Origin of the sequence: Arthrobacter sp. PvP103, from assembly GCF_017833075.1 — a bacterium.
Taxonomy (GTDB): domain Bacteria; phylum Actinomycetota; class Actinomycetes; order Actinomycetales; family Micrococcaceae; genus Arthrobacter.
In genome coordinates this window covers 1,371,184-1,484,292 of the sequence record NZ_JAFIBQ010000001.1, presented here as the reverse complement: position 1 = coordinate 1,484,292, position 113,109 = coordinate 1,371,184, and the positions used below count along the sequence as shown (strand labels likewise).

The window sequence follows — 113,109 nt, the reverse complement described above, 5'->3', positions numbered from 1 at the left end:
ACGTGGCCACCTCGCACCTGCCCGTGGCGGATATCGTGCAGACCCGCGTGCTGCTCGAATCCTGGGCGGTTGCCCGGGCCCGCACGGACTCCCCAGCGCTGGCAGAGGCCGCCGAGCTGCTGGAAAAGATGGAGGCGTGCCCGGACACCGACGAATTCCTGGCCCTCGACGTCCGCTTCCACCTGGCCCTCGCCGAAGCTGCCGGCAACGCCGTGGTTAGCGCCATGATGGGCTCCCTGCGGGAGGCGATCCAGAGCTACGCCGGCAAACTCACGGCGAACCTTCCGGACTGGGATGCCACTGCCGCCCGGCTCCGCGCCGAACACCGCGAGATCCTCGCTGCCATTAACCACCACGACGGCGGCAGGGCGGCCGGGCTCGTGGCAGCCCACATCGAGGGGTATTACAAAGAGGCCGGGCTGGGTCCGAAGGATTCGGACCCGGCCCGGCCGTAGCCCGTGCGGGAGGGGGCGTCAGCGCAGTTCGATCTCCAGTACCTGGAAGTCGTCAGCCGCGTGGCGGCCCACCAGCAGGCGGAACGCGCCCTGCTCGAAATGCGAGCCGGCGGACCGGGCGCAAGCAGCGGAATCCTGGGGAATGGTCTTGACGGCCACATTGCCTCCTGACGAAAAGTGACCCTCCGTTGGGTCCTGACAATGATGGTAGCGACAAAAACCAAGTCTGACTAGATTTTTGTGGAAAGGAGTGAAATACACTGACTCAATGTCAACGTCGAAGCCACGCGGCCAGTACGCCAAGGGAGCGGAACGCCGCGAACAGATAATCCAGACGGCCACGGATGTTTTTGCAACAGAAGGCTTCGAGGGTACGGCGCTCAAACGCGTAGCCGAGCTGGTGGGGGTGAAGGAAGCCACCCTGTTCCATTACTTTCGCGGCAAGCAGGAGCTGCTGACCGCTGTGCTCGCCGAACGGGACCGCAGGAGCCTGGCCGCCGGGGAAGACGAGGAAGTGGGCCTGCGGCTGATGGCGCCGATCGCCGAACGCAACCGCAGGGAGCCGGGGCTCACCACGCTTTATGCCGTGGCTTCAGCGACGGCGAATGATCCGGGGCATGATTCGCACTCCTATTTCCAGGAGCGCTACGCCCAGGTGGTGGCGGAACTGGCCGAGGACATTGGCCGACGCCAGGAGGCCGGTGAGGTGCGCCGGGACGTGCCCGCGCAAAAACTGGCGCGACTGGTGGTGGCCGCGTTTGACGGCCTGCAGTTGCAGTGGCTTTATGACAAGAACGTGGACATGGCGGACGGCCTGACGCAGCTGGTTGATGTCCTCCTGGCGCCACCCGTAGCCTAGGCCCGGACCGGACCCTAGCCCTTCACCGCTCCCGTGCTGCCGCGGACTTCGAGCCGCGGCTGGAACACTGTGGGTCCTTCGGCGGCCGCATCGGAGGGGACGTGGCGGATCAGGTCCCGCATCCGGTGCCACGCCTGCTGGCCCAGTTCGGTGATGGGCACCGCCGCCGTGGTGAGCGTGGGGGTGGTGTAGCGGGCAAAGGGGATGTCGTCGAAGCCGGTGACGGAAATGTCCTCCGGGACCCTGACGCCGCGCTCGTGGAGACCGCTCAGCAGACCCATGGCCACGAGGTCGTTGAAGGCCAGGATGCCGGTGGCTCCGCTGGCAAGGACCGCATCCACCGACTGGTGCCCTACCTCGAAGGTGGAGCCGCCGTCGAGCATCTTGAGGTCAATCTCCGGGTGGGCCGCTGTGAACTTTTCCAGTCCGACGAGACGCAGGCCGTTCGACGCGCTCCGGGCCGGTCCGGCCAGGAAGGCGAGGCGCGTGTGGCCCAGGTCCACGAGGTGTTCGGCCAGTTCCTGGATGCCCTGGCCGTAGTCCACCATCAGGCTGGGCGTGTGCGTGTCCACAGTGGTTCGGTTGATCAGCACCATGGGCTGGAGTGACGGCGCGAGCTCTTCCAGCTCGGCGTCGCCCATGCGCGGCGCACAGAGCACCAGTCCGTCGCAGCGCCGGCGGGCCTCGCCGGCGAGGATGGCTTCCTCGCTGGACACTTCGGAGGAGTCGGCGATCAGGACCCGGTAGCCGTCCTGGGCGGCGGCCATGCTGAGGCCGCGGAGGATGGCCTGGAAGGTGGGATTGGAGAGGTCCGGCACCACAATGCCGATGGTGTCCGTTTTTCCCAGCGCCAGGCTGCGTCCCACCGGGTTCGGCTGGTAGTTCAGTTCGGTGGCCGCAGCCCTGACGCGCTCGGCGATGGCGGGGTCAACAGTGAAGTTGCCGTTCATCACACGCGAAACGGTCGCGTGTGAAACGCCTGCCTTGAGGGCGACGTCGGCAATGCCGATTCGCCGGGTGGTGGCTCTCCTGCCCAAAGTGGCCCCTTTCCGGGCTTCTCCGACTCCTTCGCCGTCTTCCCCTACGGGCATTGCCGTTCGGGACGATGGTTGACGTGACCGCCAGAGTCTTGATACAAAGCTTATAACGTTCCGAGAAAACGCTTTCTCATAATTCTCACCGCACCACCACCGGCCGTCAAGCGGCCACCTTCCTGCCTTCCGAAAGGGTTACACCGCAATGGGCAACACAGCCAACACCGTCAATCCGGGCAGCAGTGCTGCCGTGGCCAGCACTGCCGCTGCCGCCGCCCCCGCCAGCGCTGTCCACCCCGCCGGCGCAGCCCCCGCCAAAGCGGTCCGCAAAGCGCGGATCGTCCTGATCGGCACGGGTGGCCGGTCCGAAATGTACATCCGCGCGATCTTCGGCAAGCATTCGGACACCGCTGAACTGGTGGCCTTCTCCGACGTCAACCCCGGCCGCGTGGAGTTCTACCAGAAGCTCATCCAGGAACTCGGCGCTCCCGGCCCCGTCGCAGCATTTGATCCCGCCGACCTGACCGCGTTCATCCGGGACAACGACATTGACCGCGTTGTGGTGACCACGCCGGACTACACCCACGCCGACTACATCGTGGAAGGCCTGGAAGCCGGTGCCGACGTGGTGGTGGAAAAGCCGCTGACCATCGATGCCGAAGGCTGCCGCCGGATCACCAGGGCCGTCGAAGAAACCGGCCGGAACGTGGTGGTCACCTTCAACTACCGCTACTCGCCGCGCAACAGCGCCCTGAAGGAAATCATCCAGAGCGGCGTGATCGGCAAGGTCACCTCGATCGACTTCAGCTGGGTTCTGGACACGGTCCACGGTGCGGACTACTTCCGCCGCTGGCACCGTGAGAAGAAGAACTCCGGCGGCCTGCTGATCCACAAGGCATCCCACCACTTCGACCTGGTCAACTGGTGGATCGACGACGTCCCGGAACGCGTTTTCGCCTCCGGAGGCTTGAAGTTCTACGGCGATAAGAACGCTGCCGAGCGTGGCCTGGGCCCGCGCCCGGAACGCGGAACGCCCGACGCCGGAACAGGCTCGGCAGAAAAGGATCCGTTCGCGCTGGACCTGCGGGAAGACGAACGCCTCAAGGCGCTCTTCCTGGACAACGAGCACTTCGACGGCTACCGCCGCGACCAGGACGTCTTCACGGCCGGCATCACCATCGAGGACAACCTCGCCCTCGTGGTGGACTACCACGGCGGCCCCATCCTCAGCTACTCGCTCAACGCCCACAGCCCGTGGGAAGGCTACCGCGTGGCAGTCAACGGCACCGAGGGCCGGGCAGAACTCGAAGTGGTGGAACGCGCCGCTGTCCTGCACAGCACGGACAAGAAGACCGTGGTGGACCCTTCGGCGACGCCCGTCGAGGAAGAGGACGCGGTGCGCCGCAACGGCGAACGCCTGGTGGTACAGCGCCACTGGGAGGCGGCCTACGAGGTGCCCATCGTCAACGGCGAAGGCGGCCACGGCGGCGGCGACGAGCTCCTCCTGTCCGATCTGTTCAACGGCCCCGGCGAGGACCCGCTGGGACGCCCCTCCGGCTACGTGGACGGACTTCGCTCCGTCTCGGTCGGCATCGCGGGCAACGCGTCCCTGGAGTCCGGGCTGCCGGTCCGCACCGCGGACCTGGGGCTCGGCGTCGACCTCCGCAGAACCCCACAGACCCGGGCCCAGTGACCTGAGCCCACAGACCGAATAAGGACCCGATCACCATGAGCAGGATTTTTGTCACCGGCGGCTCCGGCCGGCTTGGGCGCAGTGTTGTTGCCGGCCTCGCCGGCGCAGGCCACCACGTCATCTCCGTGGACCGCGACGCTGTTCCCGCCGCCCAGCTGCCCGACGGCGTCGAGCAGCGCACGGCCGACCTCCTGGCGCCGGGGGAAGCGGAACGCCTCCTGCGCGAAACAACGCCCGACGCCGTCGTCCACCTCGCGGCGATCGCCGTGCCGTTCAGCGCGCCGGAAGACGTCATCTTCAGCACCAACACAAGGCTGGCGTACGCCGTCATCAGCGCGGCCACCGAACTGCGTATCGGCAAGATCGTCACGGCAAGCAGCCCCACGGTACTGGGCTATGGCTCGCCCGCGGGCTGGCTGCCGGAGAGCTTCCCGGTGGACGAGCAAACCACGCCGCGGCCCTGGAACGCCTATGCACTGTCCAAACTCATCGCTGAACAGACGGTGCAGATGTTCGCCGCGGCGCAGGGGGATGACATCCGCTATGCGGCCTTCCGGCCCTGCTACGTGATCTCGCCCGAGGAATGGGCGGGCGCGCCCACCCAGCAGGGCCACACCGTCCGTGAACGGCTGGATGATCCCGCGTTGTCCGCGCCCGCGCTCTTCAACTACGTGGATGCGCGGGATGTGGCGGACTTCCTGGACCTGCTGCTCGCCAAGATGGATAGCATCCCCAACGGCCAGACCTTCTTCGTGGGGGCAGCGGATGCGCTGGCCACCGCACCGCTTGCGGAGCTGATGCCCCGGTTCCTGCCCGGCAGCTCGGAGCTTGCCGCGGGACTCACGGGCACCAGCCCGGCGTTCTCGATCACCAAGGCCCGTGAACTGCTCGGCTGGGAACCCAAACGCAACTGGCGGACCGAACTGAAGACTGAAACCACGCTCAACGACGAGACCCCTGCCGTGCTGGTCGCGGCCGGCACAGGATCAAAGGAGACCCCATGAACTTCGACGGCGTACTGTTCTTCCCCGTCACACCCTTCACACCGGAAGGGACTGTTGATGTGGACATCCTCAAGGAACACATCACCTCCCGTCTCCCGCATGGGCCCGGCGGAGTGTTCCCGGCCTGCGGCACCGGCGAGTTCCACGCGCTGAGCATTGACGAGGTGCGCACCGTGGTGACCGCCGCCGTCGAAGCCGTGGCGGGGCAGGTGCCGGTAGTTGCCGGCGCCGGCGGACCGCTGGGCCATGCGCTTGCCTGCGCCCGCGTGGCCGAGGAAGCGGGCGCCGACGCGCTGCTGGTCCTGCCGCCGTACCTTGTGACCGGCCCCACCGACGGTTTGGTGGCGTACATCGAAGCGGTGGCCGCGGCCAGCAGCCTGCCGGTGATCGTCTACCACCGCGGCAACGCCAAATACACGGCAGCCTCCATGGCACGGCTCGCCGCCAACCCCAAGGTGATCGGTTTCAAGGACGGGCTGGGCGACGTCGGCCTGGCCCAGGAGATCGTCAGCGCCGTCAACACCAGCGGCCGCACGGACTTCCTGCTCTTCAACGGCCTGCTCACCGCGGAGCTGACCCAGGGCGTCTACCGCGGCCTGGGCATCCCGCTTTACTCCTCGGCAGCGTTCGCCATGGCCCCGGAGATCGCCAAGGCCTACTACGACGCCTACATCTCCGGCGACGAAGACCGCCGGCACGCGCTGCTGGACGGCTTCTACGCGCCGCTGGTGCGGCTCCGCGACCAGACCCCGGGTTTCGGCGTTTCCCTGATCAAGGCCGGGCTGCGCCTGGGCGGACTGCCGGTCGGACCGGTGCGGGCTCCGCTGGTTGACCCCACCGAGGAACAGCTCGTCCAGCTCAAGTCCATCCTGGCCAAGGGCTACGAGCTGGCCGGACGCTGATGGGATCGCCAGTAGCCGAAGCGCCGGTCGCCGCAGCGGTGCGGACGCTGCCCCGGATCACCGGGCTGTCGAGCCGCCTGCTGACTGTTCCGCTCCTGCGGAGCTGGGGTGCGGAGGCACCGGAAAACCATGTGATTGTCACCGAAGTCCGGACGGACGACGGCGGCACGGGTCACGGGTTTTCATGGACCCCCACCATCGGCCCGCAGGCGGTCAAAGCGCTCCTGGACTTCGACGTCGCGCCTTTCATTACCGGGCTCGAAGCGAACCCCGAGGGTGTGTGGGACCAGCTGTGGAAGCGGCTGCACGAAGCCGGGGGCGGGGGACTGACCACCATCGCCATGGCCGGCGCGGACCTTGCCCTGTGGGACCTGCAGGCGCGCCGCGCCGGAACCTCGGTCACCGGGCTTCTGGGCCAGCGCCAGGACTCCGTGGAGGTGTACGGTTCCGGCGTGAACCTGCACTACTCCATCGGGGAGCTCGTGGCGCAGGTGGAACGCTGGGTGGCTGCCGGGCACAACGCCGTCAAGATCAAGGTGGGCAAGCCGGACATCCGCGAAGACGTGGAACGCGTGGCCGCTGTCCGGAAGGTCCTGGGCCCCCACCGGAAGCTGATGATCGACGCCAACCAGCGCTGGGACCTGCCCGCCACATTCCGCGCCCTGGAGGTGCTGGGGGAATTCGGCCTCGAATGGCTGGAAGAACCCCTCCGGGCTGACGACCTCTGGGCCTACCGCAGGCTGCGCCAACACTCGCCGGTACCCATCGCGCTGGGCGAGAACCTGCACAACATCTACCGCTTCCGCGACTTCATCGAGGCGGGAGCGGTGGACATCATCCAACCCAACATCATCCGTGTCGGCGGCATCACCCCGTTCCGCCGCATCGTGGAACTCGCCCGCACGCACAGCATCAGGGTCATGCCGCACCTGCTGCCGGAACTCTCCGGCCAGCTCGCGCTGACCATGGCAGAGCCCACCCTGGTGGAGGACGTCGAGGACGCCTCCTTCGAACAACTTGGCGTGCTGGACGCGCCCTCACCCGTGCAGGTCGGCAACAGCCGGCTCACACTCACCGGCAGGCCCGGGCTGGGGTTCGTCTTCTCCGGGGCATCCGCCGATCACCAGAACAGGAACTCACTGTGACAACAGCAACCCTCGAACTCACCGCCCTGACCGCCGCCGCCACCCGGGCGGCCAAATCCGCCGCAGCCGCGTCAGACGTCGAACGGGCCGCCTGGTTGAACGCCGTCGCCGATGCGCTGGACGCCAACGTGACGGAACTGGTGGCCCTCGCCGACGAGGAAACCCGGCTGGGCACCGCGCGGCTCACCGGCGAGGTGGCCCGCACCTCCGGGCAGCTGCGGCTTTTCGCCACGGTGATCACCGAAGGCTCCTACCTTGAGGCCGTCATCGACCACGCCGACCCGTCGTCCACTCCGCCAAAGCCTGACCTGCGGCGGTTGCTGAAGCCGCTCGGCCCGGTGGCTGTCTTCTCGGCATCGAACTTCCCGTTCGCGTTCTCGGTGGCAGGCGGCGACACTGCGTCGGCGCTCGCCGTCGGCTGTTCAGTCGTTGTGAAGGCGCACTCCGGCCACCTCAGGCTCTCCGAACGGACAGCGGAAATCGTCACGGATGCGCTGGCTGCAGCCGGTGCTCCCGACGGTCTGTTTGCCCTGGTCAGCGGACGGGACGCCGGCACCGCGCTGGTGCAGGATCCCGCCATCAAGGCCGTGGGCTTCACCGGATCCATTCCCGGCGGCCGGGCGTTGTTCGACCTCGCGGTTGCCCGGCCCGAACCCATTCCGTTCTACGGCGAACTCGGCAGCCTCAACCCCGTGGTGATCACGGCCGAGGCACTGAAGGCCCGTGCAGGCGAGCTGGCAGCAGGCCTGGCAGGTTCCTTCACCCTCGGCGCCGGGCAGTTCTGCACCAAGCCGGGGCTCGTGTTCATCCCGGCCGGAACCGACTTCCCGGCGCTGCTGGCGGAAGCCGCCAAGGACAAGGGCGCGGCTCCGATGCTGACCGAGCGCATCGCCGACGCCTACCCGGACGGACTCCGGGCGGTGGCCGCACTGACGGATGCGTCGGGCCGGCCTGCCGTGCAGGTGGTCAGCGGGTCGGTTGACCAGGACGCAACAGCGAACGGTGCGGCACCGGTGGTCTTCCTGACCTCCGCGGCCAGCGTGCTGGAGCGCCCGGCGGAACTGCTGGAGGAGTGTTTCGGCCCCACCACGCTGTTGATCGAATACTCCGGCCACGATGAGCTGGCCGAGGCGCTGGCCCTGGTGCCCGGCAGCCTGACCGCCACTGTCCACGCGCAGCCGGACCAAGGCGTGTCGGAGCTGGTGGAGCAGCTGTCCGGTCTCGCCGGCCGGGTGCTGTTCGACGGCTGGCCCACCGGTGTTGCAGTGAACTGGGCCCAGCAGCATGGCGGGCCCTACCCGGCCACCACCTCGCTGTTCACCTCGGTGGGGGCGACGGCGGTGCGCCGCTTCCAGCGCCCCGTGGCCTACCAGGACGCTCCCGAAGCCGTGCTGCATCCCGCCCTCCGGGAAGCCAACCCGCTGGGAATCCCGCGGCGTGTGGACGGCGTCCTGGTGCTTCCCTAGGTTCATTAGGTCAGTTCACGGGCAGGCGACACAGGAAGATCACCGTCCGGAAACGTTGCCGCAATCTTGCTGGGGGAAGCTGTTTTCAGGAGTATCGCCAGGGGAGGCACACAGTGGAAGCAAGCGGGAATTCAACCATCCGGACGTCTTCGGACTTGGCGGTCGGGGAAGAAATCGAGGCCTGGCACAAGGGCCGGTTGTTCCACCGGGGGAGCGTGACAGAGACGATTCCTTCCACGGACCTGTTCTGGATCGTGGATTCGCGAACGGGGGCGCGCAAGCTGCTGGACGTGGAGGCGCTGGATATCGTCAGGGTCGAAAAGACGGTTGCGGTTGAAACCGCCCGGGCGGAGCCCGTGACTGCTAAGCCCGCGAGACCTGAGCCGGCCAGGCGGCTCGCCGCTCCGCGCGCCGCCCGGCGGGAACCGCACACCGTGTGGTTCTCCAACGCCTGAAGCAGGCGCGCTTAGCGGCTCTCCCGGGAGGCGTCCAGGTGGCCGATGCCGTCGGGCGTGATCTGCAGGACGCGGGCCGTGGAGATGTCGTAGAACAGCCCTGCGACGTGGACGCGTCCTGAGTCCAGCGGTTCCCGCAATCCCGGGTGGCCCAGGAGCCTGTCCAGCTGGACCGCAACGTTCACCATGGCCAGCTGGTCCACGGCACCGAAACCCGCCTCGGCTGCAGCTGCCTGGACGGGGTGCCCGTCGCGGAAAGCCATCAGGCTTGGCCGGGCGTGGTCGAGCCAGACGTCGATGGCGCCTCGATCGCCCGCGCCGTCCGGGTCCGCCCACAGGGCGGTCATGGCACCGCAGCCCGAATGCCCGCAGACCACAATCGACTCCACCGAGAGTTCGTTGAGGGCAAACTCCAGGGCTGCCTCGATGGAGGCGTCCCGGCCGTCGTCGCCCACCACATTGCCCACGTTCCGCACGGTGAAGAGATCACCCGGGCCGCTGCTGGTGATCAGGTTCGGCACCAGGCGGGAGTCCGAGCAGGCCACGAACAGCGTGCCCGGATCCTGGTACGAGGACAGCTCCTGCACATGGGGACGCATCAGATGGGCGTTCCGCCGGTGGTAGTTGTCCACACCGTCCAGCACCGACCGCAGCGGCCCGGGAACATCGGGCCCTGGAACCCGCGGTCCCGCAACGTTCGGCCCCGCAGCCTCAGTCCCGGAGGCCGCGTGCCCGGTGAGCCGCTGCTGCCAGCTGCGCCAGGGGGCGAAGCCGCTCCGAAGGGCGGAGCGTGAACTGCCGCGGCTCGGCGGGCCGGCCTGTGCGTCGTGGAGCGTGGCCGTGCCGCTTTCCTCAACGACCACCGTGCCGCCGTTGCCCACGTGCCTGTTGCGCCAGGCGTCAAGGGTGTCGTGGACGGGATGGTCCAGGAAGTCCACCTCCAGCTCCACCGTGACGTGCGCCCCGGCCGGAACCGAGGCCAGCACGGCGCTCAGCCGCGGGAGGGAGAGGAAGCTGCATGAGCCGTCGATCACCACCCGCCAGCGCTTCCCGTCGCCGGTGCCTGCCGGTTCAGCGTGGATGCTGGCCCTCGCCACACGCCAGAGAACCAGCGCAACGGCCAGGACCAGGCCGGTCAAAACTCCCACGAGCAGATTGATGAACACCACGCAGAACAGGGTCACACCGTAGACGGTCAGGTCGCCCGTCCGCCGTGCGGTCCTGATGTCGGCCGCCCGGACCAGGCGCGAACCGATCACGATGAGCAGTCCTGCGAGGACAGCCTGCGGAATCAGCTGGATCAGGCCCGCCAGCAGCAGCGAGAAGACCAGCACCCAGACACCGTGGAGGATTGCGGACTTGCGCGTCCGGGCACCGGCCTCAAGGTTGGTGGCGCTCCGGACGATCACGCCGGTCACGGGCAGGCCTCCAAGCATCCCGGAGGTCACATTGGCGGCGCCCTGCCCCAGGAGTTCGCGGTTGAAGTCCGTTCGCCTCCCGTGGTGCATCTTGTCGACGGCCACGGCCGAGAGCAGGGATTCCACACTGGCGATGAGCGCGATGGTCACCACGCCCAGGACAACCGCGGTCCAGTTCCCGTCGGGCAGCTCGGGAAAGGCAAGTGCGCCCAGCAGGGAGCCGTCAAAGGTGATCCGGTCCACGTTGAAGGGCAGGGAGAGGGCGGTGGCCGCGATGACGGCAACAAGGGGCCCGGGAACCCGGCGGACAGCGGGAGGAAGGTGCTTCCAGCCGAGCAGCAGGGCGATAACTACAGCACCAAGGACTGCAGCGGCGATGTCGGCGGCAAGGAAGCTGCCCGGCATGGCCATGATGTTCTCCCAGGCCTCGCTGGCCGACTCGGCGCCGAGCATCACGTGCAGCTGCTGCAGCACAATGGTGATGCCGATGCCCGCGAGCATGGCATGGACCACCACCGGTGCGATGGCCAGCGCGACGCGGCCCACCCGTGCCAGTCCGAGCAGTGCCTGGAGCACGCCGGCTGCCGCGGTGATGGCGCAGGTGACGGGCCAGCCGAACTGTTCAATCAGGCCGGCAACGATGACTGTCAGTCCGGCGGCTGGCCCGCTGACCTGCAGCGGGGAACCACCCAGGCTGCCGGCGACGATCCCGCCCACGGCGGCGGCAATCAGGCCGGCCATCACCGGGGCGCCGGAGGCGGCCGCGATGCCCAGCGACAGCGGGACGGCCACCAGGAACACCACCAGCGACGCCGGCAGGTCCCAGCGGAGCCCGGTGGTCAGGAATTCCCGAAGGCTGCCGGGATCCTTACCAGCGGGGTTCTGGCCTGATGGGGCGGTCTGTTGCGGTGCGGGCGGGTCCGTCTTGGCGGGTGCTGATGGCATTGCAGTCCTTCGCTGGTACGTCGCGGTCCCGTGCCACGCTATTGACGCTCCAGTTCAGCCCGCAAGGGAACCGGTCGTGAGAAAGAACACGCCCGGAATCCTCTCCGGGCCGCGTAATGGAGGCTCAACATTGCCGCAGCGGCGGATTGCGGCGCCACCCGCTTGCCCGCTCCCGGGAGGCACAGGGAGGCCCACCGAACGGGACTCGGTTTTCAAGTCAAATCCAATCGATGGGGCATCAAATCGGCGCCAGGCGCGGAAAAAGTTCCTTGGTTTTTTCTCGAACGGGCCTGCCGGTCTATACCAGTGACTCCGTGTTGCGGCAGCAGTTTGGCACCCGTTCCATCGGGTGCCGGTGCCGTTGCCAGGAAGCGGGCGCCGGCAGCAGGCGGCCGCTCACAGCTCCAGGGTCAGCGGCCGCCGGATGCCGTTAACGACGGCGGCCGGCCAGTTCGGGTCCACGCTGAGGACGGTGATCCCCGTCTCCGTCAGCTGGACCGTGTCTTCGATCTTCACTCCGGGACCGGAAGGATTCCAGGTGAAGGTCTGGTTGAGGACCACGGCATCGTCGGTGCCGGGCGTCGCCCGGGGATCGCGGCCCGCGTAACCGGCCGGGCCGCCCTGATGGTGGAGGGTCCATTGGTCTGCGCCGAAGCCGTGGCGGAGGTAGGCTTCCTGGATTTCAGCGAAGATGCCGTCCAACCGTGCACCGGGCACAGTGGCGTCGAAAATGTCCGCTTCTACTGCGGCAATCCGGGCTTCGGCGTCGAGTTCGCCCGGGGTTCCGGCGTCAAACCGCACCCAGCGGGTCACATTGGCCACCAGTCCGTTGCGCCGCGCGCACACCACCGCCATGGCCCGCCGGCCGATCGGCGCGTGGGTAGGCAGCGGGTGCCGGAACCCGCTGCGTCCGGCGCCGCTGCACAGAAGCACCAGCGGCTCGGCCCCCATCGCCACGATCCGTGCAGCCAGGGCGGAGGCCACAGCGAACTCAGTGGTTTCCGTGGTGGTGCCGGAAAGGACGGCTGTCATCGCTGCAGCGGCGTCGGCGCACAGCCGGGCGTACCGGGCGCTCTCGCCGGGCAGGAACGGCTGGCGGGCGGTCCTCAGCTCGGCGGCCACATCAGCCTCCGCAAGGGGCCTTCCGTCGGGGGCGAGCATGGCTGCGGCGGCGTGCAGCTGCCCGTGCCAGGGCACCGTGTGGAGGTTCACGCCGTCGGGCAGTTCCTCTGCCGCAATCCGGGCGGCTTCGTTGTTGTAGGTGACCAGATGGTCACCGTCACGGTCGACCAGCATGGCGGCGACGGGGTCGCCGGCGAGGCTGATGTGGACGCGGCTCCCGTCCAGGTACCAGGTCAGCGCCGTGTTGGTGGTCAGGAGCAGGGAGTCCCTGCCCGCGGCATCCAGGATGTCCAGGACCCGCCGGCGCTTGACGGCCCGGTCTGCGGGGTTCCACGGTCCCGTGGTGGTGCCGGTGGTCGCCTGCTGTGCCTGCTGTGCCTGTTGGGTAGCGGTGTTCATTTGGATTCCCCCAGAGTGGTGATGAGCTGTTCGATATCGCCGGTGGACAGGAGGCCGTCGGCCACCAGGACGGTGACGGTGCGGTGCACGGGGCTGGCGTGGCTGGCTGTTGCCGGCCGCTCCCACGCCAGGGACAGTCCGACGCCGGGATAGCCCGCCACGCGGACAAACCAAGGATCGCCGGGCTGCTCCGGCTCCGGCCGGGGCAGGAAGACGAGCGTGGCCGGGCCGCCGTCGGGCTCTCCGGTCCGGAAATTTCCGGACCACGCCAGCCACGGCGCCGCAGCGGAGGGGAGGGCGCCGTGGACCGCCTCTTCCCCTTCCGCGGACGCTGTCCACACCCTGGCGCCGTCGACGGCGGGAAGGCGCCAGAAGAAGCCGCCGTACCCGCCCTGCGGCCGGCCGTTCGAGCCCGGGCTGCCCAGCGTGACCGGGGCCGGTCCGGACGGCGTCAGTGTGAAGTCCAGCGTGAGCTGCCACGAGGAGGAGCCGACGGCGGCCCAGATCCACGTACGGCGTTCGCTGAGCAGGGGAGCGCCGGGCCCGGTGGAATCCGCCGGTGCCAGCCAGCTCAGGGTTTCGGTCCGCGAGTCCCCACGGGCGCCGTCTTCCACCGCGAGGGTGGCGATCCGGCCGTGGTCCTTCCGCCAGATGTAGGCCCCGGCGTCGCGGGTGTACGTGCGGCCGCCCCAGAAATTGACACCATTCACGTCCTGGATGGCAACGCCGGCCCCGAGGTGCCACACGTGGTCTTCGGGGAGATGATCGGTCACGACGGTGCCGGCCATCGTGCTGACCGGATGGAGGTAGGGCCGGGGCGATGACGTGGGTGTTACCCGGCTGCCGTCTGCCGGCGTCGCCACCACTGTCCCGTTCACCCTGAATACGGGTTGCTGCCCGGCTGCGGGCAGCTCGCGGGCCCACGGCGCGCCGAGCTCCGCGAAGGTGGCCTGCGCTGCTGCGGCCCGGCGCACCAGCCGGCGGATTCCGCGGACCACGGGGTGGGCATCATCGCCCTCGCCTTCCCAGTCCACATGCGTTGCGCCGATCGCGCGGGGCTGCTCCGCCGTCCGGATGGCTTCCAGTACCTTGATGAAAGCGCCGTTCCCGGCCAGCGGGCTGAGCAGCTGGCTCTCGCCGCCGGGCGCGCGGCGGGCGGCCAGGAGGTTTTCCAGCAGATCGGTGCGGTCGAACGTTTCAGTGCGCTCGCCGTCGGGTGTGGTAACGGTCAGCCGGTCCTCGGTGTAGAAGAAGTCTGCCCGGCCCAGTGTGCCGTGGACAGTGACGGACGGCGCGGTCTGTTCGTCGGCACACAAGGTCAGGGCGCAGAGGAGGACGGCGCCGCCGGCCGTGCGGACCCGGATCACCGAGGTGTCGTCGCTTTCGGTCGCGTGGGCACGGTACAGATCCGTCTCCACGGAAAGGACGTCGTGGGCCAATTCCGCACCGGCGATCTTCAGCCCGGTGGCCACCGCATGCGCAAGGGCATTGGTGGCTACGCCGTCCACCACATCGGTGCCGTCCAGGCTGCGTTTGCCCGCCCAGCGTGATCGCTTGAAATAGCCCTTGGTGCGCACCCACGTACCGACGGCGCTCACGCCGCGGACCTCGCCGATATCACCGGACGCCACCAGGCGGTCCAGCGCCGGCAGGGCGTGGGAGCCCAGGCTCTGGAAGCCGACCTGAACCAGCCGGCCGGCCTCCTGCGCCGCGGCAAGGACGGCGTCGAACTGGGCCAGGGACGCCATGGGCGGCTTCTCCACGTAGACATCGGCCCCGGCGGCGATCGCCGCAAGGGCGAGCGGCGCGTGCGTCTGGATGGGGGTGGCCAGGATGATGACGTCAGGGGCCGGACCGGAGCCCAGCAACTGTTCCAGGTCCGGGAAGACGGCCACAGAGTCCGCGAGCCTCCCGGGCGCAGGGGGAGTGGGGTCCGCTACGGCCACCAGTTCCAGGGCTCCGGCTTCCTGGAGCCGTACGAGGTTGGCCAGGTGCCGCTCACCGAAGCCGTGCACGCCCACCAGGGCGATGCGCGGGCGGGCGGCCGGATCTGCGGAGTCAGCAGCGGTGCGGCTGCCAAAATCCGCGGCGACGGATTGCTGAGTCATGAAGTGGTCCTCAAAGGCTTAGGGGTTGGAAGGTGGAACGGTTCTGAGACCGCTGGGCCCCGGGCGTCCAGGGCTGCCGACAGGAAACTGATCGCTTCCTGCTGCATCCGGGCGGTGAAGACGTGGCCGCCGGGCCAGAAACTTCCCGTGTAGGCGCCCGGGGGATGAAGTGACTCCAGCTTGGTGTGGGCGGCCCGCATGCCCGCCTCGGGGAAGAGCGGGTCCGCCAGCGCGTACTGGACCAGGAAGCTGCCGGCGCCGGACCGGGTGGTCAGTTCCGGCCAGTCACCGAGCTTCCACAGCCCCGGGGTCTGCAGCAACCAGGAATGCGCGTCCAGGTATGCGGGCAGAAGGGATTGGAAGGTGGTCATCATGCAGGTCACCACGTAGGTCCGGATCCGGGGGCTCAGGGCGGCCAAGGTCAGCGACCGGCCGCCGCCGCCGGAAAACCCGATGCAGCCCAGCCGATCCTGGTCGACGTCAGGGAGGCCGGCGAGCACTTCCAATGCGGAGAGGTCGTCGTGCGCCACCATTCCGGCGAGGCTGGTGCCAAGCAGCCCGGCGGCCTTGGCCACCGTATCCTCGTGGAAGCCGGCGGCTGCATTGTAGACGTCCGCTTCGGAGGGCTCGACGCCGTCCTCCCGCCACTGCGCTTTGCGTGAGTCCACGGCGGAGGCTGTCCGCCACGGCGGATCCGCCAGGTCGAAGCGGCGGCTGCCCCAGGCGAACGTGTCATGTGCCAGGACTGCGAAGCCCTGCCGCGCCACGTCTGTTGCCAGCGCCTGCCCGTCATAATGGCCGGCGCGGGCAGCCGCGGCGGAAGGGTGTGTTTGGGGAAGCTCCACGAGCCGGTCCGCCCCACCGAACTTGTTTCCGCCGTGGCAGTGCAGGCCAAGAACGCCCGGCAGGCGCTTGGTGATTCCTGCCGGGCGGACCAGCCAGCCCGTAGTCCGGGGGCCGAATCCCAACTGCCAGCTCAGCTGGGACGTGGTGACGCCGTCGTGCGTGTCCTCCCAGTGGACTTGCAGGTCCTCCGGGACGGAAGGAACCGGCACGCCGAGGGCGTCCGAGAGTTCCTGCGCGCCAGGTCCGGAAGCCTGGTAAGGGGGGTGCTGCCGGACCCAGCCGGGCCAGTCCTCATAACCGGCGATCGCACTGGGCCGGAGCGGCTGGATGGTTTCGTTCACGGGCCTGCCTACTGTTCAGGGAAGGTGCTGTCCTGGCGGACAGACGATGCTCAATGGTGGAGGAGGATACCGGCGAGGATGCTCAGCCCAGGTTCTGGTTGACCTCGGAAATGAAGCCCTTCGCAGCGTCCTGCGGGGAAATCTTCCCGAACAAAACGTCCGTGTTGTAGCGATTCAGCACCTCAAGGGTGGCGGAAGAACCGGCCGGGAACGGCTTGGGCGGGGCCACATTCAGCTCCGCGATCCGGTCCAGGTATGCGGCCTCCTTCTGCTGGCCTTCCTTCAGCAACGGGGTGATACCGGCCTTCAAGTCCGTGTTGGCGGGCATGCCACGGTCGCTCTTGATCTTGGTGGCGGCGTCCATGTTGTTGACCAGGTAGTTGATGAACAGTGCGGCTTCCTTGGACTGCGCGGATTTCGAGGAAATGGCATATTCCATGGAGGAACGCAGCCAGGCTCCGGGCTGCTTGCTTTCACCGGGCATCTTCATCATGACCAGCGGGGAACCGGAATAGGACGTCATCTGGTTGCTCCACGAAATCTTCATGGCCTGTTTGCCTTGGCCCATGAGGGTCAGTTCGGGCTGGGCCGAGCCGTCCTCCACGGTCTGGGAGGCCGACGGGGCGCCGCCGGTGTCCATGAGCTTCTTGTTCAGTTCAAACCAGCGGGTCAGGGTGCCTTCGCTGATTCCCATCTTCTTGCCGTCATCCGTGTAGAGGGCCTCGTTGTTCTGGCGTGCCCAGACGGCCAGGAAGGAATCATTGGCCATGGGCGTGGTGCCGAACGTGCCCGCCGGCGACTTCTTCGCGATCTCCGCGGCAATGTCCACGTAGTCGTCCCAGGTCCAGGTTTCGTCATTGGGCAGCGGCACCCCGGCAGCCTCGAAGACCTGGGGGTCGATGACCATGGACATCGAGTTCACGCCGGCCGTGATGGTGTACTGCTTGCCGTCGATCTTGCCCAGGTCCACCGTTCCCTCGGCGAACTTGGAGGTATCGATCTGGTCTTTGACCTTGTCCAAGTCCAGGAGCACACCGCGGCTGGCGTATTCGCTGGGGTAGGCGCCGCTCATGGCGAACACGTCCGGCGTGGTTCCGCCAGCGATCTGGGTTGCCATCTTGTCCCAGTAGGAGCTGAACTCGGTGTTCTCACCCTGCACCTTGATGGTGGGGTTGGCAGCCTCGAAGTCCTTGATCACTTCCAGGGTGGTCTTGGCGCGGGAGTCATTGCCCCACCATGCGAACCTGATGGTCACCGGGTCCTCCGCCGTTCCCACCTTCCCGGCCTGCGGGCTGTTGCCGCAGCCCGTCAGTACCAACGCCAGCGCAGCCGTGGCGCCGGCAACACCCATTACAGACTTCTTGAGAGCTAACCTCATTGTCCCGCCCCTCAGTTGTTGCTACGGCGGGTGCTGCCGCGCGTAGCAGAAAACGTTTTCTCAAAAACTAACAAAGGGCTATACAGGAGTCAAGAAACCGTTTACTTTGGTACAAAGCCGCTGTTGTTCAGCACCCTCGCAAGGTGCCGGAAGAGGCCGTTGCGGGAGATCCTGCAGGACGGCCGGATCGGCCACAAGGGCGGTGCATACACTGATCGCGCAGACGATCGCCAAGACGTGGAGGGCCACGATGACCAAAGGAGACCACATGGCCGCTAAACACATCCCCAGGGCTACGCGCCCGGCACACATGCCGGCGGCAGCGGGCCTGCTCTGCCGGACGGAGTTGACGCAGTGAGCGCCATTAGCGAACTCAGCTCGATCTCCCGCCGCAAGGGCAAAGCCACCGCTGAGGAGAAGAAGGCCAACGGCCGCGACAACAAGGCTGCCTATATCTTCCTGCTGCCATGGCTGGTGGGGCTCGTCGCCATCACCATCGGCCCCATGCTGATGTCCCTGTACCTGTCCTTTACGGACTACAACCTGCTCCAGCCGCCGGAATGGACCGGACTGGACAACTTCACCCGCATGCTCAGCGACGCCCGGCTGCACAATTCGCTGCGGGTGACGTTCACGTACGTCTTCGTTGGCGTACCGCTCCAGCTGGCCGTCGCGCTGTTGATCGCGCTGGTTCTTGATAAAGGCCTGCGCGGACTGCCGTTCTACCGTTCGGTGTTCTACCTGCCCTCCCTCCTGGGCGGCTCAGTGGCTGTGGCCATCCTCTGGAAGCAGATCTTCGGCACCACGGGCCTGGTGAACCAGGTCCTGGCCATGTTCGGCGTCCAAGGGCCCGGCTGGATCTCGGATCCCAGCACTGCCCTGGGGTCGATCATCCTGCTGCACGTCTGGACGTTCGGCGCTCCGATGATCATCTTCCTGGCCGGCCTGCGGCAGATCCCGGTCATGTACTACGAAGCGGCCAAGGTCGACGGTGCAAGTACGCTGCAGCAGTTCCGGCGGATCACCATGCCGATGCTCAGCCCCATCATCTTCTTCAATCTGGTGCTCCAGATCATCGGCTCATTCCAGTCATTCACCCAGGCGTTCATCGTCTCCGGCGGCAATGGCGGTCCTTCCGATTCGACGATGTTCTTCACCCTGTACCTCTACCAAAAGGGCTTCGGCCAGTTCGACATGGGCTACGCCTCCGCCATGGCCTGGTTCCTGCTGGTCATCATCGGCGTGTTCACCGCCATCAACTTCATCGCTTCTAAGTATTGGGTTTTCTATGACGACTAAGCTTGAGACGCTGCCCGCTCCGGACAAGAAGACGCCCGGTGCCGGCAAGCCTACGAACCGCAAGCCCAAGGTGCGGGAGTCCAGGGGGACCCTGGCGTTCAGCCGGACGCAGCGCAGCAAGGCGCTGATGAAGCACGCCATCCTGATCGTCGCCGGCGGCCTGATGATCTATCCGCTCCTGTGGATGGTGGTGTCCTCGCTGCGGCCCAACGAGCTGATCTTCCGTGAGCCGGGACTGTGGCTGAACAGCCTGGAAATGGGCAACTACACCGATGGCTGGTCTGCCCTGACCCACCCGTTTGGCCACTACATGCTCAACTCGGCGATCGTGGTGCTGGGATCCATCCTGGGGAACCTGATCTCCTGCTCCATGGCGGCCTACGCCTTCGCCCGGCTGCAGTTCACCGGCAAGAAGCTGTTCTTTGGCATCATGCTTTTGACCATCATGCTGCCATTCCACGTGATCATCGTTCCGCAGTACATCCTGTTCTCGCAGATCGGCTGGGTGAACACCTTCTGGCCGCTGATTGTGCCCAAGCTCCTGGCGACGGATGCGTTTTTCGTGTTCCTCATGGTGCAGTTCATCCGGGGCATTCCCAAGGAGCTGGATGAGGCCGCTAGGATCGACGGCGCGGGGCACCCCCGCATCTTCCTGCGGGTGATCCTGCCGCTGATGGTGCCGGCCCTGGCCACCACCACCATCTTCACATTCATCTGGACGTGGAACGACTTCTTCGGGGCGCTCATCTACCTGACTGATCCGGACATGTTCACCGTTCCGGTGGCGTTGCGGGCCTTCGTGGACTCGCAGTCCGCCACGAGCTGGGGTTCGCTCTTCGCGATGTCCATCGTGTCCCTGCTGCCGGTGTTCCTGGTGTTCCTGTTCGGGCAGCGCTTCCTGATCAAGGGAATCGCGACGACGGGTATCAAATAAGCCTGCCGGCTCACGTCTGCGCGGGGTGGATGGGCGTTCGTCGCCCGTCCACCCCGTTTTTGTTGGGCGGCCGCTTAATCAGCAGGCCAAACGCTAAATCAGCAGGCCAAACATCTTGTAATACAAGTCGCTTGCTTGTAGCATCAGTGTTGAGAAAGCGTTTTCTCGTCAACTTTCCAGCTCACTCAATGTCGAACTCAATCAGCTTTCAAGATCAAAGAAGATCGGAGAATCCAGTGCCGCTATTTTCCCGCCCTGCCTCAGCCGCCAGTCGTGGCGTAGCAGAGGCCACATCCGCCCGGGCCGGGCGGAGGCTTCGCCGAACCGGCGCAGTCGCCGCAGCTGCCGCCGTCGTCCTTGCCCTCAGTGCCTGCGGCGGGGGAGCCGCCCCGCAAAGTGCCGACGGCAAGGTTGAACTCCGCTTCTCCTGGTGGGGAGGAGACAAGCGGGCGCAACTGACGCAGGCCGCGATCGCGGCCTTCGAGGCTGAGAACCCGAACATCAAGATCAAGCCGGAGTTCGGCGACTGGAGCGGTTACTGGGACAAGCTCGCCACGCAGGTTGCTGCCAACGACGCCCCGGACATCATCCAGATGGACGAAAAATACATCACGGAGTACTCCAGCCGCGGCGCCCTGCTGGACCTTTCCAAGTACGACATTGACACGTCAAAGTTTGACGAAGCCGCCCTCAACGCCGGGAAGAGCGAGGACGGCCTGACGGGAATTGCCGCCGGCATCAACGCTGCAACCATCCTGGCCAACCCGGCAGTCTTCAAGGCCGCAGGCGTTGCGCTGCCTGACGACAAGACCTGGACCTGGGAGGACTTCGAGCGCATCGCTGCCGAGGTCACTGCGAAGTCGCCCAAGGGCACCTACGGCGCTGCCGCCTACGGCACCGATGAAGCCTCGCTCGGCGTATGGCTGCGGCAGAACGGCAAGTCGCTGTACACCAGCGACGGCAAGCTGGGCTTCGAGCCGGGGGACATCGCCGAATGGTGGGCGTTCCTGAAGGAACTTAGCGAGAAGAAGGCCGTGCCCTCAGCCTCGGAGGTGGTTGAGGCCGAGGCGGCACCGCTGGACCAGAGCGGCCTGGCGACAGGCAAGAACGGGCTCGCGTTCTGGTGGTCCAACCAGCTGCCGGCGCTGGAGAAGGCTGCCGGCGGAGAACTTCAGATCCTGCGGTTCCCGTCCAAGACCGGCAGCTCCGCGGACGCCAAGCTTTGGTACAAGGCCTCGCAGTTCTGGTCAGCTTCTTCACGCACCAAGCACCCGGAAGAAACCGCGAAATTCATCAACTTCCTGGCCAACAACACCAAGGCCGGCGAAACCCTCCTGGCCGACCGCGGCGTTTATCCCAACTCCGATGTCCGGGCGGCAATCGCACCCAAGCTGACCCCCGCCGACATCAAGGTGGTCAAGTTCATTGACCAGATCAAGGGCGAACTTGGCGAGGCTCCGGAACCGCCGCCGAAGGGCGCGGGTGCCATCCAGGAAATCGTCAAGCGCTACACCTCGGAGGTTCTCTTCAACCGGCTGTCCACGGAGGAAGCCGGCAAGAAGGCAGTCGATGAAATGAAATCAGCCATCAGCAACTAGAACGCAGGGCTGAATAGCCGGAAAAACCCGGGGCCTGTCCGCAGCGCCTGACCTTTTAGGCCAGGCTCTGCGGACAGGCCTTTGTCATGGTGCGGTGGAGCGTCCCGGCCGGACCGCCTGGGCTGCCTTAGGCCGCCCAAGCCTTCCCGTTCCGGGTCAGTCCTCCGCGATCACCGCCACGCCGCCAGCCGGAACCGTGCCGGTGAACCGCTCGCCGGACAGCAGATCTGCCCCTGCCGCGCGGACCGTGGCATCGGCGCGTGAGTGGTTGATGGCGAAGATGAAGCTGGTGCCGTCGCCGGTGCGGCGTCGCGTCAGTTCTACGCCCTGGTCCGCCTCCGCCACTGCGGAAACTCCGGAATCAGCGAGCAGCCGGTCCACCAGCGCCTCGATGCCGTCGCGGTCCGGGAAGGTGGCCAGGTACCAGGCCGAGCCCGTTCCGACGGAGCGCCGGGTCAGGGCGGGGACGCCCTCCAACGGGTATTCAGTGAACGTCTGTACCGGTTCAGCCCCGGCCAAGTGCACGTGCTCGCTCCATACCGTGCCCACTCGGCCGTCGCTGAGCTTGGCCGTGGCACCGGTCAGCAGGGGGTGGAATTCCTCCACCCTGATGCCCAGCAGCTCCCGGAAAGCGCCCGGGTACCCGCCGAGGCGGATGTGGTCCTGTTCGTCCACAATCCCGCTGAAATAGCTCACCAGGACTGTTGCGCCGGCGCGGGCAGCCGATGCGATGCTGGCGGCAGCCGGGTCGGTGACGTTGTACAGGGTGCACACCAGCACCAGGTCGTAGCCCTCCAGGGAGGCGGAAGGGTGCACAAAATCCGTCGAAACCCCGCGCAGGAACAGCGAGCGGTGGAAGGCGCGCATCAGGTCCAGGTACTTCACGTCCTGGCTGGGGTGGGAATCGAGTTCGCTGGCCCACCAGGCCTCGTAGTCGAAGACGATGGCCACGCGCGACTCAACGCGCGATCCCCGCACCGCGGCCAGCTTCCGGAGTGCGGCGCCGAGCCCCACCACCTCGTGGAAGATGCGGGTGTCCCGTCCGCCGTGGGGCACCATAGCGGAGTGGAACTTCTCCGAACCGGCGAAGCTCTGCCGCCACTGGAAGAACATAACGGCATCAGCGCCGCGGGCCACGTGCGCCAGGGAGTTGCGCAGCATTTCGCCGGGCATCTTGGGCTGGTTGCGGGGCTGCCAGTTCACTGCCGACGTCGAATGTTCCATCAGTATCCACGGGTCACCGCCGGCAACGCCGCGCGTGAGGTCCGCACTGAACGCAAGTTCGATCTGACGCTCCGGATCGGCGGCCACGAGGTAGTGGTCGTTGGCGATCACGTCCAGGTCCTTGGCCCAGTCGAAGTAGTCCATGGATTTGGTGGCGCTGGAAACCATGAGGTTGGTGGTGGCAGGCACCCCGGGCGTTACGTCGCGCAGCACTTCGAGGAGGGCGCGGTAATAGTCCATCAGGGCCCAGGAGCTGAAGCGCTGGAAGTCCAGCTGCTGCCCCGGATTAAGCGTGGACGGCGCCGCCGCTGGCGGCAGGACCTCCTCGAACGAGGAGTAGTGCTGGGACCAGAACGCCGTTCCCCACGCCGCGTTCAGGGCATCGATGCTCCCGTACCGACGCTCAAGCCAACGGCGGAAGGCAGTGGCATCCTCGTCGCCGTAGAACTCCGAAACGTGGCAGCCGAGTTCGTTGTCCACGTGCCACAGCGCCAGTGCCGGGTGGTCCTTGTAGCGCTCTGCCAGCACCCGGGTGATGCCGGTTGCGTACCGCCGGTAAACGGCCGACGACGGCGTGTAGTGCCGCCGGGAGCCCGGCCCCAGCACGGTTCCGTCAGCGGTGACCGGGAGGATTTCCGGGTGCTTGCGCACCAACCATGCCGGGGGCGCGGCGGTTGCGGTCGCGAGGGCCACCTTGATGCCTGCTGCTGCCAGGTTGTCCAGGACGTCGTCCAGCCAGCCAAAATCGTAGTCGCCCTCGGACGGTTCCAGCAGGCCCCAGGAAAAAATGCCCACGCTGAGGAACGTGACGCCGGCTTCCTTCATGAGGTCCAGGTCCTCCAGCCGGGTGCTGACAGGCCATTGCTCGGGGTTGTAGTCGCCCCCGTAGGCGATACCTTCGAGGCTGCTCCACACTGCGGGTGGAGTGGGATTTTCCTGGGATGACATGTGACTCCTTCGTCGAGGCCGGTGCACGATCATGGCATGAAAGCAGATGTTTGGAAAACGCTTGCCCAAATGTGGGAATGAGGATATTGTATCGTTTCAGAAAGCACGTGTAAGACAGGTCACTACCCTCGTCGAAGAGAATCACAGGGAGTCGGGCTTACACAACCGAGCAAGGAGGCTCTAATGATCAGCAGAAGGAATTTCCTCACCACCGTGGCGCTGGGCACCGCATCTGCCGCTGCCCTGGCTGCGTGCGGACAGTCCGCTCCCGCACAGACCGGATCGGCGCAGAATCCTGTCACCATCAATTACACCTGGTGGGGCAACGATGACCGTGCCGCCCGCACCCGCAAGGCCATCGAACTGTTCGAGTCGAAGAACCCCGACATCAAGGTCAACGGCAACTTCACCGACTTTGCCGGCTACTGGCAGAAGCGCGCCACCGAAGCTGCCGGCGGCGGCCTGCCTGACGTGATGCAGTGGGACCTCTCCTACCTGCGGGACTATGGCCAGCGGAACCAGCTCCTGGACCTCGGCACCGTAAAAATTGACACTTCGGGCTTCGACAAGTCGCTGCTGCCGTCCGGCCAGATCAAGGGCAAGACCTACGGCATCCCCACCAGCACCAACGCTTTCGCCGTCTACTACGATCCTGCCAAGCTCAAGACCCTCGGCGTTTCCGAGCCCGACGGCAGCTGGACCTATGACGAATACAAGGCCTGGCTCAAGGAGGTCGGCGCCAAGGGCAACGGCACCATCTTCGGTTCCACGGACTTCACCGGCATCTGGTGGCAGTTCAACATCTGGCTCCGCCAGAAGAACATTGAAGCCTTCACCGAGGACGGCAAGCTCGGCTTCAGCAAGGACGACCTGAAGACCTGGTGGAACATGGCTTCGGACCTGCGCGGTACCCCTGCCCTGGTCTCCGAGGAACGGGTCACCCAGCTGGCACCCAAGTCGCCTTTCGGCTCCAACGTGACCGTTGCGGAAAACACCTGGGACAACTTCATGGCCGGCTACCTCGCGGACAGTGGCGCCAAGGAACTGAAGATTGTCCCCGTTCCCTCCGACGACCCGGACAATCTGGGCCTGTTCCTCAAGCCCTCGATGCTCATGGTGGCCAGCGCCAAGACAAAGTTCAAGGATGCCTCCGCACGCTTCATCGACTTCATGATCAACGACCCCGAGGTGGGCCAGATCTTCAAGACCTCCCGCGGCGTTCCCGCCTCGAAGACACAACGCGACGGCACCACCTTCGAGGGCACCGACAAGATCGTGGTGGACTACGAGAAGTCCATCGAAAAGTACCTCAAGGATGCACCCGAGCCGCCCATCGTCGGTTTCGGCACCCTGGAAGCCTCCTTCAAGCGCATCAGCTCGGACCTGAACTTCGGCAAGCTGACCGTTGACTCGGCGGCCGACGCCTGGTTCAAGGAAGCCGAAGACCTCATCAAGCAGAACGCCTGAGCAGCGTATTGTCTGCCCGACGTTCACAACTGACGGAATGCACTCGTGACTCAAATCCCAACCCTGAGTAGGCGTTCGACGTCGTCCACCCCACCGCTGCCGCGCAAGTCGCGGCAGCGGGGGGCGGATGCCCGCGCCGGCTACACCTTCCTGCTGCCCTGGCTGCTGGGATTCATCGCCCTGACCGTGGGCCCGATGATCTCCTCGCTCTACCTGTCCTTCACCAACTACAACCTCTTCGAACCGCCCAAATGGATCGGCCTGGACAACTACACCACCCTGTTCCAGGACGAACGGTTCCTGCAGTCGGTGGGCGTGACCCTGTCCTACGTGGTCTTCGGCACCCCGCTCAAGCTCGCCGCCGCACTGGCAGTGGCCATGCTGCTGAACAGCAAGCGCAAGGGGCAGGGGTTCTACCGCTCGGCGTTCTACGCCCCCTCCCTGATCGGCGCGTCCGTCTCGATCGCTATCGTCTGGAAGGCGATGTTCGGCGACGCCGGCCCGGTGGACCAGGGCCTGTCCTTCTTCGGGATCAACCTCGGCGGCTGGGTGGGCAACCCCTCCATGACCATGCCCATGATGATCCTCCTGACCGTCTGGCAGTTCGGCGCCCCGATGGTGATCTTCCTCGCCGGCCTGAAGCAAATCCCCGCCGACCTCTACGAAGCCGCCTCCATGGACGGTGCCGGCCCGGTGCGGAAGTTCTTCAACATCACCTGGCCCATGCTCTCCCCGGTGATCTTCTTCAACCTGCTGATGGAAACCATCCACGCGTTCCAGATCTTCGCCTCGGCCTACATCATCTCCAACGGTGAAGGCGGCCCGGCCGGGTCCACCCTCTTCTACACCCTCTACCTCTACCTGCGCGGCTTCTCCGACTTCCGGATGGGCTACGCCTCGGCGATGGCCTGGCTCCTGGTGATCGTGGTCGGCATCATCACGCTCATCTTCTTCAAGACCTCCAAGTCCTGGGTCCACTACAGCGGTGATTCGAAATGACAACCATGGCAACACCCACCCAACCGAAAGCCGGCGGCACCGTCCCCGCTCCGGCACCCGACTACAACCCGAAGTCCGAGTCCGTGGGTGCCAAGCGCGCCAAGAGCCTCATCTTCCACATCGTGGCGCTTGCCCTGACGGCCATCGTCCTCTACCCGGCGCTCTGGATGGTGGCCTCATCCTTCAAGCCGAACGCTGAAATCGGCGGCACCAACACCTCCCTGTGGTCCAGCAACTTCAGCTTCGATAACTTCACCACCGCCATGGAGGGGATCGGCGGGGTGTCCACCCTGCAGTTCTTCACCAACTCGCTGGTCCTGGCCATCGGCGCCGTCGTGGGCACCATCCTCTCGGCCAGCGTTTCCGCCTACGCGTTCGCGCGGATCAAGTTCCCGGGCCGCAGCGCGCTCTTCGGCATGATGATTGCCACCCTGCTGCTGCCGTTCCACGTGGTGATCATCCCGCAGTACATCATCTTCCAGCAGCTGGGCCTCGTGGACACCTACATCCCTCTGCTGATCGGCAAGTTCCTCGCCGCCGACGCGTTCTTCGTGTTCCTGATGGTCCAGTTCATGCGGAACCTGCCGGCGGAACTGGATGAAGCGGCACGCATCGACGGCGCCGGCCACGTCCGGATCTTCACCTCGATCATGCTGCCGCTGATGAAACCTGCCCTGATTTCGACGTCGATCTTCTCCTTCATCTGGAGCTGGAACGACTTCCTGGGCCCCCTGCTCTACCTCAACACCCCGGAAAAGTACCCGCTGCCACTTGCCCTGCGCCTCTTCGTGGATCAGACCCAGTCCTCTGACTACGGAGCCATGATCGCCATGTCTGTCCTGGCCCTGCTGCCGGTGTTGATCTTCTTCCTGGTCTTCCAGCGCTACATTGTTGAAGGCGTCTCCACCCAGGGCCTCAAGGGCTGACAGGAAATGAGCATCATGGACAGCACCACACCCGCGTCAGGCCACGACGACCGTATCCCGGTAAACCGCTTCGCCCTGTTTTCCGAGACCCTCCTGGCCGGAGTGCTGGTGCTGGTGCTGTCCATTCCGCTGGTCACCATCCCCGCCGCCTATGCCGCCGGCATTGCGCACCTCGAACGCCACCTTTCCGGCAGGGATGACTCCCTCCGCGCCCTCTGGGACACCTTCCGTTCGGCGCTCCCGGGCAGCTGGAAGATTGGAATCACGACGGCGGCAGCCGCCGTCGTGATTGTCCTTAACCTGTTGCTCGCATGGGTGGGGCAACTGCCGGGCCGGGAAGTGGTCCTGCCGGCAACCCTCGTCCTCGCTGCCGCCGCAGCCGTCCTGCTGCTGCGCACCGCTGCTGCATGGGCTGACGTTGCGGGCAGCCCGGCTCCAGGCATCGCCTGGACAGCGGCCATTGAGGCCGCCAAGACTATTTCGCTCCGCGACTGGACGGGTTCCCTCCTGCTGGCCGCCGCCCTCTTCGCCGGAGTTGTGTTCGTCTGGATGCTGGCAGCCCTGTTCGTTGTGGTTCCCGGCACCCTGATCCTTGCCTCGGCCGCCGTCAAGATGCGCTCGGCACGCGCGTAGCACCACCAGCGCCACATCCCGTTCCAGCAGGTCCACTTCACTACCGAGTTGAGCCAGACGTGTCTTCCGACCGCACCCAGTCCGCCGAGTCCCTCCAAAACGCAAGACAAGCATCAGACGGGCCGCTGCGTTGGTACCACCCGCTGGCGCAGCGCAACTACCGGCTCTTCATCGCCATTCAGCTCGCAGGCAGCACCGGCGTCTGGATGCAGCGCCTGGCCCAGGACTGGCTGGTCCTGCAACTGACAGGCAGTCCCGCCGCCGTGGGCGTGGCGGTGGCGCTTCAGTTCCTGCCCATGCTGGTGGTGGGCCCGCTCAGCGGCATCCTGGTGGACCTGTTCCCGAAGCGCCGCATCCTGCTGATCTGCCAGTCCATCACCGCGCTGCTGGCCCTGGCCCTCGCGGCCCTCGACGCCGGCGGCGGCATCACCGTCTGGGCCGTGTACGCCTGTTGCGTGGCGCTGGGCATCACGTCCGCCGTCGATGGTCCGGCCCGCCAGGTGTTCGTGAACGAGGTGGTGGGGGACGCCGCACTGCGCCCCGCGATCGGGTTGAACAACGCGATCGGCCAGCTCGGCGCGATGGCGGGACCCGCCCTCGGCGGCCTGCTGATCGCCAAGGCAGGTTCCGCAGCTGCCTTCGCCGCGAACGCTGCGGTGTGCCTGGCGGTTATTGGCTTGATCGCAGCGATCCGGACTTCCCGGCTCTACCCCGGCCCGCCGCCTCTCCGGGGCCGCGGGCAGGTCCTCGCTGGCTTCCGCTACGTCCGAGGCCGGCCTTCCCTCCTGCTGGTGATGCTGCTGGCCGGGCTCCTCGGCGCGTTTGGCATGAACGGGCCGGTGGTACTGGCGGCGTTCGCCGAAGATGTGTGGCACAGCGGCGCGGCGGGCTTCGGCATCTTCAATACGTTCAGCGCCGCTGGTGCCCTTGCGGGCGCGCTGTTGGCCGCGCGGCTGCGGACTTTGGGACGGCGGGGGATCGTAGTGAGTGCCGGGCTGTTCGGGCTGACCCAGCTCGTGGCCGCGCTCATGCCCACGCAGGAGCTGTTCGTGGCCATGCTGGTCCTGGTTGGGGTCATGACGCTGCTCTTCCTGACCAGCGCGGCCACCACCGTCCAGCTGGAGGCCGGCGCGGAAGTCCGCGGGCGCGTCCTGGCGCTCTACCTGCCGCTGCTGCTGGGCGGCCACGCCCTCGGCGGGCTGCTGGCCGGCTGGCTGACGGAAGAGTTCGGTGTCCGTGCCGGCCTCGTTGTGACGGGCGCTCTCGGCATGCTCTCCGCCGCAGTCATCGGGCTGCTGATGTGGCTGAACGCCCGACGGCGGGCTGCGGCTGCCTGACCAGCAGGCACGTTTTTCTGCCGCCATTTGCCGGTAACGGCCGCCAAGCGCGGGCCATTCCGGCCAAAACCGGCAAAAGGCAAGCTACTCCTTGACTGTGACGCGGCGCACATTTAGGGTAGGTGAGAAAGCGTTTTCTCGCCTAATCGAATCCCGCCAAACCCAGCCGTCACAGAGGACATCGAATGATTTTTCGCGCCCTGAAATCCCGGACTCCCAAGATTGCGGCGGTGGCAGCCGCCCTCGCACTGACCCTCTCAGGCTGCGGGGGCGGTGCGCAGTCCGAAGCGGGCGGCCCGGTGACCCTGCGGTTTACCTGGTGGGGCTCGGACGTGCGGCACAAGATGACCCAGAAGTTGATTGACGCGTTCGAGGCCAAGAACCCGAACATCAAGATCGAGGGTGAATACGGGGAGTGGTCCGGCTACTGGGACAAACTCGCCACCCAGGTGGCATCGCAGCAGGCCCCGGACATCATCCAGATGGACCTTCAGTACCTCGGTGAGTACGCCAAGCGCGGGGCGCTCCTGAACCTGAAGGACGTGGATCTGTCCAAGTTCGACAAGGCTGCAGCCGATGCCGGCAAGACACCGGAAGGGCAGTTTGCCGTGACAGCCGGCATGAATGCGCTGGTGGTAGTGGCCAACCCCGCACTGGTGTCCGCCAGCGGCGTGGCCCTGCCGGACGACGAGTCCTGGACCTGGCAGGAGTACGAGAAGACGGCTGCAGACATCACGGCCAACAGCAAGGCCGGCATCTACGGTTCCGGATCAATCACCGGCGATGCATCGTTCAATCTTTGGTTGCGCCAGCATGGCAAGTCCCTCTTCTCTTCGGACGGAAAGTTGGGGTTCGATGAGGCTGACGCCACGGAATACTTCGAGTTCCAGGCCGGCCTTCGCGATGCGAAGGCGGTGCCGCCGGCTTCGGTCATGACCGAAGAGGCCACCGCCGCGCTGGACCAGACGGGACTGGCCACGAACAAGTTCGCCATGGGCTGGCTGTGGTCCAACCAGCTCGGCGCCCTGACCAAGGCCTCCGGCCAGGCGCTGGAAATAAAGCGCCCGCCGAGCACCGACGGTAACGCCAAATCGGCGCAGCAATACTACAAAGCGTCCCAGCTCTGGTCCGCAAGCTCGCGGACCAAGCACCCGAAGGAAGCCCAGCAGTTCATCGACTTCCTGTCCAACAGCGTCGAGGCCGGCGAAATTGCGCTGGCTGACCGCGGCATCCCCGGCAATACCGAAGTGCGCGATGCCATTACGCCCAAGCTGAGCGCGGCGGACGCCGCCACGGCCGCCTTCATCAACGACATTGCGGATGAAGTGGGCGATGCTCCTGTCGTCCCGCCGGCAGGGTCCAGCCCGGCCTCGGAGATCCTCACCCGCTTCACCACCGAGGTCCACTTTGGCAGGGTGAGCCCGGAGGAAGCCGCGAAGAAGTCGATGGAGGAACTCAAGAGCGCACTGAGCTAGCGCACTCGGTCAGCTCATTCAGCCAACGCGGTGCGGCTGTTCCGGCCTGGCGTGCCAGGTCACCGGTGATCGGCCAATACCGCAGCTTCCGCGGGGGACAGCGTGCCGTCGGCGATCCACACCGTGAAAGAGCGCCGGACGGATTCTCCCGCGGCGAGGATCACGGGCCGGTCCCAGGCCAGGGCGGAGCCCACGCCGGGGTAGCCGGACAGGCGGACGAACCAGGGGTCCGGCGCCTCGGCAGGGGCGGCGAACACCAGGCTGGCCGCGCCGCCGGGGAAGGTCCCTGTCCAGGCCAGCCACGGCGCGGCGGCGCCGTGGACAGCTGCCTCGCCCTGCCGGTCGGCAGTAAAGACATTCACGGCGGAACACGCGGGCAGCCGCCAGAAGAACCCGCCGTAGCCGCTTCCGGCGGCACCGTTGGAGCCAGGACCACCCAGCGAAGCGTCGACGACGGCGGTAAGTTCCGTTGCCAGGTCCAGCCGCCAGGTGCGGGCGTCCACCCGGCCGGCGCGGACGGTCCGGTGCTCGCGCAGCAGTTCGAGGCCGTCCGGTGCCTGCCAGCTGAGTTCCTGGTGGAACGAGTCGCCGCCCGGCGGTCCGGGCTCTGCGGACAGCTGCACGATCCGGCCGTGGTCCGGGTGTTCCTCATATCGCCCGGAAGCGCGGGTGTAGGTCTTCCCGCCCCAGAAGTTCGTGCCGTTCACATCCTGCAGGGCGATGCCGGCGCCGAGGTGCCACGGGTGGTCCGCCGGTAAGTGGTCGGTGACGATGACGCCGCCGAGCGAACGCACCGGATGCAGGTAGGGGCGGGGAGAGAGCCGGGCTGCGACGCCGGAGCCGTTCCGCAGGGTGGCCAGCGCAGTGGCGCCGCTGTGCGCGCCGGTTGCTGCTCCGCCGTCGTGCCCGGCGTCCTGCACGGAAAGCGACAACGTATCCGCATCATCAGCCGCCGGCCGGGCCCAGGGCAGGCCCAGTTCGCTGAAGGTGGCGTGCGCCGCCGTCGCGCGTTCCAGGGCATCTTCGATACCGGAGACCACGGCGTGGGCCGAGTCGCCGTCGCCCACCCACTCCAGGTGCTGCCCGGCGATGAGAGCCGGGGCTTCGGCGGTGCGGATGGCTTCCAGCACCCGCATGAACGCGCCGCTGTCCGCGAGCGAGCTGATCAGCGGCGCGCGTCCGTGCTGGTCGTGGCGGCGGTGCCGCAGATGGTCCAGCAGGTTCCCGGTGAGGTCGTCCCGGCCAAACACCTCGTGGCGTTCGCCGGCTGCGGTGCTGACGCTGAGGCGGTCTTCGGTGTAGTGGAACACCGCGGTTCCTTCGCTGCCCTGCAGGGTGACGTACGGTTCCACAGACTCCGTGGCGCAGAGGGTCAGCGCGCAGGTGACGGGAAGGCCGGAGGCGGTGCGTACGCGGATGACGGAGGTGTCGTCGGATTCGATGTCGTTGGCCCGGTAGAGGTCCGTTTCCACGGAGGCGAGGTCGCCCACGGTCCGTGCGCCGGCGATCCTCAAGGCAGTGGCGATGGCGTGCGCCAGCGGGTTGGTGGCCACGCCGTCCACGACGTCGACGCCGTCCAGGCTTCGCTTCCCGGCCCAGCGGGACCGCTTGTAGTACGCGCGGTCCCGCACCCAGCGGCCGGTGGCGGAGATTCCCAGGAGGGTGCCGATTTCGCCGGCGTTGAGCAGGTCCTCGATCGCCTTGAGGGCATGGGAGCCGAGGCTCTGGAAGCCGACCTGGACACTCTGTCCGGCAGCCGCAGCGGCCTCCTGCAGCCGGTTGAAGTCGGCCAGGGAAGCGACCGGAGGCTTTTCCAGGTACAGGTCGGCGTGGGGGAGGGCCGCGAGCGCCAAGGGTGCGTGCGTCTGAATGGGCGTGGCCACAATGACGAGGTCGAGTTCCGGTGTCGCGGCCAGGAGGTCGTCTAGATTGCCAAAGACTGCCGTTTCGGGAGGGAGAGCGCCGCTGGCCGGGGGATTCGGGTCGGCAACAGCCACGAGGGTAACGGCCCCGTCCTTCTGGAGCCTTTCGAGGTTGCGGAGGTGGTGGGTTCCGAAGCCGTGGACTCCCACCAGCGCAACCCTCGCCGCGGCGGAGATGACCGTGCGTTCCATTGTGGGGATTTTGCGTTCTTCCGGGACTGGCGCGGACAGGGTGCCCATGGCTCTCCTCTTCTGTCCCCGGGACGGGGTATTGACGTCGGTGTCGTTTGCCGGAAATCGCCGGGCGGAGGCCCGCTACCGGGTGCTATCAGCGTAGGCCGGTTCGGCCCGCTGACAATTGTGGTAAGCGCTTTCCAAATTGCTCTCGCCATCAGTCTAACCCCAGCGGGTTCATTATGTAACGATTCAAAATTCACCTTGACCGCCGCTTCAAAAGCGTCTAGATTTTCGAGAAACCGCTTACTAACGTGACGTGGACCACTGCGGGCCCCGTTTCTGCAACGATGGAGATCCGAAGGGGGCTAGCTGTGCTGGCTGGAAGTTTTAGCGCCAAGGCATATTCATTCTTCGACACCGTGCTGTGGATTGCATGCCTGAATCTGCTTTGGCTGGTGTTCTCGCTTGCCGGCCTGGGTGTACTTGGCTTGGGCCCCGCCACGGCGGCGGCGCAGATCCTGGTGCGCCGCAGGGTCCGGGGCGAGGCTGCTCCGCTGCTTCGCTCCTTCACCGTGGAATATGGCCGCAACTTCGGCCGCGGCAACGGACTGGCGCTGCCGGTCCTGCTTGCCGGAGCGGCCCTGGCCCTGAACTGGAACTACTTCTCCCGCTCCGGCGACCTCCTGTCCCAGCTGATGGCTGCCGGCGCGTTCGTGGCCGCGATTTTCCTGGTGGCCGTGGCCTGCCACCTCTTCCCGATGTTTGCCCGCTATGAGCTTCCGCTCCCGCAGTACCTCCTGATGTCCTCGCGGTTTGCGCTCAGGCACCTCGCGGGCACGGCAATCCTGCTCTTCGTGACCGCCGCAGCGCTGTTCGCCAGCCAGGCCCTCCCCGGGCTGATTCCGTTCTTCAGCGTCGGAGCCTGGCTCTACGTGACCGGCTGGCTGTGCGACCGGTTCTTCACTGCGAACGACGAATCCGTGACCGGCGCGGCCGGGGATGCCGCGGCCAGGGACGCCGAGGGCACCGCGCGCCCGGCGGTAATGGCTGGAGCCCCCGTTGCCTGAGGCGCCGGGCATACGCCGGAGCATGAATGAAACGTATCAATATCTTGCCGCCCCGCTGCACCTCCTGAACTGCACCAACCGACCTGCACCACCTGACCTGCACCACCTGACTTGCACTGACTAGACCCGGAACCAACCCCGAAGAAGTGGAAAAGGAAAACACTATGACCCGTAGAAAACTCAGCCTGGCTGCCGCCGTCGTGACCGCCGCCGCACTTACCCTCACAGCGTGCAGCGGGGGTGAAGCACCGGCCGCGGATTCCTCGAAGATCAGCGTCATGGCGCCGTTCCTGGAGGCGCAGCCACCGTCCGCTGACGGCGCCGTGCAGAAGAAGCTCGAGGAGCTCACCGGCAAGGACGTGAACATCACGTGGACGCCGAACGCCTCCTACGAGGACAAGATGAACATCACCCTGGCATCCTCCGAAATCCCCCAGGTCATGGTGGTGCAAAGCAAGTCGCCGGGCTTCGTGAAGAACGCCGAGGCGGGCGCATTCTGGGACCTCACGGACAAAATTGACGAGTACCCCAACCTGAAGACCACTTTCCCGGACGTCGAGAAGAACGCCAGCGTGAACGGCAAGGTTTACGGCGTCTTCCGGGCCCGCAACCCCATCCGCGCAGCAGTGATGTTCCGCCAGGACTGGCTGGACAAGCTGGGACTGAAGGCACCCGAAACCACCGAGGACCTCTACACCGTGGCCAAGGCCTTCACCGAGCAGGACCCGGACGGCAACGGCCAGAACGACACCTGGGGCATCACCATTCCCAAGTGGGGTGCCCTGGGCTCCAACAGCCCCTACGACATCATCGAGGAGTGGTACGGGGCCGGTAACCGCTGGACCGAAAAGGACGGCAAGCTGATCCCCAGCTTCGAAACCGAGGAGTTCCTGGAAGCCAACCGGTTCGTCAAGAAGATGGTGGACGAAAAGCTCATCAACCCGGACTTCGCCACCTTCGACGGCACCAAGTGGAACGAGCCGTTCTTCAACGGCAAGGGCGGCATTATTGTCGACGTCGACTCCCGCGTCAGCGTGCTGATCAACCTGTTCAAGCAGGCCAACCCGAACGATTTCCAGAACAAGGTGGGCTTCGTCGGCAACCTCAAGGGACCGGACGGCGAACTGCACGCACACCCGACGGACGGCTACTCCGGGTTCCTTGCTATTCCCAAGACCAGCGTCCGCACCGAGGCTGAACTGAAGAACGTCCTGGAATTCCTGAACACGATGAACGGCAAGGACGTGGCCGTGCTCCTCAACAACGGCATCGAAGGCGTGAACTTCACCGTGGAGGACGGCAAGGCCGCCACCATCAAGCCCGAAACCCCTGAAGGCAAGGCTGTGGCCACGGACATCAAGAGCTACGCGCAGCTGGGCACCAACGTCACCGGCAACAACTTCTACCCCGTCAAGCAGGCCTCGGATTACGAACAGAAAGTCTTCGACAAGCGCGTTGAGGTCATGGCCCAGGACCTGAAGAGTGCCGTCTACAACCCGGCCGCGGCCTTCGTGTCGCCTACCTACGTGGCCAAGGGCGCGCAGCTGGACAACATCGTGGCCGATGCCCGGATCAAGTACCTGGCCGGCCAGATCGATGAGCAGGGCCTGAAGGACGCCATCAAGCTGTGGAAGACCAGCGGGGGCGACAAGGTCCAGGAAGAGATCAACAAGCTCTGGCAGGACAGCAAGTGACAACGTCCACCGTTGACGTCAAAACCCCGGAGCAGGCGCCGCCACCAGCGCCTGCCCCGGGGCGGCGACGCCGCTTCGCCGTCCACTTCGCGCACTACAAGTGGCTCTATCTCTTGCTGCTGCCGGGGGTCATCTACTTTGCGGTCTTCCGGTACGCCCCGATGTACGGGGTCAGCATCGCGTTCAAGGACTACGTCCCGTTCCTGGGCGTCAATGCCAGCCCGTGGGTGGGTCTCCAGCATTTCCAGGACTTCTTCGGTAACCCTGATTTCGGCCGGCTGCTGGGCAACACCCTGATTCTGGCGTTCCTGAACCTGGGGATCGCGTTTCCGCTGACCATCGTGCTGGCGTTGTTGCTGAACGAGGTCCGGCTGTCCATCCTGAAGCGCACGGTCCAGACCCTGGTCTACATCCCGCACTTCTTGTCCTGGACCATCGTGGCGTCGCTGAGCTTCCTGTTGTTCGCCCTGGATTTCGGGCCGCTGTTCCTGTTCATCAACAACGTTTTGGGCACCGACATTGATTTCCTGTCCGATCCCGCCTGGTTCCGGCCGCTCATTGTGCTCCAGGAGATCTGGAAGAACACCGGCTGGGGAACCATCATCTTCCTGGCCGCCCTGGCCACGGTGGACCAGGACCAGTACGAGGCGGCGATCATCGACGGCGCTGGCAGGTTCCGCCGCGTCTGGCACATTACGCTTCCGGGCATCCGGTCCACCATCATCGTGATGCTCATCCTGGCGATCGGGCAGATGCTGAACACCGGGTTCGAACAGATCTACCTCATGACCAACGCGCTCAACCGCGACGTGGCGGACGTCTTCGACACCTACGTGTACTTCGTCGGCATCACCCAGGGCGCCTACTCCTACTCCACCGCGGTGGGCCTGTTCAAGTCCCTGGTGGGCATCGTGCTGATCTTCGGCACCAACGCCCTGGCCAAGCGGTTCAACCAGAGCGGACTGTTCTAATGAAGATCCACAACACCACCGGCGGCCGGATATTTGACGGCGCCAACTACGTCTTCCTGACACTGATCGGCGTCCTGACGCTGCTGCCCTTCATCTACGTGTTCGCCGGCTCCTTCGCCACCGAAGCGGAAATCACCCGCCGGGCCTTCTTCGTCTGGCCGGAGCAGTTCAGCCTGGGTTCCTACGAATACATCTTCTCCACCCCGGCGTTCGTCCGCGCGCTCATCACCACGGTGCTGGTCACCGCCGTGGGCACCGTCATCCAGCTCATTCTGACCGTCACCATGGCCTACCCGCTGGCCAAGCGGAACCTCCGCGGCCGCCAGCTGATCCTGTCCCTCGTGGTCTTCGCCATGGTGTTCTCCGGCGGCATGATCCCCACGTTCCTGCTGATCAAGGACCTCGGCCTGCTCAACAGCTACTGGGCACTGATCCTGCCGGCCGCGATCAACCCGTTCAGCCTGATCATCATCAAGAACTTCTTCCAGGAACTCCCCGCCGAACTCGAAGAGTCCGCCAAGATGGACGGCGCCACGGAAATCGGGATCCTCTGGCGGATCCTGCTGCCGCTGTCCAAACCCGTGCTGGCCACGTTCGCGCTGTTCTACGCCGTGGGCATCTGGAACGACTTCATGTCACCGCTGCTCTACCTGAGCGACAACTCCAAATGGACCCTGCAGATGTACCTCCGCCAGGTCACCGCCTCCTCCGACCTCCTCGGCACCGGCAACGTGGACCCGAACTACATCCCCCCGGAACAAGGCATCAAATTCGCCGTGATCGTGGTGGCCACGCTGCCCATCCTGATCTTCTACCCGTTCCTGCAGAAACACTTCGCAAAGGGCATGCTCATCGGCTCCGTCAAGGGCTAAGCCGCCCGCACCGCCGTCGCCCGCCCAACCAACAGAAAGCACAGCATGAAAATCCTGCTCGCCGGAGATTCCACGGTGGCCAACTGTCCCACCCACGAGTACCCCATGAGCGGCTGGGGCGCCCGGCTGCCGCGGCATGTCTACAGCTGGGCCGCCGTGCACAACTTCGCCAAGGGCGGGGCCAGCACGGAGTCCTTCCGCGACGAAGGGCTCTGGGGCCGGCTCCTGGAAACAGCAGGAGCGGGCGACCTGGTGCTCATCCAGTTCGGCCATAACGACCAGAAGCGCCCTCACCTTGCCGCCAGGACCGGGTACGCAGCGAACCTGCGCCGCATGGTGGCGGAGGTCCGGGCGCTCGGTGCGGTGCCGGTGCTCTGCACGTCGGTGGAGCGCCGGCACTTCCTGGACGGCGCACTGGAGGAAAGCCTGGAGGACTATCCCGAAGTGGTCCGCGAGATAGCGCTCGAGCTGCACCTCGCCGTCGTCGACCTCAACACCTGGACCCGCGGCCTGTACACGGAGCTGGGCGTCGAGGAATCGAAATCGCTCTTCTGCCATTTCGCTCCCGGCGAGCACGCCCACTGGCCGGACGGGCTGGCGGACAACACGCATTTTTCCCAGCGCGGTGCGTCGCTGGTCGCCGGGGAAGTTGCCGGCAGGCTTGCGCTGCTTGGATTCGGCGGGGATGCCCTGGCGGACTCCCGAAAGGGCTCGACGGCGGGACTTGCGGCGGCGGGAGGGGGCTAGGTGGGTGTGATACGGCCCGGCCCGGAACTGCTGTACACGAATCCGCTTGCCGGGCCGCGCGACGTGTCCGGCTGGGTGGCGGAAGGACCCCTGCGCCTGGGCACCCGCGACGGCGCACTCGAACTATCAGGCCCGGCGGACGATGAAGAGCTCGGGGACCACGCGCATTGGACATTCTGGTGCCCGGTGGAGTTCCCGGACGGCATCCGAGTCAGCTGGGAGTTCCTGCCCCTCGCGGAGCCGGGACTGGCCATGGTGTTCTTTTCGGCAACCGGTCACGCCGGCCGGGACCTGTTTTCGGCAGACCTCGCGCCGCGCACCGGTTACTACCCGCAGTACCACTCGGGGGACATCGATGCCCTCCATGTTTCCTACTTCCGGCATAAGCACCACTCCGAACGGGCCTTCCGGACCTGCAACCTGCGAAAAAGCGCCGGGTTTGAACTGGTGGCCCAGGGTGCGGATCCGTTGCCGCCCACGGAGGATGCCCGGGATTTCTACCGCATGGAACTCGTCAAGGACGGCCCCGGCGTGGCGTTCTCCATCAACGGGATGCCCCTTTTTGCGTGGACGGACACCTCGGACAGGGTGCTGGGCGGAGGCTATCTCGGATTCCGGCAGATGGCACCGCTGCGTGCCGCCTACCGGAACCTCACCGTCGAGAAGATCTGACCGCCACACTACGGCCGACAAGACAGGACGGCCGTTCAGTAACCGGTCGGCATCCGGACCGTGTACGGATCTTCGAGCCGGCGGGCCTCCTCATCGGTGAGCCGGATGTCCAAGGCAGCCGCCGCGTCCGTGAGGTGGCGTGTCTTGGTGGCGCCGACGATCGGGGCAGCCACAGCGGGGTTCCGCAGCACCCATGCCAGCGCCACCTGGGCCATGGGCACACTGAGGTCCCGGGCCACCGCGGCCTAAGACCCGAGTCAACTAAAGCCGGCGCAGGCCCTCTCATTTAGCAGATGGAGAGGGCGCCGATTAGGTCCGGGCGAGCTCCCGAAGGGCCGGTTCAGCGTTAACTTCACCGGTGGTTGCACCGATATGTGGCAATGATCGGGGCCTTACCCGAAAGTACCATTGGAATACTCACGGGCGCCGGCACACCGCCGTCTGTCAAAGCAGGCCCAGGATACGTTCATTGGTAGCCAATAGGCCGTCCGCAGGCTCCATGTCACGTTTGGCGGCGTTGGTTCACAGCGTCAGAAACTGCTACGCCTGCGAGGGGAAGAACGGCCCCCATAGCGGCAACGAAGGCCGGGAGGAGGAGGCTCAAGCTTGCCAGGACCGCCAAGGCTCCGATACCGACGAGATCGGATGGTTGGCGTTGGCCCAGGACCCGTCGAATAAAAACGCCCCGGCCGGCGAGGAAAAGGGCCGGCCCGCCAAAAAGAAACAGAACGGTGGCCAGATCAGGGCGCTCGGCCGGACCGCTGATCACCAGCTGATCACCAACCGCCACCAGAATAAGGCCCGCGAGTAACACGACCAAGGTGTTGCCCGCCAAAATACCGGGCCGGAACTGGTCATCAACGGAAGCAAGCTTTTCCAAAATCTGTTGCTCAAGGCCATGGAAGTAGCACCACCAGATCGCGACGCTTCCAGCAAAACTTACGGTCCCGGTCAAAAGTATCAAGGGGTCCTCCAGGTTGCCTGCTATCGCCAGCCCGGTTGAAAGGATCGTCTCGCCGAGCGCGATCAGGTAGAACAGCCCGAACCGCTCAAAGATTCTCTCTCCCGGGAGCGGGACACGGCTGCCTTCGGTTTTCCGGCCCGGCAACCGGTGGGCCACCATATGGCCGCCCAGATCGATCGCGGCAGCGACACTCCAGAACATCAAACGCGGCCCCGGAGCGAAGAAGACGCCGGCAATCCAAAAAGGCGTGCTCATACACCCCCAGATCAGTGTGCGCACGAAATGGTCGTGGGTGGTCCGGTCAAGTCCGGCAGTGAGCATCCACGCACCTCGGCCCAACTGGACCAGGAGGTAGCTCGCAGCAAAGAGCCAACCGAAATCACCAAACGCTGAGCCGACTGAGGCGTTCATGAACAGTGTGACAAGCATGACGATCAGCAGCATCCACTGCACCTCAAGCCGCGAAGTGTCCAGCAACGTCGCCGACCAGGTCGTGTACACCCACACCTTATAGACGGCAAGAAGAAGCACAAATGTCTCACCGGCCCCCACCCATGAAGGATGCTCCAGTAAATGATGGGACAGTTGCGATAGCGCGAAGACAAATACCAGATCGAAGAATAGCTCAAGGCGCGTGACCCGGTCTCCGGAGGTTGCATAACGCATCAGCGACCTGGCACGGAACATCAGAAGCCTCCATTGGGCTAGGAGCGGGCAGACGCCCCCTCCTCTTGTCGAAAAGACTGACGACGGCCAGCAGAGAAGTCAAGGGGAACTCGCTGGAGAGGTGGAACGGCGCACCGTCCGGCGGCGTCATGGAACGGGTACCCGCCGCCGCGGCCCCTTGACAGGTTCAAAGGCCCGGGATTAGCTTCGGCCTTGGCGGGGCGATTCGCCCCTTCGCTTACTTCTCAGACGCAATGTCCTTTGGGACATGCTCCGCGACAGCACCGCGGCCGCCCTGCAGCCCCTTGGTGCGGGCAGGGGGGCGTTCGCGAAGGTGAATTCGGCGGCCGAGCGCCGCCCAGCGGAGCTGTATCAACCTCCCAGATCATCCAGTCGGACGCGCAAACGGTTGAACCATCGACCGGTTTGAGGCGGATTTCTTGTGTCCCGGACTTGCACATGTCTTAGCGCATCCTCAAAGAAGGCTAAACGCGTGGCAGGTCTCGCATACCGGCGCTGTCTGAGAACGACCTGAACTGTCTGAACTGTAAGGTACATGCCAGGCACGAGCATGAAGGTGCCAAGTGCAATGGACGTAGGGGTCGTCCATTGTTTGTCATTTTGAAGTGAAAGTGCCGATATCATCGGTGAACTATCACGGCGCGACCCGCACGCCCGCACTAACCCGCGTCCTCGTCGTTCTGGTATCAGGACGGCGTGAACCAGGCCCTTCTTGAGCTTCCGTCGCCCAGCACGGCTGGAGTGCCGGCCGCGCACTACGCTGCCGATCGGTGACTGCGTTCTGGTCTTCGGGGAGGTTACCCATGCCGTGGTTGATATGGGTGTTCTGGATGACTGCCAGCCACGCATCGACCTGCTGGAACCGCTGACACGGTTGGGGCTTGGTGAGTGAGGCACTACGGTTCGGTGAGGGAGCTGAAGCCGATCCGCAGGACCGATTGGCCTGGCGGATTCCGGCTGAAGAACCGCTCCGAAGGCTAAGCCGTTGCGGGGTGTCTGTATGGTCCCGGGCACCCCGCAACGGGGCTTGTTGGTTAGCCGAGGCCGAGCTGGACGAAGATGAGCCAGACGAGGAGCGGCACGATACCGATCATCGCGATCGCCCAGAGCAGCAAGGCACGGAAGAACATCCGCTCATCCTTGGGCTGGGCGCTGGCCATGAGAAGCGCCCCGCTGGTCGACATCGGACTGACATCCACGACGGAGGAACTAATGGCGATGGCTGTGATGACGCCGATGGGGGAGAGCATCGGGTCCATTGCGATGGGGGTGACGATCGGGCTGACCACGCCAAGGGTGCCCGTGGTGGAAGCGAAGGCGGAGACGACCGCCACCACGTAGCTGGCGATCAGGGCGGCGAGGGAACTGTCGCCCAAGCCCGCGATACCTGCCTCCAGTTCCTTCAGCGCCCCCATTTCTTCGAGCAGGCCCACGTAGGTGACGATGCCGGTGACCAGGATGATGGCGGACCAGGGCATGCTCTCCACGGCAGGCTTCTGCACGCCGGGGTTCACGCAGATCAGCACCAGGCCGACGACGAGGGACGCCACTCCGACGTCGATGCCCAGAACCGTCGTCAATACAAGCAGCGCTCCCAGGCCGGTCAGGGTCAGGATCCGTGTCGGTGTTGCCGCTACCTTGACCGGGCCCTGACGCAAGGCGGGGTCGGTAGCCACCTGTGCAGGCGCTGCAACGGTGAGCACTGAGGTCCCCGAGCCGCCGGCCGCGCTGCGGGCTGCCCCGGGCTGTTCGGGGTCCCGGCTGCACGAGGACGTAGGCGACGGCGGCCAGAACGGCGTTGAAGACGAAGCAGTAGACATACAGCTTCAAGGAATCGGCGGAAGCCCCCGCATCATCGAGCATGGCGCTGGCGAGCACGCCAAAGGGATTGACCGGAGAGAATGCTCCGGCGTTTGCGCCCTGGACGATGACCAGGCCCATGGCCAGGGTGCTGATGCCGAACCGCAAACCAAGCGCCAAGGCAACGGGAGCGACGATCGCGATGGCGGCCGGCGTGAATGCCCCCGCGGAGGCGAGTGCCGCAGTCAGGAGGAACATCAGGACGGGAACGAGCACCTTGCGGTCACCGGCGAGACGTTCGGCCCAGTAGGCGAGCAGGTCAATGGTGCCGTTGATCCTCACGATAGCGAAGAGCAAGGTGGCACCGACGAGGATGAAGAACAGGCCCGCCGGGAACTGGCCGATGACGTCCTTGATGGGCATGCCCACCAGAAGCGTGCCGACGCCGAAGGCGGCGACGAGGGCAAGGAGTCCGGCGTTGACCCTGGTGAACGAACCGATGGCAAAGGCCGCTACGAGGATGAAGAACGCGATGAGGGATAACGACATGGCAAGGTTCGCTTAGATGCTCGCGCCGGTCAGGGCGCGCGCTCCCGAGAGGAGGCTGCCGGCGCCGGTAATGGCCGGAGTGTGCCCGAGCGCTTTTAGGATTTCATACGTCGTGGCCGTCGCGGCGGTGATGACGGGCAGGCCGAGTTCATCTTCAACGGCCTGGACCGCGGGAAGTGAAGGCATCTGGACGCAGGCGGAAAGAACAATGGCTTCGGCGCCTTCGCGCTTGAGGTTACGCGCAATCCCCGGCAGGTTCTGCGGGTCCAGGCAACCGACCGCCAGGTTGTCGGCTACTTCGAGTACCGGGCGCTCACGATTCGCTTCTGGAGATTGCAACCATTCACGACAGGGTCACCTGGGCATAGTTATTCCGAGCCTTGCCATGCGGCGGTAGATTGTCGCCCGGCTCAGGCCCAATTCGGCCGCCGCGGCGGCGACGGTCGTGCCAGGACGTGAGAGGCACCTGATGATCTCGTCGCGTTCGACGGATTCGATTCGGGTGAGGTGGGGGCCGGGTGTTCCGACAAGGGCAGCGGGCAGGTGGTGGACTTCGATTGTCTCGGTTCGCAGGGCCGCAGCGTGAATCAGGCGGAAGAGCTCATCGATGTTGCCTGGCCAGTCATAACCGGTCAAGACCCGCTCCGCTGCCGCCGTGAAGTCGACATTGCGCAGCCGGGTCTGCCGGGCAGCGTAACGGGCCAGCGGCAACACGTCGTCTGTGCGCTCGCGCAGTGACGGAATCGGTACGACCGTGTCGACAATGGCGGAAAGCGGCTGTGGGACGACGGCGAGGTCTTCCGCAGTGAGAGCCCACGTGATGCGCGGCGGACCGCCGGTCGGGGAGACGGGCACTGACCGCAGCGCTTCGGCTGCACGGTCCTGCAGCGACTGAGCCGCCCACGCGGGAAGGGAGTCGACGTTCTCTACGATGACAGCGGTTTCGGGTTTGGCCAATTCTGGCGTCCAAAGAGAGAGCCAGGCATCGACGTCTTCGGGGGCGGGCGCGGCAGCGCAGAGTATGCGGCTGCGTGGGTGGGCTTGGCGAATGGCCTGGCCCAGCAGGGTGGCACGCCCCGTACCGGGCTCCCCGACGGCCGCGACCACTCGGCCGGCCGTCAGCGCCCGGGTTGCGTGGTCGAGTGCTTCCGTCCACCGGGCCGACATGGCCCGCATCGTCCCCGATCCGGGTTCAAAGCGGCCACGCTGCACTCGGAAGACGCCGCCTTTTGGCGCAGGTTTTTCCGTCCGTCCGTTGGACCGGGCGAGCATCAGCGTGGACGTGTTGCTCGCCGCAGATTGCACCAAAGCCAGCAGCAGTTCCGGTGAGGATTTCGACCACGTGGTGATGTTAACACTGCCTTCGAGACAGCCCGTGACGGGATCGAAAACGGGAACGGCGGCGCAGGTGTAGGAGCGCAAGCTGGCACTGTAGTGTTCCTCGGCCCGCACGAGCGTGGGCGTACGGTCGGCTAAGGCAAGTCCCAGGCCGTTCGTTCCGGCGTCCCGCTCTGAGAACGCGAAGCCCGGCGCCAGATACACCTTGTCCAACGCCCGAAGGAGCGATGTGTCACCGCTGAGGCGGTTGAGGACGAGACCGTCCGCGTCGGTGAGCATGAGGCTGAGGGGCTCGTTCGCCAAAGTCCTGTGCAGCGCGATCAGCACCTCCTTGCCGCATCGGAAGAAAAGCGAGTCACTCTCTATCGAACCCGCCCATGTCGGCGTTGCGGTTTCTGCCGAAACACCGTACTCCTCACTGCGCTGCCAGGACGCGAGGAGGCGCTTGGCGGCAGTGACGATCTGGCCAGTCTTCGACTCACCGGCAATCGCGGCGAGTCTTTCGTCGTGGTTCGGCGCCATTGCCGTCCTCCTTGGTTCAGTCATTCGAGAATACTGCTAATCACGCGTCCCCCGCGTGGCGGGAGTCTCAAATTGAGACACGCGCCACATGTTGACAGCTGTTCCACCCGCCTAGTCTCGATGATGTCGCGACTACGGCAGTCGCCAGAAGGAGACCGGACATGTACAGCAAAGACGGCGAAAACTACTTCATTGTCGACGCCCACATCGCATTGTGGGACGCCCGCCCGGAAAACCAGCGGAATATCCCTGGTAAGCAGTTCATCGATTGCTTCTACGACTACCACCGCAACCTCTCTCCCGACGCGGAACAGTGGTCCTACGAGGAATTCCTTTACCAGGGCGGCGAACGCCTCATGAAGGATCTGTTCGAGGACGGCTACGTCGACCACGCGATCTTTCAGCCGGCCTATCTCGGCGCGTTCTACAAAAACGGATTCGCACAGGTGGAGGAGGCGTACGGACTTGCCGCGGCGAATCCGGGCAAGCTCACGTACAACCATTGTTATGACCCCCGCGATGGTGAGGCAGGCCTTGACCGGCTGCGGGCCGATCACGAAAAGATGGGCTTCAAAGGGGTGAAGCTCTACACCGCCGAGTGGCACGGTGAATCCCGTGGGTACAAGCTCTCGGACCCCTGGTCCTACCGGTATTTCGAGGAGTGCCGCAAACTCGGCATCAAGAACATCCACATCCACAAGGGTCCTACCGTCCGCCCGCTGGACCGGGACGCTTTTGACGTCGCCGACGTCGACCACGCCGCCTCAGACTTCAACGATCTAAACTTCGTGGTCGAGCATGTCGGTCTGCCCCGGTTGGAAGACTTTTGCTGGATCGCCACCCAGGAGCCCAATGTTCATGGCGGCCTGGCCGTCGCGATGCCCTTCATGCACACGCGGCCGCGGTACTTCGCCCAGATCATCGGCGAGCTCATCTATTGGATCGGAGAGGACCGGATCCAGTTCTCCAGTGACTACGCCATCTGGACACCCCGCTGGCTAATTGAGCGGTTCGTTGACTTCCAGATCCCGGAAGACATGACCGAATACGCCCCGCTAACCACTGCCCAGAAGAAGAAGATCCTGGGACTCAACGCTGCGAAGATGTACGACATCCCGGTGCCTGCAGAGCTTCGGCTTCCCGATGCGGACGAGACAAAGACAGGACCCCGACAGCCCGAACGAGCCGACCTGGCAGGCGTCCGATGACAGCTCTGCACCTCGATCCTGCAGCTCAAACCCGCTGGGACGTGACCGAGGAGGACATCCGCCGCGCCTTGGCCTCGGTGTTCGACCCGGAACTGGACGAACCGATCACTGATCTTGGCTTCGTTCGTTCCCTCAAGGTCCAGGCCGGTGTCGGTGGTGCGCGGGCGGAAGTTCACCTGCGCCTGCCCACCTCCTTCTGCTCGCCCAATTTCGCCTACCTGATGGCGTCCGACAGCAAGGACGTGATCTCGGCGCTGCCGACCGTGACGCAGGTGGTCGTCGAGCTGGACGATCACCACGACTCCGACGTCATCAATGCCGGGCTGGCCGCGGACGCAGGGTACCGCGGCACGTTCCCCCACGAGGCTGAGGACAGTCTGGACGAGCTGCGGTGGACGTTCCGTCGCAAGGCTCACACCGCTGCAATGGAGCGATGTCTCACTGATCTCCTGCGTGCCAACCCAAGTCTCGTGGAAACGGAGATGGGAACAATTCGTCTCTGGGACCTTCCGGCTGGAAGGAACAAGGAAGCGCTGATGCGCCGACGGTCAGCGCTTGGCTTGCCCGAGGCGGGGGATTCCATTGTCCTGGTTAACCACGAAGGGCACCCTTATCCTCCTGATGCCGTTCCGATGGCACTGCGCCGGGCCCGCTCGACTCGCATTTCCATTGACGGAAACGCGCATTTCTGCCGAGGTCTGCTGCGCACTCGCTATGAGGGATCCGGCGCAGACCAGAGCGCGCGGCCCGAGGGCGCTGAGGCCGCAGACCACCACGAACTACTTCCGCTAATAGTCAAGGAGATTCACCCATGAGCACCATGCGAGCCGTCCAGGTCGTCGGCTACCACGAGGGCCTGAAAATGGCAGAAGTGCCGGTCCCGGAAGTCACGGGCCCCTTGGATGTCGTCGTCAGAATCGGGGGAGCCGGGGTTTGCCGCACGGACCTCCACATTCTCGAGGGCCAGTGGGCGGAAAAATCGCAGGTACACCTGCCGTACACCATCGGCCACGAGAACGCGGGATGGGTGCACGCAGTCGGTAGCGCCGTTACCAATGTGAAGGAAGGTGACAAAGTCATCCTGCACCCACTCATCACGTGCGGTCTGTGCCGTGCCTGCCGTTCCGGGGACGACGTGCACTGCGAGCAGAGCAAGTTCCCTGGCATCGACACCAGCGGCGGATACGCCGAATACCTCCTGACATCCGCCCGCTCCGTCGTCAAAATCGACGACTCCCTGGAACCCGCCGACGTGGCCGCCCTGGCCGACGCCGGCCTTACCGCCTATCACGCGGCCGCTAAGGCGGCCAAGCGGCTGACCGCTAGGGACACATGCGTTGTCATCGGCGCCGGAGGGCTCGGCCATATCGGAATCCAAGTCCTCACAGCGCTAACACCGGCCCGCATCATCGTTGTTGACCGTAACCCTGCCGCCTTGGACCTGGCCAAGAAGATCGGTGCACATGAGGGCGTGCTGGCTGACGGGTCACAGGTCGAGCAGGTCCTTGCCCTCACCGGTGGTCATGGAGCGGAGGCACTCATCGACTTCGTTGGCGAAGGCGGCGCGACTGCCCAAGGCGTCGCCATGCTGCGCCGGGCGGGGGATTACTTTGTGGTGGGCTATGGCGAGAACATCGACATACCTACCATTGACATCGTCTCAGCCGAGATCAACATTATCGGCAACCTCGTCGGCTCCTACAACGACCTTCAGGACCTGATGGCCTTGGCGGCACGGGGTGCCGTCACCCTTCATACCCAGAAATACGCCCTCGACGACTTCCAGCAGGCGATCAGCGACCTCGACGCGGGCAAAGTTCGTGGCCGGGCAATCCTCGTGCCCTGACGAACAAACCGGGGGGCTCGACGCATGAACAGACTCGACGCATCAACAAAATGGAGAGAATCGACATGAAACCTTACATAGGCGTGGGTTTATCCGTCGGCGTACTTGCCGGAATCTGGACGCAGGTAAGCGTGGAACTTGGCCTCATCACGTGGGTTGCGTTCGTGGCATGGGCATGCTTTTTCGCCGCAGGAGGAGGGGCACTTGGATTCAGAAAGGGTCTTGCGGCCAACCTTTCAGGAGTCGTCTATGGCTGGCTCGTGGCGCTGCTGACCACCGTGGCGGATTTTCCAGGCGTACTTGCCGTTGGAGTTGCGGTTGCAGCCTTGGCCATGTGCCTGCAAGCGGGCTGGGCGCCGCTCTCCTTCATCCCAGGAGCCTTTGCCGGGACGGCCGTGTTCTTCGGAACTCAACTGTCTTTTTGGCCAACCATCACTGCCCTCATCATCGGCGCCGGACTGGGGTGGGTCTCGGCGTTTCTGGGCGACCGTGTACAAGCCCTCATCAGCAACCCCCTCGCCGCACCTGCGATCGATGAGCAGAAACGTCCAGTCGAAACAGCCTGACCACTATCCCTCCAGTCGGACGCTGTCCTTCGGAGCTGGCCTATCAAAGGAAAGAAATTGATCTTTATCACCGCAAAATTCCCCGTCATGCCTGCTCATGCCGACGCATGGCCCGAGATCTCGAAGGACTTCACCAATGCAACCAACGCAGAGGAGGGCTGCCTGTTCTTCGAGTGGTCCCGCTCCATCGAAGAACCGAGCACCTACGTCTTGATTGAGGCGTTCCGCGATGATGAGTCTGGCGCAGCTCACGTGCAGTCGGACCACTTCAGGGAAGCTACCGAGAAGCTTCCTAAATATCTTTCTGCGACGCCGGACATAGTCAACGTCAAGGTGGACGGCTGGTCGAAGTTGGGGGAGCTCGCAGTCAGCTAACCGAACACCCAGGCCCTCGGTGCCCTCGTTCGCCGGGTCACCTCACGGGGGGCGTTAGGTGTTGGTGCCCTGCTTGAGGACGGCTAGCAGTGACATGCCCAAACGGTGGCTGATTTCGTAGGATTCCATCTGCTTGGCTGTGTGCAGGTCGACGAACACCCGCTCATCGAAGATGGTCAGCCATAGCAAGGCGGCATAGTCGATGTCCTGTGCCGGGATCACGCCAGCCGCAATGAGCTGATCGAGTACCCCCGTCACGAGCCGGTGATACGAGGAGCTCAGGGCGTCGCCGCGCTGGACCCGCTCCAGAATTCCTTCGGCACTGCGGATATACGTCGCCGCTCTGGCCCAGGGCAGCTCCAGTTCAACCCAAATCTGGCAGACCCGATGGAAGAGATCCAAGCCGGTGTATTGCGCCGTCAGTTTCTCAATCGCGCTGATAACCCGATCGAAGATCCGGTTGTAGAACTCCGCCCGCAATTCTTCGACATCCCCAAAATGCCGGTAGGCGGTAGCGCTGGAGACCCCGGCTTCCCGTGCTATTCCGGGCAGGGTGACATCCAGCCCCCGGTGTTCCAGCAGGCGGCCCAGGGCATCCATGAGCTTCTGCCGGGTATTCACCGAGTCGGCACGGGGGGATCTGTTAGACGTGGGCACGCCTCCAAAGTACCCCACAAACTCAATGCGAAGATCTTCTCATTTAGAGCAATAAATAGTAGACTTTGAGAAGTTCTTCTTAGTTACCCTCTGATGGAACGTCATCCGGGAAAGCCCACACAAGGGGGCTCTCCCGGATATCCACAGCAGAACAGCACTCAGCGCCGAACGCATACTTGTATAGGAGACCATCATGAGGGTGGAAGAATTTCAGACCAATCCCGTGTACCCGGGCACGGCGGGCCTTGGGAATGCAGGGTCCGGGACAGCAGTTCTGGAGAGTATTGCCCAGCGGGTGCGCTGGACCGCCGCCGCAATCGTGGATGCCGCCAACCGCGGACGACCCAACACCAGCGGCATCAAGGTCGGCGGACATCAGTCCTCCAGCGCCTCCATGGTGGAAATCATGACCTCCCTCTGGTTCTCCGAGCTGACCGAGGCGGACCGTGTGTCAGTCAAGCCCCACGCCTCGCCGGTCCTGCATGCCATCAACTACCTCCTGGGCGACTTGGACGAAAACAAACTCGGCACGCTTCGACAGAAGGGCGGCCTGCAGAGTTACCCCAGCCGGTCAAAGGACCCTGACACGGTGGACTTTTCCACCGGGAGTGTGGGTATCGGGGCCACGGCCACCATTTGGGCTGCCATGTCACACCGCTTCGTCAGCGATAGGTACGCTGAATCCCGCAAATCCGGTCGATTTATCGGACTTCTGGGCGACGCCGAACTGGACGAAGGCGCCATCTGGGAAGCTGTCGCCGACCCGACCGTGGCGCAGCTCGGCGAATTGCTCTGGATCGTTGATTTGAACCGGCAGTCATTGGACCGGGTCGTACCTGACTCGCAGATGATGCGCCTGCAGGGCATGTTTGAAGCCGCTGGCTGGCAGGTCCTAACCCGGAAGTGGGGAACCCGGGTTCAGGAACTCTTCACCCGTCCCGGCGGTACGGATCTACACCGCCGGCTGGAGACCATGCCCAACGAGGAATACCAGCGACTGCTCCGCTCTCCCGACTTGGAGATCTTCGACCGCCTGCGCGCCAGCGGTTCGACCCCCGCCATGGAAACCCTGCTCAGTTCGCTCACCGCCACAGAACAGGCTGTGGCAGTACGTGATCTCGGCGGACACGACATCGGACTGCTGCTCGACACTTACAAACAAGTCGATCCCACCCGGCCCACCGTCATCTTCGCCTACACGATCAAGGGCCGTGGACTTGCCACGGAAGGACATCCGAACAATCACTCGGCGCTCCTGTCCAAAGATCAGATGGAAACACTGGCCAAGACCTCCGGGATGGACCTTGACGATCCATGGCGAAAATTTCAGCCGGGCACCGTCGAAGAACGGGCCTGCGCCCGGACATCCCTCCGGCTCAAGCGGCGGCAGCCCGCGATGGCCCCGTCCCTCCAGATCCCGGCCTCCCTGCCATGGGGCTACGGCGACAGAATTTCCACCCAAGCCGCACTGGGACGGTTCCTGTCCGACCTGAAACGGGCAGCGCCTGAGGTGGCCCACCGTGTAGTCACCTGCAGCCCCGACGTTGCCTCCTCCACCAATCTCGGCGGCTGGATTAACAAAACCGGTGTCTGGTCCGTCGGTGAACGCCAGGACTGGTTCGCGGACGACTTCGAACGGGTCCTCCGCTGGATTGAAAACTCCCACGGCCAGCACATCGAACTCGGCATCGCCGAAACCAACCTCGTGGGCCTGGTCTCCGAACTCGGAACGACCTGGAGCCGCTGGGGCCAGCCGTTGATTCCTATCGCCACCATCTATGATCCGTTCGTTGCCCGCGCCCTCGAGCCGTGGTCCTTTGGCATGTACGCCGGGGGCCAGTCCATCCTGATCGGGACGCCGTCAGGGGTGACTCTGGCACCGGAGGGCGGCGCGCACCAGTCCCTCACCACTCCGTCCATCGGCTTGGAACAGCCGGAGTGCACGGCCTGGGAGCCAGCCTTCGCTCAGGATCTGGAATGGTGCATGCTGGAAGCCATGAGCCGGATCGGCATTCCCGGAGGACGCTCGGCCTACTTCCGGCTCACCACCCGTCCACTGGACCAAGCCCTGGCTGCCATGCCGACCGACGCGGTGCTGCTGGAGCGACGCCGTAGGCACGCGGTGGCCGGCGGATACCGGCTGAGCGACCACGACCCGGTCGAGGACAGGGTCACTCTGGTCGGCGTCGGGGCAATGATGCCCGAAGTCATTGCCTCGGCCGCACGGCTGAAGGCACTTGGCATTACGGCCGGCGTAGTCTGCCTCACCAGCCCTGACTTGGTCTTTGAATCCCTCCAGCGCCGCAACTCGCTAAGCCAAGGAACCAAGGCGATCGGATTCGACATCATCGACGGACTCTTTCCACGACACGCCCCCGCGCCCCTCGTCACGGTCCAGGACGGACACCCCCACACCTTGTCCTTCCTGGCCGGGGCCCGCGGCGACCGCACAGTCTCCCTGGGAGTAAAGGACTTCGGTCAGTCCTCTGATCTGCAGGACGCCTACCGGATCCACGGCATCGACGAAGCATCCATCGTCAACGCGGCGCTGAACCTCATTCGCTGACATCTGCCGCCTAACGGTGGCGGGGCGGGATTCGTCTCTCGGGTGACGAAGAAGGGCTACGTTCACGATGAACTGGTCCGCGGAAGTTGGGCTGGTTGACGAGATCGCAGAGGATTGCGCCGAGCGATAGCAGTGGCTCCCTATATATATGCTTAGCAGGGCAACCGGTCCGTCATGCCTGCGCAGAAGGCCTCTCGCCCTGGCGAGCTTCATCGGGTGTACAACGCTCTGGTACTGATCGATGTGGAACGCAGGAGGTTCGTCTTGGATATAGCACCTGTACCGCGTTCAGACGCGGAGGTCCGCCCGTACCTCGACTCACTGGGCTTGCCGGGAATTATTGATCTGCATGTGCATTTCATGCCTTTCAGGGTGCTGGAGAAGGTGTGGATGTTCTTTGACCGCGTCGCGGACAGCGGTGCTCCCGCCTGGCCCATCACCTACCGGGACTCCGAAGAGGAACGGGTGCGAACGCTGCGAGATATGGGAGTGAAGGCATTCACCACGCTGAACTATGCGCATCGCCCCGGCATGGCGCAGTGGCTCAACGACTACTCAACAGCATTCGCCTCGGCACATGCTGACGCCATCCACTCTGCCACTTTCTACCCAGAGCCAGGTGTGGAAACCGTCGTCGCGCACAGCTTGAAACAAGGCGCTCGAATCTTCAAGGTACACATCCAGGTGGGAGGATTCTCGCCCTTGGACCCTCAGCTTGGACCCGCATGGGAACTTATCGAGGACTCCGCTACACCGGTCGTCATTCACTGCGGCAACGGTCCGCACCCTGGAGAGTACACCGGGCTTGAACCCATACGCGAACTCATCAAAAGGTATCCCTCGTTGGTGCTCATCATCGCGCACGCAGGCCTGCCGGAGTACCAGGAGTACGCCGACCTCGCAGCAAACAATCCTCACGTCTACCTCGACACCACCATGGTCGGGACCTCCTACATGGAACAGGTCGCCCCGATCCCGCCCCGATACCAGGAAACCCTTGCCGGGCTGTCACACAAAGTTGTCTTCGGCACGGATTTTCCTTCGATTCCTTACTCCTACAGCCACCAAATTCAGGTACTCGAAGCCTGGGGACTCGGAAGCCAATGGATGAAAAATGTCCTCTGGCACACCCCGCAGACACTCCTAAGGCTCGACCGGCTGCCCTAGCCACGCCTGTCTTTGCTCTAACCCTGGGGGAGCCGTGTCCGAGCCCTTGCGCCCGCAAAAGTGTCCGTCGTGCGGCACCGTCCTGTGGTCAGAGGTGGCCGTGCTCTCGCGAGTCCACCGAAACCGTTCATCGGTCAGCCTAACCGGGTCCGCCTCGGCCATAAGCTTGCCGTGCATGTGCTCACGCGCCCTGTCGGACGCGTAACAGCGGTTGCGCTTTCAATCCGCCTGCCACGGACCGAACTCCGAGGGAAGGTCCCGCCAGGCAATGTTGCAGCGGGCGTCCACTCCATTTAGGGGAAAGCTCCCTAGTGATCGCCGGGCGGGTCTGAGCAAGCTCCCAGTGCGTCTAGGCCGGGGTGGCGGCGCCCGCGGTGCTTTGCCGCACCACCAGTTCGGGAGTGAAGATCACGGCGCGGTGGTGGGGCCGCACCGAGGCGGGCCCCATGGCGTCCACTTCCTCGGCCAGCAGCTCGATGGCGGTCCGGCCGAGCGCTTCCGTTGGCTGGCGGATCGAGGACAGCGGCACCACGGCTGACACGGCGAAGTCGATGTCGTCATAGCCGATCAGGGCGATGTCTTCCGGGATCCGCAGTGTGTGCAGCATGGTGAGGGACTGCATTACGCCGAGGGCGAGCAGGTCGTTGGCGCAGAACACGCCGTCCGGCAGTTCGCCGGAGCTGCGGCGCACCAGCTGGTCGCCCACTCCCCGGCCCGCCAGGACGGTCTGTCCGGCCGAATCCAGAATTTCAAGTGAAGCGTCCGGAACTTCGGCGACGGCGCGTTGCGCCCCCTGGAGGCGGTCCGCCACCTGGCGTATCGACGTCGGGCCTCCCACGAAAGCCAGCCGACGGCGGCCGATGTCCAGCAGGTGCCGTGCGGCGAGGTAACCGCCGGCGTCGTCGTCAACGGAAACTGAGCTGTACTTCGTCTCATCGGCCAGCCGGTCCACCAGAACGGTGGGGACGCCGCGCTCACGCAGCTGGTCGAGGCGCTCAGTGACGTCACCCACGGGCGAGATCAGCAGGCCCTGCACCCTCTGCTCCTGGAAGAGGTCGATGTAGTTCGACTCCCGGCCGGCATCGTGCCCGCTGTCCCCGAGCAGGACGGCGCTTCCCTGCAGGGCGGCGGCGTCCTCGGCGGCCCGGACCACGGACGTGAAGAAGGGGTTGCCCACATCCAGCACAATCAGGCCGATGGTGCGGCTGTGTCCGGCCCGGAGCTGCCGGGCTGCGTCGTTGCGGACGAAGCCAAGCTCGTCGATCGCCTGCAGAACGCGGTCCTTGGTCCGCTGTGAAACCCGGTCCGGGTAATTCAGGACGTTGGACACCGTTCCCACCGCTACGCGGGCATGGTTCGCAACATCCTTGATGCTGGCTGACCGTGACATGTTTCTCCAAGCTCTCTCTTGCGGGGCGGCGTGTGCAACCGCCGGGATCACGCCCCCGGCCCAATTGTCCTTGCCCGGTCCGCGTTCCCTGACTAGCGAAACGGCATACGGTCGGAAAAAGGGCTTTCCATCCACTGACAATTGCTTGACACCTGCTCGACTTCAAGAGTACTTTGAATCGTAACAATGAAACGATTCAAAGAATCGGAAATTCAGGAGAGTCGCAGATGAGGGTGTGTTTTCGCTCCTCAGTCCAGCCCGGACTGATCGATGAGTACAGGCGCCGGCACGCCGCCGTCTGGCCGGAGATGCTCCGTGCGCTGAAGGATGCAGGCTGGCACAACTACTCGCTCTTCCTGAGCGCGGACGGCCTGCTGGTGGGCTACGTGGAATGCGACGACTTCGACGCCGTCAGGGCGCGGATGGCGCTTACCGAAGTCAACGCCCGGTGGCAGACGGAAATGGCCTCGCTTTTTGACAACCCGGAAAACCCGGACCGGGCACCCGATGAAGGGTTCCAGGTCCTCGAAGAAGTCTTCAATCTTGACGATCAGCTTGCGGCGGCGCAGTCCACCGCGAGCTGAATCACCCAGGCTCCAGCAGCGGGGCCGCAGCACCCTCCCCAAATACCGCAGCAACACAAGACATTGGAAAGAACCATCATGAATGACGTAGCAACGGCGCTGGGCAGGCTCGAGGAGCTTGCCATCGAGGTCCCTTCGTGGGCCTATGGAAATTCGGGTACGCGCTTCAAGGTGTTCGGCACGCCGGGCACTCCCCGGACCGTGCAGGAGAAGATCGCGGACGCCGCCAAAGTCCACGAACTGACGGGCCTGGCGCCCACCGTTGCGCTGCATATTCCGTGGGACAAGGTGGATGACTACGCCGCACTGCGCGAGTATGCGGCAGGCCTGGGCGTGGGCCTGGGCACCATCAACTCGAACACCTTCCAGGATGACGAGTACAAGTTCGGTTCCCTGACGTCCTCGAACGAATCGGTCCGTCGCCGTGCGATCGACCACCACCTCGAATGCATCGACATCATGCACGCCACCGGCTCGCGGGACCTGAAGATCTGGCTGGCGGACGGCACGAACTACCCGGGCCAGGACGACATGCGCGGCCGGCAGGACCGCCTGGCCGAGTCCCTGCAGGAGATCTACGCCGGCTTGGGCCATGCCCAGCGGCTGGTGCTGGAGTACAAGTTCTTCGAGCCGGCTTTTTACCACACCGACGTTCCGGACTGGGGCACGTCCTACGCCCAGACCCTGGCGCTGGGGGAGAAGGCGTACGTCTGCCTCGACACCGGCCACCACGCCCCGGGCACCAACATCGAGTTCATTGTGATGCAGCTGCTGCGCCTGGGCAAGCTGGGCTCCTTCGACTTCAACTCGCGCTTCTACGCGGATGATGACCTGATTGTGGGTGCGGCGGATCCGTTCCAGCTGTTCCGGATCATGTACGAGGTGATCCGCGGCGGCGGGTTCGGCAAGGACTCCGGTGTGGCGCTCATGCTGGACCAGTGCCACAACCTGGAGGAGAAGATTCCGGGCCAGATCCGCTCGGTGCTCAACGTCCAGGAAATGACGGCGCGTGCCCTTATGGTGGACACCGCCGCCCTGGGCGAGGCCCAGCGCGCCGGTGACGTGCTGGCAGCCAACGCCGTCTTCAACGACGCCTTCTACACGGATGTCCGCCCGGCCCTGGCGGCATGGCGTGAATCCCGCGGCCTGCCCGCGGACCCGATGGCCGCCTTCAAGGCCAGCGGCTACCAGAAACAGATCAACGAGGACCGCGTGGGCGGCCAGCAAGCCGGATGGGGCGCATAACAGCATGAACATGCAGAACACCAACAGCACTGTTGAAGACCTGATTGCCCGGTCCAACCGCCTGGGGGCGGACAAGCGGAACACCAACTTCGCCGGCGGCAACACCTCGGCGAAGGGCGCCGAGAAGGACCCGGTCACGGGCGAGGACGTCCAGCTCCTCTGGGTGAAGGGTTCCGGCGGGGACCTGGGAACGCTGAAGCCGGAAAACCTTGCCGTGCTCCGCCTGGACCGGCTGAACGCACTGAAGAACGTCTACCCCGGGGTGGACCGCGAAGATGAAATGGTGGCTGCATTTGATTACTGCCTGCACGGCAAGGGCGGCGCTGCACCGTCGATCGATACCGCCATGCACGGGCTCGTGGACGCCGCGCACGTGGACCACCTGCACCCGGATTCCGGCATCGCGATTGCCACGGCCGTAGACGGGGAGTCGCTGACCACCAAGATCTTCGGTGACAAGGTGGTGTGGGTTCCCTGGCGCCGCCCCGGGTTCCAGCTGGGCATGGACATCGCCGCGATCAAGGAAGCCAACCCGCAGGCCGTGGGCACCATCCTGGGCGGCCACGGCATCACCGCCTGGGGCGCCACCAGCGAAGAAGCCGAAGCCAACTCGCTGTGGATCATCGACCAGGCTGAGAAATTCATCGCGGAAAACGGACGCCCCGAACCCTTCGGTCCGAAGCTGCCCGGCTACGGGGCCCTGCCGGAGGCAGAGCGCCGCGCCAAGGCTGCCGCGCTGGCGCCGGTGATCCGCGGGCTGGCGTCCACGGATAAACCGCAGCTGGGGCACTTCAGCGATGACGCCGTCGTCCTTGACTTCCTGGAAGCCGCTGAACACCCGCGCCTGGGCGCGCTGGGCACGTCCTGCCCGGACCACTTCCTGCGCACCAAGGTCAAGCCGCTGATCCTGGACCTGCCCGCGGATGCGTCCGTTGAGGATTCGATCACCCGGCTGCAGGAACTCCACGCCGACTACCGCGAGGACTACCAGGCCTACTACGACCGTCACGCGGTTCCGGAGTCCCCGGCGCTGCGCGGCGCGGACCCGGCGATCGTGCTGGTGCCGGGTGTGGGCATGTTCTCCTTCGGCGCGAACAAGCAGACCGCACGCGTGGCCGGTGAGTTCTATCTCAACGCCATCAACGTGATGCGCGGCGCCGAGGCGATCTCCACCTACGCCCCGATCGAGGAATCCGAGAAGTTTCGGATCGAGTATTGGTCCCTCGAGGAAGCCAAGCTCGCCCGCCTGCCCAAGCCCAAATCCCACGCCACCCGCATCGCGCTGGTCACGGGCGCAGCCTCGGGGATCGGCAAGGCCATCGCCACCCGCCTCGCCGCGGAAGGCGCCTGCGTAGTCATCGCCGACCTGAACCTGGAGAACGCCCGGGCCGTCGCCGCGGAACTCGGCGGCCCGGACGTGGCCATCGGCGTGCAGGCGGATGTCACGGACGAAGCCCAGATCGCCGCCGCCATCCAGGAAGCGGTGCTGGCATTCGGCGGGCTGGACCTGGTGGTCAACAACGCCGGGCTCTCCATCTCCAAGCCGCTGCTGGAAACCACCGAAAAGGACTGGGACCTCCAGCACAACGTCATGGCCAAGGGCTCCTTCCTGGTGTCCAAAGCTGCGGCGAAGGTCATGATCGGCCAGGACATGGGCGGGGACATCATCTACATCTCCTCGAAGAACTCCGTGTTCGCCGGCCCGAACAACATCGCGTACTCCGCCACCAAGGCCGACCAGGCCCACCAGGTCCGGCTCCTTGCGGCGGAACTGGGCGAATACGGTATCCGCGTCAACGGCATCAACCCCGACGGCGTGGTCCGCGGCTCCGGGATCTTCGCCGGCGGCTGGGGCGCCAAGCGCGCCGCTGTCTACGGGGTGGACGAGCAGGAACTGGGCAAGTACTACGCCCAGCGCACCCTGCTCAAGCGCGAAGTCCTGCCGGAGAACGTGGCCAACGCCGCCGCCGTGCTGACCAGCGCCGAACTCTCCCACACCACCGGCCTCCACATCCCCGTGGACGCCGGCGTGGCCGCCGCCTTCCTGCGGTGAGCACCATGCCCCCAGCACCGGACGGTGCATCAGTGGCCACTGTCCCGGCCAACGCCGGGGCAGTGGCCGCCGGCAGTGTTTTCGCGGCCGTCGACATTGGCGCCTCTTCCGGACGGGTCATCCTCGGCCGTGTCTCCGGCGTCGCCGGTTCGGAAAGTGCCACGCTGGAGACGGTCCACCGCTTCCCGAACGGTGTGGTGGAGTCCAACGGCGGTCTGCGCTGGGATTTCGACGCCCTCTTCGCCGAGGTACTCACCGGCCTCGCTGCCGCGGCCCGCGTCGCCGGGGAGCGGGGCGAGGCCATCAGCAGCATCGGGATCGACACCTGGGCGGTGGACTACGGCCTGGTGAACGCTGCCGGGGAGCTCATCGCGCAGCCCTTCAGCTACCGCGATGACCGCAGCCGCGCCGCCGTCGCCCGGGTCCACCGGAAACTGGACCCGGCCCGGCTCTACGCCACCACCGGGCTGCAGTTCCTGCAGTTCAACACCCTCTACCAGCTGGCCAGCGAACCGGACCTGGACGGTCTGCAGGCGCTGCTCATCCCGGACCTGATCGCGTTCCTGCTCACGGCGCAGCGCCGCACCGAGGCCACCAACGCTTCCACTACGGGGCTCTTTGATGCCGTCGCGGGGGAGTGGGCCACCGAATTCCTTACGGCCCTCGGGCTCCCGAAGAACCTGTTCCCGCCGCTAATCCAGCCCGGCGAAACCGTGGGTACCCTGCTGCCCGGCCTCGCCGCCCGCACCGGGCTGCACCAGGCCACGAAGGTAGTGGCCGTCGGCTCGCACGACACCGCCTCCGCCGTCGCCGCCGTGCCCGCCGAACACGGGAACTTCGCCTACATCTCTTCAGGGACCTGGTCTCTGGTGGGCGTGGAACTCCGGAAGCCGGTGCTCACCGAGGCGAGCCGGCAGGCCAACTTCACCAACGAACGCGGCGTGGACGGCACCGTCCGCTACCTCCGCAACGTCGGCGGGCTCTGGCTGCTCAGCGAATGCCAGCGCACCTGGGCGCAGCAGGGATATACGGCGACGCTGGACGACCTGCTGGCCGGCGCCGCCGCGCTGCCTTTCGGCGGACCCCAGATCAACGCCGACGATCCCTACTTCATCGCCCCGGACGACATGCCCGAACGCATCCAGGCCGCCGTCCGCAACACCGGCGACGTCCTCACCGGCAACCCCGCGGCGATCACCCGCTGCATCCTGGACAGCCTCGCGGCCGGCTACGCCCGGACCATCGCCGACGCCGAACGCCTGGCGGACGTGCCCGTCGATGTGGTCCACATCGTAGGCGGCGGCTCGCAAAACCGGCTCCTCTGCCAGCTCACCGCCGACGCCACCGGCAAGCGCGTCATCGCGGGACCGGTCGAGGCCACCGCCTTGGGCAACGTCCTGATCCAGGCACGGGCGGCAGGCGTGGTCTCCGGCGGGCTCGGCGAGCTGCGGGCCCTGGTGCGCGGCTCGCAGCCATTGGAAAACTACCAGGCGGCGCTGGTCTGAGCGGCGCGAAAGCGTGTCCAGGACCTTCACCCTGAGGCCCCACCTGGGCGCAATCCTCAACCAGGCGTCGTGGCGGCTGGATACTGCAGCGCCTGCCTGACACGATCACCTCATAGCACTTATCAGCCCGCTCCACAGAACCGGAATCCCGATGCCCCTCTTCGACCTACCGCTTGAGCAGCTCCGAAACTACACGTCCGGCGTCACCGCACCCGCGGATCTTGACGCCTTCTGGGACCGCACCATCAGCGAAGCCCGGGAGTACCCGCTGGACGCAGTCTTCGAACCCGTGGACAACTACCTAACAGTGATCGACACCTTCGACGTCACGTTCGCCGGCTTCGGCGGTTCCCCGGTGAAGGGCTGGCTGCACCTGCCGTCGAACCGGCCCGCGGACGAGCCGCTTCCCGTCGTCGTGCAGTACGTGGGGTATTCGGGCGGCCGCGGGCTGTCGAACCAGGACACCAAGTGGGCGCAGGCCGGCTATGCGCACTTCATCATGGATACCCGTGGGCAGGGTTACGGCGGGCTCCTGGGCCACACGGCGGACCCGCACCCTTCCGCGGGCGATGTGGCGCACGCGGGACTGATGACCCGCGGTGTCGGAAGCCGCGAGGACTACTACTATCGCCGGGTCTACGTGGACGCCTTCCGCGCGGTGGAAGCGGCGCAGGCCCATCCCGCCGTCGACGCCTCAAGGGTTGTGGTGGCGGGCGTCAGCCAGGGCGGCGGTATCAGCGTTGCCGTGGCCGGTCTGGCGGCCGGAAGGCTCGACGGCGTGATCGCCGCGCTGCCGGATGTGCCGTTCCTGCAGGACTTTCCCCGCGCCATCGACATCACGCCGCGTGGACCCTATCCCGAGATCGCCGCATTCCTTGCCCGCCACCGCGACCGCTACGAGTCGATCCTGGCGGTACTCAACTACTTCGACGGCGTCAACCTGGGACGGGCGGCAACGGCCCCGGCGCTGTTCTCAGCCGCGCAGGCGGACGACATCTGCCCGCCGTCGACGGTCTTTGCCAGCTTCAATGCCTACGGAACGAAACCGGCAACGGCCGACCCGGCCAGCGGCCGAGGCGCTCCGGCGAAGGACATCGAGGTGTACCGCTTCAACAACCATGAGGGCGGCCAGGAACACCAGTGGAACCGCCAGTTGGAGTACCTGCGCAAGATGCTCGGCTGAGGTTCCGCGCCCCTGGGTGCCCCGAAATATTCAGGGTGAATTTGCGGACGGTGCGTCCTGCCGTTATGGTCATGGCTATGACTAACCGTTGGTATGCGTATTTTTCGTTGGCTCTGGAGGGGCCCGCGTCTAACTGACACGCATCCAACTTTCCTTCAGAGCCAACAGGGCAGAGATCATTCTCTGCCCTTCGCCATTTCTCCGGCGGGTTCTGATCTGGGCCCGCTCCGCACCATCCGGAACAGGACCCGCACCCATGAGCACCGCAGCAGCCACCGAGACACAGCCTTCCACTTCCCCGGAAACCAACGGTTCCCCGGAAACCAACGGTTCCCCGGAAGGCCCCGCGACCGCGCAGAAATCCACCTCGAACCTGCGCGTCAGCGAATTCCAGGCCCTGCCGTCCCCCCAGGACATGATCGCTGAACTGCCGCTGGACGCCCGGGTGGCAGATGTCGTCGAACGCGGCAGGGACGAAGTCCGGGCCATCATGGACGGCGTTGACGACCGCCTGCTGGTGATCGTGGGACCCTGCTCCATCCACGACCCCAAAGCCGGCTTGGAGTACGCCCGCCGGCTGGTGAGCCAGGCGGAGAAGCACAAGGAAGACCTGCTGATCGTCATGCGGACTTACTTCGAGAAGCCGCGCACCACGGTGGGCTGGAAGGGCCTCATCAACGATCCCCACCTGGATGGCAGCCACGACATCGCCACCGGACTGCGGGCAGCCCGCCAGTTCCTGAAGCAAGTCACGTCGCTGGGCCTCCCCACCGCCACGGAGTTCCTGGAACCCATCAGCCCGCAGTACATGGCCGACCTCGTCTCCTGGGGCGCCATCGGTGCCCGCACCACCGAAAGCCAGATCCACCGCCAGCTGGCCTCCGGGCTGTCCATGCCCATCGGATTCAAGAACGGGACCGACGGCGACCTCCAGGTTGCGGTCGATGCCTGCAGCGCCGCCGCGGCATCTCAGGCCTTCCTGGGGATCGACGGCGACGGCCGGGCCGCACTCGTGGCCACCGCCGGCAACCCGGACACGCACGTGATCCTCCGCGGCGGACGCAAGGGCCCCAACTACTCCGCAGCGGATGTCGAAGCGGCCTCGGCGAAACTGGCCGGCAAGCAGCTCAACCCCCGGCTGATCGTGGACGCCAGCCACGCCAACAGCGGCAAGAGCCACCACCGCCAAGCCGAAGTGGCGCTCGAAATCGGCGCGCAGCTGGAAGACGGCGGGGCGGCGGCTGCGGCGATTGCCGGCGTCATGCTGGAGAGCTTCCTGGTGGGCGGGGCGCAGAACCTCGATGTGGCTGAGCACGCGGCCGGCACCGGCGAACTGGTCTACGGCCAGAGCGTGACGGATGCCTGCATGGAATGGGACGTCACGGCGTCGGTGCTCGGCCAGCTGGCAGCATCCGCCCGCAAGCGGCGGGGCGCCCTGGAGGGCTGATTTTCCCCCGGATCCACGGAAAACTGGTACCGCCCAATGACTTTCACAATGGCACCATCAGCCACTAGAGTAACTAGCACAGGGTAGGTTGATGGCTCAGCATCGGCACACCGCAATGGGGTTTCAATGGGGTTGCCTTTATCAGCTGTTAACAAAGGAATAAGGGAAATGTCCGCAGAGTCGAACTTCTCGAACGCTCAGTTCTTGACTGTGGCCGAAGTGGCCGAGCTCATGCGCGTTTCCAAAATGACCGTGTACCGCCTTGTCCATTCCGGAGAGATGCCGGCCGTCCGCTTCGGCCGGTCCTTCCGGGTGCCGGAGTCCGCCGTCGAACAGTACGTCAAAGGTGCTGTCGTGGAAGGCCAGTCGGACACCGCCTGAACTGCCACAAACGGAGTGCGGTCAGTGGGTGCGCCGGATAAGCGGTACCCTGTTAGGGAACGTTTTTCGTTATTGTAAGAATCTGTTTGTTGTTTAGTCTGTTGCCTAGTCCACGGACCTCTTCCATCAGACAGGTACTCCATCTAGTTTGTAAGGAACTTTCGTGGGTTCAGTTATTAAGAAGCGTCGCAAGCGTATGGCCAAGAAGAAGCACCGCAAGTTGCTTCGTAAGACCCGCCACCAGCGCCGTAACAAGAAGTAGAGATACTTCCTACAGCGTGAGATGCCCGTTGCCTTTGGCAGCGGGCATTTTCTTTGTCCCGCGTGAATCCTGCGACGTCCGCTGCAAGGGCGGCCCTGGAGCTGAGGCGGGCCGCGGGTTAGACCGTGGGACCGCGGAACCGCGTGAAGCCCTTCCAGAGGCCGTACACGGCCCCGCCAACCGTGGCCGCCTTCAGTCCGAGCGTGGCGGCACGGCGCCCCGAGCGGAAGTCGTACACCGGCCAGTTGTTTTCGCGGGCGTGGCGGCGTAGCCGCGAGTCGGGATTGATGGCCACGGGATGACCCACCATGCTCAGCAGCGGAATGTCATTGTGGGAATCGCTGTAGGCCCAGCACCGTTTGAGATCCAGTCCCTCGGCATCCGCGATGCCCTGGACAGCCACCGCCTTGGCCTGGCCGTGCAGGATGTCGCCCACCAGCCGGCCGGTGTAAGCACCGTTCTCGATCTCGCCCACTGTTCCCAGTGCGCCGGTCAGGCCCAGCCGGGTGGAGATCACCGTGGCCACTTCGATGGGAGTAGCGGTCACTAACCACACCATGCGTCCCACGCGGAGGTGCTGCTGGGCCAGTGCCTTGGCGCCGGGCCAGATCCTGGACTCGATCATTTCGTCGAAGACTTCTTCGCCGAGGGCCTTGATGTCCTCCACCGTGATTCCGGCGGCCAGCGTCAAGGCCGAGTCCCGGACCGCGTGGACGTCATCCATGTTCTCGCCGCGGAGGACGAACTTGAACTGCTTCCAGGCCATCCCGGCCGCCTGCGGCAGGGTGAACGCGCCGCGCTGGTGCATTTTCCGGGCCACGTGGAAAAGGCTGGCGCCCTTCATGAGGGTGTTGTCAACGTCGAAGAAGGCGGCCTCGCCGTGCTGCAACGCACCGGCCGGCTGCCGGACTACGGCGACGTACTTCTCCTCGGGCATGACTCGAGTCTAGTCAATGGGCCAGTCCACGCTGTCACAGGCCCGCCGTCGCGGTGGAGCGGCGGCCCGGGCTACGGTTGAGATATGGCAAAACCCGACGTCGTCCTCATCACCAAAGCTGACTGCCACCTGTGCGAGGAGGCCCGCGACGCCGTCGAACGGGTCACTGCCTCCCTGGGACTTGAGTGGACGGAACAACTGGTGGACAACCAGCCCGAGCTGCGCGAGCGTTACGCCGAAGAGATCCCCGTGGTCCTGGTGGACGGCATCCAGCGTGACTTCTGGAAGATCGACGAAACCCGCCTTGAGCGGATCCTTCGTCAGGCTGCCGCCAAATAGGCGCGGCGACTTCTGCTTTGTTGACAGTGCGGACGTGGCTCTAGAGTGGACTCACAACGCGACGCAATGGAGCAGATAGTGACTTCGCTGGATTCATCCCCCGAGGCTGTTCACGGGGACAGCGGAACTGCGGCCAAGCAGATTCCGCCCGCGGCCGTGGCACGGCTGACCATCTACTTGCGCGCCCTCACCACCATGCTGACCGAAGGCGTCGAACGCGTCTCCTCAGAGTCCCTGGCCGAAGCTTCCGGTGTCAGCTCGTCCACCCTCCGGAAAGACCTCTCGCACGTTGGGTCCTACGGCACCCGCGGCGTTGGCTATGAAGTGCAGTACCTCAGCCGCAACATCTCCGCCGCGCTCGGGCTTACCCGCGACTGGAAAGTGGCAATCGTGGGCGCCGGCAACCTCGGCAAGGCCCTCGCGCGGTACGGCGGCTTCGAATCGCGGGGATTCGACGTCGTGGCCATTTTCGATGCAGACCAGATGGTGGTGGGCAACGAGGTGGGCTGGCTGCGGGTCAGCGACGTCGCGGACCTCGAAACGGTCCTCCAGCGGACCGGCGCCAACATGGTGGTGCTGGCACTGCCTGCCGCCGTGGCGCAGGGCGTGTGCGACCGCGTCATCGCCGCAGGAGTGCGGAGCATCCTCAGCTTTGCGCCGGTAATGCTCCAGGTCCCGCCGGGCGTGAACCTGCGCAAGGTGGACATGGCCACCGAGCTGCAGATCCTGGCCTATCACGCCCAGCGGATCCAGGCCCCGGAAGACGCGGAGTAGTACTGCCGTCAGCGGCCGTAAGGATAGCCCGGCTGGCCGTACGGGCTTCCGAACGGGTGGTACTTCCTGAAATACGGTGCGGCGGAGGGAAGGTAGAGGAGCACCATTGCGGCCACTCCGGCGAGGATGGACGGCGTTCCGAGCCCCATCTGGAAAACTCCCAGCAGTGAGAAAGCCGCCAGGATGGTGCCGAGAATCCTGGCCCAGTTCCGGCCCTTCCGGATGTTGAACGCCACCAGCGCATACAGCAGCACTCCGACGGCCGCGATCAGCACCACCATTCCCACGATGATGCCCTTGAGGGCCTCGAAATCCAGGTCAGCCCGGCTGGTGGCCAGCCTCGCCTCGAACGCCCGGCGCATGGCGGGATCGTCGATGGATCCCAGCGAGAGGAGCACCGAGCCAACCCAAAGGAGGCAAGCGACGATTAGGAGCCAGAAGGAGATGTTCACCAGCGGGGGAGCGGCGCTTGCCTCGGAGGTTCCCCGCTGCGGCAGCTCCGAGGGGTACACCGTGTACTGCTGGTTCCCGAACTGCTGCGGCTGTTGTGCCTGCGCGTACTGCGGCTGACTGTACGGTGGCTGACTGTACTGAGCCGCCGGCGGGCCGTACTGGGCAGGTTGGCCGTACTGGGGCGCCTGAGCGTACTCCGGCGCCTGCGCGAAGGGCGACGGGCCCTGCCCGTACTGCGGCTGCTGGCCGTATTGCGGCTGCTGGCCGTATTGCGGCTGCTGGCCGGATTGCCCGCCGGACGAGGAATCGCCGGGGTACGACGGCGGGACGGGCGGAGTGCTCATGGTTGATCCTTTGCGAGTCGGCTACTGGGCAATCAGCCACCGGGATCAGCCACGTCTTCCTGCCCCCAGCGTGATTTTGCTAACACGGTACCGTGTGCAGGGGCTTTCTGTGCATAGTTTGCGGCTCAATTTCGGCTCAAGGAACAGCCGGGCAAACGCAGAGGGCGCGGACTCCGGGGGCCGGTGACTGTAGTCGCCCGGGCCCACCAAAGTCCACGCCCTCTGGCTGTAACCGTGGTGCTGTCAGGATTAGCGGCCGTACGGGTTGCCCGGCTGCGAGTAGGGGCTGCCGAAAGGCTGCTGCTTCCGGAAGTACGGTGCTGACGCCGGGAGGTAAAGCATCACGATGGCGGCGATGCCAAGCAACGCCGAGATGGTGCCGATGCTGAACGGAAACAGGCTGAAGATCGACAGTGCCGCGAGGACGGTGCCGAGGATGCGGGCCCAGTTCTTGCCCTTGCGCACATTGAAGGCAACCAGGGCGTAGAGGCCGGCGCCGATGAGGCCGATGACCACCATCATGCCGATCACAAGACCCTTGATGGACTCAAAGTCGACGTCCGCCCCGCTGGCCCTCATCTGGTCCTCGAACTGGCTCCGCATGGCGGGATCGTTCAGGGCGGGAATGGCCACCAGCATGGAAATGACGTACAGGACGCCCGCTGCGATGATCATCCAGAACGCGTTGTTGACCATTTTCGGCACGCCGCCCGCGGCGCCACCCTGCGGCTGTTCGGACGGGTACTGGGCATACGGGGACTGGCCGTACTGCTGCGGCGCCTGTCCGAAGGCCGGCTGCTGCCCGTACTGGGGTGCGGCAGGGGGCTGCTGGCCGTACTGCTGCTGGCCGTATTGCGGTGCGTTCTGGCCGTACTGGGGTGCTGCGGAGGGCTGCTGGCCGTACTGCTGCTGGCCATACTGTGGCGCGTTCTGCCCGTACTGGGGTGTTGCCGGAGGCTGCTGCCCGTACTGCGGCGCTGCGGGGGATTCCGGTGCGTTCTGCCCGTACTGGGGGGCGTCGGGGCCGGGCTTTCCGTTTTCAGGTTCGTTCGGGTTGGCCGGGTTTGCTGGAGGCGTGCTCATAGTTGGTCCTTTGCGGGTCGACTACTGATTAAACGGGTACCGGGATCAGTAACGGTTCCCTGCCCCCAGCATGGTTTGGTTCAACCGTACCGCGCTCCGGCCCGGCGGTGGATCATTCGGAGGAGGTATTCTGGCGGGCCGATTTGGCCGCGCGGCGTAAGCGGCCGCGTTAAACGCAGCACCCCGCTCCGTCGTGGTGGCGGAGCGGGGTGCTGAGCAGCTACGAAGCGAAGAAACTATGCGGCAGGTGCGATGAACGCGAGCTCGAGGTTGATGGCAACCTTGTCGCTGACCAGCACGCCACCGGCTTCGAGGACAGCGTTCCAGGTCAGGCCGAAGTCCTTGCGGCTGATGGTGGTTTCGGCGGTGAGGCCGGCGCGGGTGTTGCCGAAGGGATCCACGGCCACACCGTGGAGCTCAGTTTCGAGCGCCACGGGGCGGGTGACGCCCTTGATGGTCAGATCGCCCTGGAGTTCGTAGGCGTCGCCCTTGGGCACGATCGCGTTGGAAACGAAGGAGATTTCCGGGAACTTCTCGACGTCGAAGAAGTCTTCACCGCGGACGTGGCCGTCGCGGTTGGCGTCGCCCGAGTCGAAGCTGGCGGTCTGGATGGTGGCGTTGACCTTGGAGTCGGCAACGTTCTCGGAAAGTTCCAGGGTGGCTGCGGCGTCCTTGAACTGGCCGCGGACCTTGCTGATCCCTGCATGGCGTACGGTGAAGCCGATTTCGCTGTGCGAGTTGTCGAGGGTCCAGGTGCCGGTGGTGGTGTTGGCGGGCAGTGCCATGGTGTTGCTCCTTGTGATCTTGGATGGAAAGTCTCTTGCGGAAGGACATCTGATCGCCAGCCGAGACGTCTTGGTTGAAGTCTCAACTAACTGCTTCACCCAGTATAAACATGCATTTGCATCTTTTATTCCAACTCCGGGGAACATTCTTCAAAACTTCTCAGTTCTACTTCTTGTAGAAGATTTCAGATCGCCCGACATCTTTGAGAAACTGGTACACATGCCCCAAGCCACTGTTCATCTCCTTCGTCACGGCGAGGTCCATAATCCGGACGGCATCCTCTACGGACGGCTGCCGGAATTCCACCTCTCCGAACTCGGGCAGCAGATGGCCAGGACGCTCGCTGCGCACTTCAGCGACCGCGTGGCCGGCGGGGCTAAGATCGTGCACCTGGTGGCCTCGCCGCTTACCCGCGCGCAGGAAACCGCCCTGCCCATTGCAGACGCGCTGAACCTCGAAATCCACACCGAGGCCCGCATCATCGAAGCCGGCAACCACTTCGAAGGCACCCGGGTCAACAAGGCCGAGCTCCTCAAGCCCAAGCACTGGCCGTACCTGCGCAACCCGTTTGTCCCGTCCTGGGGTGAGCCGTACAAGGACCAGGCGGCCCGCGTCATCGCCGCGGTGCAGGACGCCCGCCGCCGTGCCATCGAGCTGGGTGGCGACCAGGCCGAGGCAATCCTGGTCAGCCACCAGCTCCCCATCTGGTCCACCCGCCTGAGCGCCGAAGGCAAGCCTCTCTGGCATGACCCGCGCAAGCGCGAGTGCACCCTGACGTCCATCACCTCCCTGGTGTTCGACGACGACGGCACCCTGCTCCGCGTGGAATACAGCGAGCCTGCTGCCGCACTCCTGCCCGGCGCTTCAAACACTCCGGGGGCCTGACGGTGGCCGGATTCAAATCCCGCAATGCAGGTGATGACGTGATGCGCTCCGCCTCGCGCCGCAGTGTCCTGGCCGCGGGCGGCCTGGGGCTGGCCGCCCTTACCCTGGGGCTTTCCGCGTGCGCCCAGGAGGATGCACTGGCGAAACAGGCCAAGGCCGGGGACAACAAGAACTATGTGGCCGGTGACGGCTCCGTGACCGAATTCGCCGCTGCCGACCGGAAATCCGCCGTCACCATCAAGGGGACTCTCTTCGACGGCACCGCCGTGGAACCCGCGGACTTCGTCGGCAAGGTGACCGTGCTCAACTTCTGGTTCGCTGCCTGTGCGCCGTGCCGTGTCGAAGCCCCGTCGCTGGAAGCCCTCCACCAGGAATTCAAGGAGCAGGGCGTGCAGTTCTACGGCGTGAACCTCCGCGATGAGAAGGCCGCCGCCGAGGCATTCGACAAGACCTTCAACCTGACCTACCCCAGCTTCAATGACAAGGACGGCGGCGTACTCCTGGCCGTCTCCGGGCTGGTTCCTCCCGGGGCCGTCCCCACCACGCTGGTGCTGGACAAGCAGGGCCGGGTAGCGTCCCGGGTCCTGGGCGAAATCCAAAAGGGCACGCTCAAGGCCCTCATTACCGCCGCCGTGGCAGAGTAACGGCGGCGCCCACACCGTGAACAGCCCCTTCGCCGAAGCCATCCTGAACGGTTCCCTGCTGCTTGCCATTCCCGTGGCACTGCTCGCCGGACTCGTCTCCTTCCTATCGCCGTGCGTCCTGCCGCTGGTTCCGGGCTACCTGGGCTATGTCACCGGACTGACGGGCGTGGACCTGGAGAAGCAGAAGCGCGGCCGGATGTTGGCCGGAATCGGCCTGTTCGTGCTCGGCTTCTCGGTGATCTTCGTCCTGCTGGGCGGAGCGTTCGGACAGCTGGGATCCATGATCAGCGGCGGCCAGAACGCCTGGATCACCCAGGTGCTGGGCATCCTCGTGATCATCATGGGCGTGGTGTTCATGGGCGGCTTCAGCTGGCTGCAGCGGGACGCCAAGATCCACGCCAAACCCCCTGCCGGGCTATGGGGCGCACCGCTGCTGGGCATCACCTTCGGACTGGGGTGGGCGCCGTGCATCGGGCCCACGTACTCCGCGGTCCAGCTGCTCAGCATGTCCGGGGGGTCCTCCGCCGCCAAGGGCGCGTTCCTTGCCTTCGTCTACAGCCTGGGCCTGGGCATCCCGTTCCTGCTGATTGCCCTGGCCGTGCGCCGCGGCGTCGGAGTGATGTCCTTCTTCCGCAAGCACCGGCTCGCCATCCAGCGGATCGGCGGGGGAATCCTGGTGGTCCTCGGCCTGCTGATGGCCAGCGGGGTATGGGGTGCCTGGGTTTCCGGGCTGCAGTACTGGTTCCAAACCGATGTGAAATTGCCGATCTGATGAGCGAGCGAGTGAACGAAAAGAAGAGACCTGCTCCTGCAGACAAAGCGGAGAACGCTTCCCCCGACAACGCGGCAGCGACCCCCGTGGCCAAGGCCAAGGCGGAAGCCGCCCTTCCTGCGCTGGGACTCAAGGGCATGCTCCGGTGGGCCTGGACCCAGCTGACCAGCATGCGCACCGCGCTGTTCCTGTTGCTGCTGCTGGCCGTTGCCGCGGTACCCGGGTCCCTGTTTCCGCAGCGTCCGGCGAACCCCTCCATCGTCACGCAGTACATCAAGGACCACCCCGAGTACGGCAAGATCCTGGACTCCCTCCAGCTCTACGACGTCTACTCCTCCGCCTGGTTCTCCGCCATCTACATCCTGCTGTTCATCTCGCTGATCGGCTGCGTGGTTCCCCGGGCGATTGCCCACTACAAGGCAATGCGCTCCCAGCCACCGCGCACTCCGGCCAGGCTCTCCCGCCTGCCCGAGTACGGCACACTGGTGATCCCCGCGGACGCCGGGATCCCGGCGTCGCGCGCTATTGCTGACGCTGCCGCGAAGCTGAAGAAGCGCGGTTACCGCGTGGATGTCAGGGACGACGACGGCGCGCGGCCCTCTTTGGGGGCCGAGCGCGGCTTCCTGAGGGAAGTGGGGAACCTGGTGTTCCACACCTCGCTGATCGGCGTGCTGGTGTCCGTGGCCGCCGGCGGCCTGTTCGGGTACAGCGGGCAGCGGATCCTGGTGGAGGGCGACACCTTCGTGAACACCCTGGTGGGCTACGACCAGTTCACCCCCGGCACCAACTTCCAGAGCAGCCAGCTCCAGCCGTACTCCATCCAGCTGGACAAGTTCCAGATCACGTTTGACCGTGAGTCCAAGGGCAAGTTCGGGCAGCCCATCGACTTCAAAGCGGACGTGACCACCCGGGAAACTCCGGACGCGCCGGCGGAGAAGCAGGTGCTGAAGGTCAACGATCCCGTCAGCCTGGGCGGCACCAGCATCTACCTCACCGGCAACGGCTACGCCCCCGTGGTGACCATCCGCGACGGCGCCGGCAACGTCGCCATGCAGGGCCCGGTGGTGGCCAAGCTGCAGGGCGACAACTATTACTCTTCCGTGGTGATCAAGGTTCCCGACGCCAAGCCGGATCAGCTGGGCTTCGCCGGGTTCTTCCTGCCCACCGCCTTCGTTACCGAGGAAGGCGTGTCCTTCAGCGGGGACCCCGAGCTGATCAACCCGCAGCTCACCCTGAACTCGTACTTCGGCGACCTCGGGCTCGACGCGGGCTCCCCGCAGAACGTCTTCGAGCTCGACGTGAAGAAGCTGACGCCGCTCAACGCCCGGAACCTCGACGCCGGAGGCATCACCCTGGCTCCCGGCAGCACCTACACGCTCCCGGACGGCAAAGGCTCCATCAGCTTCGACGGCGTGAAGCGCTACATCGGCGTGGACATCCACCACAACCCGGGCCAGCTGTACGCCCTGATTTTCGCGCTGCTCGCCGTGGCCGGGCTGGTGACATCCCTGTATGTGAACCGCCGCCGGGTCTGGGTCCGCACGGGATCGCACCCCGATGGCCGCACCATGGTGGAGTACGGGCTCCTGGCCCGCGGCGAAGACCACCGCCTCGCGGCCGAAGCGGAGACGATCCGTGGACTGCTGGCGGACGAATGGGGCCTGGACTCCCAGAAAGCTCACAGCGGGCAGGGGGATAATGGCCCGGCGGACAGTGCGTCTTCAGGCACTGTTCCCAACGAAGCCTCCACGGAATCGCGCACAGAAGACTTCATCCAGTCAACAGCAGGCTCAGCCGAGTCGAAGAAGGACCAGTAATGTTCCCCATCAACGAAACCATGGGCCAGTACAGCGAGCTCTTTATGCTGCTGGCCGCCGGCACGTACACTGTTGCCTTTATCGCCTTCGCCTGGGACCTGGCCAAGAGCAGCAAGGCGCTCCGGGCTATTGACCTCAAAGCCGCCGCCGCGGCGCAGGCGTCGGCCTCCGCCGCCGCCAAGGTTCCGGTGGGCGCCGGCGTGGGGGCCGGAGCCTTTGTTGAGCGTGCCGATGCCAGCCATGCCGACGTCGACCGTGCCGCTTCGGACGTCAGCGGACCGGCCGGCCGCGCCGAGCGGCCGTCGTCGGCTACCGGCCGGGCGTCCAAAACGACCGGTTCAGGCGCCGGGCAGACGGCCGACGGCGACATGCGCTATGCCGCTGAACGCCGCGTTCCCGCCCGCGTTGCCGTTGCCCTGACGGTGCTGGGCGCCGCGATCCACGCCGCCGGTGTGGTCACGCGTGCCCTTGGTGCGGGCCGGGTGCCGTGGGGCAACATGTACGAGTTCCTCACCACCGGCGCCTTCGTGGCTGTTGCCGTCTTCCTGCTGGTGCTGATCCGCCGCGACCTGCGCTTCCTGGGAACGTTCGTGATCGGCCTGGCCATCATCATGCTGGTCGCGGCGTCCGTGGCCTACTGGACGCCCGTGGGCCACCTGGTGCCGGCGCTCCAGAGCTACTGGCTGATCATCCACGTGTCCATCGCCGTGATGTCGTCCGCGCTCTTCACACTGACGTTCGCGATGTCCGCCCTGCAGCTTGTCCAGGCGCACCGGCAGAAGGCCATCGCGGCCGGCGGCGAGGACAAGCTGGGCTTCATGCGCCTGGTACCGTCCGCGCTGAGCCTGGAAAACCTGTCCTACCGCATCAACGCAATCGCGTTCGTGGGCTGGACGTTCACCCTGATGTTCGGCGCCATCTGGGCCGAAAAGGCCTGGGGCCGCTTCTGGGGCTGGGACACCAAGGAAGTGTGGACTTTCGTCATCTGGGTGGTTTACGCAGGCTACCTGCACGCCCGCGCCACACGCGGCTGGACCGGCACCCGTGCCGCATGGCTGTCGATCGTGGGCTACCTTTGTGTGATCTTCAACTTCACCATCGTCAACCAGTTCTTCAACGGCCTGCACTCCTACTCGGGTCTGTAGGCGGGCGCAGGACTCCGGTGACGCCGCGCGGCTCGGGACTTCGGGCCGACTCGCGGCCCGGGCGCACGCGCTCCTTGACGCCGCTCCTTGACGCACGATTTGCCACTTTTGGCCGCTAAGCCCCGGGCTTAGCGGCCAAAAGTGGCAAAGGGGCGATGAGCTGCGCCAGGTCAACGGCGACGACGGCTGGCCGGCTCCGGTGCCCAGTCCCGTTCCACGAGGGCCTTGCGGACCCGCGTGACGGCGCGCGGCTCCATGCCGGGCGCGAGTACGTCGAGGTCAGCCTGGGTCAACACCACCACCCGCCAACCTGCCTCCCGCGCATTCTCGTCGCGGAAGATATCGCTCCGCCGCTGGACGGCCGAAGTGTGATGCGCACCGTCGTACTGGATGGCCACTTTCTCGCGCTCGTAGGACATGTCCGGGTCCTGGATCCACCGGCCCGTTTCATCGAACATGGGTACGTTGATGGCAGGCTCGGGAAGACCGTAGCGGCGCAGCATCAGCCTGACTTCCGTCTCCTTGGCTGAGTCGGTGTTGGCCCGCAACAGGACACGGGCCCGCATAGCCTTACGGTAACCGGGCTTGGCCGCCTTGGCAGCCAGGAAGCCGTCAAGCTCGGCAAGGGTGGACAGCGGATTCCTCCGCCGGAGCAGGAAATCACCGGCGGCTACCAGGTCCTCGAGCTCAAGCATTCCGGCAAGATCGAACCAGGTTCGCAGGGCAGAGGTGCATTGCACGTGTGTGCCCGCTGTGATTTCCGCGGGTTCCAGATCCAGTTGGTGGCCGATAACTCCCGTGCGCCGGAGGGCCCGCCTGCCCACGGGCAAGGTCAGATGGATCTCGTCCCTGTTTCGGCAGGCCAAGGGCAACGGAAATCCCCAGAGCAGGGCTGCCGAAAGATGGCTGGCAATTGCACCAGTGACCGCGCCAACGGCAGCGACGCGGAGCAGCAGGGTTTCCTCCGCCGCTGCTGAAACCCGTGCCCCGGTACAGGGCCGCACCAGGTCGCCGGCGCGTAACCGGCGCGGGGTCAGGCCTGCTGATCGGGCCTGCTCCAGTGTGAAGGGCCGGTGGCGGAGGGCCTCGGGGAGCTCTGGTGGACGGCGCATAGGAGCATTGTGTCCCGGTGGCGTGCGGGTATAGCGGGTATCCACAATCCGACGTCGGTGTGGAGGACAAGTGAGGGTCCGGAATGTTTGGGCGGGCGGGCCGTGCGCCGCTTTCTGCTCGCGCCGCACTCTGACCTGGCCCTTTGCCGCTTTTGGCCGCTCTGCGCGAGGTTTAGCGGCCAAAAGTGGCAAATCGCAGAGGAGCCGCGGGCCGGGGGCGCGGGCTGGAACCGCGGGCAGAGGAGCCGCGGTGAGGAGTCGCGGGCCGGAGGCGCGGCCGGGCAACGGTGTGAGGGGACCGGGGCGCAGGCGCGATCGGGGAAGGGCTTACTTGACCTCGTCGGTGCCGTGCGCGTCGGTTTCGGGGTGGTGCGATTCTTCGGGGTGGTTGTCGCCACGGTGGTTGCCGTTCGGCTTCCCCTTGCCCTCAGCTGTGCCCGTGCCGGAGGCGCCTCCGTTGGTCTTGCGTTCCTTGGCTTCGAGCTCTTCCTTGAGCTTCTTGAGGCGGTCCGCTTCAGCCTGGTTGCGGCGGCGGATTTCCAGGTTGCGCAGGAAATCGGGGTCATCATCCGGTGCCGTCATGTGGCTGTACGACTGCGGGGCCGGGCGGCTTCCGCGCGGCCGTCCGATGATGAACCACAGTGCCGCTCCCACTACGGGAAGGACAACCATGACGACGATCCAGGCTGTCTTGGAGATGCCCCTGGTGAGGTGCTTGTCAGTCCGGATCACGTCCACGAGGCCATAGACGAATATGGCTAGAACGGCAACGGCGACCAATACACGGGGCATACCACCAGTCTACCGTCAGGGGCGCAGGCGCCGGACGGCTAAACTTGGACTGTGGCCTTTATGAAATACTCCCTGATCCGACTGGCACTCTTTGTGCCGCTGTTCGTGCTGTTCAGCGTCCTCCAAATCGGCATTTTGCTTTCCGCAGTATGCGCCGGACTGATCGCCTTCGCCATCAGCTACCTGTTCTTCCAGAAGCAGCGCGACGCCGCCACGGCCACCTTGCACGAGCGGTTCTCCGGCCGGGCCAAGCCCATCCGCAGCGCAGGAGAGGTTGAAGACGCGGACGCCGAGGACACCCTGGTGGACGCGAACCCGGACATCACCGTCCGTTCCGAAATTCCCCGCACGGAAGCGCTTCGCACAGAGTCTCCCCGCAAGGAAGCCTGACCCTAGAGGCCGTGGCTGAGCACCAGGCCCAGGGAAAACAGCACGCTGTAGCCCAGGTTGATCAGGCCCGTCTGCTTCAGGACCGGAATGAGGCTCTTGCGCTTCCGGCCGTTGATCATCAGCCATGACGGCATCAGGCTGGCGGGTATCAGCAGCAGCACGATGAGTACCCACGGACGCCCCGGCGCCAGGACGACCACCAGCAGGATGGCGACGGCGAGCATCAGGACGTAGCTTTCGCGGGCGTGCTTGTCGCCCAGCCGCACGGCCAGGGTTTTCTTGCCGGCCTGCGTGTCTGTGGGGATGTCCCGGACGTTGTTTGCCATCAGGAGCGCGCAGGCGATCAGCCCCGTGCCGATCGCGCCGATGACGGCAGGCAGGCTGATCTGTCCCGCCTGCGTGTAGGTGGTGCCGAGCGTCGCCACCAGGCCGAAGAACACAAACACGAACACGTCGCCCAGGCCCATGTAGCCGTAGGGGTTCTTGCCCCCGGTGTAGCCCCAGGCGGCCAGGACACAGCCCAGTCCCACCAGAATCAGCCACCACGCCTGCGTGATAAGCACCAGGACCAGGCCGAACAGCATGGCCGCGCCGAATGCGGCGAATGCCGCGCGCTTCACCATTTCCGGCTTCGCGGCACCGGAGCCCACCAGGCGGAGCGGGCCCACCCGGTCCTCGTCAGTGCCGCGGATGCCGTCCGAGTAATCGTTGGCGTAGTTGACGCCCACTTGGAGCAGCAGCGCCACCAGTGCGGCCAGGATGGCGTTGAGGGGCTTGAACGCGTCCAGGTCGAAGGCCGCGGCGGTGCCGATCAGGACCGGTGCGATGGCAGCCGGCAGGGTGCGCGGTCGGGCGCCTTGGATCCATTGTGCGGCTGTAGCCACGGTCAGTACTCCGATGTGGTTCGTTGTTCGGTTCGGTCTGGCAGGCGGGTTCCACCCGCCGAAAAGGTGTGTGTTCCCGGCTTCAGTCCGGAGAGGGGCTTCTCTATTTTCCCTGATGCAGGGCGTCCAGCTGAACAGTCATGCCCAGCCGGTCCGGTTTGCCGTTGGGGAGCATCATGAGTTCACCGGCCGCGAGGACGGTTTTCGGCGCCAAGGCACCCAAAACGCCCAGGACGTCGTGCCGCCTGGCGGTGAAGCTTTCGACGCCGGCGGGGGAGCTGTCCTCCACAGCGACGTAGGCGGCCACGGCCTGGCCCCACTCCGCCGAGGGGACGCCGGCAACAAAAGCCGCCAGCACGCCGTCGAGCTTTTCCAGCTCTGCCTGGACGTGCGTAGCGGAAACCTTCACGCCTCCGGTGATGATGACGTCGTCGGCCCTGCCCAGAACGGTGAGCCTGCCGGTGGCGTCGATGGAGCCGAGGTCGCTGGTGCGGTACCAGCGGATGCCGTCCTCCTCGAAGAAGGCCTCGGCAGTGAGGCCGGGCTCGTGGAGGTACCCGGCGGCCAGGGTGGCGCCGCCCAGCAGGATCCGGCCGTCCCCGTCCACCCGGGCCAGCACGTCCTCGAGCGGGAAGCCGTCGTACACGCAGCCGCCGCAGGTTTCCGCGGAGCCGTAGGTGGTGATCACCCGGGCGCCGGCATCGCGGGCAGCGGCCAGCAGCTCGGGCGAAGCGGGCCCGCCGCCCAGCAGGATGCCGTTGAACCGGCGCAGAACGGCCAGCGTCTCGGCCGACGGCGAATCCAGCAGCCGCTGCAGCTGCGTGGGAACCAGCGAGGTGAAGCGGATCTTGTCCGTGAGTTCCTGCGCGGCCGCGGTAAACGCCTCCGGCGTAAACCCGTCCGAGAGGTCCATGGCCCACGGCCGGGTGCCGGCGAAGAGGGAACGCACCAGGACCTGGACCCCGGCCACATACTGCAGGGGGAGGGCGAGCAGCCACTGGCCTTCGCCCTTGAGCGCGAAGGCGGTTGCCACGGAGGAGGCCGCCAGGGCGTCCACGGTGAGGACCGTCGCCTTGGGCACACCCGTGGAACCGGAAGTGCGCACCACCACGGCGGCATCCTCATACCCCGGCGTTTCCACGGCGGAGACCACAACATTCCCGCCGGCGTCGGCGGAAAGTTCGACGGCGGGTCCCTCACCATGGAGGGCATCCGCCAGCGCCTTAAGTGCGGGTTCGATGTTCGGGGGCTGGGAAGTCACGGGGCTGCCTTCGGAGTAGGACGGGCTAAAAGTAATACGGGAACTGCGACCAGTCGGGATCGCGCTTCTCGAGGAAGGCTTCCTTGCCCTCCACGGCCTCATCGGTCATGTAGGCCAGCCGGGTCGCTTCGCCGGCGAACACCTGCTGCCCGGCCAGGCCGTCGTCGGCCAGGTTGAAGGCGAACTTGAGCATCCGGATGGCCTGCGGCGACTGCCGGGCGATGTCCGCCGCGTATTCCAGTGCGACGTCCTCGAGCCGTTCGTGGTCCACGGCCTCGTTCACGGCGCCCATCCGCACCATGTCCTCGGCCGAGTATTCCCGGGCCAGGAAGAAGATCTCCCGCGCGGCCTTCTGGCCGATCTGGCGGGCCAGCAGCGCGGAGCCGTACCCGGCGTCGAAACTTCCCACCGTGGCGTCCGTCTGCTTGAACTTGCCGTGCTGGCGCGAGGCGATGGTGAGGTCGGAGACCACGTGCAGCGAGTGCCCGCCGCCGGCGGCCCAGCCGTTGACGACAGCGATGACCACCTTGGGCATGGTTCGCATGAGCCGCTGGACTTCCAGGATGTGGAGCCGGCCGGCACGGGCAGGATCGATGGTTTCCTTGGTCTCGCCCTCTGCGTAGCGGTAGCCGTCCCGCCCGCGGATCCGCTGGTCACCGCCGGAGCAGAACGAGTGCCCGCCGTCCTTGGGCGAGGGCCCGTTGCCGGTGAGCAGCACGGTGGCCACGTTGGGGGTCATCCGGGCGTGGTCCATGGCGCGGTAGAGCTCATCCACCGTGCCGGGGCGGAACGCGTTCCGGACCTCCGGGCGGTTGAAGGCAATGCGGACCGTGGGGAGGTCCCGCAGCACCGCGCCGTCCGCATCCCGCTCCACCTGCCGGTGGTACGTCATGTCCTGGAAGTCGTCAAAGCCGGCCACGGTGCGCCACCGGGTGGGGTCAAAGACGTCGGATACCTTGGCTGGGAATACGTTGCTCACAGACCGAGTCTAGTAATCGCCTCAGCTGATGCAGAACTCGTTGCCTTCCGGGTCCGCCATGGTGTGCCACGAATGCGGCCCCTGGCTGGCCGTCCAGAGGAACGTTGCACCCCGCGCTTCGAGCTCCTGGCGGGCCACATCCTTGTCCTTGCCCTCAAGGCGGACGTCCCAGTGCACGCGGTTCTTGACGGTCTTTTCCTCCGGTGCGGTCTGGAAGAGCATGCGGCGGGCGGGTGCCTTGGCGTCGATTTCTTCCACCGGGCGGATGGCGGCGCCGGTCGCCCAGACAAGCTTGCCGTTGTGCGACTTGGTCTCGGCTTCGGTGGCATAGCCCTGGTCGATCATGGACCGGATGAACGCCTCGTCCTGGGGCTCCACCGCCCAGTCCAGGGTTTCCGCCCACCAGTCGGCGAGTTCGTGCGGGTTCCGGCAGTCGATTGCTATCTGAATGTTGAGTCCCATGGGTCAAAACTACGACGGCGGCGTCCCCGCCGAAAGGGGCTGGAGGACGGTTCGGGGGCTGCAGGTGCCCCGCGAGTGCGCACTTAGCGGCGGTGTTTCCGCCTGGAACTGCCGTGATCTGCCACCCTCGACGCGGGATGTCCGCGTTTAGGGCTGGACCTGCTGCAGCTGTTCCATCAGTTCGGGCGGGATGGCGTAGATGAACACCACTGCCAGCAGGTTCTTTGCGGCGTGGACGAAGTAGGAGAACATCAGGTTCTTCCCGGTCCACACGTACACAAACACCAGGGTGGCGCCCATGGCCAGGTACGGCATCAGCACGGGCAGGGTCAGGGTTTCCTGGCCTACGATGTGCAGTGCCGCGAAGAGGAAAGTGGAGAGGACACAGCACACCCAGATGTTCACCCGCCGGCTCAGCTTGCCGATCAGCAGGTGTCGGAAGATGTACTCCTCCACGAACGGACCCACAATGACCAGCAGGGGGACGATCAGCCACGGCGGAACCTGCTGCACGAGTGCCTGCACGTTGGCCTGGTTGGCGGAGCCCTGCACGGGCCCGGTAAGTGCCACCAGGATGGCCGTCAGGATCAGCATGGCCACCACTGCCACCGGAATCATGATGAGCGTGAACCAGGGCCTGGTGGCCAGCACGCGCAGGTCGCGGGAGGCAACGCGGCGGGCGGCGGCCACGGCCAGGATTCCCACGCCGCCGTAGAACAGCAGGTTGACCGAGTACACGGCCGTGGTGGGGTCCGGGGACAGCTGAAGCAGCAGCGGCTGCAACAGCGGGCCCGCAACGGCAAAAAGCGCAGCGACAGCCACGTACAGCCCCACGGTGGTGTAATCGAGCGCAGAGAAACGGTAGAGCTCCGGCTGTGGCGCCGGGGAATTGCGGACAGCTGTTCCCATGGTTCCAGCCTAGCTTCCCCAACTGCCTGGCAGTTGACGTGGTGAAAACGGCAAAAGGCGACGCCATGTGCGAGTCAGCGGGTGGAGCTGGACCCCGGCGTTGCAGCGGACTTCCGGCGCCGGGTAGAATATTCGGTATGCCTAAATTTCTGTTTCGGTGCGCCAAAGTAGTCCGCCGAACCGGGGTCCTTCGCTCTGCTGGGGCCGCCGCCGTCGCCCTTTCCCTTTGCCTGTCCCTCACCGCGTGCGGGGGTGCCGCCCCCGGCCAGGGCCCAGGCGATGAGAAGCCCGTGGTGCTGACCACCTTCACCGTGCTGGCCGACGTGGCGCAGAACGTGGCAGGGGACAAGCTGCAGGTCGAATCCATCACCAAGGCCGGCGCCGAAATCCACGGCTATGAGCCCACGCCCGGGGACATCCGGAAGGCCTCCAAGGCGGACCTGATCCTGGACAACGGGCTGAACCTGGAGGCCTGGTTCGCCCAGTTCGTCGAGGGCCTGGATGTTCCGCACGCCGTGGTGAGCGAGGGCGTGAAGGTGATGTCCATCAGCGAAGACTCCTATCAGGGCAAGCCGAACCCGCACGCGTGGATGTCGCCGGTGAACGTGCAGATCTACGTGGACAACATGGTGAAGGCCTTCTCCAAGCTCGATCCGGACAATGCCTCCACCTTCGAGGCCAACGGTGCCGCCTACAAGGCCAAACTGCAGGCCGTGAAGGACGAGATGGTGCAGAAGCTCGCAACCGTCCCCGAGGCACAGCGTGCCCTGGTGACCTGTGAAGGCGCCTTCTCCTACCTGACCCGCGACGCAGGCCTCAAGGAGGTCTACATCTGGGCCGTCAACGCCGAGCAGCAGGCCACGCCGCAGCAGATCGCCCGGGCCATCGAATTCGTCAAGGCCAACAAGGTCCCGGCTGTCTTCTGCGAGTCCACGGTGTCCGACGCCCCCATGCGCCAGGTGGTGGGAGCCACGGGAGCGAAATTCGGCGGAGTGCTCTACGTCGATTCCCTGTCTGAGGCGGACGGTCCCGTGCCCACGTACCTGGACCTGATCCGGCACGACTCCAGGATCATCACCGAAGCACTCGCTGGTGCTCAGGCGGGGGCGGCATCATGAGCAGCCCGGCCATCCTGGTTGAAAACGTCACGGTCCACTACGGGGAGGTCCTGGCGCTGGATGCCGCGTCCCTGACCTTGGACCCCGCCCGGATCTGCGGCCTGATCGGCATGAACGGCTCCGGCAAGTCCACGCTGTTCAAGGTGATCATGGGAATGATCAAGCCCGACGCCGGCCGCGTCCTCATCAACGGAGCGTCACCTGCCAAGGCCCGCAAGGAAGGGGGAATCGGCTACGTCCCGCAAAGCGAAGACGTCGACTGGCAGTTCCCGCTGTCCGTCCGCGACGTGGTGATGATGGGCCGCTACGGGCACCAGGGCTTCACCCGCCGCCCCTCCAAGGCCGACCGCGAGGCCGTCGACCTCGCGCTGGACCGGGTGGAACTGTCCGAGTTCGCGAACCGGCAGATCGGCCAGCTGTCCGGCGGCCAGAAGAAGCGCGCGTTCGTGGCCCGCGGCATAGCCCAGGGTGCCACCATGATGCTCCTGGACGAGCCGTTCGCCGGGGTGGACAAGCGCTCAGAAGCCACCATCACGCGCCTGCTGCGTGAACTCGCCTCGGACGGCTGCACCATCCTCATCTCCACCCACGATCTCCACGCCCTGCCCCAGCTCTGCGACGAAGCCGTGCTGCTGATGCGCAAGGTCCTCATGCACGGCCCGCCCGAGGTGGTCCTGCAGCCCGAGCACCTGGCCATGGCCTTCGGCCTGGACGTCCTCAACCGGGACCTCCCAGCTACGGACCGTCCAATCCCGGACCTTCCAGCCACGGACCTTTTCCGGCAACAGGGCAGGAACTAAGCCATGGACCTCTTCGACCTCGTGCTTGAACCCTTGAGCTACGACTTCATGGTGCGCGCCATCATCACCACGGCGCTCGCGGCCATCGTCTGTGCCGTGCTGAGCTGCTGGCTGGTGCTCATCGGCTGGTCGCTCATGGGCGACGCCGTCTCCCACGCCGTGCTGCCCGGCGTCGTCCTGGCCTACATCGTCGGGGCGCCGTTCGCGATCGGGGCGCTGGTCTTCGCGCTGATCGCCGTCACCCTGATCGGGGTGGTCCGGAACACCAGCCGGGTCAAGGAGGACGCCGCGATCGGCATCGTGTTCAGCTCGCTGTTCGCCCTGGGCCTGGTGCTCATCTCCGTCACGCCGAGCCAGACCGACCTCAACCACATCATCTTTGGCAACCTGCTGGGCGTCAGCATTCCGGACCTCATCCAGGTGCTGGTGCTGGGCGTGGTGGCGTTCGCCATCCTCATCCTCAAGCGCCGGGACCTGACGCTGTACGCCTTCGACCCCACGCACGCCCACGCCATCGGCCTGTCACCGAAGCGGCTGGGGGCGCTGCTGCTGGGCCTGCTGGCGCTGACCTCTGTGGTGGCCCTGCAGACCGTGGGTGTCGTGCTGGTGGTGGCCATGCTGATCATCCCCGGAGCCACGGCGTACCTGCTGACGGACCGCTTCTCCCGCATGCTGGTGATCGCCCCCGTGATCTCGGCGGTGTGCTCGATCACCGGCATCTACCTGAGCTACTACCTCGACACCGCCTCGGGCGCGATGGTGGTGCTCACCCAGGGTGTGGTGTTCGCCGCGGTCTACCTCTTCAGCCCGCGCCAGGGATTGATCGGCACCCGGCTGGCGAAGGCCCGGCGCAGGAAAGCGGTAGCGCTCGCAGTCTGAGGACTCCGGCGGTAGCGCTCGCAGTCTGGGGACTCCGACGGCGGCGCTTGACGCGGGGGGCCCGGCCGGGCAGGCTGGAGCGATGAAGTCCTAACCAGCAGCGCCCATTTCTTCGGACCCCGTTAGGACTTTTCCCTTGACTGAACATCTTTCCCTGACCGGCGTCACCCATGGCTACGGCGACCGCCGGCTTTTTACCGACGTCCATCTCTCCATCGGTGCCGGCGAACATGTGGCCGTCGTCGGCGAGAACGGCGCGGGAAAATCGACCCTGCTCCGCATCCTGGCCGGGATCGAGGCCCCGGACGAAGGCACTGCCGTCAGCCACGGCCGCGTCGGCTACCTGGCCCAGACCACTGGCCTGCCGGCGACGTTCACCGTGGGCGACGCCGTCGACGACGCGCTGGCGTCACTCCGCGCCCTGGAGGCGGAGCTGGACGGCCTGGAAGCCGGCCTGGCCGATGCCGACGAGGAGCTGCTGGAACGCTACGGCAACCTGCAGACCCAGTACCAGCTCCGGGAAGGCTATGCCGCGGAGTCGCGGGTGGAAGCGGCACTGGACCGCCTTGGACTGGGCGGGCTGGACCGGCGGCGGACGCTGGGTTCGCTCTCCGGCGGTGAGCAGCACCGGGTGGCGCTGGCCTGTGTGCTCGCAGATCCCGCGGACATCCTCCTCTTCGACGAACCAACCAACCATCTGGACGCCAGCGGAACGGCCTGGCTCGAGGCGCGGCTGGCCGCCTACCGGGGGACCGTCGTCGTGGTTTCCCACGATCGGGCGCTGCTGCGCACGGTGGCGTCCTCCATCATCGAGGTGGACGCCGAACGGTGCGCCGTCAACCGCTACGGGAACGGCTACGAAGGGTACCTGCGGGAGAAGGCCGCAGAGCGTGAGCGCTGGGTGCAGCAATACCGCGGCTGGCTGGACGCGATGGCCGCCGAACGGCTTCAGGCGGACACCGTAGCCGGGAAGATGGGCTACGCCCGCCGCCGCGACGGCGACAAAATGGGCTTCGACTTCAAAGCCGGCACCTGGCAGCGGGCGGCCAGCAGCAAGGTCCGCAACGCCCAGGAACGGCTGCGCCGGCTCGAAGCCAGCCCGGTGGACCGCCCGCCGGTTCCCTTGAAACTGGCGGTGGACCTCCAGCAGCTCGGGGAGTCCGGCCTCGGTGAAGGAGCGGCTCCCGGCGCGGGTGGCGCCACCGCCGGCGCCGGCGAGAGCGACGACCCTGCGCTGGAAGTCCGCGGCGTTGAGGTGCACGGGCGGCTGGAACGGACGGATTTCCGGGTGGAGGCCGGCCAAAAGATCCTGATCACGGGTCCCAACGGTGCCGGTAAATCCACGCTGCTGTCCGTCCTCGCGGGCACGCTGGAGCCGGACGCGGGCACGGTGGAACGGCACGGCCGGATCGGCTATCTGCAGCAGGAACTGGAGCCGCCGCTCCGCCCCGGGCAACGGCTTCTCCCGGCCTTCGTGTCCGGCCTGGGAGGCAACATTGACGAGCATGCCGAGGCGCTGCTGCGGCTGGGCCTCTTCCGAACCACCGAATTCCACGTTCCGGTCGGCAGCCTTTCCGCCGGTCAACAGCGCCGGCTGGCCCTTGCCCGGCTTCTGCTCGGCGGCTACGGAACGATGCTGGTTGATGAACCCACCAACCACCTGGCGCCCGTGCTGGTAGAACAGCTGGAAGCGGCACTGTCGGAGTTCGGCGGAACGCTCATCATGGTGAGCCACGACCGCGCCCTGGGGGAGTGGTTCAACAAATGTGCGGCACGAGGGGCCGGAAGCTGGCTGCGGTACACCATGCGGGACGGCGCGCTCGTCTAGCTCCGGGACTGTGCGGGCCACGGAAGGCGGCCCCAAAAACGGTGAGGTTTGCGTTAAGGGATCGTTACTCCCTGCGCGCCGGGCCGAAACAACTGCGGAGCAGGATGGAAGGGAGTCAGTGATTCCCACGCTCAAGTAGCACCCGCGCGGTCCGCCGCCGGGCCTACCCAGCCGGCCGAAAGGATCCGTCCCGTGATCACCAAGAACCTTTTCCTGCAGGGCGTCTTCCCCTTTGTGGGGGCCGGACTTGAAAAGCCCGCTCCCATCCACCGTGAGCTCGCGCACTTCGTTCCGGACGGAATCATCAACCAGACACTCTACTTTCGCGGCGGCAACTCCAGTTCCGAACTGATCACCGTGGTCCTGATGCGCGACGGCGTGCCCATGCGGTATTTCCCCATCGGCGCCAAGAGCGACATCCACGTGCCGCTCCGCGTGGTGGAGGACATTGAGGGCGGCTCCGTGATCGAGGTGTACCTTCTGGCGGCGGACGGCGTCACGGGCTTCGTGGTCGTCGACCTGGGCATGGTGGAACACTGATGACAGCAACCCTCGATAGTCGCCAGCGCGGGCCCCTTCCGAAGGGCAAGGTCCCGCAGGGCAAGCCGAACGCCCGCCGTCGGCTGGTGGTGATCGGCAACGGCATGGCCGGCGCCCGGGCAGTGGAAGAGATCCTGGCCCGCGGCGGCGCCGAACAGTTCACCATCACCATGTTCGGAGACGAGCCGTACGGCAACTACAACAGGATCATGCTCAGCCACGTCCTCTCCGGCGAGGAAAGCGACACGGACATCTTCCTGAACTCCCTGCACTGGTACCAGGACAACGACATCACGCTCCACGCAGGCGTCCGGGTGGAACGGATCGACCGCTTCACCAAATACGTCTTCGCCAATAACGGCCACGTGGTGCCGTACGACGTGCTGATCATCGCCACGGGCAGCCAATCGTTCATGCCGCCGATGGACGGCCTGTATACGCCCAGCGGCTCGATCAAACCCGGCGTTTTCACGTTCCGCACCCTTGACGACACCCGCAACATGGTCCAGCACGCGCAGCACGATCACCACCACACGGCCGTGGTGATCGGCGGCGGCCTCCTGGGCCTGGAAGCCGCGCGGGGGCTCCAAAGCCATGGCATCGCCGTCGACGTGGTGCACTCCGGCGGCCACCTCATGAATGCCCAGATGGGACCCGACGGCGGAGCCATCCTCCGGCGGAGCGTGGAGGCCCTCGGAATACGGGTGCACACCGGAAGCCGCACCACCGCGGTCCTGGGTGCGGATAAAGTCACGGGCGTCCGGCTGCGGGACAAGCCGGACATCAGCTGCGACATGGTGGTGGTGGCCGCAGGAATCCGGCCCAACGTGGATCTCGCCGTGCTCAGCGGACTGCACGTGGAACGCGCCATCGTGGTGGATGACCAGCTGCGGGTGGTGGACGAGGACGACATCTATGCGGTGGGCGAATGCGTCCAGCACCGCGGCGAGGTCTACGGCCTGGTGGCACCGCTGTGGGAACAGGCCGTGGTGCTCGCCGACCACGTGACCGGCGCTGACACTTCCTCGGTATACCTGGGATCCCGCATCGCCACGAAACTCAAGGTGGCCGGCGTCGAGGTCGCGTCCATGGGCCTGCAGGGCCCGGAGCGGGACACGGACGAGCACATCGTGTTCTCCGAGCCCAGCCGCGGCGTGTTCAAGTCCATCGTCATCCGGGACAACAAGATGGTGGGCGCCACCCTGCTCGGTGACAGCCGCAAGGTGGCCTACCTGACCCAGGCCTTCGACAAGGGGCTGCCCCTGCCGGAGGAGCGGATCTCGCTGATGTTCGACCTGGGCGGCCCCGCGGAGGAACAGGGGGTGGCCGAACTCGACGACGACGCCCAGGTCTGCAACTGCAACGGCGTCAGCAAGAAGTCACTCGTGGACGTGGTCAAGGGCGGGTGCAACACCCTGACCGGAGCCATGGACGCCACCCGGGCAGGCAAAGGCTGCGGTTCCTGCAAGCTGCTGGTGAAGCAGGTGGTGGAATGGGCTGCCGACGGCGCGGTGGAGGAGGACCCCGCCGCCAGCTTCTACGTGCCGGGCATTCCACTGGACAAGACCTCGCTGATGGCGGCCATCCGCAAACAGGGACTCCGCTCCGTGTCCGCCGTGTTCGCAGCGCTGGCGCCGGGCAGCGCCGAGGACGCGAAATCCAAAATGGGCCTCGCTTCACTCATGAAGATGATGCTCGCGGACCAGTACATCGACGAGCGGGACGCCCGGTTCATCAACGACCGCGTGCACGCGAACATCCAGCGCGACGGCACGTTCTCCGTGGTGCCGCAGATGAAGGGCGGCGTGACGTCCGTGCAGCAGCTGCGCCGGATTGCCGACGTCGCCGAGAAACACAACATTCCGCTGATCAAGCTGACCGGCGGGCAGCGCATCGACCTGCTGGGCGTGCCCAAGGAGGACCTGCCACAGGTCTGGGCGGACCTGGACATGCCTTCCGGCTATGCGTACGGGAAGAGCTTTCGTACCGTCAAAACCTGCGTGGGCAAGGACTTCTGCCGCTACGGCACCGGCGACTCCACCAAGCTGGGCATCGAGATCGAATCGCGGTTCCAAGGGATCGAGGCACCGGCCAAGCTGAAGCTGGCCGTCTCGGGCTGCCCGCGGAACTGCGCCGAGTCGCTGGTCAAAGACGTGGGCGTGGTGGCGGTGGAAGGCGGCCGCTGGGAGATCTATATCGGGGGAGCGGCCGGCGCCCACATCCGCAAGGGCGACCTCCTCGCCACCGTCGGGGACCCCGAGGAAGTCAAGGTGCTGACCGGCCGGTTTATGCAGTACTACCGGGAGAACGCCAACTGGCTCGAGCGGACCTACTCGTTTGTGCCACGGGTGGGCATTGACCGCATCCGTGCCGTGGTGGTGGACGACGCGGAAGGCCTCGCAGCCGGGTTGGACGCCGCCATGCAGGCGTCCGTGGACAGCTACGTGGATCCCTGGACCGAACGGGACGATCCGCTCACACCCGGTCAGTTCCGCACTTCGCTGCCGCTCACGGTGCTTCCCCAGGTTCCGGTCCGATGAATGCCGGCCACAACCTGGGCCCCGTAAGCCAGGTCCCCTTCGGGGAGGGGAGGGCGTTCGGCGTCGACGGCGAACAGGTGGCGGTGTTCCGGCTCCGGGACGGCAGCCTGCGGGCCCTGTCCGCTGTCTGCCCACACAAGGGCGGCCCGATCGCGGACGGCACCATCGACCAGGACGTGGTCCTGTGCCCGCTGCATCAGAACGCCTTCAGGCTGGACACCGGGTGCTCCACCACCGGTGCCGAACCTCTGACTAGCTACGACGTCCAGATCGATAATCATCAGAATATTATTCTGCGAACCTCCGCAAGATAGCTAAATTAATTCGGCATATCCTGTTTCTACTGTTGTCTGCGTCACTGACGGTTCCGCGGGCCTTGTAAACTGGGGAGGCCGCGCAACCTTCGACGCCTTGCGAGTTTGGTCCGGATAATTGCCCCAGATGAGGGACAAACCCGAATTATCCGGACAATAGCTCTGCGTTCCTGAGCCGGCCATACTCCGACCCACAAGGAACAGTTGTGCCACAAAGTACCCCAACAGAACTTAAGAGCCCGACGGCGCAATCCGCCGTCGTCGACTCCACCCTCAGTGCCGAGGGCTACAAGAAGTCCCTGAGCGGCCGCCAGGTCACCATGATCGCCATGGGCGGCGCCATCGGCGTCGGCCTTTTCATGGGTGCCGGCGGACGCCTGGCCTCCACGGGCCCCGCACTGATTTTCTCCTACGCCATTGCCGGCGTCATCGCTTACCTGTTGATGCGCGCCCTGGGCGAGCTCATCATGTACCGCCAGACGTCGGGCTCGTTCGTCAGCTACGCCGGCGAAATGTTCGGCAAGAAGGGCGCGTATGTGTCCGGCTGGATGTACTTCATCAACTGGGCCATGACCGGCATCGCCGAGCTCATCGCCATCGGCCTGTACTTCCAGTTCTTCTTCCCGAACGTGCCGGTTGAACTGACCGCCATCGCCGCCCTGCTGCTGCTCGTGGGCGTGAACCTCATGAGCGTGAAGGCGTTCGGCGAATTCGAATTCTGGGCGTCCTGCCTCAAGGTCGGCGCCATCCTCATCTTCCTGGCCGTAGGCACCTTCATGGTGGTCACCAACGCCCAGGTGGGCGACGGCCACGCCTCGGTCAACAACCTCTTCGCAGCCGAAGGCGGAATGTTCCCCAAGGGTGCGCTGGTGATGATCCTGGTCCTGAACGCCGTGATCTTTGCCTACAACGGGATTGAGCTCGTCGGCATCACGGCCGGTGAAATGCAGGATCCGGCCAAGGAAGTGCCCAAAGCGATCCGCGCCGTGGTCTTCCGCATCGTGGTGTTCTATGTCGGTTCCGTCACGCTGCTGGCCATGCTGCTGCCCTCGGACCAGTACGTGGCAGGCACCTCGCCGTTCGTCACCGTGTTCGGCCAGATGGGCCTGGGCTGGATGGGCGATGTCATGAACATGATCGTCATCACCGCCGCGCTCTCCTCCTGCAACTCGGGCCTGTACTCGATCGGCCGGATCTTCCGCACCATGGCCAATAACGGCCACGCTCCGGAGTGGCTGACCCGGATGTCCAAGAGCCACGTGCCGTACGCGGCCATCCTGGCCATCGGCGGCGTCTACCTCGTCGGCATCCTGCTGAACATCTGGCTGGGCGGCTCCCACGCGTTCGACCTCGCGCTCAACTCCGCATCAATCGGCGTGATCTTCACCTGGGGCGCCATCTTTGCCAGCCAGATCGCGCTGCGCAAGACGAAGGGCAAGGTCTCGTCCCTGCCCGCGCCCGGCGGAACCTGGAGCAGCTGGGCCGGCCTGGTTGCCCTGCTGGCCATCACCGTGCTGATCGGCTTCGACACCATGACCAGCAAGACCGGTGAGGTCTTCCACCTCGGCCTGTGGACCCTCGCCACCATCCCGTTCTTCGTCCTGGTGCTGTGGCTTGGCTGGAAGAAGGTCAAGGACAACGAGCCGAAGAGCGAGCTCTTCAGCTAGCCACTTGCCGGCGGCACGCCGCGTCGTGGAAGTACGACGGCGGCAAGTACGACGACGGCAATGACGACGGCGGCGGCGGTCACCTCACAAGGTGGCCGCCGCCGTCGTTCTCCCCCGGGGAGCGCGAACGGACACTTCGCGCCCGGGGGTTCAGCCCTTCAGGTACCGGGCGAAATGGTCTTCGATCCGTTGCCAGGCTTCTGCAGCCGCGTCCGGGTCCGGCTTGACGCCCATCACCCGGAACAACGGGCGGAGGAGCCGGGGGCCCTCCTCGGCGTCATTCATGAAGGCGTGGCCGGCGCCGTCGAATTCCTTGATGTCGTGCTCGATGCCCAGGTTCTCCAACGTTGCTTCGAGTTTCGCTGCGGCTCCGGGCAGGGAGCGGTCCGCTTTGCCGAAGTTGCCCACCACGGGGCAAGCCCCCGCCAAGGCGTCTTCCGGATTCTTCGGCAGCCTGCCGTAGTTGACGGCGGCGGCGTCAAAGCCTTTGTTGGCGAGCAGCAGGGCGAAGCCGCCGCCCATGCAGAAGCCGATTACGCCCACCTTGCCGTTGGTCCGGCCGGACTTCTCCAGCCAGGCCTGCGCAATGGCCAGGTCCGTGAAGGCCTGGCCGGAGCCGGACGCCATCGACCGCATGGTGGAGACTATGCAACGCCGCATGCCGCCGTTGCTGAAAAGGTCCACCGCCAACGTCAGGTAGCCGGCGGCTGCCAGCCGGTCCGCCTGGCGGCGTGAAATGTCGTTGAGGCCGAATGCTTCGTGGATCATCAGGACGGCGGGGAACGGGCCCGGTCCCTGTGGCTCGGCCAGGTACCCGCGCAGGTTCGGGGATCCGGTTCCGGCGGCGCCTGAGGGCGTGGCCGCGGTACTGCCGGCACCGCTGAGGTCGATGATCGTCATGGTGCGGACCTTCCGTTGGCGGTTGCTGTCCACCCGAGAATCTCACAAAAACGGCGGGCATCCCCCAAAGGAATGCCCGCCGTTTTTCCAGGACAGTGGCCGTGGCCGCCGCCTGTGGTGCTTTAGTCTCTTTTGAACTCGTCCTTCACGTTTTCGCCAACTTTCTTGGCGTCGGCAACAACCTGGTCCTTCTGACCCTCTGCGCGCAGACGGTCATTGTCCGTGGCGTTGCCGGCCGCTTCCTTGGCCTTGCCGCCAAGGTGCTCTGCTTCGTTCTGAATTTTGTCTCCGATACCCATGGTGTGTTCCACCTCTCGTTTCCGGTAAAAAACTAAGCATATTCACCCTAGCACGAAGCATGCTTACTAAATCAAGCGGGCCGGAGCGGGCGCCCCTCCGCCACTTTCGGCGCGTCCGCGCAGCGTTCAGTGCAGCGCCGCCGCTGACGCTTGTCGGCGCTCCCGGATAGGCTCGAAGGCATGGACCACAAGACCACGCTCACGCATCACGTCAATGCCAGTCCGGACAAGGTCTGGACCGTGATCTCGGACATCCCGGGCTCCGCCGCCACGCTCTCCGGAGTCGACTCCATCCAGATGCTCAGCGAGGGCGCATACGGTGAAGGGACCCGGTGGAAGGAAACCCGGACCATGATGGGCCGGGCGGAAACCGTCGAGATGTGGGTGTCCCAGGCTGAGCCGCCGTCGCCCACGCGGGCCGGAACCACCACGGTCAAGGCGCTCCAGGGCGGTGCCGACTACACCACGCGGTTCATCCTCGCGGAGCGGGACGGCGGGACCGACCTCACGCTGACCTTCGGCGCCAAAGTGGTCAGGCCCACCCTTCTTAGCAAGGTCATGCTGGCACTGTTCGGCAGGATCGGCATGAGCATCACCCGGAAGGCGCTGGCCAAGGACGTCGCCGAGATTGCAGCGAAGGCCGAGTCCCTCTGATGGCGGACGGTCGCGCGGCAGGAAGGGCAACCAAGGCGCCCAAGGTGACGGCCCCCAGGCTTTCCCCGGTCAGGCTGGAGGAGTTGCGGGACGATCCCGCACCGGATTTCCAGCGGGGCGGGCGGTACGACGGCCTCAGGTTCAGCCGCGCCGATGCCGACGGCCTCGAGCTCAGCGGCACGGATTTCGCCGAGTGCGCATTTGAAGGGGTCTCCTTCAATGAGACGCAGCTGCGCGGCGCGACGTTCCGGGACTGCGTCCTGGCCGAAATGTACGCCCCGGTGCTGACTGCGGCGCGGGCCACGCTGCGGGATGTGGAGATCGGCAATCCCCGGTGGGGTTCGGCGGAGCTGTACGAGAGCGGCTGGACGTCGGTGCGGATCGACGGCGGGAAGCTGGACTACGTGAACCTGCGCGGCTCACGGCTCACGGATGTGCAGATCAGCGACTGCATCATCAATGAGCTGGACCTGGGCTCGGTGACGGGAACCCGGGTGGCGCTGAAGAACTGCACCATCGGCACGCTCGACCTCGCCGGCGCCAAGCTCAAGGACTTCGACCTCCGCGGCACGGATTTCCGCACCATCAGCGGACTCGGAAGCCTGTCCGGTGTGGTGATCGACGACTACCAGCTGAGCCTGCTGGCGCCGCTGCTGGCAGCCCACCTTGGCGTCACTGTCCTGTAAGTACCGGGAACTTGGTTGACCCCTTGCGGCCGCAGTGTAATCTTTATAGAACGAACGGTCGGTAAATTAGTCGCCAGGCTCTTGCCGCCGCAGATGACATTGCCGTTAATCGCGTGAAGGGTGTTTCCATGGCCTCAGCAGTAGCAGGACCGCAGGCATTTTTGGTGGGCGGTGCCCGCACACCGGTGGGCCGCTACGGAGGGGCGCTTTCAGCGGTCCGCCCCGACGACCTTGCCGCACTCGTGGTCCGCGAGGCCGTCGCCCGCGCCGGCCTTGACCCGGATTCCATCGACGAAGTGATCCTCGGCAACGCCAACGGCGCCGGCGAGGAAAACCGCAACGTGGCCCGCATGGCCACCCTGCTGGCCGGGCTTCCCCTCCACATCCCCGGCATCACGGTCAACCGGCTGTGCGCCTCCGGCCTGAGCGCCATCATCATGGCCAGCCACATGATTAAATCAGGAGCCGCGGACATCGTCATTGCCGGCGGCGTTGAATCCATGAGCCGGGCGCCCTGGGTTCAGGAAAAACCGCAGACGGCGTTCGCGAAGCCCGGCGCCATCTTCGACACGTCCATCGGCTGGCGGTTCGCCAACCCGCTGTTCCAGAAGGGCGAGCTGTCCCGGGACGGCAAAATGACGTACTCCATGCCGGAAACCGCCGAGGAAGTGGGCCGGGTGGACGGCATTTCCCGAGAGGACGCCGACGCCTTCGCGGTCCGCTCCCATGAACGTTCGCTCGCGGCCATCGCCGCCGGCCGGTTCAAGGACGAAATCGTCCCGGTGACGGTGAAGACCCGCAAGGGCGAAACCGTGGTTGACACGGACGAGGGCCCCCGCGCCGGGACCACCATGGACGTGCTCGCCGGGCTGCGCCCCGTGGTCAAGGGCGGCTCGATTGTCACGGCCGGCAACTCCTCCACGCTGAATGACGGCGCCTCCGCCATCATCGTGGCGTCCGAGGTGGCCATCCGGAAGCTCGGCCTCACCCCGCGGGCGCGCATCGTTGACGGCGCCTCCGCCGGCTGCGAACCCGAGATCATGGGCATCGGCCCCGTCCCCGCCACCCAGAAAGTCCTGGGCCGGAGCGGCTACAGCGTGGGCGACCTCGGCGCCGTCGAACTTAACGAAGCGTTCGCAACCCAGTCGCTTGCCAGCATGCGCCGGCTCGGGCTGGATCCGGAGATTGTGAACCGCGACGGCGGCGCCATCAGCCTCGGACATCCGCTCGGGTCCAGCGGCTCACGGATCGCCATCACCCTGCTGGGACGGATGGAACGCGAGGACGCCAAGCTGGGCCTCGCCACCATGTGCATCGGCGTCGGCCAGGGCACCGCGATGCTGCTGGAGCGCGTGTAATGCCGGCCCCGGGAAGCGCGAACGGACACTTGAGCACGCTGGACTTCAAAACCCTCCTGGTCGAGGAGCGGGAGGACCGCGTGGTGGTGCTCCTCAACCGCCCCGAGGTCCGGAACGCCATCGACCAGCAGATGGTGGACGAGCTCCACATCGTCTGCGCCGCGCTGGAACAGAACCCCAAGGTGCTCATCATTGCGGGCACGGACGGCGTCTTCGCCTCGGGCGCGGACATCGCCCAGCTGCGTGAACGGCGCCGGGACGATGCCCTGCAGGGCATCAACTCCACGATCTTCGTCCGGATCGCGAAGCTGCCCATGCCCGTGATTGCGGCGCTGGACGGCTACTGCCTGGGCGGCGGCGCGGAGCTGGCATACGCCGCGGACTTCAGGATCGGAACGCCCAGCGTCCGCATCGGCAACCCCGAAACCGGCCTGGGCATCCTCGCCGCGGCCGGTGCCAGCTGGCGGCTGAAGGAACTTGTGGGCGAACCCGTTGCCAAGCAGATCCTGCTGGCCGGCCTGGTGCTGCGGGCCGAACAGGCCCTCGCCGTCAACCTCATCACCGAGATCCACGAAGCCCCCGTCCTCATGGACGGCGCGCATAGCCTGGCGGACCGCATTGCGCGGCAGGATCCGCTGGCCGTGCGGATCACCAAGTCCGTGTTCCATGCCCCCGCCGAGGCACATCCACTGATCGACCAGCTGGCACAGGGGATCCTTTTCGAATCCCAGGCGAAGTTCGACCGGATGCAGGCCTTCCTGGATAAGAAAACAGTCAAGAAGACAGATAAGAAAACCGCCAAGAATTCAGACCAGCAAGACGGGACGAAGTAACCATGAGCAATTCCGTACTTCCGGCGGGCCTTCCCGCCACGGTGGGCGTCCTCGGCGGCGGCCGGATGGGGGCGGGCATCGCCCACGCCTTCCTGATCAACGGTGCCAACGTCCTGGTGGTGGAGCGGGACGAGGCCTCGGCCGAAGCCGCACGGGAACGGGTGGAGTCCGCGGCCGCCAAGAGCATCGAGCGCGGCGCCACGGACGGCAACCTGGACGAAATGGTGTCGCGGCTCTCCGTGACGGTGGACTATGACGACTTCAAGGACCGCGAGCTGGTGGTTGAGGCCGTTCCGGAGGACTGGGAGCTGAAGGTCGCCTCCCTCCGGGAAATCGAGGCGCGACTATCCGACGACGCCTACCTCGCCTCCAACACCTCGTCCCTGTCCGTGAACGGACTGGCCCGCGAACTCAAGCGCCCGGGGCACTTCCTGGGCCTGCACTTCTTCAACCCGGTTCCCGCGTCCACGCTCATCGAGGTGGTGCTCGGCGAGCAGACGTCCCCGGACCTGGCCGCTGCGGCGAAAAGGTGGGTGGAGGCGCTCGGCAAGACCGCCGTCGTCGTCAATGACGCTCCCGGCTTTGCCTCGTCGCGCCTTGGCGTGGCCATTGCCCTGGAAGCCATGCGCATGGTGGAGGAAGGCGTCGCGTCCGCCGAGGACATCGACAACGCCATGGTGCTGGGCTACAAGCACCCCACCGGCCCGCTGCGGACCACGGACATTGTGGGCCTGGACGTCCGGCTGGGCATCGCGGAGTACCTGCAGTCCACCCTGGGGGAGCGCTTCGCTCCGCCGCAGATCCTCCGCGACAAGGTGGCCCGCGGCGAACTGGGCCGGAAGACCGGCAAGGGATTCTTCGACTGGCCGGCTTAGGGCCTGCGGCGAAGGGCCCGCGGCCTTAGGGGTCCGGGCCTAGCGCCCGGCCCGCGCGTCGAGGGCGGACTTCAGGCCGTTCATTGCGGGATCCCGGAGTGACATGAACGCCGGCTTCATGAACGGTTCAATGAGCCTGAGCGCGCCCTTGAGCTGGAATTCGGCCGTGTACTGCACCGTGCAGCCGGTCCCGTCCGGGGAGACGTCGATCGAGTCCTCGGATATGACCGTTTTGTTTTCGCCCCGGAGCTTGATGTGGTTGCCGGTCAGCTCCACCACCTCGTAGATGAGGGTCTGCCGCTTGCCACGGAATTCCGCTTCGGCGTGGTACCGGTGGCCCACGGCGACGGGGCCCCCGGAGAGCTTCTTCACCACGGGGGTGCCCGGATCCCACTCCGCGGTGTGCTCGAAGGCCGACAGGTAGTTGAAGGCTTCCTCTGCCCCGAGGGGAGAGCTGACGGTTCCCGCTACTGTGATCATCCCAACAGCCTAGCCGCTGCCCCTAGGATGGTCCGGTGACTTCCATCGATCCCATCACGCTGACCGGTCAACACGTCGTTCTCGAACCGCTGAGCCACGCGCACCACGACGGCCTGGTGGAGGCTGCCCGCGACGGTGAACTCTGGAAGCTCTGGTACACAACCGTGCCCGGACCGGAGGGCATGGCCGCGGAGATCGACCGCCGCCTCCGGCTCCAGGAAGCCGGCTCCATGCTCCCGTTCACCACGCGACTCCTTGATCCCGCCGCCGGTGGTCCCGGCCGGGTGATCGGGATGACCACGTACATGAATATCGACGCCGCCACTCCCCGCGTGGAGATCGGTTCCACGTGGAATGCGGCTTCTTCGCACGGCACGGGGACAAACGCGGACTCCAAGCTGCTCCTGCTCCGGCATGCCTTTGAAACGCTGGGGTGCCCGGCCGTCGAGTTCCGGACGCACTGGCTCAACCACCAGTCCCGGGAGGCGATCGCGCGGCTGGGAGCGAAGCAGGACGGCGTACTGCGCAGCCACACCCGGACGGCTGACGGGCAGCTCCGGGACACTGTGGTGTTCTCGATCCTCGAACATGAGTGGCCCATGGTCCGTGCCGGCCTGGAGTTCAGGCTGGCCAAGCAACGCTAGGGCCGGCGCCCCCGGGGCGGGCAGCCCTGGCCCGCGCGGTCCGGCGCGGTCCGGCGTGGTCCGGCCCTACCTCGCCAAGGTGCCCGGCTTGACGTCGCTCATCACGGCCGTGGCATAGGCGCGGTGCCCGGTGGGAGTGGGGTGGAAGTTGGAATCCGCCAGAGGATTCCCGCCGTCGTACGCGATCCACGGATCGGCGGAGTTGACGGCGTGCCCGGCAAACCTCGCTGTGACGTCGACGAACTGCGCGTTCGCCCCGTAAGCATTGGCTCTGGAGACTGCCGTGGCGATGGCGGCATTGAGCTTGTCCGTGGCCTGGTTGATCAGCCGCTGTTCGTCCACGGAGAAGTACGGATTCCCGTCAGCCGGCTCGAACAGCCGCGGATACCCCAGGACAGCGATCTTCGCGGACGGAGCCGCCGTGTGAATCTGCCCGTAGATGTAAGCGAGCGCCTCACCCACCTGACCCATCCCGCTTTCGGAAGACGCCACAGCACCGGCGCACACTTCAACGCCGTAGGCCGCGCAGGCGCCCAGCACCTGACTCACCCCGGCGTCGTTGGCTCCGGCGGTGATGGTGACTATTCCGGTGGAGGGATTCAGTTTCCCTGCGCCGACGAGGCCCGTGAGCTGGGTGGTGACGCTGATTTGTTTCTGGAGCGGGTCATCGCCCGAAAAAAGGAGTGCCCCGTGGCAGGCGGCATTGACCACCAGGGACACTCGGCCTGTTTTGTCGACGTCGGCAACATACCCCGGGCTGCTCTGCCAGCACGTCGCTTCGGGTGGTCTGACGGCCGCACCCGCACCGGTTCCCGCGGTGTAGGAGTCACCTACCGCGATGTAATCAAGTCCCCCCGCAGGCACCGCTCCCGCCGGCCCTGCCGCGGTTCCCAAGGCCAGGGCCAGCGTTGCCAGGCCGGCAGCGTACGCCGCGTGCCGCCGTCGTAATATCCGGTCACTCATCAGTTTCCCCTTTGTTCTGATCTGTGCACCGGGCTTTTGGGCCGCGGGCCGCGGCCAAGCCGCAAGTACGCCCAACGGTACCCGGCCGCCCGCCCGCCGGACACGGGCCGGAATACCCGTTTATTCGCCGGGCGCCACCCCATTTTCCGGCCGGTACCCGTGCCGGATGCCGGGGGTCTGTGATTAGCTGTCTGGATGGAACAGCCTGGACAGCCCGTGAACTGGGACGGAGCCGTGAATGCCTGGCGCATTTCCGGCAGCGTGTTCCGGATGGGGCGCCGGGAATGGGTCACCGAGACGGGCTGGAAACAGGCGTACGACGACGGCGTCCGCACCGTGATCGACCTCCGGAACCCCTCGGAACACGGACTGAGGGACACGGACCCCGCCGTTGGCGCGGAGGTGCTGGCGGCGTTCGACGTGGTGCATGCGCCCACGGAGGATCCGGGCCACCCGGAGTTCAAAGAGTTGTGTTCCCCCTACCTGAACGATCCTGCCTGCTACGCGGCCAATGCCCGGCTGTTTCCGGAAAAGCTCGTGGCCGTCTTCAAGGCGGTTGCCGCGGCCCCCGCCGGTGTGGTGATCCACTGCTCGGCAGGCCGGGACCGCAGCGGGATGGTGGCGGCGATGCTCCAGGACCTTTCCGGCGCCGGTGACCATGAGATTGTGTCCGGTTACCAGGCGGCCATGCGGGGCATCAATGAGCGCCACCGGCTTGTGGGTCCGCCGCACAAGCACGAGCGCTACCTGGCGGAGGAGGTGCTGGTGCCGCTCCTGGAGAAGCGCGGCGGCGGAGTCCTGGAATTCGTCCGCGGCCTTGATACCCGGAACTATCTCTTGCACCACGGGGTCACCGTGGCCGAGCTTGCTGCCATCCGCTCGCGGCTGGCAGCAAGGGTGACGACGTAAACACACAATGGGGGACACCATGACGCATCATTCCGGCCGGAACCCGTTCAACCGCGCCCTGGGGCTGGCCGCTTGTGCCGCCCTGGCGTTCGGCGGCACCTTCCTGGCTGTTCCCGCCGTCGCAGAGTCCGGTTCGCCGGTTCCCGACCCCTCCGTGTCGGCGCCGGCCGCAGCCACCCCGGACCCAGCCACCCCGACCACCGCCGCGCCTGCACCTGCGTCCGCGGCGACTGCTACCACCGCCGCGACCGCACCGCCCGCCGCGGGCGGTTCCGCGCCCGCCATCAGCGACGCCGGCCTGACGGAGGCCATCCTCCGCGACCTGGGCATGACACTGGAGCAGTTCAACGCCGCCGGTGACCAGGGCAAACGCGCGGCCGACGCCGTCGCCTCCTTGCACGGATTGCCCGGCTACGTGGGAATCAGCTTGAAAGACGGCCGGATTGTGGTCGAGGGCAGCGGCCCGGAGCTCGAAGCCCGGGTGGCGGAACTCAACGCCGCGGGACCCGGGGATTTTGTGCTTGTGGCGTCCAGCGCGGCGCCTGCGCCTCCGGCCGCACCGGAACGCGTCGCGGCCAGCACGGACCAGCTGTTCAAGGACTACGTCCGCGAGGTGGGCGCCGCAGGCCTTCAGGCTGTGGCATATGCCAACGGCAGCTTTGTGATCCGCGCCGGCGGCACCAACCAGCCGGAGGCCGAAGGCGCCCCGGCCAACCCGGCCAACCCCGGACCCTCAGCGGCCTCGCCTTCACCGTCCGAATTCGTGGCGCGCTACTCGAACGTCCGCCTGGAGGAGGGCGCACCCCTTGCCCCGGAGGAGGACTTCTTCGGCGGGCAAGGCTATGTCCTCAACAACGGCGTCATCTGCTCCGCCGGTTACGGCGCGTACAGCCCGGACGGGAAACCGCTGGTCCTGACTGCCGGCCACTGCACCGAAGACGGCACCCTCACAACAGCCAACGTGGAGAGTCCGGAATCGCCCGCTAACAGACTGCTCGGCACCCTGGGCTACAGCCAGTTCGGCGGCCCGGGCAACTCGTGGATCACCGGCGACGAGGCCAGCCCCGGAAACGTGGGCACGGACATCGCCGTGATCGGGGACATCCGGCCGGGCCTCGACGTCCAGCCCGCAACCACCCGCTGGGATGCGCCCACGGATCCAGGATCCACGGCCGTGAAGATCATCGGAACCGCATCGCCGTCCCCCGGACAAGCCGTCTGCCGGTCCGGCCGGACCGCCCGCTGGTCCTGCGGCACCGTGGACGAAGTGGGCATCTACGTCGTGGGCGGTTTCACCGCCGACCCGTCCGACCTCCGGGCCTTCCGCGGCTTCCTGTCCACCTCCGTCCAGTCCAGCGGCGGCGACTCCGGCGGACCTTGGATCAGCGGTAATTTCGCCGTCGGCACCCACTCCGCGGGGGACCAGGTCGTTCCCGGCCAGCCGATCAACAACTTTGCCGTTGCCACCACGCTGGAGGATGCCATGACCCGGCTTCCCGGCGTGCAGCTTCAGCTGTTCCTGAACAAACCCCTGCTCACGGAGCCGGCCGACGGCGGCGGAGTGGCACTCGGCCAGGCCATCACCGGGAAGGTCCCCGCGGCCCCCGCCTCCGCCGTCGCCGCGGGTTCGAAGGTCCGCATCACCGTGCCCGGGCAGGAACCTGTGGAGGTGCCCGTGGACGCCGCCGGGCAATGGCAGTTCACAGCCCCCTCACCGGCCGGCCGGCTGCGGTTTACCGCCGAAACGGTGAACGGCTTCAGCCACTCCGGAGCCAGCAGCTTGGACGTCACAGTGCTGCCTTCGGAGCTCCCGGCCCCTGTCATTGCCAGCCCGGCCGCGGGTGCCGCGCTCACGGCCCTGGAACGCATTGAGGGCACCGGAACGCCCGGTGCCACGGTGGAACTTTCCGGCGACGCCGCCGGGCAGGCCGTGGTGGGGCTGGACGGCAAATGGGCAGTGCCGGTGACAGGCGAGGCGAGGTACGGATCCTTCACCGTCAACGCGGTGCAGACCGCCCGGGGCGTCGCCGCGAGCCCGGCGGCGAGCCGGACGTTCACGGTGGTGCCGCCATCGCCTGTGATTGCCAGCATCCGCGACGGTCAGCACTTCGCCCACGACGCCGTTCCCCGGAGAATCACCGGGTCAGCGCTGAAGGGCGCGGCGGTGACCGTCACGGTGGATGGCGTACCGGTGCAGGCCGCCTCGGACGGGACCTGGAGCGCGCCGTTGCCGGCGGGGCTCGCGACCGGCACCCACAACGTGACGGTCAGCCAAGCGGTCGACGGCGTGGCTTCCGCGCCGGTGAACCTCACCTTCGTGGTTGACCCGGCACCGGTGGTTGTTCCCGCCGGCATCACCCCGGCAGCCATCTCAGGGCAGTTGCCGGCCACCGGCGCCGACGGCCTGCTCACTGCGGCCGGTGTCGGGGCAGGCGTGCTGCTGCTCGGCGGTGTTGTCCTGGTCCTTGCCAGGCGACGCTCCCGCCGGTAGGCAGCCCCCCGGCGCTGAACCCGTCCCCCGAACCTGCCCCTTGAGCCGGAAGCCGTTACTGGAAATCGGCCTGCCAAAGGTCCGGGCCGGCTTCACGAAGGTAAACGGGCCGCAGAGGTAAATACTCGGCGGCGTGGCTGCTCAGCTTTCCGCGGCCAATTCACCCCGCGCAATGCTGTCCGATGAATGTGCGGGGTTGCCGTCGAACGGCTCGTTGGACACATCAACGATGGGGTACTGGGCAAGGTCGAGGCCGGCGGGGATGGCGAAGACGCCGGGCTCGCCGTCCAGCACGCCAAGGCTCACCAGTTTGGAGAGGTCCGGCGAGATCACCCACACCTCACGGTAACCGCTGATTTGGCCCGCCGAGAGCTGCACCACCAGCTGGCGTGTGCCGTCGGGAAGCTCCTCCACCAGGGCCTTGCCGCTGGCGGTGTAGGACTTGAGGGGCTGCAGGGGAGCCTGGGCGATGACCACCGCCTGCGGGGCCGTCGGCGTGGGTGAAGGCATTGCTTCCGGCCCTTGTCCAAGGACGTTGTAGCCGGCCCACACTGCGGCAGCGCCCACCACGATCCCTGCGGCCGCGGCCATGGCCACCCACCGCCGGGCACCCGAAGCTGTTCCGGGGGACCCGTTCCGACGTGCCGAACCCGGCCTCGCGCCCCCGGCGCGCCGCCGGAGAGGCGTCGGCGCGGCGACAGGCTCCGAGGCCGCCTGCTCCGCTCTGACCTGCTCCGCGGTGGCAGGCACGGTGGCGACAGTCGCCGTCGAGCCGGCGCCCGCCGTCGTGCCTTCCGTCGCCGTCGAGCTTCCCGTCGTGCCTCCGGCGGGGGCCGGCCTGCTCAACGGGTCCTGCGCCTGCTCGGGGGAGAGGCCCAATGCCTGATGGATGGCTGCCCAGGTGTGCGGTCCGGGCGTGGCCAGTTCCACTTCCGCGGGATCCACGGTGGCGGCGCGGACGGTGCGTTCCAGGGCCGCCAGAGTGCCCGCGCATTCACGGCAGAACGCCAGGTGGTCAGCCTCGGCCGGCGTGAGGGCGGGTTCACCGAGGGCCATCAGGCTCAGCTGCTCATCGTCAAGATGCTTCATGGCCCACCTCCAGGCGGGTGCGCATCCGCGAAAGGCTGCGACGGATGTGGCTCTTGACGGTGCCGAGGGGCAGCTGCAGGCGCGACGAAATCTGATCGTGCGTGAGGTCCTCGTAGAACGCCAGCTTCATGATCGCCTTCTGTGGATCGCCCAACCGCTCCAGCTCTTCCTCCAAGGTTATGCGGTCGGCCACGGCTTCCACGTCAGCAGCCACTGGTCCGGCGCCGCGCTCATCGCCGACGAACTGCCCCGCAGCATGTTCCAGCTCCTGCCGGCGCATCCGGGCGGACAGCGCATCGGAGATGGCATTACGCGTGATCCCCACCAGCCAGGCAGGAAGCCGCGCGGCCTCGGGCCGGTAGCTGAGGCGTGACTTCCAGGCGCGGATGAAGACTTCCTGCGTGACGTCGTCGGCCGCTGCCCGTTCCCCCAGCGACCGCAGCGCCAGCGTGTAGACGAGCGGGCTCAGCCGCCGGTAGGCCTCGGCAAGGGCCGCTTCCTGCCCGGCCGCGAACGCATGATCGAGAGCGGCGTCCCAATCGTGCGGGCCGGGAGGCGTCATCAATGGCTCCTTCGAGCGGCAGTGAGACCTGTGGAACCACATTATGCCGTGCCCGCTGGCGCTAGGCCATAGTACGGGGCCTTGACCGCCGACTCCGCAGCGGAGCAAGCTCAAGGAAGGCCCTCCGGCAACCCCGGGCCCCGCAGAGCCTCCGTGCCGCAGGTCCTCAGCCTTGACCCCCGACTCGAGGAGAGCCCCATGAGCGCCGCAACATTCAATGACCTGCTCGCCAAACAGGTGGGCAATGAATTCGCAGCATCCCAGCAGTACATCGCCATTGCGGCGTGGTTCGACGGGCAGGATTTGCCCAGGCTGGCCAAGCACTTCTACCGGCAGTCGCTGGAGGAGCGGAACCACGCGATGATGATGGTCCGGTACATCCTGGACCGCGGCATCAGGATTTCGATTCCCGGCATCGACCCGGTCCGGAACGACTTCACTTCGGCGGAGGAGCCCCTGGTCCTGGCCCTGGCGCAGGAAATTGAGGTCACGGACCGCATCAAGGCGCTCTTCGCCGCGGCGAGGGCCGAAAACGACCCCCTGGGCGAACAGTTCATGCTCTGGTTCCTCAAGGAGCAGGTGGAAGAAGTCGCGTCCATGTCCACCCTCCTGAACGTCGCGCGCCGGGCGGACAACCTCTTCGACGTCGAGATGTTCCTGGCCCGCGAGCGGGTGGGTGACGCCGGCGGCGGCGCCGGTCATGGCGGCCACCATGGCGGCGGACATGGGGGTCACGGCGGCGGAGGCCACGACTCCGGAACGCCGGAAGCGGCGGGCGGGGCGCTCTGAAGCACGACGGCGGGACGTCGCGTTCGCGGCCGGGCGCGGGGTGGAAACGACGGCGGGGCCGCCTGTCAGGCGGCCCCGCCGGTATTGGCGATCAGTGATGGCGCACGTCGTTCCTGCGGGCCGCCTCAGCGACGGCCGTGCCACCGGTCCTCGGAGTCAACAACCTGGACGGCCACGCCCAGGGTACCGTCGGCCAGGCTTCCCCAGGCGTAGACGATCGTGTTCTTGCCGCCCTCGACGGTGATGTCAGCCGGCCCGATCACGGGATCGGTGGTCCCGGCCGCGGCCACGGACGCCGAGATGGTTCCGGCCTTGAGCTTCAGGGTTGCCTCGTCCGGATTGCTGAGTCCCTCGATCACTGCCGATCCGCCGGCCAGGACGTCGACGGCGGGTGCTGCGGCTACGTGCCTGACCGTCAGCTTGCCCTTCTTGTCGTTGCGGGGAGCTTTGGTGTCGTTGGTGAAGAGCGTGGCCGTGGGGGCGCCGTCGGCGTCGAGGTGGGCCACCGCGGTGTAGTTGCCGCCTTCCTCCAGATCCACGGTCACCGGACCGATCACCGGGTTGTCGGCGCTGGTGGCGTTCCAGGCGGTGATGGCGATTTCGTAGTCGCCGGCATCCAGCTCCAGCGGGCCGGCCAGGGTTCCGGGAGTGAAATCATCCAGGGTGAGCTTGCCGTCCACCCATACGTCCACGGTCAGGCCGGGCACGCCGTGCAGGACCGAGAGCTTGGCAGGGTCGTCGTCGTGGTGCCAGCCGCCGGCCTGTGCCGGGGATGCGAAGGCCAGTGCGGCCGCGAGCGACAGTGCTCCGGCGGCATACGTTGTTTTGCGCATTTCAAACTCCTCAGAGGGACGCCCGGTAACGGGCTGTGTTTGTGCTTACGCCCTTACTACCTGCGGGACGTCCTCTTTGGATGCAAACTCATGGATCTTTTTTGGCGTCAGTTTTTCCGGTCCATCAGGAGGTTGGTTATCCGGAGGGTGCACAGGCGCTGCCCGGCCTCGTTGGTAAGCAGGACCTCGTGCGTGGTCAGCGTTCCGCCCAGGTGGATGGGTGTGGCCGTGATGGTGATCTGGCCCTCGCGCGCCGACTTGTGGTGGGTGGCGGAGACGTCCACGCCCACGGCGGTCTTGCCCATGGTGCTGGCGTGGATCACCGCGGCCCAGGAGCCCACGGCCTCGCCCACGGCCAAGGAGGCACCGCCGTGCAGCAGCCCGAACGACTGCCGGTTGCCCTCCACCGGCATCGTGGCAACAACGCGTTCCACGGATTCCTCGACGATCTTCACGCCCATCTTCTCGTCGAGTTCCCCCAGTGTGATCTTCCACAGTTCGGCGCTGCCGGTTTCGGGCTGCATGGCCACTTCTCTTTCCTTAGGGTGCCGCGGACGGCTTGCTTGGGCGGGACCGGCATTGGAACCAGTCCGGCTTCTCTAGTGTGCAGCAAGGCACATTCATGTACTGTAGACATATTACCGAACGGACGGTCAGTAATGCACTGGCCGTGATGATCTTGCCCCGCGCTGGAAGGACCCGTCAACGATGACCACCACTGCAACTGCTCCGAAATCCTCGCTGGACACTGTGGAGACTGTTCCCAGTTTTGTCCGGGACGCCTGGTGGACGCCCGACGCCGGAGCGACGGCTTCCGCCGTCCCCGTCCTGGACGCCAGCACCGGCGAGCTCCTCGCCAAGGTGAGCACCGAGGGACTGGACCTTGCCGACGTCGTGGATTACGGACGCACCACCGGCCAGAAGGAACTCGGCACGCTGACTTTCCACCAGCGCGCCCTCAAGCTCAAGGAACTGGCGCAGTACCTCAACGCCCGCCGCGAGCACTTCTATGAGCTGTCCGCCCAGACCGGCGCCACCAAGATCGATTCCATGGTGGACATCGACGGTGGAATCGGCGTGCTCTTCACCTTCGGCTCCAAGGGCCGCCGCGAGCTGCCCAACTCGCAGGTGGTGGTGGACGGCCCCATGGAGGTGCTGTCCCGCGACGGTTCCTTCGCCGGCGAGCACATCTACACCCGCATCCCGGGCGTCGCCGTGCAGATCAACGCCTTCAACTTCCCGGTGTGGGGCATGCTGGAGAAGTTTGCGCCCGCCTTCATCGCCGGTGTTCCCACCATCGTCAAGCCCGCAACTCCCACGGGCTACGTGGCGGCGGCCGTGGTCAAGGCCATGATCGAGTCCAACATCCTGCCCAAGGGCTCGCTGCAGCTCATCTCCGGCTCGGCCCGCACCATCCTGGACAACCTCGATTACCGCGACCTGGTGTCCTTCACCGGCTCCGCCTCCACGGCCAATTCACTGAAGTCGCACCCGAATGTGGTCAAGGGCGGCGTCCGCTTCACGTCGGAGACGGATTCGCTCAACGCCGCCATCCTGGGCCCGGACGCGGTCAAGGGCACCCCGGAGTTCGACGCTTTCATCAAGTCCGTGGTCACCGAAATGACCGTCAAGGCCGGCCAGAAGTGCACCTCCATCCGGCGCACCATCGTGCCACAAAGCATGGTGTCCGACGTCGTTGCCGCCGTGGGTGCCCGAATCGAGGAACGCGTGGTGCTGGGTGATCCCCGTGCCGAGGGCGTCACCATGGGTGCGCTCGCTTCCCTTGAGCAGCTTGCCGATGTCCGCGCCGCTGTTCAGTCAATGCTCGACGCCGGCGGCGAGCTTGCGTACGGCACGCTCGATTCGCCCAGGGTGACCAAGGCGGACGGGGGAGTTGACGTCGTCGAAGACGGTGCCTTCATGTCCCCGGTGCTGCTCAGCTGGGCGGACGCCGAGGCCGAGGAAGTCCACTCCCTGGAAGCCTTCGGCCCGGTGTCCTCCGTGATTGGCTACACCGACCTGGCCGACGCCGTGCGCCTGGCCGCCCGTGGTGGCGGCTCTCTGGTGGCTTCGGTGTGCACCAACGATCCCGAGGTTGCCCGCGAGCTGGTCACCGGGATCGCCGCGCACCACGGCCGCGTCCTGATGCTCAACCGCGAGGACGCCCGCAGCTCCACCGGTCACGGTTCGCCGGTGCCGCACCTGGTCCACGGCGGCCCGGGACGTGCCGGCGGCGGTGAAGAACTGGGCGGCATCCGTTCGGTGATGCACCACATGCAGCGCACCGCCATCCAGGGTTCGCCCAACATGCTCACCGCCGTCACAGGCATCTGGCACACGGGGGCCGACCGTAACTTCACGCTCGAGACCGAAGGCCAGCACCCGTTCCGGAAGCACCTGAGCACGCTGCACATTGGCGACGCGATCCGCTCCGAGCTGCGCGAAGTGAGCCTGGACGAGATCACCAAGTTCGCCAACTCCACGGGCGACACGTTCTACGCCCACACCAACCAGGAGGCTGCGGAGGCCAATCCGTTCTTCCCGGGCATCGTGGCGCACGGCTACCTGCTGCTGGCGTGGGGCGCCGGGCTGTTCGTGGAGCCTGCCCCGGGCCCTGTGCTGGCCAATTACGGCCTGGAGAGCCTGCGTTTCATCACCCCGGTGGCGGCGGGCGATTCCATCCGCGTCACCCTGACCGCCAAGAAGATCACCCCGCGCGAGACCGACGAGTACGGCGAAGTGGCCTGGGATGCGGTCCTGACCAACCAGAACGACGAAATCGTAGCCACCTACGACGTCCTCACCCTCGTCGAAAAGTAACCCGGAGACAAAACAACCCCTGGGACGCTCTCTCACTTGTGGCGGGCTTTTCCCCAATGCTCTCTCACTTGCGGCGGGCTTTTCCCCAACGCTCTCTCACCATCCGGGTGAGAGAGCGTTGGGGTTTTGGCTGAAGTTCAGCCTTGGCGGGCCTTCATTCGAGGGTTCTTCTTATTGATAACGAAGGTGCGGCCGCGACGGCGGACAATCTGGGCTCCAGGTATTTTCTTCAGTGCCCGCAGCGAGTTCCGAACTTTCATGATGTGCTCCTTTGCGATGTTTCGGTTGGGTGGTTAAGGCCGAATGGATCAGGGAATGCAGGGAATGAGGCTGTGCCCGAGAACATTTCCGTCTCTGACAGCTCACACGCCGTAAGCAACGCGGCGACCTCTGCGGCGTCGGCCTCGTCGCCCGTGACGGCCAGGACGGTCCCGCGGTCGCCGAAGTCCGGGTGCCAGTCGAGTGCGGAGTCGGGGCCGGCCTCCGGAGGCATGGACGGGCGGGATGCCCGGCCGGCCTGCCAGGGTCCAGTGTTTTCAAGCCACACGCGCGGGCCGATACCCTCGATGGCGATCCGGCAATCGGGAGCTGATGCCATCCAGAGCCGCCCACGGAGCCAGCAGCATCCCTCCGCAAGCGCCGCCAGGGCGTGCCGGAAGCGCTCAGGATGAAGGGGCCGCTCTATCCGCTGCACCACAGTGCTGAACGGTGTGCAAGACTGCGCGGGTACCCGCACTGAGCCGGGTCTGGTCCTGGCCGTTGCCTCCGAAGGGTCATGCCGTCCCGGCCGGACGCCGCCGTCGCCAGTGGTCACCCTCGCGTGGGGGGCCAATTCCCGGATGAGCTGCATGCCACGTTCCCGGGCACCGGGATCCACTGGCACCAGGGCGGGATCGGCCAGCAGGACCGTGTCGCTGAACGCGAGTTCCCCGACCAGGAATTCCCCCGGCGTCCGGTCATCGCTCGCAACCGGAGTGAAACCGGACTCGAACAAGGTGTGGTGGTCCCAGATCTGGTCCTCCACTGCATCGGGAGCGCAGGCAAGCACTGCCGAATCGACTGTGACTGATGCCCCGAGGCCTTTCAACAGTGCGTCCACGGCCGTCGCTGACGCCACGGCGGGCGGCAGGCCCAGAATAATGTGGGAGCCTTCCTCCAACAGACCGCCCACGGTGGGCACAACATGCAGGCGCACGGTGCAGCTGAGGCAGCCGTGCTCCAGTAGCGATTCGTCACGGTCAATCCGTGTGCCATCCCTGAAGATCCGGCGAATGACCAACCCGTCTTCGAGCAGGTCGTGGAATACAACTAGGGCGCCGGGCGAATCCGCGGCCAGGGCTGCGCAGGCCTGTTGCCGGCAGAAGCCATCCAGGGAACTTACAACTGTCACATTCATGACTCGAGAGTATATGAGAATCATTCTCATTTGCAAAGAGGCGTCAAAATCCTGACGTCCGCGATCGCGTTCAGCAGATGGGGGCGGATGTGAGAGAGGGTTGGGTGTTTTGGAGGCGGAAGTGAGAGAGGGTTGGGTGTTTTGGAGGCGGAAGTGAGAGAGGGTTGGGTGTTTTGGGGGCAGAAGTGAGAGAGGGTTTCGTAAGATCTTTCCGGGCCGCCCCGGCGTAAAATTTTCAGCGTAGGAGGTGGCGAAATGTCCCTAGTTCTCAACAAAGCCACAACAGTCCTGCCAGTCGATGATGTAGAGCGTGCCCGGCATTTTTATGCGGACACTTTGGGGCTCCCGCACCGGGGCGTGGCAGATGACGGAAGCGAATTGTTCGGCTCGGAGGGCGGCCCGATGCTGCAGCTGATGCCGGTCAAGGATGGTAAGCATTCAGAGCACACCACCCTGAGTTTCGAAGTCAGCGAGATCGAACGCACGGTCAGGGAAATGGAAGCCAAGGGCGTCGCATTCCAGGACTACGATCTCCCAGATCTCAAGACCGAAAACCACATTTGTACAACTGAATCCGAGAAGTGCGCCTGGTTCATGGACTCCGAGCACAACATCCTCTGCGTGCACGAGAACATCAGCACGATGGCGGATTACCAGCTTTGACCCGCAGCTCCTGGCACCCTGCCTGAGGAACAGCGCCCCGTCCGTCGGGGCGCTGTTCTCCGTTAACTCTCCCTTTCAGCCGCCCCTTTTCAACCGACGCGAGGTGCAGCACCATGACTGACCCGCAGCCAGGGCAACCGCCCCCGGTTCCGCTCCGCCGCGGGTTCCAGTGGCTGCCGCGGACCAAGATCGGCAAGGTGGCGGGGATCCTGGACCTCGTCATGCTGGCTTTCCCGGCATGGGTCCTGCCGTCCTGGTTCCTCATCTCGTTTCTGGTTGGTGCGGGCGGCATGTTCGAGTCGCCCCGGGTGATTGCTGCGAATAGCCTCTTCCAGGCCCTGGTGGTGGCAGGCGTCCTGGTGGTCAACCTGGTGGCCCTGCTCTTTAGGAAGGACCATGCGATCCTGCTGGGACTGGCCGCCGTCCTGCTCTCCGCCGTGTTGGCCTACGCGGGCTGGTACACCGCCGTGCACTCGTCAGGGTGACCCGGCCGGTGTCGTGGACCACGGCGTGACCGGCCGCTCCTGCCGGACGCCGTCCACGGTGATGTCCACGCGTTCGTTGAAGAAGCACACCAGCCCGTGGATTTGCGCGGCGTCGCGGAAGCGCTGGTCGTACATCCACGCGACGTTCCGGCCGTTTTCGGCAGGCGGGTAGCTCAGGTAGCTTGCCGTGCCCTTGTAGGGGCACACCGTCTTCTTGTCGCTGGCCTCCATGAGGTCCAGCCGCACGTCCGCCGGAGGGATGTAGTAGCGCACCGGCAGCATGGTCTCGTACAGCAGCTGCGCAGCGTTCGTGGCGGCCAGCGTGACGTCGTCGAGCCTTATCTCAACGGTGAGTGACGACGCCCGGATGTCCACGCGGTGAAACGGATCGCGGGGATGGCCGATGATCTCCTCGTCGTCCTCGAGCCAGTCGAAGGCGTTGAAGTCCAGCACCACGTGCCCGGCGAGGTCCGGATCAGCCGGCCGGAAGGCGGCGCGGGGCAACCTCGCGTCGGAAGTCACGACGTCGAACTCCTCCCCGGCCGCTGTGTGCCGGCCGAAACCGGTGCGCGGATCCAGCGACGGCGGCGCGTCCAGCATGATTTGTACCCCGTATTCCGGGGTGTCGCCGGGCACCTGCGCGGGCTGCGCCAGCTCTGCCCGCAGGTCCACTTCGGGGACGGCGAAGACGGGGGTGATGCGTTTGGGCTCCCACACCAGGAGTGCGTAGTTCGTGTCGACGACGGCGTTCCCGCCCGCCAAGGCGCGGACCCGTTTCGGGGTGGGCTGGTAGCGCAAATCCGGGAACGCGCCGAAGATGACGTCTGATAACTTCGTGGCCATGACTACAGGGTGAACGCCACTTTTCCCGCCGTCAATGACCGCCCCGGCAGCTGTTCGGCGGCCGGACGGAGACCATGGGGAGGAACGGACCTAGGGTGTCGCGTTGAGCCCTTTGAAAGCCATTGTGATGACGTCGTCGGCCAGCTTTTCAGGCGACAGCGAGCCGCCCGGCTTGTACCATTCGACGATCGAGTTGATGGTGCCGAAGAGGAGCCGGGTGACCGTGCGGGGATCGATGTCCTCGCGCAGGGAGCCTTCGTCGCGGGCGGCGGAGATTAGGGCCGCCACCTTGTGGTCGAAGGTGCGGCGGCGTTCCATGGCGTCGCGCTCGATGTCCGTGTTGCCGCGCAGGCGCAGTAGCAGGGTGACGAACGGAAGCCGTTCCACCAGCACGGAGATCGTCTCGCGGAGCACGAACTCCAGCCGCGCCTCGGCACTGCCGGACTGGGCCCGCGGCTGCTCCAGGATGGCCTCGAGCCCGCCCAGCGCCTCTTCCAGGGCAAGCTTGAGGAGATCGCCCTTGGACGGCACATGGTGGTAGATGGCCGACTTGGAAATCCCCAGGTTTTCGGCGAGGATGCCCATGGACGTGGCGTCGTAGCCGTGTCGGTTGAAGACCTCGACGGCGATCTGCAGCACCGACTGCTGGTCGTATCCCGGGCGGCCGCGCTTGGTTGGTGCATCAGTTGGAGACATACCGGCTATTTTCTCATGAACGTTCGGTCAATAGGCTCATCCGGTGTCATGTACCCGAAATCCCTTGCCTGCCCCGTGCTCCGGTGCTAGAAAAACGTATAGGAGTAACCACCGGCGCGGGGGCCGGTGCGAAGACTCAAAGAACTTCATAGACCGGGACGGGATCAGGCACCTCGGGCTGCCCGGCTGGCGGTTAGCCATCGGCACGTCACAGCGCTGTCGCGCATTGGCAGCAGTGCACTGAATGCCTCCCGTAAAAGGATGGTCCCCGGCTACAGCAGCCGGGGACCATCCCTATATTCGGAAGCTACATGTTCGGAAGCTACGCCTTCGGGCGCAGGTCGTAGATCCGGCGGAGCTTGCCGTTTGAACGCTCCAAGGAGCCGGGCTCTACGACGTCGACGGTGCAGGAAGACCCGACGTGGATCTTGATCTGCTGTTGCAGCATCTTGGCGGCCGGGGCGACACTCTCAATGGTCACCGATTCCCGGCGTTCGATCTTCACCGTGAGCTGGTCCATGCGCTGGCCCTCGGGGCGGGTGAGTTCCAGCTGGAAGTGCGGGCTCAGCTCGGGGATGCGCAACGCGATTTCCTCGATCTGCGAGGGGAACAGGTTGACGCCGCGCAGGATGATCATGTCGTCACTGCGGCCGGTGATGCGGCCCATGCGGCGGTGCGCCGGGCGGGCGGTGCCGGGCAGCAGGCGCGTGAGGTCCTTGGTGCGGTAGCGGATGATGGGCAGCGCTTCCTTGGTCAGCGAGGTGAACACCAGTTCGCCGTGTTCGCCGTCGCCCAGCACCTTCGTGGGGTCGAAGGCGTCAATGATCTCGGGACGGAAGTGGTCCTCCCAGATGTGGCTGCCGTCCTGGGTTTCCACGGCTTCGCCGGCCACGCCGGGGCCCATGACCTCGGAGAGCCCGTAGATGTCGCAGGCCTTGATGTTCATGGTCACTTCGAGTTCGTGGCGCATCTCCTCGGTCCACGGCTCGGCGCCCAGCACGGCGTACTTGAGCGAGGTGGAGGCCGGGTCGATGCCCTGCTTCATCATCGCGTCGGCGATGGTGAGCAGGTAGGTGGGGGTGGCCAGGATCGCGTCGGGCTTGAAGTCCTGGATCAGGGTGATCTGGCGTTCGGTCTGGCCGCCCGAGATCGGGATGACCGTGCAGCCGAGTGCCTCGGCGCCGGCGTGGGCGCCCATGCCGCCGGTGAACAGGCCGTAGCCGTAGGCGTTGTGGACCTTCATGCCGGGGCGGACGCCGGAGGCGCGGAGGGAACGGGCCACCAGCTTGGCCCAGTCGGCGAGGTCCTTCTTGGTGTAGCCGACGACGGTGGCCCGGCCGGTGGTGCCGGAGCTCGCGTGGATGCGGGCCACCTCGTGCTGCGGCACGGCAAACATACCGAAGGGGTACTCCAGGCGCAGGTCTTCCTTGGTGGTGAAGGGGAACTTGCCCAGGTCGGAGAGCTCGCGGAGGTCCGTGGGGTGGACGCCGGCCTCGTCGAACTTGCGCTTGTATAGCGGAACGCGGTCATAGGCGTAGGCGACCGTGTGCTGGAGGCGGCTCAGCTGCAGTGCCTCCAGCTCGTCGCGGGATATGGTTTCTTCGCGGTCCAGCACGGCGTCGGTGGCGGCTGCTGGTTCAGTGGCGTGGAGGGTCATCTGGGGTCCCTGTTTCTATTTCTTGGAGATGGTGCGGCAGCGGCCGCGGAACTCGGCGATGAGCTCGCCCGGGGTTTCTTCTGGGCCGGCGCCGGCGGGTGGTTCCGCCGGGGAGCTGGCGGTGTGGCCGCCTGTGTAGTCACCTGCGGCGGGGTGGGGATCTGCGGCGAAGATCTGGACGTCGTAAAGACCGCTGCGGCCTGCATGGGCGCGGCGGTTTGCGACGGCGGTGATCACCTGGCCAGTGAAGGCCGGCTTGAGGAAATTGATGTCGACGCCGGAGGCAACGGTGATCGTGTCCGCGCCGGCCTGCGGGTCTGCCGGGTTGCAGGCCAGGGCGAACGCGGTATCGCCGAAGGCGAAGATCATTCCGCCGTGGGCCATGCCGAAGCCGTTGAGCATTTCCTGCCGGAGTGTCATGCGGATGCTGGCGTGACCGTCGTCCACTTTGAGGACTTCGATGCCCATCCATTCGGAGGCATAGTCGTTTTCGAGGATGGGGTGGGTGGCCCCGGAGAGTGTTGCTTCAGCCATGCGTCATCGCCTCCAGCTTTATTTACCGAATGTTCATTAGGTAATCCCATTTTGGGGCATGCTGTCAAGGGCCGGTGCTGATTTCGGCGCTGATCCCGGCGTTCAGGCGGGGTTGTTCCCGCCGGTCGGGCCGGAAGCCCCTAGCTGCCGGCGGCCGCTGACGCCATCATGAAACGACCACCACCCGCTGCAGGACGCTGCTGTGTGGACGCTGAGAGGGGAACTCCGATGAAGGTGCTTGTGGCGTATGCGAGCCGGCACGGCGCAACTGCCGGGATAGCCGAGCGGATTGCTGCCGGCCTGGGGAAGGCCGGACTGGACGCCGAAGCCCGCTCGGTGAGCCAGTACTTCGATGCAGCCCCGTACGAC

108 protein-coding genes and 1 pseudogene (2 of these 109 cut by a window edge) are annotated in these 113,109 nt (G+C 65.7%); 67 read left to right on the top strand and 42 right to left on the bottom strand.

What is annotated here, in order from left to right:
- A protein-coding gene (locus JOE41_RS06855) for a FadR/GntR family transcriptional regulator (protein WP_043430996.1) crosses the window boundary here: on the top strand, positions 1-455 show its 3' portion. 253 nt of this gene lie to the left of the window's left edge; 455 of the gene's 708 nt are visible here — the last part of the coding sequence; the start codon falls outside the window, past its left edge; its stop codon occupies positions 453-455.
- An 18-nt stretch (positions 456-473) separates the two neighbouring features.
- Here the strand turns inward: JOE41_RS06855 and JOE41_RS06850 are convergent, their stop codons facing one another.
- On the bottom strand, positions 474-614 hold the full coding sequence (locus JOE41_RS06850) for a hypothetical protein (RefSeq protein ID WP_209753713.1): 141 nt from the start codon (positions 612-614) through the stop codon (positions 474-476).
- 109 nt (positions 615-723) lie between these two features.
- On the opposite strand from JOE41_RS06850, the gene JOE41_RS06845 reads away from it, so the two are divergent.
- A complete protein-coding gene (locus JOE41_RS06845) occupies positions 724-1,314 on the top strand; it encodes a TetR/AcrR family transcriptional regulator (protein ID WP_209751651.1) in 591 nt (196 codons plus the stop codon).
- Between the two features lie 14 nt (positions 1,315-1,328).
- Here the strand turns inward: JOE41_RS06845 and JOE41_RS06840 are convergent, their stop codons facing one another.
- Positions 1,329-2,351, bottom strand: coding sequence for a LacI family DNA-binding transcriptional regulator (locus JOE41_RS06840; protein WP_209751649.1), 1,023 nt, complete (start codon positions 2,349-2,351; stop codon positions 1,329-1,331).
- Positions 2,352-2,553: 202 nt separating this feature from the next.
- On the opposite strand from JOE41_RS06840, the gene JOE41_RS06835 reads away from it, so the two are divergent.
- The 6 genes from JOE41_RS06835 to JOE41_RS20985 all read left to right on the top strand — a co-directional run bounded on the left by JOE41_RS06835 (position 2,554) and on the right by JOE41_RS20985 (position 9,013).
- A complete protein-coding gene (locus tag JOE41_RS06835) occupies positions 2,554-4,041 on the top strand; it encodes a Gfo/Idh/MocA family protein (protein ID WP_209751647.1) in 1,488 nt (495 codons plus the stop codon).
- 35 nt (positions 4,042-4,076) lie between these two features.
- A complete protein-coding gene (locus JOE41_RS06830) occupies positions 4,077-5,045 on the top strand; it encodes an NAD(P)-dependent oxidoreductase (RefSeq protein ID WP_011693163.1) in 969 nt (322 codons plus the stop codon).
- Positions 5,042-5,947, top strand: coding sequence for a 5-dehydro-4-deoxyglucarate dehydratase (locus JOE41_RS06825; protein WP_209751645.1), 906 nt, complete (start codon positions 5,042-5,044; stop codon positions 5,945-5,947). Before JOE41_RS06830 ends, JOE41_RS06825 begins: the two co-directional genes overlap by 4 nt.
- A complete protein-coding gene (locus tag JOE41_RS06820; protein ID WP_011693161.1) occupies positions 5,947-7,092 on the top strand; it encodes a mandelate racemase/muconate lactonizing enzyme family protein in 1,146 nt (381 codons plus the stop codon). Before JOE41_RS06825 ends, JOE41_RS06820 begins: the two co-directional genes overlap by 1 nt.
- Positions 7,089-8,558, top strand: coding sequence for an aldehyde dehydrogenase (NADP(+)) (locus tag JOE41_RS06815; RefSeq protein ID WP_209751643.1), 1,470 nt, complete (start codon positions 7,089-7,091; stop codon positions 8,556-8,558). The genes JOE41_RS06820 and JOE41_RS06815 overlap by 4 nt, the downstream gene beginning before the upstream one ends.
- Before the next feature lie 215 nt (positions 8,559-8,773).
- Positions 8,774-9,013 carry a hypothetical protein gene (locus JOE41_RS20985; protein WP_232223541.1) on the top strand — a complete coding sequence of 80 codons (240 nt, stop codon included), beginning with the start codon at positions 8,774-8,776 and terminating at the stop codon, positions 9,011-9,013.
- Positions 9,014-9,024: 11 nt separating this feature from the next.
- Here the strand turns inward: JOE41_RS20985 and JOE41_RS06805 are convergent, their stop codons facing one another.
- From JOE41_RS06805 to JOE41_RS06785, 5 genes are all read right to left on the bottom strand, one after another.
- A complete protein-coding gene (locus JOE41_RS06805; RefSeq protein ID WP_209751641.1) occupies positions 9,025-11,376 on the bottom strand; it encodes a bifunctional SulP family inorganic anion transporter/carbonic anhydrase in 2,352 nt (783 codons plus the stop codon).
- A 396-nt stretch (positions 11,377-11,772) separates the two neighbouring features.
- A complete protein-coding gene (locus JOE41_RS06800; RefSeq protein ID WP_209751639.1) occupies positions 11,773-12,897 on the bottom strand; it encodes a Xaa-Pro peptidase family protein in 1,125 nt (374 codons plus the stop codon).
- Positions 12,894-15,005, bottom strand: a complete 2,112-nt coding sequence (locus JOE41_RS06795; protein ID WP_209751637.1) for a DUF6807 family protein — start codon at positions 15,003-15,005, stop codon at positions 12,894-12,896. The genes JOE41_RS06800 and JOE41_RS06795 overlap by 4 nt, the downstream gene beginning before the upstream one ends.
- Positions 15,002-16,192, bottom strand: a complete 1,191-nt coding sequence (locus JOE41_RS06790; RefSeq protein WP_209751635.1) for an acetylxylan esterase — start codon at positions 16,190-16,192, stop codon at positions 15,002-15,004. Before JOE41_RS06790 ends, JOE41_RS06795 begins: the two co-directional genes overlap by 4 nt.
- 82 nt (positions 16,193-16,274) lie before the next feature.
- Positions 16,275-17,543, bottom strand: coding sequence for an ABC transporter substrate-binding protein (locus JOE41_RS06785; RefSeq protein ID WP_209753569.1), 1,269 nt, complete (start codon positions 17,541-17,543; stop codon positions 16,275-16,277).
- Positions 17,544-17,924: 381 nt separating this feature from the next.
- Here JOE41_RS06785 and JOE41_RS06780 point away from each other — a divergent pair, with 381 nt between their 5' ends.
- The 3 genes from JOE41_RS06780 (at position 17,925) to JOE41_RS06770 (ending at position 21,401) form a co-directional block, all read left to right on the top strand.
- The gene (locus JOE41_RS06780; RefSeq protein WP_011693153.1) at positions 17,925-18,869 is read left to right on the top strand and encodes a carbohydrate ABC transporter permease; all 945 of its coding nucleotides are present in this window, start codon (positions 17,925-17,927) and stop codon (positions 18,867-18,869) included.
- Positions 18,859-19,803 (top strand): carbohydrate ABC transporter permease, encoded by a 945-nt coding sequence (locus tag JOE41_RS06775; RefSeq protein ID WP_011693152.1) that lies wholly within the window; start codon positions 18,859-18,861, stop codon positions 19,801-19,803. Before JOE41_RS06780 ends, JOE41_RS06775 begins: the two co-directional genes overlap by 11 nt.
- 236 nt (positions 19,804-20,039) lie before the next feature.
- On the top strand, positions 20,040-21,401 hold the full coding sequence (locus tag JOE41_RS06770) for an ABC transporter substrate-binding protein (RefSeq protein WP_209751633.1): 1,362 nt from the start codon (positions 20,040-20,042) through the stop codon (positions 21,399-21,401).
- A gap of 156 nt (positions 21,402-21,557) precedes the next feature.
- Here JOE41_RS06770 and JOE41_RS06765 read toward each other — a convergent pair whose 3' ends face one another.
- Positions 21,558-23,573: a beta-galactosidase gene (locus JOE41_RS06765; protein ID WP_209751631.1), complete on the bottom strand. Its 2,016-nt coding sequence runs from the start codon at positions 23,571-23,573 to the stop codon at positions 21,558-21,560.
- Between the two features lie 183 nt (positions 23,574-23,756).
- On the opposite strand from JOE41_RS06765, the gene JOE41_RS06760 reads away from it, so the two are divergent.
- The 6 genes from JOE41_RS06760 (at position 23,757) to JOE41_RS06735 (ending at position 30,410) form a co-directional block, all read left to right on the top strand.
- Positions 23,757-25,040: an ABC transporter substrate-binding protein gene (locus tag JOE41_RS06760; protein ID WP_209751629.1), complete on the top strand. Its 1,284-nt coding sequence runs from the start codon at positions 23,757-23,759 to the stop codon at positions 25,038-25,040.
- A 45-nt stretch (positions 25,041-25,085) separates the two neighbouring features.
- The gene (locus JOE41_RS06755) at positions 25,086-26,039 is read left to right on the top strand and encodes a carbohydrate ABC transporter permease (RefSeq protein ID WP_011693148.1); all 954 of its coding nucleotides are present in this window, start codon (positions 25,086-25,088) and stop codon (positions 26,037-26,039) included.
- Positions 26,036-26,965, top strand: coding sequence for a carbohydrate ABC transporter permease (locus tag JOE41_RS06750; protein WP_209751627.1), 930 nt, complete (start codon positions 26,036-26,038; stop codon positions 26,963-26,965). Before JOE41_RS06755 ends, JOE41_RS06750 begins: the two co-directional genes overlap by 4 nt.
- Positions 26,966-26,971: 6 nt before the next feature.
- Positions 26,972-27,598 carry a Poxvirus protein I5 gene (locus JOE41_RS06745; protein ID WP_209751625.1) on the top strand — a complete coding sequence of 209 codons (627 nt, stop codon included), beginning with the start codon at positions 26,972-26,974 and terminating at the stop codon, positions 27,596-27,598.
- A 59-nt stretch (positions 27,599-27,657) separates the two neighbouring features.
- Positions 27,658-28,935 (top strand): MFS transporter, encoded by a 1,278-nt coding sequence (locus tag JOE41_RS06740; RefSeq protein ID WP_011693145.1) that lies wholly within the window; start codon positions 27,658-27,660, stop codon positions 28,933-28,935.
- Between the two features lie 185 nt (positions 28,936-29,120).
- Positions 29,121-30,410 (top strand): ABC transporter substrate-binding protein, encoded by a 1,290-nt coding sequence (locus JOE41_RS06735; protein WP_209751623.1) that lies wholly within the window; start codon positions 29,121-29,123, stop codon positions 30,408-30,410.
- A 59-nt stretch (positions 30,411-30,469) separates the two neighbouring features.
- On the opposite strand, the gene JOE41_RS06730 is transcribed toward JOE41_RS06735, so the two are convergent.
- Positions 30,470-32,524: a DUF6807 family protein gene (locus tag JOE41_RS06730; protein WP_209751622.1), complete on the bottom strand. Its 2,055-nt coding sequence runs from the start codon at positions 32,522-32,524 to the stop codon at positions 30,470-30,472.
- Positions 32,525-32,880: 356 nt separating this feature from the next.
- Between JOE41_RS06730 and JOE41_RS06725 the strand changes: the two genes are divergently transcribed.
- The 6 genes from JOE41_RS06725 to JOE41_RS06700 all read left to right on the top strand — a co-directional run bounded on the left by JOE41_RS06725 (position 32,881) and on the right by JOE41_RS06700 (position 38,532).
- A complete protein-coding gene (locus tag JOE41_RS06725; protein ID WP_209751621.1) occupies positions 32,881-33,576 on the top strand; it encodes a YesL family protein in 696 nt (231 codons plus the stop codon).
- A gap of 164 nt (positions 33,577-33,740) precedes the next feature.
- Positions 33,741-35,270: an extracellular solute-binding protein gene (locus JOE41_RS06720; RefSeq protein ID WP_209751620.1), complete on the top strand. Its 1,530-nt coding sequence runs from the start codon at positions 33,741-33,743 to the stop codon at positions 35,268-35,270.
- Entirely contained in the window at positions 35,267-36,241 is a 975-nt protein-coding gene (locus tag JOE41_RS06715) for a sugar ABC transporter permease (RefSeq protein ID WP_209751619.1), read from the top strand. The genes JOE41_RS06720 and JOE41_RS06715 overlap by 4 nt, the downstream gene beginning before the upstream one ends.
- Positions 36,241-37,113: a carbohydrate ABC transporter permease gene (locus tag JOE41_RS06710; protein ID WP_011693140.1), complete on the top strand. Its 873-nt coding sequence runs from the start codon at positions 36,241-36,243 to the stop codon at positions 37,111-37,113. The genes JOE41_RS06715 and JOE41_RS06710 overlap by 1 nt, the downstream gene beginning before the upstream one ends.
- Before the next feature lie 45 nt (positions 37,114-37,158).
- The gene (locus JOE41_RS06705) at positions 37,159-37,860 is read left to right on the top strand and encodes a rhamnogalacturonan acetylesterase (RefSeq protein WP_209751618.1); all 702 of its coding nucleotides are present in this window, start codon (positions 37,159-37,161) and stop codon (positions 37,858-37,860) included.
- A complete protein-coding gene (locus JOE41_RS06700) occupies positions 37,861-38,532 on the top strand; it encodes a DUF1961 family protein (RefSeq protein WP_209751616.1) in 672 nt (223 codons plus the stop codon).
- Between the two features lie 35 nt (positions 38,533-38,567).
- On the opposite strand, the gene JOE41_RS06695 is transcribed toward JOE41_RS06700, so the two are convergent.
- From JOE41_RS06695 to JOE41_RS06670, 6 genes and pseudogenes are all read right to left on the bottom strand, one after another.
- Entirely contained in the window at positions 38,568-38,771 is a 204-nt protein-coding gene (locus JOE41_RS06695; protein WP_307800672.1) for an aldo/keto reductase, read from the bottom strand.
- 263 nt (positions 38,772-39,034) lie between these two features.
- On the bottom strand, positions 39,035-40,183 hold the full coding sequence (locus JOE41_RS06690; protein ID WP_209751614.1) for a low temperature requirement protein A: 1,149 nt from the start codon (positions 40,181-40,183) through the stop codon (positions 39,035-39,037).
- A gap of 1,034 nt (positions 40,184-41,217) precedes the next feature.
- Positions 41,218-41,886 (bottom strand): SLC13 family permease, encoded by a 669-nt coding sequence (locus tag JOE41_RS20980; RefSeq protein ID WP_307800671.1) that lies wholly within the window; start codon positions 41,884-41,886, stop codon positions 41,218-41,220.
- 130 nt (positions 41,887-42,016) lie between these two features.
- Positions 42,017-42,532, bottom strand: a pseudogene (locus JOE41_RS21225) (TRAP transporter large permease subunit); the annotation flags it as partial.
- 12 nt (positions 42,533-42,544) lie between these two features.
- The gene (locus JOE41_RS06675) at positions 42,545-42,871 is read right to left on the bottom strand and encodes a hypothetical protein (protein ID WP_245200651.1); all 327 of its coding nucleotides are present in this window, start codon (positions 42,869-42,871) and stop codon (positions 42,545-42,547) included.
- A 15-nt stretch (positions 42,872-42,886) separates the two neighbouring features.
- A complete protein-coding gene (locus JOE41_RS06670; RefSeq protein WP_209751608.1) occupies positions 42,887-44,392 on the bottom strand; it encodes a helix-turn-helix domain-containing protein in 1,506 nt (501 codons plus the stop codon).
- Between the two features lie 161 nt (positions 44,393-44,553).
- Between JOE41_RS06670 and JOE41_RS06665 the strand changes: the two genes are divergently transcribed.
- From JOE41_RS06665 to JOE41_RS06645, 5 genes are read left to right on the top strand one after another with little or no spacing between them, the layout of a single operon-like run.
- A complete protein-coding gene (locus tag JOE41_RS06665; RefSeq protein WP_209751606.1) occupies positions 44,554-45,600 on the top strand; it encodes an amidohydrolase family protein in 1,047 nt (348 codons plus the stop codon).
- Positions 45,597-46,415: an iron-sulfur cluster assembly protein gene (locus JOE41_RS06660; RefSeq protein ID WP_209751604.1), complete on the top strand. Its 819-nt coding sequence runs from the start codon at positions 45,597-45,599 to the stop codon at positions 46,413-46,415. The genes JOE41_RS06665 and JOE41_RS06660 overlap by 4 nt, the downstream gene beginning before the upstream one ends.
- The gene (locus JOE41_RS06655; RefSeq protein ID WP_209751602.1) at positions 46,412-47,446 is read left to right on the top strand and encodes an NAD(P)-dependent alcohol dehydrogenase; all 1,035 of its coding nucleotides are present in this window, start codon (positions 46,412-46,414) and stop codon (positions 47,444-47,446) included. Before JOE41_RS06660 ends, JOE41_RS06655 begins: the two co-directional genes overlap by 4 nt.
- 50 nt (positions 47,447-47,496) lie before the next feature.
- The gene (locus tag JOE41_RS06650; RefSeq protein WP_209751600.1) at positions 47,497-48,012 is read left to right on the top strand and encodes a DUF1097 domain-containing protein; all 516 of its coding nucleotides are present in this window, start codon (positions 47,497-47,499) and stop codon (positions 48,010-48,012) included.
- Positions 48,013-48,069: 57 nt separating this feature from the next.
- Complete coding sequence (locus tag JOE41_RS06645) at positions 48,070-48,387, top strand: putative quinol monooxygenase (RefSeq protein ID WP_209751598.1); 318 nt, start codon at positions 48,070-48,072, stop codon at positions 48,385-48,387.
- A 54-nt stretch (positions 48,388-48,441) separates the two neighbouring features.
- Here JOE41_RS06645 and JOE41_RS06640 read toward each other — a convergent pair whose 3' ends face one another.
- Positions 48,442-48,987, bottom strand: a complete 546-nt coding sequence (locus tag JOE41_RS06640; protein ID WP_209751596.1) for a TetR/AcrR family transcriptional regulator — start codon at positions 48,985-48,987, stop codon at positions 48,442-48,444.
- Between the two features lie 250 nt (positions 48,988-49,237).
- Here JOE41_RS06640 and JOE41_RS06635 point away from each other — a divergent pair, with 250 nt between their 5' ends.
- Positions 49,238-51,610 carry a pyruvate dehydrogenase gene (locus JOE41_RS06635; RefSeq protein ID WP_209751595.1) on the top strand — a complete coding sequence of 791 codons (2,373 nt, stop codon included), beginning with the start codon at positions 49,238-49,240 and terminating at the stop codon, positions 51,608-51,610.
- A gap of 216 nt (positions 51,611-51,826) precedes the next feature.
- Positions 51,827-52,777: an amidohydrolase family protein gene (locus JOE41_RS06630; protein WP_307800669.1), complete on the top strand. Its 951-nt coding sequence runs from the start codon at positions 51,827-51,829 to the stop codon at positions 52,775-52,777.
- Positions 52,778-53,126: 349 nt separating this feature from the next.
- Here the strand turns inward: JOE41_RS06630 and JOE41_RS06625 are convergent, their stop codons facing one another.
- Positions 53,127-54,167, bottom strand: a complete 1,041-nt coding sequence (locus JOE41_RS06625; protein ID WP_011693134.1) for a LacI family DNA-binding transcriptional regulator — start codon at positions 54,165-54,167, stop codon at positions 53,127-53,129.
- 227 nt (positions 54,168-54,394) lie between these two features.
- On the opposite strand from JOE41_RS06625, the gene JOE41_RS06620 reads away from it, so the two are divergent.
- The 8 genes from JOE41_RS06620 to JOE41_RS06585 all read left to right on the top strand — a co-directional run bounded on the left by JOE41_RS06620 (position 54,395) and on the right by JOE41_RS06585 (position 62,827).
- On the top strand, positions 54,395-54,751 hold the full coding sequence (locus tag JOE41_RS06620) for an L-rhamnose mutarotase (protein WP_209751591.1): 357 nt from the start codon (positions 54,395-54,397) through the stop codon (positions 54,749-54,751).
- A 78-nt stretch (positions 54,752-54,829) separates the two neighbouring features.
- On the top strand, positions 54,830-55,996 hold the full coding sequence (rhaI, locus tag JOE41_RS06615) for an L-rhamnose isomerase (protein ID WP_209751589.1): 1,167 nt from the start codon (positions 54,830-54,832) through the stop codon (positions 55,994-55,996).
- A 4-nt stretch (positions 55,997-56,000) separates the two neighbouring features.
- Complete coding sequence (locus JOE41_RS06610; RefSeq protein WP_374068684.1) at positions 56,001-58,049, top strand: bifunctional aldolase/short-chain dehydrogenase; 2,049 nt, start codon at positions 56,001-56,003, stop codon at positions 58,047-58,049.
- A 5-nt stretch (positions 58,050-58,054) separates the two neighbouring features.
- The gene (locus JOE41_RS06605; RefSeq protein ID WP_209751587.1) at positions 58,055-59,554 is read left to right on the top strand and encodes a rhamnulokinase family protein; all 1,500 of its coding nucleotides are present in this window, start codon (positions 58,055-58,057) and stop codon (positions 59,552-59,554) included.
- Between the two features lie 151 nt (positions 59,555-59,705).
- The gene (locus tag JOE41_RS06600; protein ID WP_209751585.1) at positions 59,706-60,737 is read left to right on the top strand and encodes an acetylxylan esterase; all 1,032 of its coding nucleotides are present in this window, start codon (positions 59,706-59,708) and stop codon (positions 60,735-60,737) included.
- A gap of 256 nt (positions 60,738-60,993) precedes the next feature.
- On the top strand, positions 60,994-62,184 hold the full coding sequence (locus tag JOE41_RS06595; protein WP_209751583.1) for a 3-deoxy-7-phosphoheptulonate synthase: 1,191 nt from the start codon (positions 60,994-60,996) through the stop codon (positions 62,182-62,184).
- A 168-nt stretch (positions 62,185-62,352) separates the two neighbouring features.
- The gene (locus tag JOE41_RS06590) at positions 62,353-62,565 is read left to right on the top strand and encodes a helix-turn-helix domain-containing protein (protein WP_043429999.1); all 213 of its coding nucleotides are present in this window, start codon (positions 62,353-62,355) and stop codon (positions 62,563-62,565) included.
- A gap of 163 nt (positions 62,566-62,728) precedes the next feature.
- Positions 62,729-62,827, top strand: coding sequence for a 30S ribosomal protein bS22 (locus tag JOE41_RS06585; protein WP_003792170.1), 99 nt, complete (start codon positions 62,729-62,731; stop codon positions 62,825-62,827).
- 118 nt (positions 62,828-62,945) lie between these two features.
- Here the strand turns inward: JOE41_RS06585 and JOE41_RS06580 are convergent, their stop codons facing one another.
- Positions 62,946-63,764, bottom strand: coding sequence for an HAD family phosphatase (locus JOE41_RS06580; RefSeq protein WP_209751580.1), 819 nt, complete (start codon positions 63,762-63,764; stop codon positions 62,946-62,948).
- Between the two features lie 84 nt (positions 63,765-63,848).
- On the opposite strand from JOE41_RS06580, the gene JOE41_RS06575 reads away from it, so the two are divergent.
- Positions 63,849-64,103 (top strand): glutaredoxin family protein, encoded by a 255-nt coding sequence (locus tag JOE41_RS06575; protein ID WP_011693125.1) that lies wholly within the window; start codon positions 63,849-63,851, stop codon positions 64,101-64,103.
- A 78-nt stretch (positions 64,104-64,181) separates the two neighbouring features.
- Entirely contained in the window at positions 64,182-64,877 is a 696-nt protein-coding gene (locus JOE41_RS06570; protein WP_011693124.1) for a redox-sensing transcriptional repressor Rex, read from the top strand.
- Positions 64,878-64,885: 8 nt separating this feature from the next.
- Here the strand turns inward: JOE41_RS06570 and JOE41_RS06565 are convergent, their stop codons facing one another.
- From JOE41_RS06565 to JOE41_RS06555, 3 genes are all read right to left on the bottom strand, one after another.
- Entirely contained in the window at positions 64,886-65,674 is a 789-nt protein-coding gene (locus JOE41_RS06565) for a hypothetical protein (RefSeq protein WP_209751578.1), read from the bottom strand.
- 249 nt (positions 65,675-65,923) lie between these two features.
- On the bottom strand, positions 65,924-66,757 hold the full coding sequence (locus JOE41_RS06560; protein WP_209751577.1) for a hypothetical protein: 834 nt from the start codon (positions 66,755-66,757) through the stop codon (positions 65,924-65,926).
- Positions 66,758-66,993: 236 nt separating this feature from the next.
- Complete coding sequence (locus JOE41_RS06555; protein WP_011693121.1) at positions 66,994-67,542, bottom strand: YceI family protein; 549 nt, start codon at positions 67,540-67,542, stop codon at positions 66,994-66,996.
- Positions 67,543-67,762: 220 nt separating this feature from the next.
- On the opposite strand from JOE41_RS06555, the gene JOE41_RS06550 reads away from it, so the two are divergent.
- The 5 genes from JOE41_RS06550 to ccsB are packed head-to-tail and all read left to right on the top strand — an operon-like array spanning position 67,763 to position 72,806.
- Positions 67,763-68,428 carry a histidine phosphatase family protein gene (locus JOE41_RS06550; RefSeq protein WP_011693120.1) on the top strand — a complete coding sequence of 222 codons (666 nt, stop codon included), beginning with the start codon at positions 67,763-67,765 and terminating at the stop codon, positions 68,426-68,428.
- Positions 68,429-68,469: 41 nt separating this feature from the next.
- Entirely contained in the window at positions 68,470-69,072 is a 603-nt protein-coding gene (locus tag JOE41_RS06545; RefSeq protein ID WP_011693119.1) for a TlpA disulfide reductase family protein, read from the top strand.
- Positions 69,073-69,088: 16 nt separating this feature from the next.
- Complete coding sequence (locus JOE41_RS06540; protein WP_011693118.1) at positions 69,089-69,844, top strand: cytochrome c biogenesis CcdA family protein; 756 nt, start codon at positions 69,089-69,091, stop codon at positions 69,842-69,844.
- Entirely contained in the window at positions 69,844-71,661 is a 1,818-nt protein-coding gene (locus JOE41_RS06535) for a cytochrome c biogenesis protein ResB (protein ID WP_043429996.1), read from the top strand. Before JOE41_RS06540 ends, JOE41_RS06535 begins: the two co-directional genes overlap by 1 nt.
- On the top strand, positions 71,661-72,806 hold the full coding sequence (gene ccsB, locus JOE41_RS06530; RefSeq protein ID WP_011693116.1) for a c-type cytochrome biogenesis protein CcsB: 1,146 nt from the start codon (positions 71,661-71,663) through the stop codon (positions 72,804-72,806). Before JOE41_RS06535 ends, ccsB begins: the two co-directional genes overlap by 1 nt.
- 170 nt (positions 72,807-72,976) lie before the next feature.
- Here ccsB and JOE41_RS06525 read toward each other — a convergent pair whose 3' ends face one another.
- Both JOE41_RS06525 and JOE41_RS06520 read right to left on the bottom strand, forming a co-directional pair.
- Positions 72,977-73,918: a hypothetical protein gene (locus JOE41_RS06525; RefSeq protein ID WP_209751575.1), complete on the bottom strand. Its 942-nt coding sequence runs from the start codon at positions 73,916-73,918 to the stop codon at positions 72,977-72,979.
- Positions 73,919-74,245: 327 nt separating this feature from the next.
- Entirely contained in the window at positions 74,246-74,710 is a 465-nt protein-coding gene (locus JOE41_RS06520) for a PLDc N-terminal domain-containing protein (protein WP_209751573.1), read from the bottom strand.
- Between the two features lie 60 nt (positions 74,711-74,770).
- On the opposite strand from JOE41_RS06520, the gene JOE41_RS06515 reads away from it, so the two are divergent.
- On the top strand, positions 74,771-75,100 hold the full coding sequence (locus tag JOE41_RS06515) for a DUF4229 domain-containing protein (protein WP_209753567.1): 330 nt from the start codon (positions 74,771-74,773) through the stop codon (positions 75,098-75,100).
- Positions 75,101-75,102: 2 nt separating this feature from the next.
- Here JOE41_RS06515 and JOE41_RS06510 read toward each other — a convergent pair whose 3' ends face one another.
- From JOE41_RS06510 to JOE41_RS06490, 5 genes are all read right to left on the bottom strand, one after another.
- Positions 75,103-75,984, bottom strand: a complete 882-nt coding sequence (locus tag JOE41_RS06510) for a 1,4-dihydroxy-2-naphthoate polyprenyltransferase (protein ID WP_209751572.1) — start codon at positions 75,982-75,984, stop codon at positions 75,103-75,105.
- Positions 75,985-76,087: 103 nt separating this feature from the next.
- Positions 76,088-77,245, bottom strand: coding sequence for an AMP-binding protein (locus tag JOE41_RS06505; protein WP_209751571.1), 1,158 nt, complete (start codon positions 77,243-77,245; stop codon positions 76,088-76,090).
- 25 nt (positions 77,246-77,270) lie between these two features.
- Positions 77,271-78,224: a 1,4-dihydroxy-2-naphthoyl-CoA synthase gene (locus JOE41_RS06500; RefSeq protein ID WP_011693110.1), complete on the bottom strand. Its 954-nt coding sequence runs from the start codon at positions 78,222-78,224 to the stop codon at positions 77,271-77,273.
- A 21-nt stretch (positions 78,225-78,245) separates the two neighbouring features.
- On the bottom strand, positions 78,246-78,686 hold the full coding sequence (locus JOE41_RS06495; protein ID WP_011693109.1) for a VOC family protein: 441 nt from the start codon (positions 78,684-78,686) through the stop codon (positions 78,246-78,248).
- A 147-nt stretch (positions 78,687-78,833) separates the two neighbouring features.
- Positions 78,834-79,595: a CPBP family intramembrane glutamic endopeptidase gene (locus JOE41_RS06490; protein WP_209751570.1), complete on the bottom strand. Its 762-nt coding sequence runs from the start codon at positions 79,593-79,595 to the stop codon at positions 78,834-78,836.
- A 137-nt stretch (positions 79,596-79,732) separates the two neighbouring features.
- Here JOE41_RS06490 and JOE41_RS06485 point away from each other — a divergent pair, with 137 nt between their 5' ends.
- From JOE41_RS06485 to JOE41_RS06450, 8 genes are all read left to right on the top strand, one after another.
- Positions 79,733-80,713: a metal ABC transporter substrate-binding protein gene (locus JOE41_RS06485; RefSeq protein WP_011693107.1), complete on the top strand. Its 981-nt coding sequence runs from the start codon at positions 79,733-79,735 to the stop codon at positions 80,711-80,713.
- Entirely contained in the window at positions 80,710-81,513 is an 804-nt protein-coding gene (locus JOE41_RS06480) for a metal ABC transporter ATP-binding protein (protein WP_209751569.1), read from the top strand. The genes JOE41_RS06485 and JOE41_RS06480 overlap by 4 nt, the downstream gene beginning before the upstream one ends.
- A 3-nt stretch (positions 81,514-81,516) precedes the next feature.
- Positions 81,517-82,392: a metal ABC transporter permease gene (locus JOE41_RS06475; protein ID WP_011693105.1), complete on the top strand. Its 876-nt coding sequence runs from the start codon at positions 81,517-81,519 to the stop codon at positions 82,390-82,392.
- Between the two features lie 136 nt (positions 82,393-82,528).
- The gene (locus JOE41_RS06470; protein WP_209751568.1) at positions 82,529-84,220 is read left to right on the top strand and encodes an ABC-F family ATP-binding cassette domain-containing protein; all 1,692 of its coding nucleotides are present in this window, start codon (positions 82,529-82,531) and stop codon (positions 84,218-84,220) included.
- A gap of 192 nt (positions 84,221-84,412) precedes the next feature.
- On the top strand, positions 84,413-84,760 hold the full coding sequence (locus JOE41_RS06465; RefSeq protein WP_209751567.1) for a molybdopterin oxidoreductase: 348 nt from the start codon (positions 84,413-84,415) through the stop codon (positions 84,758-84,760).
- On the top strand, positions 84,760-87,300 hold the full coding sequence (gene nirB, locus JOE41_RS06460; protein ID WP_209751566.1) for a nitrite reductase large subunit NirB: 2,541 nt from the start codon (positions 84,760-84,762) through the stop codon (positions 87,298-87,300). The genes JOE41_RS06465 and nirB overlap by 1 nt, the downstream gene beginning before the upstream one ends.
- Complete coding sequence (locus JOE41_RS06455; protein WP_011693101.1) at positions 87,297-87,614, top strand: Rieske (2Fe-2S) protein; 318 nt, start codon at positions 87,297-87,299, stop codon at positions 87,612-87,614. The genes nirB and JOE41_RS06455 overlap by 4 nt, the downstream gene beginning before the upstream one ends.
- A 206-nt stretch (positions 87,615-87,820) precedes the next feature.
- Complete coding sequence (locus JOE41_RS06450) at positions 87,821-89,281, top strand: amino acid permease (protein ID WP_011693100.1); 1,461 nt, start codon at positions 87,821-87,823, stop codon at positions 89,279-89,281.
- Positions 89,282-89,431: 150 nt separating this feature from the next.
- Here JOE41_RS06450 and JOE41_RS06445 read toward each other — a convergent pair whose 3' ends face one another.
- Both JOE41_RS06445 and JOE41_RS06440 read right to left on the bottom strand, forming a co-directional pair.
- Positions 89,432-90,181, bottom strand: a complete 750-nt coding sequence (locus tag JOE41_RS06445) for a dienelactone hydrolase family protein (protein WP_209751565.1) — start codon at positions 90,179-90,181, stop codon at positions 89,432-89,434.
- A gap of 122 nt (positions 90,182-90,303) precedes the next feature.
- Positions 90,304-90,480 carry a CsbD family protein gene (locus JOE41_RS06440; protein WP_011693098.1) on the bottom strand — a complete coding sequence of 59 codons (177 nt, stop codon included), beginning with the start codon at positions 90,478-90,480 and terminating at the stop codon, positions 90,304-90,306.
- Between the two features lie 180 nt (positions 90,481-90,660).
- On the opposite strand from JOE41_RS06440, the gene JOE41_RS06435 reads away from it, so the two are divergent.
- The 5 genes from JOE41_RS06435 (at position 90,661) to JOE41_RS06415 (ending at position 94,886) form a co-directional block, all read left to right on the top strand.
- Complete coding sequence (locus JOE41_RS06435) at positions 90,661-91,134, top strand: SRPBCC family protein (RefSeq protein ID WP_043429993.1); 474 nt, start codon at positions 90,661-90,663, stop codon at positions 91,132-91,134.
- Entirely contained in the window at positions 91,134-91,820 is a 687-nt protein-coding gene (locus JOE41_RS06430) for a pentapeptide repeat-containing protein (RefSeq protein WP_209751564.1), read from the top strand. The genes JOE41_RS06435 and JOE41_RS06430 overlap by 1 nt, the downstream gene beginning before the upstream one ends.
- Before the next feature lie 128 nt (positions 91,821-91,948).
- Positions 91,949-93,178, top strand: a complete 1,230-nt coding sequence (locus JOE41_RS06425) for an acetyl-CoA C-acyltransferase (RefSeq protein ID WP_209751563.1) — start codon at positions 91,949-91,951, stop codon at positions 93,176-93,178.
- Positions 93,178-94,011 carry an enoyl-CoA hydratase/isomerase family protein gene (locus JOE41_RS06420; RefSeq protein WP_209751562.1) on the top strand — a complete coding sequence of 278 codons (834 nt, stop codon included), beginning with the start codon at positions 93,178-93,180 and terminating at the stop codon, positions 94,009-94,011. Before JOE41_RS06425 ends, JOE41_RS06420 begins: the two co-directional genes overlap by 1 nt.
- A 2-nt stretch (positions 94,012-94,013) precedes the next feature.
- On the top strand, positions 94,014-94,886 hold the full coding sequence (locus tag JOE41_RS06415; RefSeq protein ID WP_209751561.1) for a 3-hydroxyacyl-CoA dehydrogenase family protein: 873 nt from the start codon (positions 94,014-94,016) through the stop codon (positions 94,884-94,886).
- Positions 94,887-94,925: 39 nt separating this feature from the next.
- On the opposite strand, the gene JOE41_RS06410 is transcribed toward JOE41_RS06415, so the two are convergent.
- Positions 94,926-95,366 carry an SRPBCC family protein gene (locus JOE41_RS06410; RefSeq protein WP_209751560.1) on the bottom strand — a complete coding sequence of 147 codons (441 nt, stop codon included), beginning with the start codon at positions 95,364-95,366 and terminating at the stop codon, positions 94,926-94,928.
- A 35-nt stretch (positions 95,367-95,401) separates the two neighbouring features.
- On the opposite strand from JOE41_RS06410, the gene JOE41_RS06405 reads away from it, so the two are divergent.
- Positions 95,402-96,010, top strand: coding sequence for a GNAT family N-acetyltransferase (locus tag JOE41_RS06405; RefSeq protein WP_011693091.1), 609 nt, complete (start codon positions 95,402-95,404; stop codon positions 96,008-96,010).
- 66 nt (positions 96,011-96,076) lie between these two features.
- On the opposite strand, the gene JOE41_RS06400 is transcribed toward JOE41_RS06405, so the two are convergent.
- Positions 96,077-96,973, bottom strand: a complete 897-nt coding sequence (locus JOE41_RS06400) for an SGNH/GDSL hydrolase family protein (RefSeq protein ID WP_209751559.1) — start codon at positions 96,971-96,973, stop codon at positions 96,077-96,079.
- Positions 96,974-97,168: 195 nt separating this feature from the next.
- Between JOE41_RS06400 and JOE41_RS06395 the strand changes: the two genes are divergently transcribed.
- Together JOE41_RS06395 and JOE41_RS06390 are read left to right on the top strand one after the other, a co-directional pair.
- Entirely contained in the window at positions 97,169-97,882 is a 714-nt protein-coding gene (locus JOE41_RS06395; protein ID WP_209751558.1) for a tyrosine-protein phosphatase, read from the top strand.
- 19 nt (positions 97,883-97,901) lie between these two features.
- Positions 97,902-100,373 (top strand): trypsin-like serine protease, encoded by a 2,472-nt coding sequence (locus JOE41_RS06390; protein WP_209751557.1) that lies wholly within the window; start codon positions 97,902-97,904, stop codon positions 100,371-100,373.
- Positions 100,374-100,514: 141 nt separating this feature from the next.
- Here JOE41_RS06390 and JOE41_RS06385 read toward each other — a convergent pair whose 3' ends face one another.
- Positions 100,515-101,462: an anti-sigma factor domain-containing protein gene (locus JOE41_RS06385; RefSeq protein ID WP_209751556.1), complete on the bottom strand. Its 948-nt coding sequence runs from the start codon at positions 101,460-101,462 to the stop codon at positions 100,515-100,517.
- Positions 101,449-102,024 carry an RNA polymerase sigma factor gene (locus tag JOE41_RS06380; protein WP_011693086.1) on the bottom strand — a complete coding sequence of 192 codons (576 nt, stop codon included), beginning with the start codon at positions 102,022-102,024 and terminating at the stop codon, positions 101,449-101,451. The genes JOE41_RS06385 and JOE41_RS06380 overlap by 14 nt, the downstream gene beginning before the upstream one ends.
- A 198-nt stretch (positions 102,025-102,222) precedes the next feature.
- On the opposite strand from JOE41_RS06380, the gene JOE41_RS06375 reads away from it, so the two are divergent.
- Entirely contained in the window at positions 102,223-102,813 is a 591-nt protein-coding gene (locus JOE41_RS06375; RefSeq protein WP_209751555.1) for a ferritin, read from the top strand.
- 125 nt (positions 102,814-102,938) lie between these two features.
- Here the strand turns inward: JOE41_RS06375 and JOE41_RS06370 are convergent, their stop codons facing one another.
- Positions 102,939-103,646, bottom strand: a complete 708-nt coding sequence (locus JOE41_RS06370; protein WP_209751553.1) for a DUF4397 domain-containing protein — start codon at positions 103,644-103,646, stop codon at positions 102,939-102,941.
- 107 nt (positions 103,647-103,753) lie between these two features.
- The gene (locus JOE41_RS06365; RefSeq protein ID WP_043430976.1) at positions 103,754-104,170 is read right to left on the bottom strand and encodes a PaaI family thioesterase; all 417 of its coding nucleotides are present in this window, start codon (positions 104,168-104,170) and stop codon (positions 103,754-103,756) included.
- Between the two features lie 184 nt (positions 104,171-104,354).
- On the opposite strand from JOE41_RS06365, the gene paaZ reads away from it, so the two are divergent.
- The gene (paaZ, locus tag JOE41_RS06360) at positions 104,355-106,466 is read left to right on the top strand and encodes a phenylacetic acid degradation bifunctional protein PaaZ (RefSeq protein ID WP_011693082.1); all 2,112 of its coding nucleotides are present in this window, start codon (positions 104,355-104,357) and stop codon (positions 106,464-106,466) included.
- Between the two features lie 137 nt (positions 106,467-106,603).
- Here the strand turns inward: paaZ and ykgO are convergent, their stop codons facing one another.
- Positions 106,604-106,726, bottom strand: a complete 123-nt coding sequence (gene ykgO, locus JOE41_RS06355) for a type B 50S ribosomal protein L36 (protein WP_011693081.1) — start codon at positions 106,724-106,726, stop codon at positions 106,604-106,606.
- Entirely contained in the window at positions 106,723-107,862 is a 1,140-nt protein-coding gene (locus JOE41_RS06350; protein ID WP_209751552.1) for a GTP-binding protein, read from the bottom strand. Before JOE41_RS06350 ends, ykgO begins: the two co-directional genes overlap by 4 nt.
- Before the next feature lie 255 nt (positions 107,863-108,117).
- Between JOE41_RS06350 and JOE41_RS06345 the strand changes: the two genes are divergently transcribed.
- Both JOE41_RS06345 and JOE41_RS06340 read left to right on the top strand, forming a co-directional pair.
- A complete protein-coding gene (locus tag JOE41_RS06345) occupies positions 108,118-108,525 on the top strand; it encodes a VOC family protein (protein WP_011693078.1) in 408 nt (135 codons plus the stop codon).
- Positions 108,526-108,638: 113 nt separating this feature from the next.
- Positions 108,639-109,010 (top strand): hypothetical protein, encoded by a 372-nt coding sequence (locus tag JOE41_RS06340; protein ID WP_209751549.1) that lies wholly within the window; start codon positions 108,639-108,641, stop codon positions 109,008-109,010.
- Here the strand turns inward: JOE41_RS06340 and JOE41_RS06335 are convergent.
- The 4 genes from JOE41_RS06335 to JOE41_RS06320 all read right to left on the bottom strand — a co-directional run bounded on the left by JOE41_RS06335 (position 109,002) and on the right by JOE41_RS06320 (position 112,740).
- Positions 109,002-109,853 carry a DUF427 domain-containing protein gene (locus JOE41_RS06335; RefSeq protein ID WP_011693076.1) on the bottom strand — a complete coding sequence of 284 codons (852 nt, stop codon included), beginning with the start codon at positions 109,851-109,853 and terminating at the stop codon, positions 109,002-109,004. The genes JOE41_RS06340 and JOE41_RS06335 overlap by 9 nt on opposite strands.
- Before the next feature lie 90 nt (positions 109,854-109,943).
- The gene (locus JOE41_RS06330; protein WP_011693075.1) at positions 109,944-110,549 is read right to left on the bottom strand and encodes a TetR/AcrR family transcriptional regulator; all 606 of its coding nucleotides are present in this window, start codon (positions 110,547-110,549) and stop codon (positions 109,944-109,946) included.
- A 322-nt stretch (positions 110,550-110,871) separates the two neighbouring features.
- Positions 110,872-112,206 carry a phenylacetate--CoA ligase PaaK gene (paaK, locus tag JOE41_RS06325; protein WP_011693074.1) on the bottom strand — a complete coding sequence of 445 codons (1,335 nt, stop codon included), beginning with the start codon at positions 112,204-112,206 and terminating at the stop codon, positions 110,872-110,874.
- A gap of 15 nt (positions 112,207-112,221) precedes the next feature.
- Positions 112,222-112,740: a hotdog fold thioesterase gene (locus JOE41_RS06320; protein WP_209751547.1), complete on the bottom strand. Its 519-nt coding sequence runs from the start codon at positions 112,738-112,740 to the stop codon at positions 112,222-112,224.
- A gap of 204 nt (positions 112,741-112,944) precedes the next feature.
- Between JOE41_RS06320 and JOE41_RS06315 the strand changes: the two genes are divergently transcribed.
- Positions 112,945-113,109, top strand: partial view of a flavodoxin domain-containing protein gene (locus tag JOE41_RS06315; protein WP_307800668.1) — the 5' end (the start) only. Its footprint extends 390 nt past the window's final position; only the first 165 of its 555 coding nucleotides appear in the window; it begins with the start codon at positions 112,945-112,947; the stop codon falls past the right edge of the window.

What these genes read in the sequence shown, in the direction of transcription:
- JOE41_RS06795 (WP_209751637.1), bottom strand. Translation starts at nt 15,005, where the DNA reads ATGACTCAGCAATCCGTCGCCGCGGATTTTGGCAGCCGCACCGCTGCT.
- JOE41_RS06375 (WP_209751555.1), top strand. Translation starts at nt 102,223, where the DNA reads ATGAGCGCCGCAACATTCAATGACCTGCTCGCCAAACAGGTGGGCAAT.
- JOE41_RS06365 (WP_043430976.1), bottom strand. Translation starts at nt 104,170, where the DNA reads ATGCAGCCCGAAACCGGCAGCGCCGAACTGTGGAAGATCACACTGGGG.
- JOE41_RS06665 (WP_209751606.1), top strand. Translation starts at nt 44,554, where the DNA reads ATGTACAGCAAAGACGGCGAAAACTACTTCATTGTCGACGCCCACATC.
- JOE41_RS06515 (WP_209753567.1), top strand. Translation starts at nt 74,771, where the DNA reads ATGAAATACTCCCTGATCCGACTGGCACTCTTTGTGCCGCTGTTCGTG.
- JOE41_RS06340 (WP_209751549.1), top strand. Translation starts at nt 108,639, where the DNA reads ATGACTGACCCGCAGCCAGGGCAACCGCCCCCGGTTCCGCTCCGCCGC.
- ccsB (WP_011693116.1), top strand. Translation starts at nt 71,661, where the DNA reads ATGTTCCCCATCAACGAAACCATGGGCCAGTACAGCGAGCTCTTTATG.
- JOE41_RS06420 (WP_209751562.1), top strand. Translation starts at nt 93,178, where the DNA reads ATGCCGGCCCCGGGAAGCGCGAACGGACACTTGAGCACGCTGGACTTC.
- JOE41_RS06455 (WP_011693101.1), top strand. Translation starts at nt 87,297, where the DNA reads ATGAATGCCGGCCACAACCTGGGCCCCGTAAGCCAGGTCCCCTTCGGG.
- JOE41_RS06555 (WP_011693121.1), bottom strand. Translation starts at nt 67,542, where the DNA reads ATGGCACTGCCCGCCAACACCACCACCGGCACCTGGACCCTCGACAAC.
- JOE41_RS06800 (WP_209751639.1), bottom strand. Translation starts at nt 12,897, where the DNA reads ATGAACACCGCTACCCAACAGGCACAGCAGGCACAGCAGGCGACCACC.
- JOE41_RS06765 (WP_209751631.1), bottom strand. Translation starts at nt 23,573, where the DNA reads ATGTCATCCCAGGAAAATCCCACTCCACCCGCAGTGTGGAGCAGCCTC.
- JOE41_RS06600 (WP_209751585.1), top strand. Translation starts at nt 59,706, where the DNA reads ATGCCCCTCTTCGACCTACCGCTTGAGCAGCTCCGAAACTACACGTCC.
- JOE41_RS06430 (WP_209751564.1), top strand. Translation starts at nt 91,134, where the DNA reads ATGGCGGACGGTCGCGCGGCAGGAAGGGCAACCAAGGCGCCCAAGGTG.
- JOE41_RS06775 (WP_011693152.1), top strand. Translation starts at nt 18,859, where the DNA reads ATGACGACTAAGCTTGAGACGCTGCCCGCTCCGGACAAGAAGACGCCC.
- JOE41_RS06705 (WP_209751618.1), top strand. Translation starts at nt 37,159, where the DNA reads ATGAAAATCCTGCTCGCCGGAGATTCCACGGTGGCCAACTGTCCCACC.
- JOE41_RS06335 (WP_011693076.1), bottom strand. Translation starts at nt 109,853, where the DNA reads ATGGCCACGAAGTTATCAGACGTCATCTTCGGCGCGTTCCCGGATTTG.
- JOE41_RS06380 (WP_011693086.1), bottom strand. Translation starts at nt 102,024, where the DNA reads ATGACGCCTCCCGGCCCGCACGATTGGGACGCCGCTCTCGATCATGCG.
- JOE41_RS06820 (WP_011693161.1), top strand. Translation starts at nt 5,947, where the DNA reads ATGGGATCGCCAGTAGCCGAAGCGCCGGTCGCCGCAGCGGTGCGGACG.
- JOE41_RS06410 (WP_209751560.1), bottom strand. Translation starts at nt 95,366, where the DNA reads ATGATCACAGTAGCGGGAACCGTCAGCTCTCCCCTCGGGGCAGAGGAA.
- JOE41_RS06545 (WP_011693119.1), top strand. Translation starts at nt 68,470, where the DNA reads ATGCGCTCCGCCTCGCGCCGCAGTGTCCTGGCCGCGGGCGGCCTGGGG.
- JOE41_RS06535 (WP_043429996.1), top strand. Translation starts at nt 69,844, where the DNA reads ATGAGCGAGCGAGTGAACGAAAAGAAGAGACCTGCTCCTGCAGACAAA.
- JOE41_RS06785 (WP_209753569.1), bottom strand. Translation starts at nt 17,543, where the DNA reads ATGGGTGTTGCCGGCGCCACGGCTGCGCTGGCGTTGGTACTGACGGGC.
- JOE41_RS06650 (WP_209751600.1), top strand. Translation starts at nt 47,497, where the DNA reads ATGGAGAGAATCGACATGAAACCTTACATAGGCGTGGGTTTATCCGTC.
- JOE41_RS06845 (WP_209751651.1), top strand. Translation starts at nt 724, where the DNA reads ATGTCAACGTCGAAGCCACGCGGCCAGTACGCCAAGGGAGCGGAACGC.
- JOE41_RS06560 (WP_209751577.1), bottom strand. Translation starts at nt 66,757, where the DNA reads ATGAGCACGCCTCCAGCAAACCCGGCCAACCCGAACGAACCTGAAAAC.
- JOE41_RS06730 (WP_209751622.1), bottom strand. Translation starts at nt 32,524, where the DNA reads ATGGAACGCACGGTCATCTCCGCCGCGGCGAGGGTTGCGCTGGTGGGA.
- JOE41_RS06320 (WP_209751547.1), bottom strand. Translation starts at nt 112,740, where the DNA reads ATGGCTGAAGCAACACTCTCCGGGGCCACCCACCCCATCCTCGAAAAC.
- JOE41_RS06605 (WP_209751587.1), top strand. Translation starts at nt 58,055, where the DNA reads ATGCCCCCAGCACCGGACGGTGCATCAGTGGCCACTGTCCCGGCCAAC.
- JOE41_RS06495 (WP_011693109.1), bottom strand. Translation starts at nt 78,686, where the DNA reads ATGGGACTCAACATTCAGATAGCAATCGACTGCCGGAACCCGCACGAA.
- JOE41_RS06350 (WP_209751552.1), bottom strand. Translation starts at nt 107,862, where the DNA reads ATGAATGTGACAGTTGTAAGTTCCCTGGATGGCTTCTGCCGGCAACAG.
- JOE41_RS06425 (WP_209751563.1), top strand. Translation starts at nt 91,949, where the DNA reads ATGGCCTCAGCAGTAGCAGGACCGCAGGCATTTTTGGTGGGCGGTGCC.
- JOE41_RS06750 (WP_209751627.1), top strand. Translation starts at nt 26,036, where the DNA reads ATGACAACCATGGCAACACCCACCCAACCGAAAGCCGGCGGCACCGTC.
- JOE41_RS06330 (WP_011693075.1), bottom strand. Translation starts at nt 110,549, where the DNA reads ATGTCTCCAACTGATGCACCAACCAAGCGCGGCCGCCCGGGATACGAC.
- JOE41_RS06520 (WP_209751573.1), bottom strand. Translation starts at nt 74,710, where the DNA reads ATGCCCCGTGTATTGGTCGCCGTTGCCGTTCTAGCCATATTCGTCTAT.
- JOE41_RS06440 (WP_011693098.1), bottom strand. Translation starts at nt 90,480, where the DNA reads ATGGGTATCGGAGACAAAATTCAGAACGAAGCAGAGCACCTTGGCGGC.
- rhaI (WP_209751589.1), top strand. Translation starts at nt 54,830, where the DNA reads ATGAATGACGTAGCAACGGCGCTGGGCAGGCTCGAGGAGCTTGCCATC.
- JOE41_RS06760 (WP_209751629.1), top strand. Translation starts at nt 23,757, where the DNA reads ATGATCAGCAGAAGGAATTTCCTCACCACCGTGGCGCTGGGCACCGCA.
- paaK (WP_011693074.1), bottom strand. Translation starts at nt 112,206, where the DNA reads ATGACCCTCCACGCCACTGAACCAGCAGCCGCCACCGACGCCGTGCTG.
- ykgO (WP_011693081.1), bottom strand. Translation starts at nt 106,726, where the DNA reads ATGAAAGTTCGGAACTCGCTGCGGGCACTGAAGAAAATACCTGGAGCC.
- JOE41_RS06400 (WP_209751559.1), bottom strand. Translation starts at nt 96,973, where the DNA reads ATGAGTGACCGGATATTACGACGGCGGCACGCGGCGTACGCTGCCGGC.
- JOE41_RS06550 (WP_011693120.1), top strand. Translation starts at nt 67,763, where the DNA reads ATGCCCCAAGCCACTGTTCATCTCCTTCGTCACGGCGAGGTCCATAAT.
- JOE41_RS06390 (WP_209751557.1), top strand. Translation starts at nt 97,902, where the DNA reads ATGACGCATCATTCCGGCCGGAACCCGTTCAACCGCGCCCTGGGGCTG.
- JOE41_RS06620 (WP_209751591.1), top strand. Translation starts at nt 54,395, where the DNA reads ATGAGGGTGTGTTTTCGCTCCTCAGTCCAGCCCGGACTGATCGATGAG.
- JOE41_RS06385 (WP_209751556.1), bottom strand. Translation starts at nt 101,462, where the DNA reads ATGAAGCATCTTGACGATGAGCAGCTGAGCCTGATGGCCCTCGGTGAA.
- JOE41_RS06660 (WP_209751604.1), top strand. Translation starts at nt 45,597, where the DNA reads ATGACAGCTCTGCACCTCGATCCTGCAGCTCAAACCCGCTGGGACGTG.
- JOE41_RS06625 (WP_011693134.1), bottom strand. Translation starts at nt 54,167, where the DNA reads ATGTCACGGTCAGCCAGCATCAAGGATGTTGCGAACCATGCCCGCGTA.
- JOE41_RS06565 (WP_209751578.1), bottom strand. Translation starts at nt 65,674, where the DNA reads ATGAGCACTCCGCCCGTCCCGCCGTCGTACCCCGGCGATTCCTCGTCC.
- JOE41_RS06640 (WP_209751596.1), bottom strand. Translation starts at nt 48,987, where the DNA reads ATGGATGCCCTGGGCCGCCTGCTGGAACACCGGGGGCTGGATGTCACC.
- JOE41_RS06655 (WP_209751602.1), top strand. Translation starts at nt 46,412, where the DNA reads ATGAGCACCATGCGAGCCGTCCAGGTCGTCGGCTACCACGAGGGCCTG.
- JOE41_RS06670 (WP_209751608.1), bottom strand. Translation starts at nt 44,392, where the DNA reads ATGGCGCCGAACCACGACGAAAGACTCGCCGCGATTGCCGGTGAGTCG.
- JOE41_RS06525 (WP_209751575.1), bottom strand. Translation starts at nt 73,918, where the DNA reads ATGCGCCGTCCACCAGAGCTCCCCGAGGCCCTCCGCCACCGGCCCTTC.
- JOE41_RS06610 (WP_374068684.1), top strand. Translation starts at nt 56,001, where the DNA reads ATGAACATGCAGAACACCAACAGCACTGTTGAAGACCTGATTGCCCGG.
- JOE41_RS06635 (WP_209751595.1), top strand. Translation starts at nt 49,238, where the DNA reads ATGAGGGTGGAAGAATTTCAGACCAATCCCGTGTACCCGGGCACGGCG.
- JOE41_RS06830 (WP_011693163.1), top strand. Translation starts at nt 4,077, where the DNA reads ATGAGCAGGATTTTTGTCACCGGCGGCTCCGGCCGGCTTGGGCGCAGT.
- JOE41_RS06370 (WP_209751553.1), bottom strand. Translation starts at nt 103,646, where the DNA reads ATGCGCAAAACAACGTATGCCGCCGGAGCACTGTCGCTCGCGGCCGCA.
- JOE41_RS06735 (WP_209751623.1), top strand. Translation starts at nt 29,121, where the DNA reads ATGATTTTTCGCGCCCTGAAATCCCGGACTCCCAAGATTGCGGCGGTG.
- paaZ (WP_011693082.1), top strand. Translation starts at nt 104,355, where the DNA reads ATGACCACCACTGCAACTGCTCCGAAATCCTCGCTGGACACTGTGGAG.
- JOE41_RS06745 (WP_209751625.1), top strand. Translation starts at nt 26,972, where the DNA reads ATGAGCATCATGGACAGCACCACACCCGCGTCAGGCCACGACGACCGT.
- JOE41_RS06575 (WP_011693125.1), top strand. Translation starts at nt 63,849, where the DNA reads ATGGCAAAACCCGACGTCGTCCTCATCACCAAAGCTGACTGCCACCTG.
- JOE41_RS06445 (WP_209751565.1), bottom strand. Translation starts at nt 90,181, where the DNA reads ATGACGATCATCGACCTCAGCGGTGCCGGCAGTACCGCGGCCACGCCC.
- JOE41_RS06485 (WP_011693107.1), top strand. Translation starts at nt 79,733, where the DNA reads ATGCCTAAATTTCTGTTTCGGTGCGCCAAAGTAGTCCGCCGAACCGGG.
- JOE41_RS06415 (WP_209751561.1), top strand. Translation starts at nt 94,014, where the DNA reads ATGAGCAATTCCGTACTTCCGGCGGGCCTTCCCGCCACGGTGGGCGTC.
- JOE41_RS06395 (WP_209751558.1), top strand. Translation starts at nt 97,169, where the DNA reads ATGGAACAGCCTGGACAGCCCGTGAACTGGGACGGAGCCGTGAATGCC.
- JOE41_RS06580 (WP_209751580.1), bottom strand. Translation starts at nt 63,764, where the DNA reads ATGCCCGAGGAGAAGTACGTCGCCGTAGTCCGGCAGCCGGCCGGTGCG.
- JOE41_RS06475 (WP_011693105.1), top strand. Translation starts at nt 81,517, where the DNA reads ATGGACCTCTTCGACCTCGTGCTTGAACCCTTGAGCTACGACTTCATG.
- JOE41_RS06710 (WP_011693140.1), top strand. Translation starts at nt 36,241, where the DNA reads ATGAAGATCCACAACACCACCGGCGGCCGGATATTTGACGGCGCCAAC.
- JOE41_RS06835 (WP_209751647.1), top strand. Translation starts at nt 2,554, where the DNA reads ATGGGCAACACAGCCAACACCGTCAATCCGGGCAGCAGTGCTGCCGTG.
- JOE41_RS06690 (WP_209751614.1), bottom strand. Translation starts at nt 40,183, where the DNA reads ATGTTCCGTGCCAGGTCGCTGATGCGTTATGCAACCTCCGGAGACCGG.
- JOE41_RS06490 (WP_209751570.1), bottom strand. Translation starts at nt 79,595, where the DNA reads ATGGGAACAGCTGTCCGCAATTCCCCGGCGCCACAGCCGGAGCTCTAC.
- nirB (WP_209751566.1), top strand. Translation starts at nt 84,760, where the DNA reads ATGACAGCAACCCTCGATAGTCGCCAGCGCGGGCCCCTTCCGAAGGGC.
- JOE41_RS06805 (WP_209751641.1), bottom strand. Translation starts at nt 11,376, where the DNA reads ATGCCATCAGCACCCGCCAAGACGGACCCGCCCGCACCGCAACAGACC.
- JOE41_RS06435 (WP_043429993.1), top strand. Translation starts at nt 90,661, where the DNA reads ATGGACCACAAGACCACGCTCACGCATCACGTCAATGCCAGTCCGGAC.
- JOE41_RS06480 (WP_209751569.1), top strand. Translation starts at nt 80,710, where the DNA reads ATGAGCAGCCCGGCCATCCTGGTTGAAAACGTCACGGTCCACTACGGG.
- JOE41_RS06720 (WP_209751620.1), top strand. Translation starts at nt 33,741, where the DNA reads ATGACCCGTAGAAAACTCAGCCTGGCTGCCGCCGTCGTGACCGCCGCC.
- JOE41_RS06345 (WP_011693078.1), top strand. Translation starts at nt 108,118, where the DNA reads ATGTCCCTAGTTCTCAACAAAGCCACAACAGTCCTGCCAGTCGATGAT.
- JOE41_RS06590 (WP_043429999.1), top strand. Translation starts at nt 62,353, where the DNA reads ATGTCCGCAGAGTCGAACTTCTCGAACGCTCAGTTCTTGACTGTGGCC.
- JOE41_RS06825 (WP_209751645.1), top strand. Translation starts at nt 5,042, where the DNA reads ATGAACTTCGACGGCGTACTGTTCTTCCCCGTCACACCCTTCACACCG.
- JOE41_RS06595 (WP_209751583.1), top strand. Translation starts at nt 60,994, where the DNA reads ATGAGCACCGCAGCAGCCACCGAGACACAGCCTTCCACTTCCCCGGAA.